The organism is Pseudoalteromonas sp. SG43-3 (assembly GCF_014164385.1).
Taxonomy (GTDB): Bacteria; Pseudomonadota; Gammaproteobacteria; order Enterobacterales; family Alteromonadaceae; genus Pseudoalteromonas; species Pseudoalteromonas distincta.
Genome location: NZ_JACJFC010000014.1, coordinates 1 through 115,343, shown reverse-complemented (window position 1 = coordinate 115,343; position 115,343 = coordinate 1). Strand labels below are relative to the sequence as shown.

Here is a 115,343-nt window from a genome sequence, read left to right as displayed (position 1 = left end):
TGTTTTACATTACAACCGTACGCTTGACGAAGTATTAGGCGACCAAATGGGCGTAACTGGCATTCGTATTAAAGATGCACAGTCTGATGCAACAGAAGAGCTAGATTTAGCCGGTGTATTTATTGCTATTGGTCATAAGCCAAATACAGATATGTTTGTTGGTCAACTAGAAATGAAAGACGGCTACTTAGTTGTAGAGTCTGGATTGAATGGTAACGCAACTCAAACAAGTGTAGAGGGCGTTTTTGCTGCAGGTGATGTGTCTGACCACATTTACCGTCAAGCAATCACATCAGCGGGTACAGGCTGTATGGCTGCCCTTGATGCAGAACGTTTTTTAGATAATTTATAAGCAATTAAATAAATTATAATAGGGCTGATTATTCAGCCCTTTTTTTATGTCTAAAATATAGTTACACTTTTACGATCAATTATAAAATAAGTACTGTATGAGAAATCAGCTATACCAATTAAGTGAAACCGATATAGCATTCCCCAATCCGGAATACGCATTAGAATCCCCTGATGGCTTGTTAGCAATTGGCGGAGATTTAAGTTTACCTCGCCTAAGTAATGCCTACAAAAGCGGAATATTCCCTTGGTTTAGCGAAGATGAGCCTATTATGTGGTGGTCGCCGAGCGAACGCGGGATTTTTGAACTGGATGATTTTCATATAAGTAAGAGCCTGCGTAAACATTTAAAAAAGCACCCTGTAAAAGTAACCATTAATAATGCCTTTGAGGAGGTAATAGAAGCTTGTCGCGATCAACGCCTTGATACCGATGGCACTTGGATCACCTCTGACATGCTCAACGCTTATGTTAATGCACACAATGCTGGTATTGCCCATAGCTTAGAAGTGTGGAGCAACGGAGAGCTTGCAGGTGGCTTATACGGTATTATGCAAAATGGTGTTTTTTGTGGTGAGTCGATGTTTCATCATCAAACCAATTGCTCCAAGCTTGCTATGTGGGCACTGGTAAATTGGCTTAAACGTCATAATGCGCATTTTATTGATTGCCAGTTAGAAAACCCTTATTTAATGACCTTAGGTGCACAAGTAATCCCCCGCTCAACATTTTTGACTAAACTAAAAGCTGCACATAACTATATTATTAATCCTATTATGTGGGAGCCACAAGAACTTGACGCAATCTATGAATGAGCAACTTCCTGCACGTGTTGGTTTAACCCAAGAATTTGACTGTAGTTATTTACCCAACAGACAAGAGCAACTTTTAGTTATTCTAGATCCTAGTTGCTACAGTACAGACAAATTTGAGTCATTATTAGGCTTAGGTTTTCGTCGCAGTGGTAACCAAATATATCGTCCACACTGCCCAATATGCAGTGCATGTAATTCTGTACGTGTATTAGCACAAGACTTTATCCCTTCAAAATCGCAAAAACGTAAACTAAACAAAGCAAAAAACCAGTTTGAAGTGAAATACTCGACGCAAGAACGCCCTGAGTATTATCCGCTTTATAGCAAGTACATAACGATGCGCCATCAGGATGGAAGTATGTATCCTCCTGAAAAAGAACAGTTTCAAAGCTTTTTACTTTGCAGTTGGCTCAAAATCACATTTATTGAACTATGGCACCAAGATACTTTAGTCGCAGTTGCCGTAACTGATTGTATGAACAGCTCTATTTCTGCAATTTATACTTTTTTTGACCCCGACTTTGAACACTATAGTTTAGGCTCTGTGATGATATTAGAGCAGCTTAAATTTGCAAAAGAGCAAAATAAGCAATACGTGTACTTAGGCTATCAAATTGATGAATGCGATAAAATGAAGTACAAAACTCAGTTTTTACCAGCTCAAAAACAGCTCAATGATGAGTGGGTGGCTATTTAATTTGCAAATATAGCCCCTGCGCCTTTACTTATTGGAGTATTTTGGGCAAAATCTGCAGCGTTTAACTATTAAAGAGGTGTTACGCTAAACATGGCGAAAGAAGACGTAATCGAAATGCAAGGGACAGTCCTTGATACTTTACCAAATACAATGTTCCGAGTTGAGCTAGAAAATGGTCACGTAGTTGTGGCTCACATTTCAGGCAAAATGCGCAAAAACTATATCCGTATTTTAACCGGCGATAAAGTAACGGTAGAAATGACTCCTTACGATTTATCAAAGGGTCGTATCGTATTCCGTGCTCGCTAAGTAAGTGCGTAAACGAGATTTAGTTTTTGGCTAGTGCTTTACTAGCTTTAAGCGTTTATTAAATGTAATTGATAGACATTGACTAGCAATTACATTTAATAAACAAAAAACCCAGTTTTTACTGGGTTTTTTGTTGCCTATAAAAATGGCAAAAAAATGGCCCGCTATTATTTAGCGGGCCATTTTTATTTAACTTAGTAGTGTAATTAACGTTTTACGCTGGCGTTAAATTGCTCTCATAATCAAAGCGAATCTTCTTGTCTTTAACCGATACTTTAACTGTACCACCATCAACAAGTTCACCAAACAGTATTTCATTAGCTAATTGCTTTTTAAGCTCTTCTTGAATAACACGTGCCATTGGTCGTGCACCCATAGCCTTGTCATAACCTTTATCTGCGAGCCATTCACGCGCTTTAGGCGTAAGCTCAAGATTAACCGATTTTTTATCAAGCTGAGCTTGCAGTTCCACAATAAATTTATCAACCACCAATAAAATAACTTCACGTTCTAGGTGATTAAACCAAATAATGTTATCTAAACGGTTTCTAAATTCTGGCGAGAAAACTTTATTAATTTCGCCCATTGCATCATGCGTGTGATCCTGCTCTGTAAAACCAATCGACTTACGCGTAGTTTCTTGTACGCCCGCATTGGTAGTCATTACAACCACTACATTTCTAAAATCAGCTTTACGACCGTTATTATCGGTTAACGTACCGTGATCCATAACTTGTAGTAAAATATTGTAAATATCTGGATGCGCTTTTTCAATCTCATCTAAAAGTACAACCGCATGAGGGTTTTTAATAACCGCCTCGGTTAATAACCCGCCTTGCTCAAAACCAACATATCCTGGTGGAGCACCAATTAGTCGGCTGATTGCGTGGCGCTCTACATACTCAGACATATCAAAACGAATAAACTCAACACCCATACATTTAGCAAGTTGCTTGGTTACTTCTGTTTTACCAACACCTGTTGGACCTGCAAACAAGAACGAACCCACTGGTTTTTCTTCGCTTGATAAACCTGAGCGAGATAAACGAATAGCCGATGTAAGTGCATCAATAGATTGATCTTGTCCAAACACAAGCATTTTTAGATTACGGTCTAGATTTTTAAGCGTCTCTTTATCTGTTGAAGACACATTTTGTGGTGGAATACGTGCCATCTTCGATATTATTAGCTCTATATCAGCCACACCAATGGTTTTTTTACGTTTAGAACTAGGTTGTAAACGTTGGTTAGCGCCCGCTTCATCAATTACATCAATTGCTTTATCTGGCAAGTGGCGCTCATTAATGTATTTAGCACTAAGTTCAGCAGCTGCTTTTAATGCTTTTTGAGTGTAGCGAATACCATGGTGCTCTTCGTAACGCTCTTTTAATCCATTTAAAATTTTAGTGGTATCGGCAACACTTGGTTCAAGTACATCAATTTTTTGAAAACGGCGTACTAATGCACGGTCTTTCTCAAAAATATTTTTATACTCATTGTAAGTGGTTGAACCCATACAACGTAACTTACCGCTTGAAAGAAGTGGTTTGAGTAAGTTTGAAGCATCCATAACGCCACCAGACGCTGCGCCAGCACCTATTATGGTATGTATTTCATCAATAAATAAAATAGACCCAGGTTGTGCCTGAAGCTCTTTTAATAAGCTTTTAAAGCGCTTTTCAAAATCGCCACGGTATTTAGTACCTGCAAGCAATGCCCCCATATCTAGTGAGTACACAACTGCATCTGCAATTACTTCTGGTACTTGCTCGTTCACAATACGGTACGCTAAACCTTCAGCAATGGCTGTTTTACCAACGCCCGCTTCACCAACAAGTAATGGGTTATTCTTTTTACGACGACACAATACTTGTACAGTGCGCTCTACTTCGCTGTCGCGCCCAATCAGTGGGTCAATATTACCTTCACGAGCCTGATCGTTTAAGTTAGTTGTAAAGCTGTCTAGCTTACTTGCTTCTTCGTTTTGAACTTCTTGCACTTCTTCATGTATATCATCGCTGTCGTCGCCTAGTTCATCATCAGCTTTTGAAATGCCGTGCGAAATAAAGTTAACAATATCTAAGCGCGATACATCATGCTTTTTAAGTAAATAAACAGCTTGGCTCTCTTGCTCTGAAAAAATAGCAACCAGTACATTGACACCCGTCACTTCGTTTTTTCCTGACGATTGCACATGAAACACAGCACGTTGTAATACACGCTGAAAACCAAGCGTTGGCTGAGTTTCACGCTCTTCTTCTAAATCTGGGATGACAGGTGTTGTTTCGTCAATAAATTCTAATAATTCGGTTTTTAAGCCTGAAAGATTAACACCACACGCGTTTAAGGCTTCTCCTGCAGAAGGATTATCTAATAGCGCAAGTAAAAGGTGCTCTACGGTCATAAACTCATGACGGCGAGTGCGCGCTTCACGAAACGCGGCATTTAAAGTGAGTTCTAAGTCTTTGTTTAGCATTGGCAACCCCTTACTGAGATAATAATTTATACCACAACAATCGGATGTTTGATCACCCTAATTGGTATTTATACCAATTGTATTAAATTGGTATTATTCCTGCTCACAACTACAAAGCAGTGGATGCTCGTTATCCCGTGAGTAACGGTTAACTTGTTCAACTTTGGTGTGGGCAACATCGGCGCTGTAAACACCGCAAATACCCTTACCTTTTTCATGAACCTGAAGCATCACATCGGTTGCTCTATCGCTATCCATATTAAAAAACGTCGTTAAAACTTCAATTACGAAGTCCATCGGCGTGTAGTCGTCGTTATTTAAAACAACTTTATATTTTCGCGGCGGCTGTAGCTTTTGCTTTTCACTGTCGCGAACTGTGTCGATAACACCTGAATCTTTCATACCACTCATAATTAAATATAGTCTTGTCTTTGTAACTCAAGCAAACTTGAATAAAAAATAAATAAAATGTTAAAAAATAACTCAAAACACTTGACTGGTTGGCTAAATAAACTACAGTCAAACATAGATTGATTAAACCTTAGTCAGTCTAGCAAATTATACGGTTTAGAATAACTAAATTAGTCAACTTATTGAAGGATGTAGAAGTATGGCTTGTGGTAAAGTTAAATGGTTCAACAACGCCAAAGGTTTTGGTTTCATCGTAGAAGACGGCTGCGAGAATGATATCTTCGCTCATTACTCAACAATTGTAATGGACGGCTATAAAACGCTTAAAGCTGGTCAAGATGTAACATTCGAATTAGAACAAGGGCCTAAAGGCCTACACGCTAAAAATATTGCCCCAGATGGTGACATTATTGAGTGACGATTGTTTTGTTCGACTAAAGCGAGCGACCTTTTAAGATCCTCGCTTAATTCCTTAAGCATACTAACTTATCTCTTCTTCCCTTATTTATTGCCTCTTTTCATTCAAATACAACCCTTTTCCTTGAATTTATTTTATATACCCCAATGTTCTAAGAGTTGATTGTTTAACTGCTTATTGGGCATGCTCAAACTCTAGCCCTTTTTATTTAAGCTTGTTACACTCTTGGTGCTAAAAATTGCGCATAACACCTTATCGCCTCTTTTATATGTACTAGGCTAAAGGCTGATTTATTTTTGTTAATTTTTTAGCTATAAATACGATTCCAGTTCGTCAGGTGTGACTATTCTGCTTTTATAAAAGAGCAACGCTGAGTACCAACACCTAACAAACTATTCATTACGAGCGTACGTGTTCATTAACTTGTTTAATAATATGTACTCACTCATAAGTAATGATTTTCTTTGCATTGTTGAATAAGACCTTATCGGTCGACTATCTAGGAATGATGATGACATCAAAAATTATCTATACAAAAACGGACGAAGCTCCGGCACTAGCAACTTATTCGTTGCTACCGATCATCCAAGCATATACAAATGCGGCCGGTGTTGAAGTTGAAACTCGCGACATTTCATTAGCAGGTCGTGTAATTGCTAGCTTCCCTGATTATTTAACAGAAGAACAACGCATTGGTGATGCACTTGCTGAACTTGGCGAGCTTGCTAAAACACCAGAAGCAAACATCATCAAATTACCAAACATTAGTGCATCTGTACCACAGCTTCGCGCTGTAATTAGAGAGCTTCAAGCAAAAGGTTACGCTCTTCCAGAATACCCTGTTGAACCTAAAAATGATGAAGAAAAAGCAATTCAAGCGGCTTACGACAAAATTAAAGGTAGTGCAGTAAACCCTGTACTACGTGAAGGTAACTCAGATCGTCGCGCGCCAGGCTCTGTAAAAGAATATGCACGTAACAACCCACATTCAATGGGTGCGTGGAGCAAAGATTCTCAGTCTTACGTTGCAAGTATGAGCGAAGGCGATTTCTTCGGTTCAGAAAAATCAGTAACTGTTGATACAGCCACTGATGTGCGTATTGAACATGTTGCAACTAACGGTGACGTTACTGTTCTTAAACAAAGCACACCTCTTTTAGCTGGCGAAGTTATTGATGCATCAAGCATTAGCGCTTCTAAGCTTCAAGCTTTCTTAGCTGCAGAAATTGACGCTGCTAAAGAAAAAGGTGTTTTGTTCTCGCTTCACATGAAAGCGACAATGATGAAAGTATCTGATCCAATCATCTTCGGTCACGCTGTTAAAGTATTCTACAAAGATGTATTTGCTAAACACGGTGAGCTTTTTGAAGAGCTAGGTGTTGATGTAAATAATGGTTTAGGCGACGTATATTCTAAAATCCAAACATTAGACGATGCTAAGCGCGAAGAAATTGAAGCAGATATTCAAGCTGTTTACGCTAACCGCCCTGCTATTGCTATGGTTGATTCTGACCGTGGTATTACAAACTTACACGTACCTAGTGACGTGATCATCGATGCATCTATGCCTGCAGCAATCCGTTCAAGCGGTCAAATGTGGAATAACGATGGAAAATTACAAGACACTAGCTTTGTAATTCCTGATCGTTGTTACTCAAGTGTTTACCAAGCAACTATCGATTTTTGTAAAGAAAATGGCGCGTTTGATCCAACAACAATGGGGAGCGTTCCAAACGTTGGCCTTATGGCTCAAAAAGCTGAAGAATACGGTTCACACGACAAAACATTTGAAGCAAAAGCGGACGGTTCTATCCGTGTTGTTGATGCAAATGGTAATACATTACTTGAGCACAGTGTTGAGCAAGGCGATATCTGGCGTATGTGTCAGGTTAAAGACGCACCAATTCAAGATTGGGTTAAGCTTGCAGTAAATCGTGCACGCGCAACAGGCGTTCCAGCTATTTTCTGGTTAGACGAAAACCGTGCACATGATGCGCAGCTAATCAAAAAAGTAAATAAATACCTACCAGATCACGATACAGCTGGCCTAGATATTCAAATTTTAGCACCGCTTGAAGCAACATTGTTCTCACTAGCGCGTATTAAAGAAGGTAAAGACACGATTTCTGTTACAGGTAACGTACTACGTGATTACCTAACAGATTTATTCCCAATTTTAGAGTTGGGTACGAGTGCTAAAATGCTTTCAATTGTTCCACTTATGAACGGTGGTGGCTTATTTGAAACTGGCGCGGGTGGTTCTGCACCTAAGCACGTTCAACAGTTCGAAAAAGAAAACCACTTACGTTGGGATTCTTTAGGTGAATTTTTAGCACTTGCTGCATCACTTGAGCACTTAAGCGTAACTGCTGGTAACAACAAGGCACAAGTACTTGCTGATACCCTAGATAAAGCAACAGGTACGTTCCTTGCTGAAAACAAATCGCCTTCACGTAAAGTGAAAGAAATTGATAACCGTGGTTCTCATTTCTTCCTATCTTTATTCTGGGCACAAGAACTTGCTAAGCAAAATGATGACAGTGAACTTAAAGCACAGTTTACTCAAATCGCTAGTGACCTTGAGTCTAATAAAGAACAAATCGTAAGTGAGCTTAACGATGCGCAAGGCCCTGCAGTTGATTTAGGCGGTTACTTCCAGCCTAACGATGATGCAGCCTTTAAAGCAATGCGTCCAAGCACTACATTTAACGATATTCTTGCTAAATTAGTATAAATATCGGTTTAAATTTAAAAGCCGCTTACTTGTAAAAGTAAGCGGCTTTTTTATTTCTAAACTTTACAAAAAAAGGCCGCTATTTATAAAATAGCGGCCTTTGAATAATTAAATTTATTTATTTAATTATTTAATTATTTAGTATCATACCAATTCGCTTAATTAAGTGATCAACTTTGAGGCAAGAAAATCTTGTCGATAACAAGGCAAAAATTTCGTTATTTAGTTGCTCTATATCAGAAATTTTTAACGCAGTTACCGTCAGATTTAATCCCTCAAATTGATTAAGTATTATTGCGGGTTGGTATAAGCACGTGGCATTTTTGAATCTGTCGTATAACGGTCACGCAGTTTATCTTGACGAGATTGTGTAGAAACCTCAACGCCATTAATAAACATTTTGCTCACATGGCTGCTTAACTCAAACGGGTCATTACTCCATATTACTACATCAGCAGCTTTGCCTACTTCAAGGCTACCCGCATTAATGCCAAATACATCAGCAACGTTTGATGTAAGCGCTTTTAACGCACCTTCTTGGCTCATACCATACGACACAGCATTACCAGCATCAAAACGCAGCTGATAAATATTGTGACTTGCATCACCACCTACCGTTAATAATACTTTAACGCCTGCTTTTTCAAGCACACTTGCATTATCTAAACTTGCATGAAGCGAATCAAAGCTTCCTGGTAAACTATCCATTGCACTAATAATCACTGGAATATTTGCTTTAGCAACGCGCTCTTTCACTACAACAGCGTCTTGTGCGCCGTTAAGTACTAAATTAATGCCAAATTGCTCTTTTACTTTAATTAGCTCAATAATATCCGCCGCACGCGAAACGCCAACCACTAATGGCATTTCACCACTGAGTACTTTAGCCATTACTTTATCTTCAGTACTTGGCTTGTCGTCATCTTTTTTCGCTTTTTTACCGGCTTTAGTTTTGTGCTCATCAAGCTTATTAATCAGTGTTTGCAAAGTAAAAGCACGTGAGCCTTTACTACGCTCACCTAAGTAAACAATTAAAGCCGCTTGTTTTTGCATGTCGCTGTCAAAACTACCACTTAAATCAACAACACTCGCAAGGCCTGAAAAAATGCTATCGCCGCCATGAGGAGTAATTACATCGCGTGTTACGCCGCCTTTACGAGCGTAAGGAATTAAGCTTGAATGTGCGTTGTAAGCAAAGCTTACATCAAAATCAATACCAGCTTTTTCCTCACCTGCATCGCGAGAGCCTGCAACTGCACTTACTTCAACTAAACCAAGTTGATTAATACTTGCTATAAAGCCAGGGGTTACAATTTGCCCCTTTGCATCAATAATTTGATCTACTTTAATTTCAGTTGGATTAATCGCTGTGATTTTACCATCTGTCATTACAATGCTTGCCGCTTCTAATACACCTTGATCAGAAGACGTATGCAATGTTGCATTAATAATTGCTAGCGATTGTGCGCTTACAGCACCAGATGCTAATAATCCTGCAGCAACCAGAGAAAGCGAAAACGAACGTGATAAATTTTTCATTCTGGGTGCTCCTTATTGTTGACCTAACATAAAATCACTTGTTGCTTGGTACGCGCTGTCGTTTCTATCGTAAACCTTTGCACCATCAACAAACACTTGTTCAGCTTTAGCATAGACACTAAATGGGCTTTGATTCCAAATAACAACATCGCCCTGCTTACCCGCTTCTAGTGAACCTGTTTTGTCATCAATACCTAGCGATTTAGCAGCGTTAGACGTGATCCATTTAATAGCGTGTTGCTCAGAAATATCAAAACCATTTTCGTTAGCTCGGTACATCACCTTGCCCGCTTCTTGGTTTAAACGCTGAATAGTAGTATCTGAATCTGAGTGAACAACTGCACACGAGTTTTTAACCGCATCAACAATAGCTACGTTTTCTTGAACCATGTCGTAGGCTTCCATTTTAAAGCCCCACCAGTCTGGCCAAAGTGCAGCACACGAACCATTTTGCGCAAGTAAGTCAGCAATTTTATATGCTTCTACACCGTGATGAAAAGTACCTGCGTGGTAACCAAATTCTTTTGACAGGTCAATCATCATTGCCATTTCTTCAGCTTTATAACAATGATTATGAATACGTACTTCGCCTTCAAGCACACCGCGAAGCGTATCGTGTTTAATATCACGTACTGGCGCTTCTGGGTTTAAACCAGCTTCATAATCGGCATCGTATTTATCCCATGCACGTTTGTACTCAACGGCTTCAGCCCATGCCATACGGTAACCAGCCATATTACCCATACGGGTTGAAGGCAATACACCTTGACGACCATAAACACGTTTAGGGTTTTCACCACACGCCATTTTTAAACCATACGGCGCCTCTGGAAATTTCATCCCTTGCATAGTGTGCGCTGGTACGTTTTTAAGCGTAACGCCGCGTCCACCAAATAAGTTAGCTGAGCCTGGTAAAATTTGTAGAGAAGTAATGCCGCCTTCGCGTGCACGATTAAAGCCTGGATCTTGTGGCCAAACAGAATGCTCAACCCACACTTCTGCAGTGTTAGGGCTGGTCATTTCGTTACCATCTTGATGCGACTCGACCGACGGACTTGGGTATGCGCCTAAATGTGAATGTACATCAATAATACCCGGTGTTACCCATTTTCCTTGTGCATCAATTGTAATATCAGCAGTGGCTGTTAAGTCTTTACCGACTTGTTGTACTTTACCATCAACAAGTAATACATCAGCCTCATCTAAACGCTCACCAGTACCTGTCAGTACTGTTGCATTTGTAATGAGAGTGCTTGATGTAGAAAGTGGCTGATAAGTACTTGGGTAAGGATTTTTGTTAATTGTTATTTTATCGTCTTGTGGGCCGTTTTCTTGGCAGCCTACAAGTGCAGCAGCTAAGCCAACCGCTAATAAAGAAGGTGCAAATTTTTGCATGTTGTTTGGATCTCCTGTTTTTTTGCTACTTTAGCGAAAGCTAAGGAATAAAGCCAAAAAAACAGGTGAAAACGCAGTTAATTAAGATGAATTTCTGTAATTATTTCTTTATATAATTGTTATATAGCTTTTCAAGCGCACCTTCGGTGGTAAGCGAAGGATCTTTACTAATAAAGTGCTTAACCGTACGCGTTACAAAATCAGAGTTTTGCTTATGTAGCTTAGAAAAATCTTTAATAAGTGTATTACCATCTTTAGCCGCAGTTACTTTGTCATGACGATGACGATACTGGCTCAATGCTTTATTAAAATCGCCTTGGTAGTCTTCAACCAAAATTTTATAAAAGTCGCTTTTTTGAACATTTAAATCGTTAATGCAGTAATTTAACGCCTCTTTAAAGTCGGTAAATATCATGCCTTCTACATCAAACTCTTTTGTTTTTTCGCGCACTGCTACTTTGGCATCTTCTGTGGCATAGCTAAAACCCGTAAAGGCTAAACGCTCAGCGGCTTCTTTGCCTAATTTCATACCCGCTTGAATACTATGGGCAAACTCGTCGCTCATGTCGCCAAGTTCGCTTTCTTCCCACATGTTATAAACGCGCAGTGGTTTAGCATATTTATTTGAGAGCTTTTTTTTAAGCTTGGTAAAGCGCTCATCAATCGTCATCAGTCTTTCGTTATGTAAAAGTGCGTGGCACTCATAACACGCAGGGATTGAGATAAAGTCAGCCTCTTCACCTAAATCAACAATACTTTGTAGCATATGAAGTGGCGGACAATGATCGCGCTCTGTCGCTTCACAGCCACAATAAAAACACTGATTAAAATGTTGCTGATCGCACGCGTATGCTTGCTGATAATAACTGGCTAACGTTTTGCTCACCGTTGCTCCTAAAAAAAACACGACTAAATTATGGGGGCGATAATAACAGCCTGAAAAAATAAGTTATACCAATTGCATCAAATTAGTGCTCTATTATTTCGCTAAAAAGTAGTGCAATAACAGGCACAAATAACAACGTGTAGTTATTCTATACAAATAATTTTTACGCAGTAAGTACACTATTTAATGCAATAGAATGATTATGCTTTTTATTAGTCGCTAGAATTAAATAACGGCCGCTATTAAACCAAACAAACCACCAAACACACCGCCCCATACTACAAGCCAGCCTAGGTGCTCGCGGATCATGGTCTGAATAATCTCTTTAACCATTTTAGGAGTAAGCTCATCTAAGCGCTCATCAACTAGTTTAAGCACCGTTTTATGTAGGCTTTCTGCGCTATTACCTTGTGAAAGTGTTTGGCTTACTAATGCTTTAAAGTCGTCAGTTTGAGAAATCTCACTAAGCGACAATTGCATTTTTTCAATAAACTTTTCACGCATCGGCTCTATTGCTGCTGTGCCACCAAACATCCCAAGCATACTACCAAACTGAGACTGCTCTATTACCTCTAACAAATTGTCGAATGCAGGGTTTAAATCAACATTGCTAATTATTGGCTCAAAGTCGATATTGGGCTGTGCTTTATTGAGTAAATTATTAATTTTTTGCTCTGAAAAAAACTCCGTTAATATCAGGTTTCGTATTGCTACTTTAAAGCTTTCAAACTTAAGCGCTATAACACCAGAACCATATAAAAACGGGACTTTTTCGAATAACATATGAATAGCTAATAAATTAGTTACCGCGCCAGAAAGTGCAAATAAACCAACAGACAACACAATTGCTTGGTTAAACATAAAACCTACAACAACACATAAACCCGCTAGCAAATTGGTTATTAAACTTTTGTTCATTTTAACTCCACTACAGTAAGTGTAATTTTATTCAATATAGCCGTTAATTTTACAACGTTTAGATTGTTAAATTAATACCTTTTTGCCATAGTTTAAGTATCTGTTTAAAAGGCGAGCAATTGTTATGTGGAAAACAGTAAATGAGCACATCAGCCGAGCCATCAATTTTGACTTTAAGCACACCTACAAACGCCAATTACAAAGTACAAACACCGACAAACTATTTCATATTACCAATGGTACGCATAACTACCTCGTTAAAATAGCACTAAAAAGCGAGCTCGAGCGTTTAGAAAGTGAATTTATTGGCTTAAAGCTTTTGGCGCAAAATAGTAATTTTAAAGTACCTGAATGTATTACAACTGGTGCAAATATAGAGTTTTCGTTTATTGTTTTACAATGGCTTGTTTTAGATAAACAACCCCACGACACGTGGACTAATATGGGTCGCAACCTCGCTAAAATGCATCAAAAACATGACCAAGCTATGTTTGGCTTTGATGTAGATAATTACCTAGCCACGACCATACAGCCAAACCGCTGGCACAAAAAGTGGGATGTATTTTACGCCGAAGAGCGTATAGGGTGGCAATTACAACTACTCGCTGAAAAAGGCATTAACTTTATTGAACCCGAACGCTTAATTAATACCGTAAAAGAGCAACTACATAGCCATCAAGCACAACCTTCATTACTGCATGGCGATTTTTGGCGTGGCAATATGGGATTTTTAAAAGCAGAACCAACAATATTTAACCCAGCTTGTTATTATGGTGATCGGGAAGTGGATATTGCAATGAGCGAACTATTTGCCCCCCTGCCTAAAGACTTTTATAGCGCCTATAACGCGCACTACCCGCTTTCTCAAAATTACGAGAAGCGTAAGTTAATATACCAGCTATACCCCATTTTAAATCACGCCAACATCTTTGCCGGTCACTATCTTACTGAAGCTAAACAACATATAGAAAAGCTGGTATTTGAAGGTATAAAATAAGTGTCATAAGCTGCATTTGAGCACTATATTTAATGAGTAAGTAGACGTTCATCTGTAAGCGATTAAGTTGAACCTAACTTAATTATTTATAACTGGAGTGATTATGAAAGATTTTTTATCACAACGAATAACGTGCCCACACTGCGGACACCACATACATCTAGACTTAGACGCAAGCAGCGGCGATCAAGACTATATAGAAGATTGCACTGCCTGCTGTAACCCAATTCATTTAAATATGCATATAGACCATGCTAACAATAAATTGGAGCTACACGTAGACAGTGACGACGAACAAATATTTTAACTTAAGCCTGATGGCGTAAGTAGTTCTCTACCGTATTTACAATAGTGTAAGTTTGCTGATCAACTTCAATATTAAACTTGTCACCCACTTGCGCTGCACCAATGTTTGTAATGGCGAGCGTTTCCGGAATTAGGTGTATCCAAAAACCTTGTTCATCAACTTCGCCTACGGTTAAGCTTGCGCCATTTATAGCAACAAAGCCTTTATATAACACATACTTTTTCCACTCTTTTGGCAAGCTTAATTGTATTTTACAGTTATTCTCAAGTTTCACTATTTGAGAGATTTGTGACGTACAATGAATATGCCCAGACACTATATGCCCACCTAGCTCAGTACCAAACGTAACAGAGCGTTCGTAATTTACTAAACTACCTAGCTCAAGCAAGCCTAAATTAGTTAACTTTAGAGTTTCGTCAATCACATCAAAATGCACTTGCGCCACCACATCATGATTACTTAGCTCAACTTGCACAACCGTTAAACAACAGCCATTAATAGCAATACTTGCGCCTAAATCTAAATGCTTAACGTACTCATCGCTCACCGATACAACTAAGCGTAACACACCATCAGCTTGAGTTTTAGAGACCACTGTTGCTTGTGTTTGCACTATTCCTGTAAACATAAAATCACTTAAAATTATTACAAAGTGCTAGTTTAACGTATCAACTCATAAAATCATTCACTACTGTGATTTTTATTTGAAACGCAATAGATTACAATTGCCGCCTGTTTTATTTAATAGCTTTTTTTATGACCTTTTGCAATTGGGAAGCCAAGCGTTTACTTTCCCTAGCCTTACCCGTTTTTTTAGCACAAGTTACACTTATTTTAATGTCGGTAGTCGACACAATTATGGCCGGCCAAGTTAGCCCTACTGACTTAGCTGCACTTTCTATTGCAACAGGAATATGGAACCCATTATTACTTGCTCTGCAAGGTATTTTATTAGCGCTTACTGGTATTATTGCGCAGTTTTCGGGCAGCGATGACCGCAAAGGCATTAGCCACTATTTTCAACAAGCGCTTTATTTAACCGCTATTTTAAGCTTTACAGGTTTTGGTATTGCCCATTTAGCAGATGCCATTATTTTAAAGCTCGATACAACGCCTGCTATTGCAAACCTTGCCATTGACTACATCCATTTTGTGAAATGGGGTGTGTTTGGATTTTTAATTTTTACAGTATACAGAAACGTTACCGAGGGCATGGGGATGACCAAACCCGCCTTTTATATAAGCCTATTAGGTTTAGCCGTTAATATTCCAGTAAATTATATTTTCATAAATGGCTTATTTGGTTTTCCTGCTTATGGCGGCGCAGGCTGTGGCATTGCCACAGCAATTGTTTTAACTGTTATGGCAATAGCACAAGTCACTTACTGCCAAATGAGTAAAAAGGTAGATGCTAGAGGCCTTCTTTCATCATTCGAAAAACCTAATTTCACTACCATTGGTATTATTACTAAGCTAGGTATACCAATTTCACTTGCCACCTTTTTTGAAGTCACTTTATTTGCGTGTATACCGCTATTTATTGCGCATTTAGGTGCAGTGGCTGTATCGGGGCATCAAATAGCAGCGAGTGTAACTACATTACTGTTTATGATGCCACTGAGCCTATCTATCGCTATAAGTATTCGTATTGGTAATCTATATGGTCAAAATAATTTACAGCAGTTAAAAGTTGCCGTATCGACTAGTTACATATTAGCTATTGTAATTGCACTATTTTTGGCACTTATGACTTTTACAGGTCGTGATTTAATTAGCCAACTGTATACCGACAGCCCCGCTGTAATGGCACTGGCTTCATCAATTATGATACTAGCGTGTGTCTACCAGTTACCCGATGCATTACAGGTTGCTGCAAATGGCATGCTTCGTGGGTTAAAATACACCACGCCTATATCGTATATTACGTTTATATCGTATTGGTTAATCGGCTTTTGTTTAGGTTACGTATTGGCAAGAACAGACATAATTGTGCCAGCTATGGGACCGCATGGCTTTTGGGTTGGAATAATAGTAGGCCTTAGTGTCGCTGCTATTTTATTAATGCTAACAGTAAGAAAGCGTCTAAAATATGAATTTGTTAACAGTGATGCACTCAATCAAAACAAATAAGCTCAGCCTTAAAACATTATCAGCTGCTTTGCTGGTAATGTGTTTTTTAATGCTTACTGGCTGCAACAAACCACAAAGTAGTATAAACGCTACTTATATTGAACGCTTAAGTAGCACAGTTGATACAAGCACCACAGAGCCTGCGCCACTCAAGCAACTCCCCTTACTGCAGCCTCCCCCAATAGCACAAAGCGACCTAACACTGAGTATTGTGGAGCTTGCAGGCATTAGCCAATGTAAGCTTAACGTGCTTATAAGTGAGCACAATAACCAATTAGGAAAAACAGCCAGCGCTGCTGGGCAATTAAAATATCAAATAAACTTTATTAAAAGTGCGCAGGTTTGCTTAAATACGCTTGATAAAAATAGCCCTAGTTACACAAAAATACTCGCAGCCAAAAACTATAAAGAAACACACCTAATGTACTTTTTTAATACCATGTTATTTAAAGAACCTGAGTTAAATCGTACCTGGCAACTCACCTCAAACGAGCTCACTACTGAACCCGCTGGTTTTCGCGATACCGTATTTGCGCTAAAGCAACTTGTACTCATTAAACAGCAAATTAAGGCTAAAGAATTTAGTGAAATTAATAGCGACTCTATTTTTAGTGCACTCGAGCAGCTTAATAAATTTCAATTTAACCAAGCACTCATTCAATCAGTCCGCATGCAGGTCGTGTTAAATAACAACGCTACACAGTTTGTAAAAACACTAAACTTTAATACGCTGTGCCCAGAGGATAAAAATAATAAAAACGCAAAAATCATAAGCAACGTATTTCAAAAGTTTTACCTAAAAGAAATTCAGCCCTATCAAGCGCAATTAACTGGTTATCTAGAGGTACTACAACCGCTTTATAATGAGCTTTGGTTTAACGAAAGTATCTCAAGCCCTCAAATTAATAACTTAGTAAAAACGGGCTCAACAAGTAACTTACTGAACTTACTTAAAAGCTCAGCTAAAAAACATGTGGTTTGGTGGCAAGGTTTTTATAAAACGTGTGAAATAAGCCCAATATGAATAAAAAAACGGCAAATAAACTCAAAAACAACAAACTTGCTTGATTCACCAACCGCCACGCTATATATTAGCCGCCGTTGTTAAGCAATTAACACTTACTTAAATAAAGTAATACGACTGTAGCTCAGTTGGTTAGAGCACTACCTTGACATGGTAGGGGTCGGTGGTTCGAATCCACTCAGTCGTACCAACGTTTAAAAAAGTATAATTGAAGGAAAAAGCACTACCTACTCTTGATCACCCGGTCCAAAGGTCAGTAGTTCGAATCCACTCAGTCGTACCAACATTTAAAAAAGTATAATTGAAGGAAAAAGCACTACCTACTCTTGATCACCCGGTCCAAAGGTCAGTAGTTCTAATCCACTCAGTCGTACCAACATTTAAGTAAAACCTCAAAAATTGTACGACTGTAGCTCAGTTGGTTAGAGCACTACCTTGACATGGTAGGGGTCGGTGGTTCGAATCCACTCAGTCGTACCACTTCAAAGTAATAAAAAAAAACTAAAAATACCGAAAAATAAGCACTACCTACTCTTGATCACCCGGTCCAAAGGTCAGCAGTTCGAATCCACTCAGTCGTACCAACATTTAAGTAAAATAAATAAAAGTACATCTGAAGGAAAAAGCACTACCTACTCTTGACCACCCGGTCCAAGGGTCAGTAACTCGAATCCATTCAGTCGTACCAATTAAACAATACATTTCAAACGGTTAAAAACCTAAATAATCTATCTATATAATTTTTACGCTGAATTTAAATTCTAAGTTTTTATTATTTTGTATTCAAAATTTAGAACTGACTAAAGCCAAATCCAAAAAACCGTCCTAAATATTATGCTTTTCATCGAGTTGTTCCTAAAACAATATCTGAACGCCTAAAGCTATTTTCAGTTAAAATAGACCACTTCTTAGCAAGTGTATAACTTTACAGTAGTTTAGATTGAGCAACAAAAAATTTAAACAATTACCTTTCAACAGTTTGAGGAAGAATCCCTATGTGGTATTACTTACCTTAAACTCATTTACTTGCTTAATGTTTTTATTTAGTTTTAACAATACCTCAATAAGTGTATCAAGCTCTTTTTGTGAAACCCCTTGTAATAACAATCTTTCTCGCTCTAAAGCTACATAGAGAATTTTATCATGTAACTTTTCACCTTTTTCCGTCAGCTTTGCTAATGATGAACGACCATCTTTAGCATTTTTTATAAAGCTAATATGGCCTAACGTTTGTAATTGTTTTAAAGCTCGACTAACAGCGGCTTTATCTAAACCAATGACCTGACAGATGCGATTTGCAGAAATATTTGATTCCACCTTGAGCATTGCTAATACACGCCACTCAATAACGCCTACATTAAAATTTTTCCGATAGCATACAGATGCACCACTTGAGAGTTTATTAGAAAGAAAATTTACAAGCGCAGGTATATATCGTTCAAGATCTAGCTGCTTAGCACTAGGTTCTTTGGGTTTAGAAGGCATTGGTTTTTCCAATTTTCAGGGTATAAATAAATTTTACTAGGTAAATCTTGAGATTAAAACTATTTATGATCATTGCTTATTACGATCAAAGAGTTTTACATTCATAACGTTAACATTAAGTTAATCTCTACACTCAAATTATAGTTGACACCTCAACTAAAATTCAACATTATAAACATAAAGTAACAAACATTAGGAACTTTATGTTTTCAGTAAACGTGCGCAGTAAAAAGGTTGAAACACCTAATATTGTCAGTTTTGAGCTAATACCTATAAATGGGCAAGCTTTACCTAAATTTGATGCGGGTAGCCACATTGATGTGGTACTTAAAGATAAAATAACTCGTCAGTACTCACTTATCAGCCATCCTCAATCCGATGAGTTTTATAAAATAGCTGTATTAAAAGATGCCAATTCACGAGGAGGCTCAATTGCACTTCACTCTGATGTGCAAGTCGGTGATACATTATCAATTTCTGATCCTCGCAACCTCTTTGCACTCAATTCAACTCATAATAAAGCACTATTATTCGCAGGCGGTATAGGCATTACTCCGATAATCTCAATGGCAAGAGAGCTTGATATTAACGGCGTTGATTTTGAGCTTCATTATCATGCTAAATCCCCCGTAGAGGCTGCTTTTTATCAAGAATTGCTAGAGTGTTCATTTTCTGAAAAGGTATTTTTTCACTTTTCAACCCAGCCAAAAAAAGATGCCAAAGCACTTATTGGGGAATTCAAAGCGAATACGCATTTATACACTTGTGGCCCAGCAGCTTATATGGAATATATTTTTGACAGTGCAAAATCAAATAACTGGAAAGACGAGTACTTACACAAAGAAAATTTTAAAGCTGAACCTAAAGCAGAAGGTACTGAAGATATTCCGTTTAAGCTCATTTTGAGCCGTTCAGGCTTAGAAATTGATGTTTCTGCAGAGCAAACCGCATTAGAAGCAATGGAAGATGCGGGTATTGAGTTAGACGTATCATGCGAAATGGGAATTTGCGGGACATGCGTTACCTCTGTGACATGCGGTATACCCGACCACAGAGATGAATTCTTTACTGCTGATGAAAAGGCAAAAAACGATAGGTTCACACCCTGTTGTTCAAGAGCGTTAAGCGACTCTCTAACGCTAGATTTATAGAGAAAATTTTAACACTAGACTTTACACGAGACACTTATGACCACACATACACAAACTAATTCGGACACTAAAACCCCCTTTCCTCTTAACATGTGGTACTTAGCAGCACTAAGCAAAGAGTTAACCGACAAGCCACTAGCTCGCACTTTATTAAACACCCCTATAGTTTTATTTAGAGATGCACAAGGCCATGCTAGCGCACTTGAAGATCGTTGTTGCCATCGCCAACTACCTTTATCGATGGGAACACTTGAAAAAGAAGGATTAAGATGCGGTTATCATGGTCTATTATTTAATGGCCAAGGCCAATGTCTTGAAGTACCAGGGCAAAAAAAAGTTCCAAGAAAAGCAAAAGTAACGCCTTTTACACTTAAAGAGCAAGATGATTTAATTTGGATTTGGTTTGGTTCAGAGCAAGGCTCAACCCCTGATCAAGACCCACCTCGCTATCTTTATCATTCTGACGAAAAATATGTTTACGATGGTGATGTATATCACTACCAAGCACCATTTCAACTCATACATGACAATTTACTTGATCTTAGCCACTTAGGTTACGTACACCTTAAAACGATTGGTGGTGACGCTAAAACGCATATGCATGCACAAATGGATGTAGAAGCTATAGGTGATAAAGTGACCGTAAAACGTTACATGCCAAATTCAACCCCGCCACCAACATATACAGCTGCTTATCCATTTAAAGATAAAATAGATCGCTGGCAAGAAATTGAATTCTATCCATCACATTTAAGGATATGGACTGGCGGTATTGACGCAAACAGTGAATCGGTAACTAACCCTAACCGTGGCGGCTTTCATATGCGTGGCTTACATTGCATAACTCCAGAGACAGAAGAAACATGTCATTATTTTTGGACTATATCAACAAACCCAACAACTGATATTGAAAACGTAAAACAAAAAGTAGTAGAACAAACTCGTTACACGTTCAATGAAGACAAAGTGGTTATTGAAGCGCAACACAAATCAATGAAGCACTTTAAAGGGCAACCTATGATTGATATCCATGTTGATACCGGTGCAAATCACGCTAGGCGAATAATTAAGCGCTTATGTGAAGCTTAAAGGCTTGTTTTAATTATATTAACTCAAACTGAGGTATTACTTTTTCAATGGCCTACAAAGTAATACCTCATCATATTGGACCAAAAATACGCTAATTAAAAATTACGTAGATACTTAGTAGACCAGCTTGCTACCTCTGTTGCTATTAGCAATAATAAACGCATTAAAAAACCCATGTTCTCAAACACCACCTTTTATTATTTTTATAGTCTATGCGTTTAAGGATCATATTTGTTTAAACTCCCTATTACTAACATCGCGCTTATAATTGTATGCAGCGGATCTATTATCGGACCTCTCGGCATGGCCGGCGTCAACATAGCTATTCCAAATCTTGCCGAGGATTTACAAGCAAGCGCTAAAATGATTGGTTGGATGCCGACCCTTTACTTACTTAGTAGCGTGATATTTATGCTGCCTTGCGGGAAAATAGCCGATAACTATGGTCGAAAACGAGTATATGCATTTGGTTTAGGCCTAAATGCACTAGCATCACTGATGTGTGCTATTGCGTCATCAATTGAATGGGTACTTTTTTGGCGTTTTGTACAAGGCGCTGCAGGTGCCATGATTTTTGGTATTGGTGTTGCAATTATTACTTCTATTACGCCAAATAATAAAAGAGGCATGGCACTGGGCACCTCTGCAGCGTGTGTGTATATAGGCTTAAGTGCAGCCCCTGCAATAGGCGGTTGGCTCACCGAAATATGGGGATGGCGGGCTGTATTTTACTCTCAAATTCCGCTTGTCCTTCTGCTACTACTTGCTATTAAACTTTTTTTACATGGTGAGTGGAAAAACGATAAAAAATCCTCGTTTGACTGGTGGGGTACTGCGCTTTTCTCACTCTTTGCAATATGTTTAGTATTAGGACTCAGTGATTTACCCACTATGACTGGATGGGGTTTAACATTACTTTCGGTAATAAGCTTAGGATTATTTATTATTCACCAAAGTAAAAGCAGGCGACCACTAATCAGAGTACAAATGTTCTTAGAAAGCAGAGTATTTAGCTTATCGCTGTCTACATCGTTTTTAATGTACGCCAGTAATTTTTCATTGGCTTTTTTGTTAAGCTTATATCTGCAGTATATTAAAGGGTTAAGTCCTTCTCATGCTGGCCAAATCGTGTTACTGCAAGCGGTTTCTATGGCCATTATGGCACCATTGTCCGGTAAACTTTCAGATAAATTACAGCCACGCATAATAGCTACATTTGGCTGTATAATTGTTATGGTCAGCTTTTTTTTACTATCACTGTTATCTATGGACTCAAGTATCACATACATTAGTGGCTCACTGTTATTGTTAGGTATTGGCTTTGGCTTATTCTCAACGCCTAACAATAATGCAATTATGGGTGCTGTAGATAAGAATGAGTTAGGCGTAGCCTCTTCTTCCATGAATTTATCACGAACAATTGGTAATTTATTTGGAATGAGCTTGGTAAATTTAATTGTGCATTATTACTTAGGGGACAGCACGTTTTCAGCGCAACATAGTCATGCTTTAATGAGTACAATTTCACTCGCGTTTAACGTGTCTTTAGGCTTTGTAATTCTAGCAAGCTGTATCTCGGCATTTCGTGGGAAAGCCTAAATTATGCGTTGCTGATACGGGTTACACGTATAAAAGTAATTATAAATCGTTTTATACGTGTAAGTGTATTTATAAATCGAGTGTTATGGACCCTGTTTTTGCTCTTGAACAACACGGCATAATCAACTTGCCTTCTGCTTTTTCTTTGTCTGTTAAAAAAACATCGCGATGTTCCGGATTGCCTTCCACTACACCAGTTTGGCAAGTGCCACAAACTCCTGATTCACATGCAACTGGTATAAATATCCCATTAACCTCTAGCACTTGAGAAATAGACTGCCCTTCGCCTACAGTAAACTGTTTACCTGAGCTAGCAATTTTTACAGTGAATGACGTGTCTTCTAAAACATTTTCAGCAACCACTGGTGCGGCGAAGTATTCTCGATGTAATCTCTCCTCAGACCAACCTAGCAAACGAGCTTGAGTTAATACATATGTTATAAACTCAGCAGGCCCACATATATACAAGTCAGTACCACGAATATGCTCACCTAGCACCTGTTCTACATCCATACGACCCGATTGCAATTCTTGGCTAAAGTGAAACACTATTTTATCGCTAAACGGCCCTAATTTTAATGCTTCAACAAATGCTGCAGTTTCAGAAGATTTAGCGCAATAGTGAAATGCGAAAGGTGTCCCCAAACTATGTAATGTTTGAGCCATCGTTATTAATGGCGTAACCCCTATTCCACCCGCAATCAGTAATGTATTTTTCTTTGGATTCAGCAATGAGAAGTGATTTTTAGGTTCACTTACTTCGACTTTATCGCCTATTTTTAGGTTATGCACCTCCGCTGAGCCACCACGAGATTGAGGATCTTTTAATACTGCAATTTCGTAGTAACGAGGGTCGCACTGTAACCGACATAGAGAATATTGACGAAGCAAACCATTTGGTAGCTTTATATCAATATGTGCACCTGCCTCAAATGGTGGCAAATTCACATTGTCAGCGCGTCCAAGTACGAGCCTCACAACCGCCTTTGCCTCAATGACCACATTTTTAACAATAACTGAAATCATCTTAATTCCCTTTGTTAAAATGTTACTGATTGGAGTGGTAGCTCGTCTGTAGATATATTTTTCGCATTTATTTCTTTATCGATTAAACGCTCAATGATACGTCGCGACTGAACACCACCGGCATCTATATCAAGCTTTAAAAGATCAAATTGCGGGAAACTCTTCAGATTTTGCTGCTGACGTTCTAATACCTCTAAATCTTCTTGGAAAATACTGCCTTGCCCTTCTCTAATTTTATCAGTTAATGTAACGTCTTGAGCATTAAAGTTACGTGCCATCCCCCAAAAGTACCACATCGTATTTTCAGTCTCAGGAGTAATAAAATCAACCACTGTACTGCTCGCTTTTTTATTCTTTGGTGCATCAAAACCACCATAACCAGCATGTGCTACACCCACATCAATCATTACATGTGATGGCGGCATAAAGCGACAAATTTGCCAACGGTCTACTGGTGTATCCGATGCAAGCCCATTACCCTCCAGAGCAGTTCGCCAAAATGGCGGTGCCATAATATTTTCCATATAACGGCGACAAAAAACTTTATCGCCTTCTACTTCAGTTTGCACCGGAGACTCATCAATTTCTTTTTGACCTATACTACTAGCATGAACGTAGGTTTCATGAGTTAAGTCCATTAGATTATCGATCATTAAACGATAGTCGCATTTTATATGATACAACCCCCCCCCATAGGCCCAAGTATCATCTTCAGCCCAAGGTAAGTGTGGGATAAGATCTGTATTTGCAGCCTCTTTATCACCAGGCCAAACCCAGATAAAGCCAAAGCGCTCCTCAACTGCAAATGACTTCATACACGGAAATTTCTGCACTCGTTGCAGCGGCATTTCTTTTGTTTTACCGTCCTCACCCATTTTTAGACCATGATAGCCGCATACAAGCAAGCCGTCCTCAACATATCCTAAAGATAAAGCTGCTCCACGGTGTGGACAAAAATCTAGCACCGCAGCTACTTTTCCATCCGCCTGACGATAAAAAGCAATACTTTGATCACACACTTTTCGGCCGAGTGGTTTATTGTGATTGATTTCATCACTCATTGCCGCCACATACCATGTATTTTTAATAAAGGTCTGCTTAGCCATACCTTGATCTCCTGTTGTGTTTTTGTTGTCATTGGATCCAATATAAACTAATAATCCAGATAAATAAAACAAACATGCGTAAATTGGATCCATATAATTTTATTTTTTGCACTTTTAGTCACGCTTTAGTTGTAAATTCACACTATTTCAATGACTATATGCAGTGTAGATTCTTAATTGGATCCAGTTTAAAAAGTAATTAAGGTAATTTTTTATGACTAAGTCAGGCCAAAATGCAGTAACCACATTGCGACAAATGATTTTAACTGGAGCACTAAAAACCGGAGAAAGGCTCGTTGAAATTGCCACTTCTGAACGTCTAGGTGTTTCAAGAACGCCTGTAAGAATTGCATTTAGAACACTTGAACAAGAAGGTTTGTTGACCAAACTTCCTAGGCGTGGCTACGAAGTTCGCTCAGTCTCACCAATTGAAATTGAAGGCGCTATTGAAGTAAGAGGAGTATTAGAAGGCCTAGCTGCTCGACAAGCTGCTGAAAACGGCCTTAATGAAGAACAAAAAAATGAAATGCAATCCCTGCTTACTTGTGGTGATTTATTATTTGAAGGGGCCGAGCTAACTGAAGATGACTTAGCAACCTACCATGATATGAACCGCCGTTTTCATCTACTAATTATTGAAGCGTCGGGTAACTTGGCTATCCAGGCTGCACTATCTAAAAATGAGCACCTACCATTTGCATCGGTAAGCGCGCTTGCCATCGACAAAAATAATATGCAAAAAGAGTTTAAACGCTTTGCATTTGCCCATCAGCAACATCACCACGTATTTCATGCAATGCTTTCTCGCCAAGGTGCTCGTGCAGAAGGAATTATGCGTGAGCATGCACAAGCAACACTCGGTTACGATCGAAACTATCACCGAACAGAGCTTAAAAACATACTCACTGTTATTTCGCACGCAAATAAATAACCTGCGCAGGAGTGTTACTCACTCTTACACATTGAATGAGCCATATTCTGTAAGGTATGAAGCTTGCTAATAAAGACGGCCTTTAAATATTACAACTTATTAAGCCTTTGTGCGCTCACGCGAAACCAACATAGCAATGCCCATACCACCACCAATACAAAGTGTTGCTAACCCTTTTGTTTTATTAGCTCGCTGCATTTGATATATCAGCGAGACTAAAATACGACAACCTGAAGCACCTATGGGGTGGCCTAAAGCTACCGCCCCCCCATTTACATTTAATTTTTTAGGATCAAGCCCTAATTCATTAATTACATGCAGCGCTTGGGCTGAAAATGCCTCATTAGCCTCAATTAAATCAATATCATGCACTTGCCAATCCGCTTTTTTACACACGGCTTGCGTAGCGGCTATAGGCCCCACCCCCATATAAAGCGGCTCAACACCTTCGCAAGCGGTAGCTTCAATCACGGCTAAAATAGGTAAGTTTAACTTTTTTGCATACTCGTCTGTAGTAACCACCACCATCGCTGCGCCGTCGTTAATAGTCGAACTATTTCCAGCAGTAACTGAACCGTCTTTTTTGAACGCAGGCCTAAGCTTACTAAGGTTTATAATTTGTGTATCAGCTTTTACTGATTCATCAACATCAAAACTCTGGATATCGCCTCCACGTTTTGCAATATAAATAGGGGCAATTTCATCTTTGAATAAACCACTGCTAATAGCATTTGCTGCTTTTTGCTGTGAATGAACTGCAAATTCATCTTGTTCCGCTCTAGAAACAGCAAATTTTTCAGCTATATTTTCAGCTGTAATTCCCATATGTATATTTTCGCGACTATCCCACAAACCATCTTTTATCAGGCTATCAACCAAAGATAAGTCACCTAATTTTTTAGGTACTCTATTATTGGGTAATACGTGCGCCGCCTGAGACATACTTTCTTGCCCACCAGCAACCACCATTTTAGCATCACCGCAAAGAACTGATTGCGCAGCCAATTGCACCGCTTTTAGTCCTGAGCCACATACGTGATTAATAGTAAAAGCAGACACATTAATAGGTAGTCCGGCATTAAGTGCTGTCTGCCTTGCTGGATTTTGGCCACAACCAGCTGTTAGCACCTGCCCTAAAATCACCTCCTCAATGTGTGGCTTTACTTGCGGTGTTTCATCAAGAACGGTTTTAAGTAACTGACTACCTATTTCAATAGCTGATAGGCTTGATAAACTTTGTCCAAAACCACCAATTGCGGTTCTTTTTGCAGCAACAATAACAGCCTTCATGCTACCACCTCGGGCAAGTCCATTTCGGGTACATGCTCAGGAATAACAAGCTCACCTGCTGTTAACCGTTGAATATCTTCTACCGAGACATTCGGCGCCCTTTCTAACAAATGAAATTTACCGTCTTTAATTTCCATAAAAGCGAGATCAGTTAGCACTTTTTTAATACAGCCCTTACCAGTTAGTGGCAGTGTACAATTTGCTAATAACTTTGATTCACCATGCTTTGATGCATGGGTCATAGTGACAATAATGTTATCGGCACCCGCCACTAAGTCCATAGCACCTCCCATCCCTTTAATTAACTTACCAGGGATCATGTAAGACGCAATATTACCATTCACATCTACTTCAAAGGCACCTAATACGGTTAAATCAACATGCCCGCCACGGATCATGGCAAACGACTCTGCACTATCAAAAACAGAGGCGCCGGTTGCCATAGTCACCGTTTGTTTGCCGGCATTAATTAAATCAGCATCAATTTCTTGCTCTGTTGGAAATTGACCCATGCCTAATAAGCCATTTTCAGATTGAAGCATTACTTCAATACCTTCAGGGACATAGTTAGCAACAAGCGTCGGAATACCAATGCCTAAGTTAACGTAGTATCCATCTTGTAGTTCTTGCGCAACACGCATTGCTAATTGCTCTCGGGATAAAGCCATTGTTACACTCCTTGAACTTGTTTAGCACGAGTTGTGCGTTGTTCTATACGTTTTTCAAATGAACCTTTAATAACCCGATCCACATATATCCCAGGGGTATGAATTTCATCGGGATCTAATTGCCCTGCTTCAACAATTTCTTCAACTTCAACAACCGTAACTGTGCCAGCTGTTGCAACTAAAGGATTAAAATTACGTGCTGTTTTTCGATAAACTAAATTACCATATGTATCAGCTTTCCAAGCTTTAACAATGGCAAAATCACCTTTAATCGACTCTTCTAAGATGTAAGTTTTACCATTAAAGTTACGTTCTTCTTTTCCTTGTGCAACTGGAGTTCCATAACCCGTTGCGGTGAAAAAGGCAGGAATACCGGCACCACCGGCACGCATTTTTTCGGCTAATGTGCCTTGAGGGGTCAATTCAACATCCAGTTCACCAGACATCATTTGTCGCTCAAACTCTGCATTTTCGCCAACATAAGAGGCAATGATCTTTTTGATTTGTCGTTTTGCAAGCAGCAACCCTAAACCAAAGTCATCAACGCCACAGTTATTTGATACGACCGTTAGCTCTTTTGTGCCTTTATTACTAATTTCCTTGATTAAATTTTCAGGTATACCACATAAGCCAAAGCCACCAGCTAAAACGGTCATACCGTCTTCAAGTCCTTCAAGCGCTTGAGAATACGTAATTACTACTTTATTAAATCCAGCCATTGTTTAAGTCCAAATTAAGAATGTGTTTATTAGTTTGACAACAAAGCAAGATATAGTTAATTTTATAATTATGTTTTATTAATTAGTTTTTCTTATAAATGAATATAAAACAATTGAAGGCATTTACGCAGGTGGCTTCCAGCCTAAGCTTTGTAGAAGCCGCAGCTAAATTACACTTATCGCAACCCGCGCTTAGTTTAAGTATCAAAAATTTAGAAGAGAGCTTGGGCGGTAAATTATTAACTCGCACAACACGTACATTAGTACTCACCCAAGAAGGTAAAGCATTTTTACCTGTCGCTAAAAACTTATTAAACCAAATAGACGCAGCAGAACGAGAGATGAAAAAGCGATTTGCACTGGATCTTGGGCATACATCTATCGCAGCCATGCCCTCTTTTGCCAGTTCAATTTTGCCAAAAATAATTAAGCGTTTTCATACAAAGTACCCAAACATAAAACTCTCAGTGGACGATGTCTTATCTGATACGGTTATTGACTTGGTAAATGCTGACTTGGTGGAACTCGGTATTTCATTTGAGCCTAAACATAATGGTGACTTAGTATTTCATCCGCTTTATAACGATCAATTTATTGTGGTTTTACCTCAATTTCATCCGCTTGCTAAGTGCCATAGTATTAGTTGGTCGGAGCTACTAAAGTTTGAGTTAATTACTCTGCAAAGTCCCTCTTCTGTCAGAGGGCTAATTGAAGACACTCTCTCGCAGCATAACATTGCACTCAACCCTGCATTTGATGCGCACCAGTTAGCGACTGTTATAAGGATGGTGAGTAATGATTTAGGAGTGGCTGTTGTACCTGCACTTTGCAAAGAGCAAGCATTAGAAGCAGGCGTAATATGCAGAGAAATAAATTCCCCTATTATTGCAAGACGTGTAGGCGTTATTTCTAAACCTATCACGTCTTTATCTATCGCGGCTAAATCAATGCTTGAAACAATTAAGCTCTATTCATTGGAGTTAAGAGATTGAATTTAGGCCCATTGAATGTTCAAACAGGTGCCTTATTTGTATCATCACACTTTAAATCTCTTGCACCTTTACTTTTTATTGCAGCGACCAGCGATGCAATTGCACAACAAATAGCAATTAGCACAAGCACAGCACTCAAAGAGTCCAATGTTTTTTGAAGTAAAGTTACAACAATAGGTGCTGTAAACTGACCTAAAAAGAACATACCCGTCCACATCCCAGTTCCTTTACCACGTACATTTTCAGGGAGTAGCTTTAATACCCATGTTAAAGTCGTTGGTAATAAAGAGCCAAAACCCAAGCAACCAATAAAAATAGCTATTGATGAAATTACAATTGAAGAAGACACTGCTGTTGCAAAGTAACCAAAGGCACTTAAACCAAAACCAACACATAATAAAAGTGGCCCTGAGATATGCTTAATTTTTCCGTAACAAAATGCACCTAATGCAACACCTATATTTGCTAAAGCTCCTATTCCGCCAATAATAGCAGGCGTCACTGCCTGACTAATCGACAGTACTTCACCTAGTTTTACAATCATAGAATAAAAAATAATACCAACAAATAGTGTTATAAATAATAGAGGCAGTACTTTTTTTACAGGGAATCCCGTGAGTTGTTTGTCCTCATTTGCTCTTACTTTAGGTTCAAATAAGTTTAAAGCAACCAGCAAAGCAACAGGCAAGGCAAGTAAGTATAAAACAAATGGGCCTCTTGAACCCAATACTTCACCCAACATACCGCCAAGTGCAATGAGAAAAATAGCACTTAAGCTCACTGACGCTATTTGTATAGAAATCCATTTTTGTCTTTCTTTTCCTATGAAGTAGTCAGCAATTAATGCGGTAGCAATTGTCATAATAACCGCTTCTGTAATACCTAAAAAAATACGAGATACTATTATATGAGATAAACTTTCCAAGAAATAAGGTAATACCCCAACAGCGCTGTATATTAACAGAGCAAAAATAAGGAGCGACTTCCTGCCAAACTTATCAGAAAGAGAACCCGCAATTGGAGAGAATACAGCAACACAGAGTGCAGGAATAGTCATAGCAATAGGCACTAAAACCTCATAACCACTAATATGCTTAAACTCTTCAAGTAACATAGGCAGCACAGGAACAAGGGAGATGACTGCCATAACAGGCATAATAGCCGCTAAAATTAAAATAATACCGTGTTTAGTAGAAGCCACAGTGGGCGAGATAGTATTCATAAAAACTTCCTTTAATTATTGTGTGTTTTGCTTAGTGTGTTGTCGGGTCATTAAATACAAACCCGAAGGCTCCACTATGTGTTGAAAGTTTCCAATTGTAGAATTTAATATTTAGATAGAATGTATCACGTAAATAAATAGTTAATTGCAATTACCTTTTTTATCACCTTTCCTCGCTAGAGTGCCTAGTTCTCTCATGTATCTATGAAATAGGTAACTTCAATCATAAAAATCAATTAACTTGATATGCAGTTTTTACTTTATCTTTACTTTTGCGTTGCACACACATCGCAATCTCGTCACTTGTATTAACAAGTTATTAGTAAAACGCTTTTACACACACAATTATAAGGATAGAACTATGAACAAATCGTATTTACGTTCATGTATTCTGACTGCATGTTTAGCACCTTTAGCTATTTCGGCTCAAACTGCCGAAAAAACTACAGAACCTAAAGCAGATAGTGGTATTGAGTTAATAACGGTTACAGCACTTAGAAAAACAGAAAGTTTACAAGATGTGGCTGTACCTATTGATGCCGCAACAGGTAAAGAACTATCACGCATCGGTGTTACCGATGCAACAGGGCTTAATAAAATATCACCTGCACTCAATGTTGTCTCTGGTGGCGGCTCTAATACTGTATTTTTTGTCAGAGGCGTTGGTAACTTTGCTGTAAATGCATACACAGATGCTGCTTTAGCATTTAACGTAGACGGTGTATTTTTAGGGCGCCCAACAGCCACAACGGCATCATTTTTAGATGTAGAACGTATAGAGGTTTTAAAGGGACCTCAGGGCACTCTTTATGGCCGAAATGCAACAGCGGGTGCGATCAATGTTATTTCAACAAAACCTGAACTTGGTGAGACATTTGGCAATATTTCTATTGGTGCTGCTAACTATGGAACAATAACAGCTTCTGGTGCTGTCAATTTACCAATAAGCGATGACTGGGCAGCTCGTTTTGCGATTGGCAAAACTAAAAATGACGGCTACAACGATGATGGTACAGCGGCAACAGATGATACCGCATTCCGCGCACGTTTATTTGGTGAGTTTTCAGAAGATGTAAACCTTACCGTCACTGCAGATTACTCAACAACAAAAGGCAATGGTAATTCACCTTCATTTGAAGGTAGTTACGGATTCCCACTCCAAGGAAGTAATAACCACCCAAAAAATATTCCAGGTTACAACTTCAATCCTGCTCCAGATAACGTATCAGCTCCTCATACAGGCCCAGGTACACCAGCTGCAGTTGAATACTACACAGGCCAAATAACCTCGCCAGCATTTACTTCTATCACTCCCCTATATGACCCTTATATAGACAACGAGTATATGGGGGTGTCGGCAGAGTTAAACGTTGCAACATCATTGGGTGATCTAACAATTATTCCGGCTTATAGAGAGAATACGGTTGACGTTTTATTTAATAATCCCGCTTTCCAAGCAGCTATTAATCAAGAAAATCACCAGCAATCTAGTTTAGAAGCTCGTTTCTCTACAACCGTAGGGGCGCTTGATTTAATTATGGGTGGCTTTTACTTTGATGAAAAAGTTGATGGTCTAGCCTCATTTAACCAATACAGCTTGCAATCAACGCAAGATATTGAAAACTCCAGTACAAAGTCAACCGCGTTTTTTGTTCATGGTAAATATCACATCTCTGATGATCTTAGACTCGTTGGTGCTGTGCGTTGGACCAAAGATAAAAAAGAATTTAAGGGACAAGCGGATGTATTTCTAAATTTATGTATTAGAGATTTACCAGCCTACCCTGGCGGACCAGAAATCCCTAATTGTGACGGTGCGCCAGTTATTCCTGTTGGTGCAACTGTTGCAGAAACAATTGCATCTATTGATCCAGCGGATTTGCCAGAAGGAGCTCCTATAGCTAATCGAGGTCCTGTTCCGTATGGCCAAATTCCGTTGTTTCCTGGTGCGCCAGATAACCTGCGTGCAAACTTGCTTTTCATTAACCAAACACAAATTGACCGTGTTCAAGAAAATGACGAAATAACGTATCGAGCAGCAATAGAATACGATATTGCTGATAGTAATTTACTCTACACTAGTTACGAAACAGGCTATCGTTCAGGAGGGTTTAGTCCAACAGCAGGTCGTGAAGAGTTTTTACCTGAGTATATAAATGCATGGACATTTGGTTCTAAAAATAGATTTTTAGATAATTATTTACAAATCAATGCTGAGGCATTTATTTGGGATTATGAAGATCAACAGGCAAGTCACTTTGGTATTGATGGTAATGGTAATTCTGCATTCTTTACTGAAAATATAGGTCAATCAAGTATTAAAGGCGTTGAAGTTGATATTCTTTATCAACTGACTGAAGCAACACGAATCAAAGGTAATATTCAATACCTAAAAAATGAGATTGAAGAGTTTAGTTACCTTCAAAAAACGCCAGACGAAGCTGTAAATGTTGTGACTGGTTGTGACACAACGGTAATAAGCATGACTGATGGGGAGCCCACATATAATGTCAACTGTTCAGGTAAGGAAGGCAGAAACTCGCCATCACTTTCTTTAACTGCAAGTATTAACCATTACTTAGAGTTTAATAATGGTTATTCGGCATCGGTGTCTTTTGATGCTCGTTACCGCGACGAACGTTGGGTTGGCTTTGACTTCTTACCATCACAGCGTGCTGAAGATGTTATTACCTTAGACACTTCTATGCAATTATTTTCAGCAAATGATAAGTGGTCAATTCTCGCATATGTAAGAAACATAACTGACGAAGAGATAAAAGCAACATCACAGTTATTTGCAAATGGTGGCAACACCATGGTATCAACCTATGAAAAACCAAGAACATACGGCATTACATTTAAATATGACTTCTATTAAGAGAGCACACACAATGAAAAAAAGTAGTATTTTATTTAATTTATTTCTATCTATAGGCTGTTTAGCATTTACGTTTAACGGTAACGCAAGCGAAACAAAAAATGAGTGGATAACTCTAGGTACGATGGCAGGCCCTATTCCTAATGCAAAACACTCTCAACCAGCTAATGCGATGCTTGTTAATGGTAATACCTATTTAGTAGATGCGGGTGATGGAACTGCAGGGCAATTAGCAAAAGCAGGACTTAATATAAAGGATGTGGATGCTATATTTTTAAGTCACCTTCACTTTGATCACACAGGTGGTTTGCCTGCAATTATTAGCTTAAGGTGGCAAACAAGTGCTAATAATGAGCTTGTTATATATGGCCCGCCAGGTACTCAGCAAACCGTTGATGGTATTTTTAAATACATGACTTACGGTGCATTAGGTCATTATGGTGTTCCTGGTCAAGTTCCAGCTCCTGCAAATAACAATATTAAAGTAATTGAGGTTCAAGATGGCTCAGATATTAAATTTGATGACTTTACCCTAAATGTAATTAGAAACACTCATTATAGCTGGCCAAAAGGCAGTGACGAATGGAACAAGTTTCAAGCTTTATCGTTTAAGTTTACACTGGATGATGGTTATACTGCTGTTTACACTGGTGACACGGGCCCTAGTAAGGCCGTAGAAAAACTCGCAAACGGCGTTGATTTATTAGTTAGTGAGATGATGGATATTGATCATACCGTTAATCAAATTAAGAAAACGAATCCTCGTATGCCAGAGAAAAAATTTAAAGGTATTCATAGGCACCTTTCAAAGCATCACTTATCTCCTCAGCAGGTCGGTGAGCTGGCTAAAGCAGCAGACGTAAAAAAACTCGTTATTACTCATATGGCGCCAGGGTTAGATACTTCAGAGGAAATCGACTTTTATACCAAGCAAGTGCAAGGTGAATACAAAGGGACGATATCAATAGCTCAAGATTTGAATCGGTATGAATTAAAGCACTGACCTAATTATATAAAACTATAAGTCGCCTATTAAGGCGACTTTTTTATAAGTTTTGTGCAGTAGAAATTACTTTTTCTCTTAACCACCGGTGTATAGGGTCGTTATTAAGTGTAGGGTGCCACATCATTGATTCAACTAAAAGGGGTGTATCAAAGGGAAATGAAACGACCTTTAAACCATGCTTTTGTGCGTGTATATTGGCAAACTTTTTGGGTAAAATAGCTACGCGTTGAGTCCCCTTCAAAGTATAAATCATAGTAGAAAAGTCATTTGTAATAATATCAACTTTTCGACTTCCTCCCATCGTCTCCGTTAACCATGTTTCAATACTTAAATGACTTGTTCGTGCAAAACCTACCGACACATGCCCCATACTGCCAACTTGTTCAGCTGAAATTACATCACCAGCAACTAACTTGTTATCCATATCGACTACACATGCAAGTTCATCAACCATAAGTAATGAACTAGGGTAACCATCAAGCATTACCGATTCCGGTGCTATAAATAAATCGGCTCCTCCTTTGGTAAGTATATTAACTTCATGCGAAAACGGCGATAAAAACTCAAACGTCAATAATGGAGCTAACGTAGCAAGCTCGGTTAAAATACTAGAAAACAGAACTTGAATAACATAATCCGATGCAACAATTTTGAAATGACGTTCACTTTTTAATGGATCATTAAATCGCTTACCAATAATCCCGCCTCTAATGGTTGTCAGTACTTCAGTAATTGGTACTTGAACTTCAAGCGCAAAAGGTGTCGGTTGCATAGTTTTACCAACTTGCACCAACAAGTCATCCTCGAAAAAGGCACGTGCTCTACCCAAAATACTGCTCATAGCAGACTGCGATAAATGCAGTCTCTTAGCGCTTTTGGTTATGTTTTTTTCTTCTAGTAAAACATCTAATGCAACCAGTAAATTTAAATCTAAATGCTCAAATCTCATAACATTGGCCCACTGCTGATTTTTAAATTTTGATTATTTTTAAGTATTAAAATTATTGATACAACCTATCTAAACATTCAATTTCATCAATTGCAAATGAAGTATTAATATGACTTAAACCAAAGTTTAACAACATCTGCGGACACACAATGAAATTTGCAACAATTAATAATTCAAAACCAGATGGTCAGCTTGTATTAGTCTCAAAGGATCTAACTGACTACGTAGACATTAGCGACCTAGCCGGCACGCTCCAAGAGGCACTAGATTTATGGCCTGCTATACAAGATAAGCTTTTACTTCGCTACGAGGCACTTAACGCACTTGAGCTAACAGGCATTAATAAAGTGTGTAACACTCAATTAATGGCCCCTTTACCACGTAGTTGGCAATGGTTAGACGGTTCACTTTTTTTAAATCATGGCGTGTTGATGCAGCAAGCATTTCATCTGGACCCAATCGAAGATGCTGATATTTATCCACTTGTTTATCAAGGTGCTGGCGATAGCTTTCTTAGCGCTAATGATAAAATTGCAGCTCCAAGTAACGAAGTTGGTCTTGATTTTGAGGGCGAATTTGGCGTGATGGTCGGTGACATCCCAATGGGGAGTAGTCCAGAGTTTGCACTTGAGAAAATACGTCTAATAGTCATGCTTAACGACATCAGCTATCGCGCACTCGGGCCAAGAGAAATGAAAACAGGTTTTGGCTTTGTACAAGCTAAAGGCCCTACCAGCTTCGCACCATTTGCTATTACCCCTGATGAGCTTGGTGAAAACTGGCGTAATGGTCGTATTTCACTGCCACTAGAAGTTTACCGTAACGACAAATGGTTTGGTGCGCCTGATGGCACAGAGATGTTTTTTGGTTTTCATGAATTAATTGCCCATGTCGCTAAAACTCGCCCTATTAAAGCGGGCACCGTGTTTGGCTCAGGTACTGTTTCTAACGCAGATATTAGTAAAGGACAAGCCTGTATCTCAGAGCTACGTGCTAAGGAAATGATTGCCACAGGCAAACCACAAACAGACTTTTTACAATCTGGCGAAACAGTTCATATGCGAGTACTAGATTCGCAGGGCAAGTCAATATTTGGAGATATAAAACAAGAAGCCATAATGGAGAATACACATGTTTAATCCATCACAATACACATTAATCGATTTATCGGTAACGCTTGAGAATAACCCCTATACCGATCCACCGCCATTATTACCAAAAATCGAGTATACCGACCACCAACAAGGTTGGCCAGAAATGTCATCAATGTTCCCTGGTTTAAAAAAAGATCAACTCCCAGGGAATGAATCGTGGGCGGCTGAACGTTTAGAGATCACCACTCATAGTGGCACTCACATGGACGCACCATGGCACTATGCCTCTACCACAGATGGTGGAAAACCAGCCTTTGGTATTGATGAGTTGCCCTTGGAGTGGTGTTTTCAACGCGGTGTTAAATTAGATTTTAGAGATTTCCCTGATGGTTATGTAATTACTGCCCTAGACGTTGAAAAAGAGCTAGCCCGAATTAATCACACCTTATCGCCGTTAGACATCGTTTTAGTCAATACCCGTGCAGGCTCTGTTTACGGTAAGCCTGGTTACCTTGATGCTGGTGTTGGTATGGGCCGCGAAGCCACCTTGTATCTTTTAGAGCGCGGTATAAAAGTTGTGGGTACCGACGCTTGGAGCTGGGATGCTCCTTTTAAATTCACTAAACAACGTTTCGAAGAAAGCGGCGACCCATCAATCATTTGGGAAGGCCATAAAGCGGGTCGCGACATTGGTTATGGGCAAATGGAAAAGCTAGCAAACTTAGCATCACTACCAAGTAGTGGTTTTTTAGTTTCATGTTTTCCTTACAAAATTAAACATGCCTCAGCAGGTTTTGTCAGAGCTGTCGCATTTCTAGAAAAGTAGTTGAGCACAACACATTAATTTATTAAGAGGTTATTATGTTTAAGTATTTCCCGACGAATTATGTATGGAATTTATCAGTAAATTTAGCTATCGAAATGGGCGCTCGCATTGGCGAAATCGAAGAAATGTGTGGCCCTTTACAAGAGGCTGCAAAATCACCAGATAAAGAAGGCGTTCAAGCATTTAGAGACACGTGGGCTAAAATGGCCGATAAACTATGTGGTCTTGCTGAAGAAGATCTAGAACGCGGCAGACTGCTTTCTGCAGGGTACAAATATAATCGCGCTGCAACCTACCTTATAACCTGTGAACGCATTCAAGCACATGGCGCCTCGGGAAGAACAGAGCTGTATAAACGTTCACTTTCGCTTTTTCAAAAATCAATCGAACTGGGTCACGAAAACTGTGAACGCGTGGAAATTCCTTATGAAGGCAAACACCTTAGTGCTCTTTATGTCAAAGCCAGAGGCGTTAAAGGCCCTGCCCCTATTCTTATACAAATAAACGGCCTAGATTCATCAAAGGAAATGAAATATCGCGTTGGTTTACCACAATGGTTAGCAGAACGTGGCGTTTCATCACTTGTTTTAGATCAACCAGGTACAGGTGAAGCGTTAAAGCTACAAGACTTCCATGCTCGTTTTGACACTGAGCATTGGGCAAGTGTTGTTGTTGATTGGTTAGAACAACATGATGAAGTAGATAGCAAGCTAATTGGCATGGAAGGTGTCTCTTTAGGTGGCTATTACTGCCCTCGTGCGGTAGCGAATGAACCGAGACTTGCCCTAGGCTGTGTATGGGGTGCAAACCACGATTGGCGTGACGTTCAAAAACGTCGCTTAGAAAAAGAAGGTGACTTCCCCGTACCTCATTACTGGGCACATGTGCAATGGGTTTGGGGTGCAAAAAATATGGATGATTTCATGGAAATTGCTGAAAACGTCCACCTTGATGGTCAAATTGAAAAAATTAAAGTGCCATTTTTAGTCACTCACGGCGCTAAAGATTCGCAAATTCCACTTAAATGGGCCGAGCGCACCTTTGAGCAACTAGTCAATAGCCCTAAGCGTGAGCTAAAAATCTTTACAGAACGAGAAGGTGGTGTACAGCACTCTAGCTTCGACAACAGTTCAAACGCGGGTCAGTACATAGCTGATTGGGTAGCTGAAACATTTAACGAATTAAAAAAACAATAAGGATCACACCATGAATATTATTGGCCCCGATACGCTTGTTTTTGGTGTTGAAGACACCGAGAGTTGTAAGCAGTTCGCACTAGATTATGGCTTAACACAAAAAACTGAAACACGATTTGTTGCTCTTGATGGCACAGGTATTGAGATTAAAAAAGCAGATGACAGCTCATTACCGAATCCTCTTGCTACCGGTTCAATGCTGCGTAAAACAATTTACGGTGTAAAAGATCAGCATACAATAGATGCTTTAAAAACAGAGCTTGAAAAAGACCGAACAGTAACAACTTTAGACGATGGCAGTATCGAATCTGTTGACGATTTAGGGTTTGTTATTGGTTTTCAAGTGACCATACGGCAATCGCTCGAGAATCTACCAGCAGAAAAAGTCAACGCGCCAGGGTGTGAAAACAACCGTGCTGTAAACAATATTGGTATTAATACAGACTTCAAGGCAAAGCCTCGTAGCCTTTCTCATGTTGTGTATTTTGTACCGGATGCCGTTAAAGCTGAAGCTTTTTACGCACAGCGTTTAGGCTTCATTACAACGGATCGTTTTACCCATGTAGGTCCTTTTATGCGCCCTGCCGGTACCAACGATCACCACACATTATTTTTTATAAATACCCCGCCACACATGCAAGGTATTGAGCATTTCACTTTTCATATGAGCGGACCAACAGAAGTTTCTCAGGCAGGTACTGCCTTAGTTAATAAAGGCTATCAAAGCTTTTGGGGGCCAGGTCGTCATATATTCGGATCAAACTGGTTTTGGTACTTCAAAAGTCCGTTTGGCTGCAACATTGAATATGATGCTGATATGGATTTACACGATGATGAATGGACTGCACGAGAAGCAATGCCGGGTGCTGATAATTCGCAAGCTTTCTTGCTGCAGTACCGCGAAAAGTGGGCACCAATGGGCCCACCTCCCGGTAAACCAGAGTAATCATGAGTAAAGTATTTATCGCCTATAAAAGCGATATTACAGAGGGTCAAGCTAAAGGCTTTGACCCTCTTAATCAAGGGCGCGACAGCCTCTTTATAGTTCATAAAAATGGGGAGTATTATGGCTATAAAGATATCTGTCCTCACTACGGTGATACCACATTACCTTGGAAAAAAGATAAATACTTAGATTCAAAAAGTGATCAAATAGTCTGTGCTGCTCACGGCGCTTTATTCGAAATTAGCACTGGTATTTGCACACAAGGGCCATGTAAAAATCAGGCCTTAACAAACATTGAATTAGATATTCACCAACACAATGAAATTTGGGTGGATATAACAACAATAAAGGAGTTCTAAAATGAACCCGTGTATTTCTAATGTATTAATAATTGGTGGTGGCTTCTCTGGTATGTCGGCAGCCATCGAACTTGAGAAAAAAAATATAGCTGTCGATTTGGTAGAAATTGATCCTAACTGGCGAGCAGAAGGGGCTGGGATCAGTTTAGGTGGAGCTACAATTCGAGCTTTTCAACAACTTGGAATTTTAGAAGAGTTTTTAGCAAAAGGCAGTGCCCATGAAGGGTTAGATATATATGCCCCACATGGTTTGCACCTGGCCCATATACCAACGCCATTAATGGCTAATGCTAATATTCCAAAAGCGGGCGCTATAATGCGACCAGCACTTGCACAAATTTTGGCAAATAAAACGAAACAAACCAATGCCAATGTTAGGCTTGGCTGTACATTTTCATCTATTGAACAAGACGAAAATGGGGCAACAGTAACCTTTACCGATGGCACAACAAAAACATATGACCTAATTATTGGTGCTGATGGCTTGTACTCAAAAGTACGACAAGTCACATTCCCTGAAGCTGAAAAGCCTAAATTTGTAGGCCAAGGTGTATGGCGAGCCGTACTGCCTCGCCTTGAAGGCATCGATAACACGGTAATGTGGGTAGGCGAACATATTAAAGTAGGGGTTAACCCTATGTCGAAAAACGAAATGTATATGTTTGTTACAGAGGATAAAATTGAAAATAATTATATTGAACCAAAAGACTTTTTACCTTTATTAAAAGCACTTGTAGCCAAATTTCCAGCACCGGTAGTACAAGAAATACATGCTCACCTAAATGAAAACTCTAAAATTGATTACCGACCACTTGAAGGGTTATTAGTTAAAGAAGCATGGCATAAAAACCGAATCGTACTTATTGGCGATGCAGTACATGCAACGACACCTCATTTAGCGTCGGGTGCATGTATAGGTATTGAAGACGCTATTGTACTGGCTGATGAACTAACTAAGCATGCTCAGTTAGAACACGCACTAACCGCTTTTAAAGAGCGTCGTTGGGAGCGTTGTAAGCTTGTTGTTGAAAACTCAGGTCGACTTGCTCAAATTGAAATAGAAGGAGGCGACAAAGCTGAGCACTCTGCAATTATGCGCGACTCCCATATTGCTTTAGCTAAAGCAATATAACTGACCCGATTTTAGGTTAACTAGGTTGTTAATACCCCTTCGCTGAAAATGAGTGACAGCGAGGGGGTATTATTTATATTATCCCAACTAATTATAAAAATAACGGACGCCTTGCCATATCAAATGCAGGGATAAAAAGCTCAAAATAAGTCGTAATACCTTTTTAAAATTAGATGTGGGAATCTTATTTAATACATGTAAACCTATAAACGTTCCGAACACACCACTAATAACCATACAAAAAATTAAAGGCAGCCAATTAAAAAATGCAAATCCAACAACGCTAAAAACCGCCGCTTTTAATACATGCTGAAGTGCCATACAGCTTGAAAATGTTGCCGTAAATTTTAATTTTTCATACTCTTTTGTATACAAATAACTGCTTACAATTGGGCCGCTAGCGCCAACAAATACAGAGAGAAAGGCAGTACTTAACCCTGCAATAAGGCGCACGCTTGGTGATGTGCCACTAAATTTGGGCTTTGGACCCCACAACAAATAAAAAATAAATATTGCCAACACAATTTTCATCGGCTCAAGTGCTATTTGTGTTACTACAGTAGTCGATAGCACAGCACCAAACAGCCCCCCTACTGAAAAATAAGCCAACATATCTAGGTCAATGTATCTATACGTTGCTATTGCACGAGTCGCATTAGAGCCTAACTGAACAAGGCCATGAACAGGAATAACAATGGACATAGGCAGCATTGAGGCCATTGTAAGAAGTAGTAATAACCCGCCTCCTGCACCAAATGCGGCGGTAATAAATGATCCAAAAAAAGCGGATGCAATTAAAATCCCCGCATAAAGCGGGGTGAGTAAATCATTTAGTAATAAGCTCAAAACGAAAAACCTTAATTGCTACATTTAAAACTCTTCGGTGTCTATTTCCGCTTGAGTTGCTTCAGGATAACGCGGACCACTAACTGAGAACGGTGAGAATAAAGCTGATAGTTGCGTTAACTGCTCTGCTGACAGTACAATTTTTTCAGCACTTACATTATCGGCTAAATGTGCATTATTCTGTGTGCCAGGGATAACATGAATATGCTCACCTTGATGAAGCACCCAGGCTAAACACAATTGAGCCAGTGTTAAATTTGTGCTTTGTGCGATAGATTTTAATGCACTTAACAATTGCTTGTTTTTGCTAAAATGAGGTTCATTAAAGCGTGGCATACCACGTCTAATATCACCTTCAACTAGTACCTCTAGACTGGTAACCTGCTCAGTTAAGAAGCCTCTCGCTAATGGTGAAAATGCAATAAAAGCAGCCCCTATATGCTTACATGTTTCGAGGACTGCAATTTCAGGATTACGCGTCCATAACGAATACTCTGTTTGCACTGCTGCAATCGAATGTACGCTATTTGCTCGCATTATTGACTCGGCTGATACCTCAGATAAGCCAATTGCTTTAATTTTTCCTTCACCAACTAAGCGCGAGAGCTCGCCAACACTCTCCTCAATCGGCACAGATTGATCCATACGATGTAAGTAATATAAATCTAGAACTTCTGTATTTAGACTAGTTAAAGACGCCTCTATTGTTGATCGAAGCGTTTGTGGACGCCCATCAATAACACGCTTGCCATTAACGCCCGCCATACCACATTTGCTCGCCAAAAAAATTTTATCTCGGTGTGGAGCTAAAGCTTTACCTAGTAGGGCTTCATTTTTACCAAATCCATACAAAGCGGCAGTATCAAAATGCTCAACACCTAAATCAATCGCTGCGTGTAATAAATTAATTGCAGCTTCATCTGAGGGAGGACTCCCATAGGCATGGCTCAAGTTCATACAGCCCAACCCAATTGGATTAACGCTATGACCATTAATTTTACGCTTATTCATACGCCCTCCTTTGCGATTAATTATTGATTATTTAATTGCTGCTCTAAGTCGTGAAGCACCCGATAACAATCAAGTACCTGCTCCACACTTGAATTAGGCTCGCGACCTTCTTTTATAGCAGTAAAAAACTCTCTATCTTGCAGCTCAATACCATTCATTGATACATCAACAGCGGAGACATCAATCGCATTTTCTTTGCCATCCACTAAATCATCATAGCGTGCTATGTATGTTCCTGTGTCACCAATATAGCGGAAAAATGTTCCTAAAGGCCCATCATTGTTAAACGATAATGATAAGGTACAAATTGCACCATTTTCAGCTAGTAATTGAATAGACATATCTAAAGCAATACCAAGCTCTGGGTGAATTGGTCCCTGAATAGCATTCGCTTTAACCACTTTAGCGCCTGCTTGATAAGCAAATAAATCAACAGTGTGCGCAGCGTGGTGCCATAAAAGGTGATCAGTCCACGACCGGGCCTCGCCTTTAGCATTGATATTTTTACGACGGAAAAAGTACGTTTGTACATCCATTTGCTGAATACTAAACTCATCAGCCGTTATTTTATTATTAACCCATTGATGTGATGGATTAAAGCGCCGAGTATGCCCAACCATACAAGTCAGCCCCGTGCGCTTTTGTACCTCAACTACCTTTAATGAATTCTCCCAGCTATCTGCTAATGGGATTTCAACTTGCACATGCTTACCCGCTTCCATACATTGGATAGATTGCGCAGCGTGTTGCTGAGTAGGTGTACATAAAATAACTGCATCTGCGTCAATTTTAAGCGCATCATTTAAGCTTGTAAAAACCTGTGGAATGCCATACTCATCAGCCACTTTTTGAGTTTTTTCTAGCGTACGACCAACAAGTGCTACCACTTCAACACCGTCGATATTTTTAATACCGTCAAGGTGCTTAATTCCAAATGCGCCTGGTCCAACAACAATTACTTTCATAAAATTTCTCCAGGTTATTTATTTTCTAAAACAAGATGACCAACAGCAGTATTAGATGCGGGTACATGATAATGACGCTTCTTTAATTCAACCTCATCATTGAGCGCACCACGCATTACGAGCCACATAATAAGCTCAATGCCTTCAGAGCCAGCTAGGTTAATGTATTCAAGATGTGGTTTTAGGGCTAAGTTTTCAGCATCATCAACAATGTCATCTAAAAAAGCATTATCAAATTCTTTATTAATTAAACCTGCACGCGGTCCCTGTAATTGATGGCTCATGCCGCCCGTCCCCCAAATTTGTACATTCAGGTCTTCATCAAAACTTTCTACAGCTTTACGTAACGATTTACCTAAATTGTAACAACGCTGCCCAGATGGGGTTGGATAAAGCACTACATTTACTGCAATAGGAATAACTTTACACGGCCAATTTTCAGGCTGACCAAACATCAGTGATAACGGGACCGTTAAACCATGATCAACATCTAAAGTATTGACGACAGTTAAGTCAAAATCGTCTTGAATAACAGATTGAGCAATATGTGAAGCAAATTCAGGATAGCCTTTTACATTTGGCACAGGACGTGGCCCCCATCCTTCATCGGCTGGCTTAAACTCTTCACCCGTTGCAATCGCAAAGGTAGGAACTAAATTAGAGTCAAACGCGGTTGCATGATCGTTATATACTAATAATACAACGTCTGGTTTTTGCTTTTTTATCCACTCTTTAGCGTAATCATAACCCTCAAATAATGGTTTCCAATACTCATTATCTGTTATGCCATTATCAATAGCAGCCCCAATAGCCGGAACATGTGATGTAGCAACACCTGCATTTATTTTGGCCATGATTAACTTCCTTTCTTTAATGTATTACTGCTGTCGGGTGCACGACCCCCTGATAGCATCATTTGCGCGTATTCATCTTGTGTCATCCCCGTCATCGTTGATGCTGCGGCTTGAAAACTAATACCGTCGCTAGAAAATATTTTTGCAAGAAAATAAATATTGCCGCCTAGGCTCATCATTCTGTTGTAATCACGTGCTATAACCGCTTCTTTTTGTGCTTCGCTCATTGGCCACTCATCAAGGTAGACTTTCTCACCTGCTTTAAATTTCTTCCGATTTGGCGCTTTCATCAACGACATGCAAAATTGATTTAAGTGAAAACCTAAACGCGCCATATCGGCGTCAAATATAATGGTACCTGGCACCTCTTTGTAAGGTTTATTAATAGCCATATGTATTCCTTATTTCGACCAATACAAACGCATTGGATTATCAATTAATAACTTTTTCTGTAATTCAGCAGTAGGTGCAAAAAGTGGAATCATGTCCACTAATTTACCATCGTCAGGCATGTGGCTTTTCATATTTGGGTGAGGCCAATCTGTGCCCCATAAAACACGGTCAGGAAAACTTTCGACGACTTTGCGCGCAAAAGGAACAACATCTTGGTAGCCTTTATCAGGACCATCAATAGAAATTCGTTCAGGGCAGCTTACTTTAGACCATACATTTTCATTTTCGCGCATAAACTGTAAAAACAACGCAAAGTCTTCGCCTTCAACAGGTTTAGTAACATCTGGGCGCCCCATATGGTCAACGACTAATGTCGTTGGCAAACTAGTGAAAAAATCATAAAGCTCGGGCAAATCTTGGCTTTCAAAATAGATAACAATGTGCCAATTACGTTTAACAATACGATCAGCTATACGTTTTAACGAGTCAAATGGCAAGGCATCAACTAGGCGCTTTACAAAATTAAAACGTACACCGCGTACACCTGCAGCATGTAATTTATCAAGCTCGGCTTCGCTAATATCTTCTTTAATAGTTGCAATACCACGCGCTAAACCATTTGATGCTAAAAGCGCATCTACCATCGCATTGTTGTCAGCTCCATGACAGGTTGCTTGCACAATAACATTTCGACTAAATCCTAAGTAATCGCGTAAATCCCAGAGCTGCTGTTTTGATGCATCGCACGGTGTGTATTTACGCTCGGGCGCAAAACCAAACTCATTGCCGGGGCCGAATACATGACAATGCGCATCAACCGCACCTTCGGGTAACTCAAAACCAGGTTTTGATGGCGATTGATGCCAATGAAGCCAATCGGCATCCATTATAAATTTACTCACAAACCCATCCCTTTTAATTTGACGTCCAAGCGTGGGTATACGCGACGCGCATTCTCTTCAAAAATCGCTTTTTTGTCTGCTGCCGATATTTCTAATGTGTCAATGTAACGTTTAGTATCATCAAAATAGTGTCCGGTTTGCGGATCAATACCACGCACAGCCCCAATCATTTCAGAGCCAAATAAAATATTTTTAGTATCAATAACGTCTACTAATAAATCTATGCCTGGTTGATGATAAACGCAGGTATCAAAATATACATTTTTCATAACATGCTCGTTAAGTGGTGGCTGCTTCATCATATCAGCCAATCCACGATAACGCCCCCAATGATAAGGCACCGCTCCACCACCATGGGGTATAATAAACCGTAAATCAGGAAACTCGTTAAACAAGTCACCTTGTAAAAATTGCATGAATGCGGTGGTATCAGCATTCATATAATGCGCGCCCGTCGCATGAAAATTTGGATTACATGAGCCCGATACATGGATCATTGCAGGAACATCGAGCTCAACCATTTTTTCATAAAGTGGAAACCAACTCGGATCGGTTAACGGAGCTGAAGTCCAATGACCACCAGAAGGGTCAGGGTTTAAATTACAACCAACAAATCCTAATTCATTAACACAGCGCTCTAGCTCAGCAACTGAATTTTCAATTGGTACTCCCGGCGATTGTGGTAATTGGCACACTCCTATAAAACGCGTAGGGTATAAGTCAACAACTCGCGCTATTAAATCGTTACAGGCTGAGGTCCATTGTTTTGATACCTCCTCATTACCTACGTGATGAGCCATAGCCGATGCACGAGGTGAAAAAATAGTCATATCTAAGCCGCGTTCATCAAGTAATTTTAACTGATTTTTTTCAATACTTTCGCGAATTTCATTGTCCGAAATATAGGGAACGCCTGGAAGGGCTCTTCCCTCTTCAAATGCTTTAATTTGCGCTGCTCTAAAAAGCTGTAATGACTCTGGCGCTGTTGTGTAATGTCCGTGGCAGTCTATTATCATTGTGTGTCTCCTGCTGAGAGTATTATTGAAACTATCTTTTAGTAGTCGATCAAGCCATTGCTGAGCCGACCATTAATAAGCGCGCGGTTCTTAACAGCGCAGAACGATGTATTTTATAAGTGCTCAGTTGAGCGATACCTGATACCTGCATTTCAACAGTAAACTGACCCGTTGGATGCTCAACAACGATATCAAACTCCCCATCAATAAAGTTTTGGTTAGCATGCCTATAGGCTACTGTACCTTTTAAAACACATGCACTTGCTACGCTCACACTGCCTAACACCCCAATAGCCTCATGAACACGGTGGGGTATAAATGTTCGAGTGTTAATTACCCCACCATTTTTTGCAGGGCTTACTAAAGACATTTTTGGAATCGTTTTATTAGTTACATCCCCTAAATTCATCATCTTAGCCGCGATTAAACGAATAGCTTCAATCTTTTGCTTTAAATCGGTATTATCTTCGAGTGTATTAGGCGACTCATCACCCACTAAACCAAACTCGCTAGCATCTAAAATAACCACCGGCATGCCGTTATCAATACAGGTTATTGAATACCCATTAATTTCATCTATGGCATTACCCGTAGGAAAAAGTGCACCACAATTGGCACCCGCTATATCTAGAAAGTCGAGCGTAATAGGCGCTGCTGAACCTGGTACACCGTCGATTACGGCATCCCCTTCATAGCTTACTTTGCCATTAGGAGTTTGAACGCGTGCAACAGCTGAGGCTGCAGTATTTAGCATATGAATTCGTACATCGGTTGTTTTTTCTTTTGCATTCACTAAGCCCTGCTCAATTGCAAATGGCGCAACACCGGCGAGTAAATTGCCACAATTTTGTGTATCACTCACCACCGCTTTATCAACTACAACTTGTAAAAAAAGGTAATCCACATCAGTATTTGCTCGCATTGATTTTTCAACAATAGCCACTTTACTGGTGAGAGGATGCGCACCACCTAAACCATCAATTTGCCTTGTGTCAGGCGACCCCATTATGTGTAACAGTAATTCATCGCGCTTTGAGGAATCACTCGGAAGATCACTGGCTAAAAAATAAAGCCCTTTAGAGGTACCACCGCGCATAATTGAGCAAGGAATAGCCGCGTGCATTTACTTATCCTCACTTTGCTTTATATAAGTTAAGCCTTTAGCTGCTAAACGCTCGCGCATAGCATATATATCCAAACCTAACTCACCCGAAGCTAAACGCTTTCGCTTGTCTTCTTCGTTAGCAACACGTTTCAGGACTTTTTCATGAACCTCTTCACCACGACTTTGTTCAACAACAACAACGCCGTCATCATCAGCAACAATGATGTCTCCAGGTTTTATATAAGCCCCTGCGCACACAACTGGCACATTGACATTTGCAATGGTTTCTTTAACTGTACCTTGCGCATAAACATCTTTAGACCAAACCGGGAAGCCCATTTCAGTCAGTGTTGCGATATCGCGTACGCCACCATCAATAATTAAACCTTTAACGCCTCGCGCTTGTAATGAAGTTGCCAACAAGTCACCAAAAAAACCGTCAATACACCCGCTCGTAGGTGTAACAACAAGTACATCACCTGGCTGACATTGCTCTACAGCTACATGAATCATCCAGTTGTCGCCAGGAGCCACTTCACATGTTACTGCACTGCCAGCAATACGAGCAGAGCGATAAATAGGCTTCATATAGCTGGCTAATAAGCCAACGCGACCTTGTGCCTCATGTACCGTTGCAACTTCAGCATTTTGGTATTTTTCTAATATCTCTTTATTAGGGCGCGCTATATCTGTAATACACACAGCCATACTATTTACCTTATTTATAATTAAACGCTATTGATGCAATGAGTATATTGAAGTCAGCTATATAAAGAACTTTAAAAAGCTGTCAAAGGACATTAGTTTTTTCTATAGTGGTAGTAATCAAATATTAATGTGTGAGTTAAATAAAAATGAATTTTAACAATAGACATTTGTTAAGCGCCTTGTATATAAGGAACTTAATGTCGTTAAGCAAGGCAGCTAATACTGTTCACTTAACCCAGTCGGCACTCACCCAAGGCATTAAAAAACTTGAAAACGAACTTAATCAAGTCCTATTTATTCGGACCCACTCGGGGATGACACCGACGCCAAGCGGTATATTTTTTCTAAATCGGGTTGAACGTGCATTTGAGTATTTGGATGAATTTTCGAGAGTTATTTTTAATAATAAACATAAGCAAGATGCCTTTAATCGCTCTGTCACTTCAAAGCAATTAGTAGCACTCATACACTTAGTACAAATGAAAAACTACACCGCTGCAGCCAATAAACTTAATTTGTCGCAACCCACCTTACACCGCAGCATCAAAGATTTAGAGCAACTATGTAAAAAGGACCTCGCGGTACGTTCACCCGTGGGTATTGAACCTACTTGGACGGCAAACTTGCTAAATCGTTTTGCAAAGCTGTTTTTCTCTGAATTACGCCAAGGTATTTATGAAATGAGGGAGTTTAATGGACAAATGGATGGTGCTCTAAAAGTAGGTAGCTTACCATTGGCACGCTCAGCTATTGTGCCATTGAGTATTATTGCTTTAAATAATGAATTTCCTGATGCCCAGCTAAGTATTATAGATGGTCCATACCAAGAGCAGCTAGCTAACTTACTTCATGGTGAAATTGACATCATTGTCGGTGCATTACGCATCCCTGCTCAACATAATGATATTGAACAAATTCCATTATTTAAAGATCAACTTTGTGTTGTAGTAAATGCTCAACACCCTTTGGCAAGCCGCCAAACAATATCAACAAAAGAGCTCCAACAACTTGATTGGGTAGCACCTAACAAAAGCACACCCGCGTGGCAGGTTTTTAGTAACATATTTGTTAGCCGAGGTTTACCACCACCAAGCCATGTAATAGAGTGCAGCTCGCAAGTTGCTGCGCGCGGTATTTTATTAAACAGTTCTCGAGCGGCCTTGTTACCAGCCAAGCAAGTTGAAATAGAAGTACAAACAGGAATATTAGCTATCTGCCCGATGACACTGCCCGATACTGACCGTAGTATAGGACTGGCGATACGAAAAGACTGGCAGCCTACCCAAATGCAATCGCGTTTTTTAACAATAATTAAAAACAATACGCGCATGCTTTAATCGAGCTAGTTAATATTCGACTGTTGCTTGAATAATGTTGGGGTTGTATTAGTGGCTAACTTAAAAAAACGGCAAAAATACGCGCTATCTTTAAATCCTAAATGAAGCGCTATTTCGTCGATTGTTTGTGTAGTATAGATTAAACGTCGCTTTGCCTCAGTGATCAGACGTTGATGAGTAATTGCTTTGGGAGAATCATTTAATAAACTTTTACAAATACGGTTTAACTTTGAAGTAGATATATGTAGCTTCTCAGCGTAGTCAGGAATAGTCATATGTGAGGTATAATTTAGCTCAATTAAGCTTCTAAAATTAACGACTATTTCTGTTTCTCGACTGCGGGCGTTACTTGCCAAAAGAGTAGTGTTTTTTTGCCTAAAAATATTTAATAATATCAATTTTAGCAATTGCTCAACGGCAATAGGCGCACCTAATTCATTATAATTAATTTCATACATTAGCAGCTCTATGTAGTGCTTTAAATGCACTAAACGTGCTGCATTTTCAAACTCAACCGTTAATGGCTTTAATAACAATTGATTCAGGCTAGTCTCACCATAATTGCTTACTAAAAAACTGTCGTCTATTGAAATTACAAAGCCTTGTGTGCGTGGTTTAAAATGAAAGCCATGTACAACACCAGCCGGAATAATTACCCCCCAATCCCCATTCAGTTGATACTCTCTTTCATCTAACCTCGCAGCCCAAGAGTTATTAAAAACAATTACAATTTGAACTAACTTATTATGACGATGTGGTGGTATCTCCCATTTAAGCTCACTGCTTCGATAAGCTATATCTTCAACATGAACAGCACCTGGCTCTTGGCGAATAAACGGCTCTCCGTATAGGTCATAAAATGGAATTTTTTTATTCATGTGCACGTGTACTCAAATTAACTTTGACTCAAAAGTACAACAGATGACATCAATTGTGAATGGTTTAAACATTAACTAATAAGCAATATAAAAGAACACGATGTTTTCAACGAGTATAAAAATGCAATCATTAAAAACTAAAATAGCAATCATTGGCGCTGGACCCTCTGGATTGTTACTCGGTCAACTTCTAGCTAAAAAGGGGATCGATAACATAATTATAGAGCGCGCATCAGGCGAATATATTTTAGGTCGTATTCGTGCAGGTATTTTAGAACAAGGATTAGTGAGTCTACTAGCAGAAGCTGGTGTAGATGAGCGAATGAAAAAGGAAGGCCACATTCACGATGGCTTTGAAATAGCACATTATGGTCAACGTCATCGAATCGATATAAAGGCACTTACAAATGGCAGCACCGTTATGTGTTACGGGCAAACAGAAGTTACCCGTGATTTAATGCAAGCGCGCCAAAACATAGGGGCAACGACTTATTATGAGTCTAGTGATGTTGCCATTCATGAGCAAAGTTCGAACTCCCCATTTGTAACGTTTACACAAAATGGTATTGAATATAAATTAGACTGTGATTATATTGCTGGATGCGATGGCTTTCATGGCGTTTCTCGACAATCTATCCCTAAAGAAAAACGTAACGAATTTGAACGTATTTATCCTTTTGGCTGGCTTGGGTTACTTAGCGATACTCCCCCCGTTGCTGATGAGCTTATTTACTGTAAAACTAAACGAGGCTTTGCTTTAGCTAGTATGCGCTCTTCAACCCGTTCACGTTATTATTTACAGGTGCCATTAACTGATAAAATTGAAGATTGGTCTGATGATGAATTTTGGACTGAGCTTAAAAAACGCTTACCTGAAGACGTAGCTGAGATGCTGATTACCGGCCCCAGCATTGAAAAAAGTATTGCCCCTCTGCGTAGCTTTGTATGTGAACCAATGCAAGATGGACGCTTATTTTTAGTTGGCGATGCCGCTCACATTGTACCACCTACAGGCGCTAAAGGTCTTAATCTGGCAGCATCTGATGTATCCACCCTCAGCAAATTGCTAGATAAGACATACAATGGTGAGGAACCTGATGCGGTAGCCAAATACTCCGAAATAGCATTAAAAAGAGTATGGCACGCCGAGCGATTCTCATGGTGGATGTCAAACATGCTGCATGAATACGATGATGACAACATGAATGAAAACGAGACTAAAACGCTTGAACGATTCATGGCATCCGAACTTGATTTTCATCTAAATTATGAAGAAGGTAAAAAAGTAATAGCAATCCAATATGTGGGAATGCCATACGAGAAAATTTAAACAAGTTCCCTTAAAATAATAAGCTCATATGATATTAGTAACATGGGCTTTATTTATTAATATATACGATTAGTTAACTAACTTAGTTATATCGTTTAAACGCTTAACTATCTGATCGTTTTTGATAGCTTACCAAAACTGATTAAATTCAATAATTTCATTCTTTATCGCTGAAAGTAGTGGCAAATTTTGAGTAAAATAAGGTGATGGGTTGCCATATGTAACAAATTTAACCCAAGCAACATACATTTCAGTGGCAACATTTTATCTGGAGGTGATTTGCTGCTGAAATTTAACTTTCACAGAATCAAAACAATTGAATTCAAATTGTATAATATGCCTCCTAAACTTTTCCTTTTAAGCTATAAGCTATGTATTTGAATCGTTAAGGCCATGTCTGCTACCCAATAAATACGGCTTACCTAGCTGCAATTTTACTGAATCAATGAAATTTTTCGTAATAATTAAAAAGTAAACAGCAACGCTTTGGTCAGGGTTTGCGCCTTGATTTAATGCTATTGTGTGGTATTTGAGTTTAATTTAAATGGCACATATGCAGCTTTTAGCATACTGAATCAGCCTAACAGACGGACCAAATGGTTAATACATTAAAATCTAATATCATGCTTAAAATGCACTAAACATGCTTTGTTTAATTTTTTAATAAACACATATCAACACGCTCTAAAAATATAAATTTTAGTTATGAAAATTTAATATTTATGCCAATAAAAGCCCGTATATATACGGGCTCTATAAATGTTTATTGCCTAATTAGATTGGTTATCTCATTTAAGCGATTCTCAAGTGGGTCTTGTTTTACCTCACTTCCGTTCTCGTTAAATTCAATTATTCTATTATCTTTAGCATTGTAATTAGGCCAAGCAATGCCTTGCTTAGGTGACGGGTTGCTGTATTTAGCAAACCTTACCCATGCAGCGTGCATTGCACTGGCAATTTTAAAATCGTTTTGCGATGTTAACGGATTTTGCGCAAGTGTATTAAATACAAAAGGTATTTCAGTGGCATGGTATGCGCCATCAACTTTGCCTTTTAAGTGGCTAGGGACGTAATTAAAACGATAAAGCCATGTAGGCTGTTCACTCATACTCGCTTTGCTTGCAATATAGCGCGCAGGTTCTACAAAACGCTTATCACCGAATATCATAGAGCCTAGCAGTGGATAATTTTACTCCCCATTTTTAGCTAGCACAAATGGCGCATACGCTTTAGTAAACTGTACTCTATTGTTCACTGATTTGAGCGTTTCTGTGGCTATTGCAATAGCTCCTTGCGGATTATAGTCTTTTAAAAATCCCCACTCAAAATCCGTACTGCCAATAAAAAGTGGAACTTTTGTTTGTAGAGCTTGAGCAAACCCCTCCTCGTCACTTGTTAATACAATAGATGAGTCAATCATAGGCCCGCTGTAAGTAGGCGTATTTGCGTTCATCATATTCAAACCGCTCAATACCTTTTCTGCAGGTAAAGCACGTAGTTTTGCGAGTGCTTTTATATCATTGGTATTAATTCCCACACTTCTAGCAAATTGAATGCCAGCATCCTCCGCTGAAGGGTTACCTTTAGTGCCTTTTTTATTTAAGTATACGACCGTCTCTGTCGAATCACTTCTACCACCCCCTGATTGCACAATCGCTTTGTGAAAAAGCCCTTTAGATTGGGGCGATAACATATGAAAATTCACCGAGCGACCACCAGCTGACTCACCAAAAAGTGTTACATTATCAGCGTCTCCACCAAAATGGGTAATGTTATTTTTAACCCATTTTAGGGCCGCGATTTGATCCATTAAGCCGTAATTTCCAAGCGGTGTATTTTTGCTTTGTTCACTCAACCCAGGATGAGCAAAGAAACCAAAACGCCCTAAACTGTAGTTAAAACTAACAAATACAACGCCCGATTCGGCAAACGACTGACCACTATAAATAGCCGCTGACGAACCACCATTGACAAAGCCTCCAGCGTGTATCCACACCATAACTGGGCGCTTTTGGGTGATATCTTGTGCTGGTGCCCATATTTAAGTAAAGGCAGTCTTCACTCAATGAGCCTTTTAGGGGCGCCGAATCACCAGGAAATGTGGTTTGCATACAGTCAGGGGCATATTGAGTTGCATCAAGCACGTCTCGCCACTGAGTCGCACTTTTAGGTCCCTGCCAGCGTAAAAACGTGTAACTTTATCGTCCTAAATAGCTAAATTTAGGACGATAATTTTTTAGTGCCTACCCAACTAATCTATAACCTACCGCTGGCTCAGTTAAGATATGAATAGGGCTTGCAGGGTTTACCTCAAGCTTTTGTCTTAGTTGCGCTACATGTACACGAATATACTCAGGTCTATTAATGTATTGCTCCCCCCATACCTGACTTAAAATAGCATTATGAGTAAGCACTTTATCTTTATTTTGAAATAACATAAGCAAAATTTTATATTCTTTATTAGTGAGCTTTACATCGCTACTGTTAAGCGTAACTGTGTGCTTATGCGGATCTATAATGATGCTACCGCATTGCAGTGCCAAACTCGGCTGTGTATTTACTCTTAGTAGCACACGCATTCTTGCCAGAAGTTCGTTTGCACTAAAAGGTTTGGTTATATAATCGTTTGCCCCATTATCAAGGGCTGTAACCTTTTCCACCTCGCCATCGCGAGCCGAAAGCACTAATATTGGTATTTGGCTCCATTGTCGTACTTCAAGTAACCAAGCTTGTCCATCCATATCAAGCAATCCCAAATCAAGTAACACTAAGTCAAAGCTTTGCTCACTCATTAATGAAAAACCATCAAGCCCTTTCGCACTAATTGATACGTTATAGCCACTGGCACCTAGTAATGTTTTTAAAAAACTTTGCAATGCAGGTGAGTCTTCTAGCACCAATACATTAATCATTCTTTGCACTCCAGCTAAGTATTGCTGTGGCTACTTGGGTCAGCTCATCAATAGCTAATACAAATTCGCCTTGATGAAACTGAGCAACTACATCGCAAATTACGCTACCAAGCCCAACTCCTTCATCCGAACTGCTTGGATGAGTAACTATGAGATTGCTTACGGCTATTTTATAGTGTGTTATATTAGCAATTCGCTCAGTATTAAAGTCCACTGTCGCCGCTCCATCACCGTAACGTGCCGCGTTTTCGAATATATTCGCAAGCGCGATTTCTAAAAGTGTTATATCACCTATACAACAAGTGGCTTTATCAAAGACTAACGCTAAGTTAAAACCACTTAATTGCTGCTGCCTGCGTGCTTTAGCCTCAGTAATAAGTGTATGTACGTTTATAGCTTGCCATGCTAGCTGCTCTCCTATTTTATTTACCCGGCTAAGCTCCATCACTTTATTAAAATGCTGATTTAAGATTTCACTTTGCTCATAAATATTTTTTGCTTGTTCTGTAATTGATGCCTTACTCAGCTCAATATTTTCGTCAGCTAACATGCTTGATGAGCCCATAATAGTAGCCAAAGGCGTGCGTAGATCATGAGATAAACTACGCAGCAATGCATTTTTAGCACGTTCTAACTCTGCTTGTACTTTCATCGATGCCGACTGGTTTCTAAGATTTGAGTTTTCGTGGACCTGAAACAACAAAGACAGTGCCGTATCTATAAATGCACGGTTTTCAGGACTAAGTTCGGCATCTGCAATAAAGCCGCCCCATTGTGTGTTTTGTTCGATATTAAAGTACTCTCCATTATCCATTGTATTATTGTTCCAACGAAGTGTAATACCTAGATGGTTTTTAATCGATATTGTAAATACTTGGCGCTGAGCGTTTATATCATCAAGCCCATTAAGCGCCTTAGCTAACTCATATAAACATCGTGTATTGCTGGCATGTAACTGGGTATCACGAACGTTTTTACTTAGCTCGCCCGCCAATTTGCTTATCATCAAGCCAACTATAAGCATGACAGTAAAAGTGACTAAGTATTCAATTTTTTCGATATGAAATGTAAAGTACGGCAGTACAAAAAACCAGTCGGTACATGCCACACTAACTAACGTTGTAATCCCCGCTAAGGCGGCATTTTGACGCACCGCAACCCATGCTACCCAAAGTAATTGCAACATCACAATGTCGGTGGTCGTTAGCCACTCTCGAACTGGAAAAATAGCCAGCACAATAAAAATAGGCGCAATTGTTGTTAATAAAAGCGGCTTAAGCCATTTATTAATACCCATTTGTGCACTCCCATAAAATTCTCTTTTTATAGGTTACTGCTTTTTAATACGTTGTGTATAAAGTTTTTATAAAGATTTTTGGCTGTAGTGTTAAATGTTTATAAAGCTTAATTGATATGGGGTGACTCTTTTTTAAAATTCCATAGTCTTTGCTATGTAGTATTTTTTAAATAGGAACGCACATGGCACAGTTTGCAGTAATTGGATTAGGTAGTTTTGGTGTTACCGCCTCGCTTGAGCTTGCTAATCAGGGGCATCACGTTTGCGCAGCCGATATAAGCGAAAGCACCATTAACACGTTTGCTAATCAGTTAAATTACACTGTCATTTTAGATGCTAGTGATGAAACACAGCTTGCTCGACTCGACTTAACCAGCTGCCAAGCTGTATTAGTTGCAATTGGTGAAAACATAGAAGCGAGTATTTTATGCGTGCTGCATTTAAAAAACCTTGGTGTTAAACAAATATGGGTTAAGGCGTGCTCTAAAAGTCACCATCAAATTTTAAGTAAACTTGGCGTATCTCGTATTATTCACCCCGAAGAAGAAATGGGGATCAGAGTAGCACATGCACTTAACTACCCTATGGTTAACCAGTACTTTGCGCTTACACAATCTACATTTATTGTTGAGCTTGCCATAGATTTACATTTATCAGGGCGCAATATTGGCTGGCTTCTAAAAGAGCGTAACTCAGATATAAAACCGCTCACCTTACGCCGAGATGATAATTTCAATACAGACCTAACACTCGACACCGAGTTACGCCATGGTGATAGCCTTGTATTACTGGGCTCTAAACATTACCTAACAAAACTCACTAAACGGTTTAAAGCTTTATGATTAACTGGCAAGCACACGTACTTCCAAAGCAATTTAATCGCCGTTTAAAAAATTTCAAAAGGCCTGTTAACCCCCCTTTAATTTTAACTGCTGGTTTTTTTGCTCTCATTATTTTAGGCACTTGCTTATTACTATTACCTTTTGCAAGTGTTGAATCGCTTAGCTTTATTCAAGCTTTTTTTACTGCATCCTCTGCGGTTACAGTTACAGGCTTAGTTGTTATTGATACAGGTACTGCGCTAACCACATTTGGGCAATGTGTTGTTATGGTACTTATTCAAATTGGAGGAATCGGCTTTATGACCGTAGCCGTTATTTCATTTTTAAGTATTGGTAAAAACTTAGGATTAAAACAACGTTTACTTGCAAGCCAAGCATTCGATACAAGCGATTTAAATGGAGTGATCCATGTGGCTAGATGTGTAATAACTTACTCGCTAATAATTCAGACTATAGCATTTTGCTTACTTTTTATTAGCTGGGTAGATGACTATGGTATTGCGGGTAGCGCCTATCAAAGTCTATTTTATACTATTTCGGCTTTTAACAATGCCGGGTTTGCACTCGACAGTAATAGCTTAATGGCTTTTAAAAGTGATGTATCTGTTAATCTTATTATCAGTGCATTATTTATAATCGGTGGCTTAGGGTTTACCGTTTTAATAGATATATATCAACAACGTCGCTGGCATAAATTAGCAACTAATACACGTATTGTATTAATTGCAAGTGCTGTAATAAATTGCAGTGCATTTTTGCTTATTTTTTTATTTGAATATTCAAATCCAGCCACACTTGCCAACCTACCTATTAACGAGCAAGTAATTGCTGCTTGGTTTCAAGCAGTTACACCACGTACTGCAGGCTTTAATACTTTACCTATTAGCCAGCTCAGTTCCGACTCGACATTGCTTACATTGTTATTAATGGTAATAGGTGGCGGTTCGGTAAGTACAGCAAGCGGCATTAAAATAGGAACTTTTGTTATTTTACTACTTGCTATGTATAGTTATTTACGCCAAAAACCACAGGTAACCATATTTAACAGAGAGCTAAGCGACAAACTTGTGATAAAAGCATTGAGTGTTGTAATTTTATACTTATTTACGGCTTTTTTAAGCATCATGATTATGAGTAAAATCGAGCAAGCGTCTCTTTTAGATATTACTTTTGAAGTAATTTCGGCATTGAGCACTGTAGGGTTATCTCGTGATTTTACTAGTAATTTAAGTATGCCAAGCCAGCTAATAATAATTTTACTTATGCTGATTGGCAGAGTAGGTCCACTGACATTTGCTTATTGTTTTGCAAAACCTAAATTACAACCTCTTAAATTTGCTAAAACAACCATACAAATAGGGTAACTATTATTAAGGCCACTTAGCCAGCATAATTTATGTAAGGTACTATTGCGGTGCAAGTTAGAAAATTAATGACTCCTAAATATAACTTTATCTATTAGGAGTCTTTTATAGAAAAATAAAGATGAATATAAGCACTCTTTTTCATTATAGGTATGAAAATAAATAAAATAAGCGCCAAACTATTACAATAGTTTTGGCGCTTATTAAAGGGGTAATATTTACCCTTTCATTTGTTCAAGCTCTTTGCCTTTGGTTTCGTGTAAAAACTTAAATACAAATATTTTTCATGATGTTGATATTGCCCCTGAAGGCAAAACACTACAAGAAAGCCTCGATTACGTAACGCACATAACTAACATTATCTAAAAAGAAATGCAGCGCACTGGTGTAAAGCCACTGTGGGGTACTGCTAACTTGTTCTCAAACAAACGTTTTTGTGCCGGTGGTGCAACAAACCCTAATCCTAATACGTATGCATATGCAGCAGCGCAAGTTAAACATGCAATGGAAATTACGCATCGTTTAGGCGGCGAAAACTACATACTTTGGGGTGGTCGTGAAGGTTACGACACACTACTAAATACAGATCTTGCGCAAGAAAGCGAGCAGTACGCACGCTTTTTGAAAATGGTTGTAGAACACAAGAAAAAAATTGGTTTTAAAGGCACATTATTAATTGAGCCAAAACCACAAGAGCCAACTAAGCACCAGTACGATTACGATACAGCAACGGTTGCAGGCTTTTTACACAAGCACGGCTTACAAGACGAAATTAAAGTAAACATTGAAGCAAACCACGCAACACTTGCAGGTCATAGCTTCCACCACGAAATTGCCGTTGCTTGCGCTAAAGGTATTATGGGTAGTATTGATGCTAACCGTGGTGATATGCAAAACGGATGGGATACAGATCAATTCCCTAACGATGTAGCTGAGTGAACACTTGTCGTTTACGAAATTTTAAAGAATGGCGGTTTTACAACCGGTGGCTTTAACTTTGATACTAAACTTCGTCGTCAATCGTGTGAACGCGATGATTTATTCATCGGTCACATTGGTGGTATGGATACGATGGCAAAAGCATTACTCAATGCAGCAGCAATGATTGAAGGCGGCGAGCTTTCTGACTTTGTAGAAAAACGTTACGCAGGTTGGAAAGAAGACCTAGGCCAAAGCATTTTAAAAGGTGAACAATCACTTGAGAGCCTTGCTGCGTTAGTACACGAAAACGACATCTATCCTAAGCAAGTTTCTGGCCGACAAGAGCTGCTTGAGAATATTGTTAACCGCTACGTATAAGGACATCTCCTCGGTTTTAAAGCCGAGGCGTACATCATTATGAACTTGTTAGAACAACTCAAAAAAGTAACCACGGTCGTTGCCGACAGTGGCGATGTAGAGTCAATCAAAGCCCTACAACCGGTTGATGCAACAACCAATCCTTCGTTAATTTTACAAGCTGCAAAATTACCTCAATATAAACACTTAAATAAGTTTTTCACATATATAAGATTGTTATATCTGATAGTTTTTAAATTGCTCCCACACAGCCTCTGCTACAGGCCCCAACACTTCTCCCCTTTTCTTAATAATGTAATATTTTAGAGGCGTTATATTTTGCACATCACTAAGTGACAGCATTTTCAGAGTATTATTTGCAATACCTTCATCAGCTAAATAACCTGGTAATTTGCCCCAACCCATTGCACTTTCGATAAGCATTTTTTTAGTTGGAAAGTCATTTACATACCATCGTCGCTGACCTTGCTGAACACCCCACTCTATGTTTTTTGAACCAGTGCCTGAGTCCTGCACAATTATTTGGTATTCGTTCAACAAATCAGTGGCTTGCCTTAGGTTTGGATTTCGCTTTAACAACAAAGGGGAAGCTACATTGATTAATGAGCCGCTATTTAACAAATGCTTTTCAATTTTCTCTTCTTGTGCAGAAAATTCCATTGTTGGTGTTATACACAGATCGGCACCGCCATCAAGTAAGGCTTCAATTGCACCTGTTATGTACTCTTGCCTGATTATTATTTGAGTTTCAGGGAACTGATTTTGCATATTTTTTAGTAATGGTAAAATACCCTTTAAATTAAATGATGCTTCAATTGCAATCGTTATACTTACCTCGTTCCCCTGTGCTATGTGGTGTGCAACTTGTTTAAGTTGTGCTGCATCATCTAGCAATTTCATAGCCTTATGAAACATAGTTTTTCCTGCACTGGTAAGCTCTAACCGATAACCATTACGACTAAATAAGGCAAAGTTAAGGGTATTTTCTAGTTGCTTAATGCCTTGGCTTATAGCTGGTTGAGTTTTGTGTAAAAGAGCACTTGCTTCACTCAATGATCCAACCTGAGCAACAGTAACAAACATACTAAGCTGTTCTAATTTCATAATTTACGCCAAACATGTAAAGCTAAAGTTTATATCTTATAAAAAAACATTCAATATTAATTAATAAGAACTGTGATTATTCTAACGTCAAAAGCTAAGCATCTGCTTAAACCACTCTTATTAAAGTTGGGAATAACATGAGCACAAAAGTAAAAAGAATTTTTATGTATACATCACTAGGATTAACAACACTTGCCTTTATAGCTGCAGGCTCTGCAAAACTAGCAGGAGTTGAGCAAATGCACTTATCTTTTGCTCTTATGGGTTTACCTGCTTGGTTTGGCTATTTTATTGGTGCAAGTGAACTTGCGGGTGCTATTGCTATTTGGATCAAAAAACTAAGCATTTTAGCTGCAAGTGGTTTGTTAGTTATTATGGCTGGTGCAACATTTTTTCATGTAGTTTACGACAGTGTTGCCAATGCAATACCTGCCGTTATTTTATGTGCTTTATTAATTAATATCATAATTAACCGACTCAATGATATAAACGCCTTAGATAGTAAGTAACCTAGAGCTATTTTCAATACAATGAATAACGATATATTCGCTTCTATCGTTATTCAAACCCTCTTTTACAAAATGACTAATGCTTTCGCATCTCTCATTTAGGATAAAGATAACAAACTCGATCTCTAAACAAACAAAGGCTAAGGTTGTTTTATCCATTAAATTTTAATTTTGAGTTCATACCCTGTATTTAATAATTAAATATACGACGTACTAAAGTTTATTACTTGGGCTTTTAATATGCCTAATTAACTAAGGTGTAAAATATGAAAAAAACATTTTTAGGCATTTTCTCGATTACAGTAATAACTTACTTACTGAGCGGCTGCACAACATCAAATAACGGTAATATTACAAAATTGAGTGAAGATAAAATAAGTACTAGATTAAATAAATTACCTTCCTCGCTAACCTCTAGTGATTTGTTCAATACCACTGTTATTGAACCCACTCAGCTATTTGATAACCTTTATTTTGTAGGATATGTCAGCGTAGGTACTTTTGTTATCACTACAACTGAGGGCATTATTTTAATCGATACCATGTGGACCCCGCACGATGCCAAACATGTGATTGTTCCTGGACTAAAAGAGTTAGGCTTAAATCCTGAAGATATTAAATACGTGATAGTTACTCACGGCCACAGCGACCATTATGGCGGCGCTCACTACTTTGAATCACATTATGGCGCTAAAATTTTAATGAGAAAAAATGAGTGGGACTACATCCATAATCCAAATGCACCTGTATTAACTGATCCTTTCGGTAACTTTTCTACCGAAATACCATTACCTAGCACTTACACCCAAGTTATCGATGGCGAAAAAATAAGTTTAGGTAAAACTAATTTAACTGTACTTGCTACACCAGGACATACGCCTGGTGGGTTGTCTTTGATAATACCTGTTACAGATAATGGCATACCTCATACAGTTGCACTTTGGGGAGGTACCGGTTTACCGGATACTAAAGAAGCAAATCAAACTTATTTGCACTCTTTAAATTATTTTCAAAAAATTGCAAACAAAAACGATGTTGATGGAAGTATCTCAAACCACCCGTTTTCACATGATCTAATTAATCAAATTAATACATTAAAAAATCGTAAATCTGATCAACGAAACCCCGTGATAACCGGTAATAAGGCATTTAATGAGTACATAGACGATGTATTGCGAAATAACGTTCAAAAGAAACTTTCGTCATTTGAGTCAAACTAATATAGCTTTTCACGCACCGGCGTTATCGTGCTAATGTATTTATAATGACGGTATATGTCGCTTTAAAGCGATACTCATTACTAATATAAAAGCATAGTGCACTTCTTTTTATGAAACCCCACATTTGATAGTCTGTATAAAAATACAGACTATCAAATGTGGGGTTAATTACTTTTAGTTTGGTTTATTGTTCTACCAAAATGACCGATACGTCGTCTGCATGAAAATCAGCAGTCAGTTCGTTTGACTCCACATAAAGTAAAGCCGCACTTTCCTCGGTTGTTATTGAATGGGTATAAGTGCCCGAAAGCTTTACCCAATCGCCTGCAACTACGTTTGTAACAGTGGTTAGCTCGAGGTATTCAGTGCTCGCATGCTCAATTTGCAGTGTAAGTTTAATTCCTGGCGATACCGCTGTGTTATCGTCAGATAACTTAACCCACGCAGATACATTATAGGTTTTGCCCGCTGTGAGCTTGGGTTGTTTCAAGTGAAATAGTAGCACTGCCTCGTGATTGCCATGAATCAAGACCGGCTTCAAAGTCACCATTAGTTAGCAGCTCTGCGTGTTGTTAAAAGTACGACCGGTGTTGAAAACCTTTATTTAGATCAGTTAGGTGCGTTTGGTAACGTTGACCGCTACCCTGCTAGACGTATTATAACCATTGTTTACTATTCGCTCGTACGCTTTGAAGAAACCAATCTTGTGAGCGGCGACAATGCTTTAGAATGTGAATGGTTTGATGTAAATAACGTTCTCCCTTTAATGTTTGACCACGCCGACATTTTAAAAAGTGGCTTAGATTACTTACGCTATAAAGTAAGGCACGAGCCGATTGGTTTTAGCCTGCTCCCTGAAAAGTTTACCTTGCTTGAGCTACAAGGAATTTACGAGTCGATTTTAAATAAATCACTCGATAAGCCTAACTTTAGACGTAAGTTCCAAAAAATGAACTTACTAATAAACTGCAAAGAAAAACAAACCAACGTAGCTCACCGAGCTGCTACTTTGTACCGTTTTGATATAAACGTATACGAAAAACTAAGAGAGTTTGGTTTTACATTTGAGTTTTAAATAAGCAAATGCATAATTAAATTAATGTTTGGTCTTTAAGGCCAAATAACATATTGCTAATATATATGTGATGTTTATAATTCGTCCGCATTATTAATATAAACTAATCAAAAGGAGCTTTTTTCTTGAAACTTACGCCGCCCTAGGCAACCACTCCCCTTTTTCATCAGCACGTTACGTGCAACCTTAATCGCCGCCTGCGCGAGAATCACTGTTATTTAAATAAAATACTCCCCTATACTTTGGGAAACTAACTAATTAGGTTTATTACATGTTTGATCACGTAAAAAGAGATTGGCTCTCTAATGTTCGTGGCGATGTGCTTGCTGGTATTGTTGTGGCGCTTGCCCTAATACCTGAAGCGATTGCCTTTTCTATTATTGCCGGTGTTGATCCAAAAGTAGGTTTATACGCCTCATTTTGTATTGCGGTTATTATTGCCTTTGTAGGCGGACGTCCTGGCATGATATCGGCGGCTACCGGTGCAATGGCACTGTTAATGGTAACGCTGGTTAAAGACCATGGTTTGGAATACTTACTGGTTGCTACCTTACTCACTGGTGTACTACAAATATTTGCAGGCTTTTTAAAGCTCGGTGAATTAATGCGCTTTGTATCGCGCTCTGTTGTAACAGGGTTTGTAAATGCGCTGGCGATTTTAATATTTATGGCGCAGTTACCTGAGCTGACTAATGTTACTTGGCATGTTTATGCGATGACCGCAGCGGGCTTAGGTATTATTTACTTATTTCCGTATATTCCAACTATTGGCAAAATACTTCCCTCTCCTTTAGTGTGTATTGTTGTTATTACACTGGTTTCAATATTTTTGGGTCTTGATATAAGAACCGTTGGCGACATGGGCGAACTACCAGACACTCTACCTATATTTTTATGGCCCGATGTCCCCCTAACACTCGAAACACTGCAAATTGTTTTACCGTATTCAATTGGTCTTGCTGTTGTGGGCTTACTTGAGTCAATGATGACCGCCACTATTGTTGATGACTTAACTGATACAACGAGCGATCGTAATAAAGAATGTAAGGGCCAAGGTATTGCTAATATTGGCGCAGGCTTATTTGGTGGTATGGCGGGTTGCGCTATGATTGGGCAATCAATTATTAATGTTAAATCGGGTGGTCGCGGCAGGCTTTCTACCTTTATTGCAGGCTCATTTTTAATCATCATGGTGGTGTTTTTAGATGAATGGCTGCGTTTAATTCCTATGGCAGCATTAGTTGCGGTAATGATTATGGTATCGATTGGTACGTTTTCGTGGACATCTGTTAAGGATTTAAGAAAGAACCCGCTTTCATCAAATGTTGTGATGATTTCCACCGTTATTGTGGTTGTTGCCACGCATAACCTAGCCATTGGCGTTTTAGTTGGTGTGTTGTTAGCTACGTTGTTTTTTGCCAATAAAATTGGTCGCTTTATGGTGGTTAAAACCAAGCATGATGAAAGCAACGATAAAATAACCTATGAAGTCGTTGGCCAAGTATTTTTTGCCTCAGCTGAGCAATTTATTGCATCGTTCGATTTTAAAAATGCGGTTTCTAACGTGGTAATTGATTTAACCCATGCACATTTTTGGGATATAACTGGTGTATCGTCACTCGACAAGGTGGTTATTAAATTTAGGCGTGAAGGCGCAACGGTTAGTATTATTGGTATGAATAGCGCAACCGAAACTGTAATTGATAAATTTGGTGTGCATAACAACCCTGAAGAAGTCGAAAAACTACTTGGCGGACATTAAGGAGAATGCAATGACTAAAATAATTACCTATGTAGATGGCTCAGCCATTACTAAAAATGTAACCGATGCTGCTATTTGGGCTTCAAAAAAGCTAAATAAACCAATTAGCTTTGTGCATACAATTGAAAAAACGCAGCAAACTAATATCGGCGACTACTCTGGTAGTATTGGGCTTGGTGCACAGTCAACACTTCTTGATGAAATGACTAAGCTTGACGAACAACGCTGCAAAGTAAGTTTAAAAATGGCTGACGAATTATTAAATTCAGTAAGTGAGCATGCTAAATCGGCAGGTGTTACTAATTTTGAACTAATTAAGCGCCACGGTGATTTGCTCGATACCGTTATAGACTTAAAAGACGATACACGCCTTATTGTTATTGGCCAAAATGGTGCTGGACATAGTAATAGCTTCGCGGTGCTGGGCTCACATATAGAAACCTTAGTGCGTAATGCAACACAACCTATTTTGCTTATTCCTGAAACATTTAAACAACCTAAATCATTTATGATTGCGTACGACGGCCGCGAAACAGCCGACAAAGCGCTACAACAAGTGATTGATGGCGGATTGCTACATGGCTTGCATTGTCATTTGGTGAGTATTAAAAACAACGAAAAAGACCTCGAAGAAAAATTTGTTAATGCACAGCACAAGCTTATCAGTGTGGACTTCGAAGTGTCGGCAAGCTTTTTAGAGGGCAATATTTTCGACTCGTTAATGCAATATAAAGAACAAAATAATGTAGAACTAATTGTAATGGGTGCATTTGGGCACTCTAAACTAAGGCAGTTTTTTGTGGGCAGTAACACCATTAAAATGCTCGAGAACAGCGATGTGCCTGTGGTTATTTTAAAATAAATTTAATACCTGCACCAAAAAGCCTAAAATCACTTAACTGATTTTAGGCTTTTTTGTTTTTGGCTTAGGTTGGGTTTTAGTTTTAAATTTAAAGTAAGGTTTAGAGTGGCTTTACTTTTTAGCTTCAAACTTTTCAAATAAAAACTGAATAAACGATGTAACCTTTTGAGCCACAAACTTTCTATGCGGATAAATAGCAAATAAACCAAACTCAAAGGTTTTATAATCCGGCATAACCTGCACAAGCTTGCCCGATGTAATATCGTCTCTCACCACTATTTCAGGGATTAAACCAATACCGCCACCCGCTACAACCACCTCTTTTACAGCTTGTGGATTATTAACCGAAACACGCGAGTTTACATTTGCCGTTAATGCCTCGCCACTAGGTGAAACTAGAGGCCAATGGCGACCTATTTTAAAGTTGCTATCAATCACCGTGGCGTGTTGTTCAAGCTCGTCAACACTCGCTGGTGCGCCAAAACGCTGAATATAATCGGCTGATGCACATAAAATTAAAGGATAACTGGTAATTTGCCGCGCAATTAAATTAGAGTCAGACACACTGCCAATTCTTATTGCTAAATCAACCCCCTCTTCAAGCAAATCAATTGTTTTGTCTGAAAGCACTAAATCAATACTTAAATCAGGGTATCGGCTTAGTAACTCAGGCATTAACGGCGCAAGGTTTGATTCGCCAAACGACACCGGCGCACTCACCCGAAGCTTGCCGCTGGCAAGGGCTGTTTGACCCGATAAGTTATCGAGCATTTCGCTATAGCTTTCAATTACCGGCACTACGCTTGCGTAATAACTTTGCCCCGCCTCGGTAATCGAAATTCTGCGCGTGGAACGATTAAATAATCTAACCCCTAAGTCTTGCTCTACAATGCCCACATATTTACTAACCAGCGCCTTTGAAAGCCCTAGTCTGTCGCCTGCGGCTGTAAAAGAGCCTGTTTCAACAACCGCGATGATTGTTTTAATGCCAATAATAGTATCCATGATTGTCAATATAGCATTGACATTTATTCCTTACTAGCTCGGTTTTTCAAAACTGATAATAGTGAAAGAATAGCGTTATTAAAAATCACTATTCAAATTAAAAACAGGACAACCCATGAGCAACTTAACGCTATATCGTTTTACTTTATCTGGTCATTCTCATCGTGCAGAGCTATTTACATCGCTTTTAAAGCTTGATGTAAATATGGTTGATGTTGCACTGCAAGACGGCGCACAAAAGCACGATGACTTTCTAAAAATGAATATTTTTGGACAAGTACCGGTACTTAAAAACAACGACGACATTATTAACGATTCAAACGCTATTTTAGTGTACTTAGCACAAAAATTTGATGCTAACAGAACCTGGTACCCAGAAGATATTACTGTTCAAGCGCACATTCAGCGCTGGTTGAGTGTTGCTGCAGGACTTGTGGCTTCAGGTCCGTGTTCGGCGCGTTTAGTCACTGTATTTGGCGCAGAGCTTGATCATCAAAACGCGATAAACATTGCCCACACATTATTTAAAACAATGGATGCGTACTTGCAAAACCGCGAATACTTAGTAGGTACTCAGCCAACCATTGCCGACATTGCCAACTTTTCGTACATAGCACACGCACCAGAGGGCGGCGTATCACTTGAGCAATACCCAAATATTTTAAGATGGTTAAACAACTTTCGTAAGCTTGATGGTTTTATAGCAATGCCTGAAACAAAAGCAGGTTTGTTGGCTTAGTGTTTTAAGTTTTTAATACTATTTTTTAAGAGGCTATTAAGCCTCTTTTTTGTGCTTGTTTAAGCGAAATCTGAAATTTAGTGTAAGTTAAAAGGCCGACGTTTTGACTGGCAGACAACTATTAATTCAATTAGTTGATACAAATCTATGCGAATAATTCTGTGAGAAATTTCATGTGAAAATAAGGGGAATTCTTTTTGATAGAGCAGTTAGAAGATATCTAAAATTTGGCGGTAGGAATAAATATGGGGGAGCACTCAGACCTTCGCAAAATGTATGGCGGTGTCACAATGCCTGAAACAAAAATAGGTTTACTTGCCCAGTGATAAAAGCTTGCTACTGTTTTAAAAGAAGTCATCGTGCTTTTTTTATAAGTTTCAAATGTACTATTTACATGTTTAAAAACTTAGAGATTATTTCATAAGCTCATTTTTTAATTAATTTTCGCTGTTAGAGTTATTCTACAATCTTGCCATGTTCTCTTTCATAATATAGATGTATACTCAACTTAATACGTTATCAAAAGGTGATTGTGATGAATAAAAAAGTAGAAGCTTACGGCGTTTCAGCAGTTGCTAGACCTAAGATTAAAGCAACTAAAATTTTAGATTTATCTGGGGAATCAGGTAAGCAAATTGTAAAATCTGAAGCTAAACTAGCGATAAGAACGCACAGAAAAACATTTACTAAATTGGCTCATATGTAATGGAAATAATTTGCTTTCCATTTGAAAGGGTTATTGAAATTAATGCTTTTATTTTAGAAAGTGAACCCGGTATGAAAGGTTCTGTCGACATTCCTAAATTACAGGGTGCTTTAGGGCGAATAGATAATGCAATTATCTATGATGGATTGGATGATGTATTTGAAATAGCAGCTAAATATACAGCAAGTATAGCTATAGCACATGCATTACCTGACGCAAATAAACGAACAGGGCTAGTTGTTGGTCTAGAGTATTTGTCATTAAATGAATACGAATTAATTAGCGATAACGATTTAATAGCTGATGCTGTAAAAGATTTAGTTATCGGCGAAATTAGTGAAAATGATTTTGCTGATGTATTGTATGCACAGTATTTTCAAGAAAACCCTACCAATAAAAATACATAATCGGATAGCTAAATAGGCATTAACTAAAACAGTATTAATTCCATTTTGGGCTTCGCGAATTTTTACACCTCAAGTGCGATTTTAACCTACAGCTCTAAATCAAGTTCATCAACGCCTTTAGCCGGTACGGCGCAGCAAATCAGCGCCAGCTCCGGCTCTATCGGGTAACTTACGTTATCTCGATAAACCACAGCGCCTGCATTTATTTTTATGGCACAAGTGCCGCAGCTGCCGTTTCGACAACCAAACTCAGGTTCTAAACCATGAGCTTCGGCTACATTAAGTATAGTGTTGTCGCCTTTATTCCAGCGCTGTTCAAAGCCCGATTTACTAAATTTAATTACAGTGTTGTCTGCTTCCTCAACACTAATCTCTTTGGTTTTATTAGGCGCTTCGCTTGTGTTAAGTACTTTGCGCTTAATACTGGAGGGTCCAAATACTTCAGCAAATATGTTTTTGTCCTGCACACCGAGTAATAACAGCTCGTTATATACGTGCTGCATAAACGCTTGCGGTCCGCATAAAAAGAACTCGTAATCATCAAGTGGTAAATAATACCTAAACACATCCGCATTTATACGCCCTTTTAAATCAAAGCTCTGATCTTTTAAATTAAAGCTATTATCTTTTAAATCAAAAATGTCGTCTTGTTTTTCATTAAGCTCAGACTGCGATAAAAGTGAGTAGTAATCAATTGCCCCGCCGCTCGTATCTGCTAGTGCTTTTAACTCGTTATAAAAAGCACGCTGCTGTTTATTTTTAGCACTGTGGAAAATATGCAGGGGGCGTGTATAGCGGGTTCTTAACCCTTCATTGGCAATGTGTTTAGCCATTGAGATCATAGGTGTAATGCCTATTCCGCCACCAATGAGTACCGCAGGCTTGGTACTAGTAGGGTCAATAAAAAACTGCCCTTGTGGGTATTTAGCTAAAATAACATCCCCTACGTTTACCTCATCATGAAAGTGGTTAGACACCTGGCCACTGAGTTCTTTTTTAATCGATAACCGATAAAATTTCTCATGAGGGCTCGATGACACGGTGTAGGTTCTAATAACAGGTTTGCTATTACTGTTATTGCTACTATTTTTACTTGGTATTTGTACGGTTAAGTGCTGCCCAGCTTTAAACGGTAACAAGGTTGTATTGTTATGCCCTTCTAAATAAAAGGAAGTAATTACATCACTTTCTTTCGTTATTTTGGTTACTTTTAAAGGCTGCCAAGTATGTTTTAGTTTTTCGGCTTGTTTGTTTTTATCAGCCTCAAGCCACGTGCCCGTCATTTTAGTGTTAGGGGAATAAGCATCAAATTTAGCACTAAACGGAAGTAAGTTTTTAAGCCATAGCCCTTTAATGAGGGTAAATTTCCAGCCTCGGTCTGCGCCAATAAAGCCTTGTAAATCTGGATGCCCGTCCCATAAAATTTCAACGCTGCCGGTAACCATTAATACATTACCCGTGTCAAAATCAGGAAATAACAAACCTGCTTTTGGGTTTAATAAAAAGTTACCCAAGGTATTAAAAAAATTGTTACCTGCGTAATCAGGAGTCGTTAATGTGTTACCTTCGCGCTTTACAAAGCCCGGCAACCCACCACGGTGAGAAACATCAACACCTTCAATTTTTGGGTTGTTTTTTGCGGTTATAAAGCTTGAAACAAAAAATGTATCGGTGGTGTCAATTAACGCACTAGCTGCGTTATCAAGTGTATTAAATTCAACTTTTTGTACCCCATTACTTTTAAGTAAAGGGTCTGTGTTGAACACTAAATCGCGCGTTTGAATATACTGCGGGCAATTTCCAAAGGATTGATCAACATTAAAACTCACTTTATTATCACTAATTACCTCACCTACGCGCACATTTAAACGGTTACGCCTACGCGTGTTTAGCTCAATGCCTAACAAACCAATTGGCGAGCCGGCAATATTTAACGTGTTATGTAAGGGGTCGTTTTTATCAACCGCGTGGGTCATTAATAACGATGTGGGTGTGGGTGAGCTTAAAAAGCCAGGCTGTCCTGAAACAATAGATACCCACGGATCAGCGTTTTCATCAACACTGCCAGCAACCACAAATGGTAACTGCTCGAAAAAGGCTTGATGCTGCTCTGGCATAAATGAGCGCACAGCACGTTTGCCAAATGTTGCCATTATTTCTCGTTTACCGAGTTTGTCTTGTATTCCCAGCTCGCCTTCGTGAAAAGGGGAAGTATCTATTGAGTTTGTGTTTATCATTTTGCTTGTAATTCGTGTGCGTATTTCATGGGCTAAATTTAACCCAATACTCAATGAATGATAATGGGTGTTTTATTGACTGATAATGCACAAAACAATGACAATACTTGCACCCTCTTAGTGCCAGGCGCGCACCAACATATGTCAAAACGAGTTTTTCATTCACTCTAAAAACATATTAAATACTATTTAAACAATAACTTAAAAAACTGGCTATGTTTTTGCAAACACTCTATTAACAAGCCCGTTTTACTTACGGCAAAAATTTAGGTTGTTGGCACTATAGCTATTAGCAACCATCGGCAAAGAAGCCCGCACACAATTATGCATAATGCGTATTTGTGGCGGGCTTTTTTGTTATTTGTATTTAAACCGTCACTTTAAGGAATGCCATATGCAAACCTCGCAAAAAATACTCATTATTGGTAATGGTATGGTCGGACACCACTTTGTTGAGCAAATGCGCCAAAGCGATGCCAACGCAGACATTACCGTACTTTGCGGAGAAGCAAATCTTGCATACGATCGCGTGTACTTATCAAGTGTATTTGATGGCAAAACAGCCGCCGATTTAGCACTAACAACTCACGACAACTACAAACAACTTAATATTAATGTGCATACCAGCCAGTGGGTTGAAGGCATTGATAGAACAGCAAAAATAGTAACCACGCTAACTGGTGAGCAATACCCGTACGACAAACTTGTACTCGCGACAGGTTCATTTCCGTTTGTGCCGCCTATAAAAGGTAACGACCAACCCCATTGTTTGGTGTATCGCACATTAGAAGATTTAGAACAAATAAAAGCCAGTGCAGCTGTAAGTAAAAGTGGTGTAGTTATTGGCGGTGGTTTGTTAGGGCTTGAAGCCGCAAATGCGATTAAGCAACTAGGACTTGATACCCACGTAGTTGAATTTGCACCGCAGCTTATGGCTGTTCAGCTTGATGGACAAGGCGGTACGCTTCTAAAAAATAAAATAGAAGAACTTGGCGTAACGGTACACACATCAAAGGCAACCAGTGAAATAGTAAAAGGCGAAACCAGTCGCTTTAGATTAAATTTTTCGGATGAGTCATTTTTAGAAACAGACCTAATTTTGTTCTCTGCCGGTATTCGCCCGTATGATCAGCTAGGTAAAATTGCTGATTTAGAGCTTGGTGAACGCGGCGGTATTATTATTAATAACCAATGCCAAACGTCAGATCCTGATATTTTAGCCATTGGTGAATGTGCCCTGTGGGACAAAAAATTATTTGGTTTAGTTGCACCGGGTTACAACATGGCGCGCGTTGCAGCGAGTCAATTAAGTGGTGGCGAGCTTGAGTTTTTAGGTGCTGACATGAGCACCAAACTTAAGTTATTAGGCGTAGAAGTAGGCTCAATTGGCGACGCTCATGCAAAAACGCCAGACTGTAAAGAACTTATATACCAAGACGCTATTCGCGGCTGTTATAAAAAAATAATACTAAGTGAAAAAGGCGATAAATTACTGGGCGCTGTACTTGTTGGCGATACCAGCGATTACGATACTTTATTGCAGTACATGCTTAACGATATGGACTTACCAGAAAACCCTGAGTGTTTAATTTTACCAGATAGCGGCGGCGCGCCCTCGTTATCTGGCAGTGCCCTACCCGACACCGCCACTATTTGTTCGTGTCACAATGTGAGTAAAAGTGACATTGTAGGTGCAATTGATGGCGGCTCATGCGATTTAGCCTCGGTAAAATCATGCACTAAAGCAGCAAGCGGCTGTGGTGGTTGTGCGGCATTATTAAAATCAGTTGTTGATAACGAATTAGCAAGTCGTGGAGTTGAAGTAAACAACCATGTATGTGAGCACTTTGCGTATTCACGCCAAGAACTACTGCACATGGTAAAAGTAGAAAGCATTAAAAGCTTTGATGACTTACTAACTAAACACGGTAGCGGTCATGGCTGTGAAATATGTAAACCTGCCATTGCCTCTATTTTAGCTTCAACATGGAACGACTTCATTTTAGAGCCCGCTCATGTTGGCTTACAAGACACTAACGATACGTACCTAGCAAATATGCAAAAAGATGGCTCGTACTCTGTGGTACCGCGTATTGCTGGCGGCGAAATAACGCCCGACAAACTCATTGTAATTGGACAAGTAGCCAAAGACTTTAACCTGTACTGCAAAGTAACTGGCGGTCAACGTATTGATTTATTTGGTGCGCGCTTAGAAGAGCTTCCTGTTATTTGGGAGCGACTTATAGAAGCCGGATTTGAGACCGGTCATGCCTATGGTAAGTCACTCAGAACCGTTAAATCGTGTGTAGGTAGTACGTGGTGTCGTTATGGTGTGCAAGACAGCGTTGGACACGCAATTGAAATTGAAAACCGCTACAAAGGGTTACGTGCACCGCATAAATTTAAAATGGCGGTATCGGGTTGTACCCGCGAATGCGCCGAAGCACAAAGTAAAGATATTGGCATTATAGCCACCGAAAACGGCTGGAACTTATACGTGTGTGGTAATGGCGGTATGCGCCCTCGCCATGCTGATTTATTTGCGACCGATTTAGACACACCAACACTGATTAAATACATTGACCGCGTAATTATGTTTTACATTAAAACGGCTGACAAATTGCAGCGTACGTCGGTATGGATGGAAAACCTTGAAGGCGGTTTAGACTACCTTAAAAGCGTAGTAATTGACGACAGCTTAGGCATTTGCGACGAGCTAGAAGCGCAAATGGAATTAATTACACAAACCTACGCGTGTGAATGGAAAAAAGCGATTGAAAGCCCAGATGCTGCCAAACGATTCCGCCAGTTTGTTAATAGCCCCGAAACCGACGACAACATTTTGTTTGTGCAAGAGCGTAACCAAATTCGCCCTGCTACAGAAGCCGAAAAACGTGAGCAACGTAATACACAAAACCGTATTCCAGTAATGGAAGTTGAACAGGAGCAAGCTGATGTCTTGGCATAATATTGGAACAATCGACAACCTAGTCGCTAATAGCGGCGTATGCGCATTAGTTAATAATCAGCAAGTGGCTATTTTTTACATTCCACAAAATCCAACGGCTGTGTTTGCCATTAGCAACTACGACCCGATTGGCAAAGCCAATGTATTGTCGCGTGGCATTATTGGCTCAGTCGACAATAAATTAGTTGTCGCATCGCCTTTATATAAGCAACACTTTTGCCTAGAAACAGGCGAATGTTTAGAAGCAGAAGCAATACACCTACCGGTTTTTAATGCAAAAATTGAAGACGGCAGTGTATTTATAAGCGCTGAACCAAAAGTTACAACAGCAGTGGCTTAGGGGAATAGTATGAGTGTACTGTCTTATTTTTCGGGTATTGAAAACGTGTGGCTAAATAAGCTTGTTACTAAGCTAACAAGCTCAAATAGTCGCAGCGTCAAAAGCGGCAACGTTTATATAATTGGTGCGGGCCCAGGAGACGCAGAGCTAATTACAGTAAAAGCGCAGCGTTTAATTAATACCGCCGATGTTGTTTTATACGATTGGTTAGTAAGCGATGATTTATTAAAAACGCTTCCTAAAAAAGCACAGCGAGTATTTGTAGGTAAACGTGCGGGTAAACATTCGATGACCCAAGCTAACATTTGCGAACTACTGGTTAAATACGCACAACAAGGCTTAAACGTAGTGCGTTTAAAAGGCGGCGATCCGAGTATATTTGCACGTATTAACGAAGAAGCCGATGCGCTTAGTGAGCATAATATTAATTTTGCTATTGTTCCGGGTGTGACAACGGCTTGTGCTACGTCCGCTTATACGGGTATTCCGCTCACTGCACGCGATGTAGCGCGTAGTGTTACATTTTTAACAGCGCAGTTTGCCGATCCTAACAAGCAACCTCATTGGCAAAATTACGCGTTTATGCCTGCAAACAACAACCCCACTTTAGTGGTTTATATGGGGCTTTCGCGCTTACAAACGCTAAGCTGCGGTTTGCAATCAGTGGGCTGGCCAAGTAATACACCCATCGCACTAATAGAGAATGCCACTACTACTAAGCAAAAAGTAATTACCAGTACGCTTGAGAAAATAGTAAATGAGCATGCTAAACACAACCTTCAAGGCCCTACCCTAATTATGATTGGTGAAGTAATAAATCATAAAATGGCTATTAGTCCTGAGTTACTAAACAGTGTAAATGTTAACGCATGACGTAAAATGAATAATGCACTTTTCGCGCTTACTACCTCCCCAGGAGTAGGCGCTTTTTTTGTTTTTAATTTGGGTTCAAGTTGTGTGCAATAACATACTTAAATGCACCAAATAAGTTAAAAGTAATGGCAAGTTAAATTATAGAAACACAGTGACAAATAAAAATAATACTTTAAGCAATTGTATTAGCTTGATTTTAAATTCAATGATGAAATTTATTAATGATTGGAACAGTGGTTGCATTTTAAAAACAAAAAAGTGTGGAATAATACCAATGGCGACAAGCAACCCTCTCACAAAACAGTTTTTATTAGCGGCTAAGTATCAAGAAATACACGCGCTAAAGCAATTACAAAACAGTTGTGCCTCGCTTACTAAGTTAGGCGATTTTGTACATCAGTTACAAAAAGAACGTGCAATGAGTAATATCTTTTTAGCCTCAAATCGCGAGCGATTTAAAACCCAATTACAAGAACAAATCCCTTTAAGCAGCAGCGCACAAACTGCATTTTATGATTCTCTTAAACAAACATTTATAAACGACAACGCCGATACTGGTCATACTCGGTTATTTAATTTAATTACCTATAGCCTGCAAACACTTGACGCATTGCCCGAACTACGCAATCAAATAGCACAACAAAACATTAGTGCAGTGCATGCTACGCAGTCGTTCACGCAGTTAATTGCTAGTTTACTCAATATTATTTTAGAGGCAGCAGATGGCGCAAGCGATCCTAAAATAACGCGTTTGTTAGTTGCCTTTTTTAACTTTATGCAAGGTAAAGAGTATGCAGGACAAGAGCGCGCCTGTGGTGCACAAGCATTTGCAGCGAGTAAATTTACCACTGAGCAAAAACAACAACTCGCGCATTTCGTACAAGAGCAAAACCACAGCTTTGACTTTTTTAATGAGTACGCCGATGCGCACCTTTTAAAATGCTTTGCCACACTAACAACACATCAGGTTAATAATCAGGTAGACCAACTTAGAAGTTTACTGCAAAAACTCGATGACGAGAATGCTCAACCGCTCTCGCAACTAAGCGAAGTATGGTACGAAGTAACCACTACGCGCATAGATATAATGCACAAAATTGAACAAAATATAGCAGATCAATTAATTGATACCGCAGCAATGCAAATAGCCTGTGCTCAACGTAGTTTAAATACAAATAAGCAAGTACTTAACAATATGGCAGAGCAACACATAGCCCCTACTTTTGGCCAATTAGCCATTAAGCAACCAGAGCCAGAAGTAAACCAAAATATAGCGGCCGATAAGCTCAACAGTAATAAAACTATGTATGATTTAATTATCGAGCAAAGCCAGCATATAAAACAAATAAACCAAGCGTTACTTGACGCTAAAAAAGTTATTAGTGAGCAAAAGGTAATTCACCAAGCCAAGTACATACTTATTGAGCAGTTAAAACTCACCGAAGAGCAAGCCCATAAACAGCTACAAAAACAAGCAATGGATACGCATAAAACCTTATTTAGCGTAGCGCAAACAATTGTACAAATGAGCGATTAAATATGCTGTTTTTACTTGGGCATGTTGATCTTTAGTAATACCACTACCCTAAATAATAGTTATTTATTAAGTTACAAATTTCACACCCAGATTGAGTTTTGCCTTATTTTAAAATTGATTCATAACCTGCTGACTATAATAAGGTAAAACCCTAATTTGAAGTCTATTTATAATGCAAATTATTCAACGCATTTAAAATAATCAACTACAATAAGTTAATCATTTGTTACACCTCATTTTAATGAGGTATATTTAATACTGTTGTAGGAGTTTGAATGCCCAATGTAGAGAGTTATATAGAAGGTGTATCATTAATAGATGAGCAACAATTAACAACTTCTCTTGATAATGACATTCAAACAAACATAGAAAACATTGCTGAGCTAATTTTAAACATTTTTGATGCGAGCTCATTTTCTATTGTTGCTAATCTGCCTCAACGTGCTGTCGAGCTATATAAATCAGGTTCAGAAATAGCAGTAGCTAAAGAGCAACTAGCTGATGATATTTTTAATGAATCGATTATTGAGCATGACCTTAAAATATTTAGAGTTATATCGCCTATTATATTGCCCTCAAACCTTAAGTTTGGATGGTTGATATTCGAGCGAGCAAGTGATTCACTACTTACAGAAAAAGAAAAATCAATTTTAAATAGTTTACAAAAAAACTTTGTAAATCAGTTAGTCCAACGTAAAAACTTATTAGATAAAATAAACAGTGCTAAGTATAATTCAACAATTTGCGAGCAAAACAAAAAAGACGAAACTGAAAAAGATCGCTTAATTAAAAAATTACAAAAAATGAGCGATGAACTTGATGAATTTACCAGTATTGCTTCACACGATCTCAAGTCACCATTAAATGCTATAAAACGTTTATTAGAATGGGTTTATGATGATTGCAAAGATTTACTCCCTCAAGAGCACCTAGAAAATTTTCAGCTTGTGTTCAGCAGAGCTAATAGAATGCAAGTACTGCTAGAAGATTTACTAAGCTACTCGAGAATAAATAGCTGTGATTCAACTCGTGCAAACATATCTTTAGAAAGTCTTTACCAAGATATAGAAAAAATTTTAGAAGTTCCACAAGCTGTCACTGTTGATATACACGCCAATAACGAAGTACTCGATATACCACTGATCCCTTTTAAAACTGTTTTTCAAAATCTTATTAGTAATGCAATAAAACATAACAATAAAGAGCACCCGGTTATCGACATTTCACTTATCCCCTCTAATCAATATTACATTATTGAAATAAAAGATAATGGTCCAGGAATTAACCCTAAATATTTTTCACTCATATTTAAGTTATTTCAGACATTGCAATCTCGAGATGATGTTGAAGGGAGCGGCATCGGACTCTGTATTGCCAATAAGCTCATTATTAATTATGGGGGCAAAATTGAAGTAGCCTCCGATGGGGAACTCGGCAGTACATTCACTATTTTTTGGCCCAAAGTTTAACTATGAAATTATCAATTATAAACGAGCATCATGTAGATGCTGCTCTTAGAAGGAACTTATGAATATTTTAATTGTTGATGATGACTTAGTTGATCGCAAATTAATTAAAAAAATGCTTATTTCTGATGGCTCTCATCATCATGACATTACCGAAGTAACGTGCGTACCCGAGGGCTTGAAAGCCATTGAAGACACGCACTTTGATATAATACTACTCGATTATAATATGCCTAAAGAAGATGGCATTGAAATGCTAATTGAAATGCGTGCAAAGCCTAAACTCGGTAACACCGCAATTATCATGATTAGCTCCTCAGAGAACTCAGCTTTGGCTATTGAGTGTATAGAAGCAGGCGCTCAAGACTTTTTACCAAAAGGTGATATAACGAGGGATAGTTTAAATAAAGCACTTATATATGCCAAAAAACGCTTCGAGGCAGAACAACGTATGCACAACAGTTATCTTGCTGTAAAGCATATGGCAGAACGGGATCAGCTTACTGGTTTGTCTAATCGATATCATTTTGAAGAAATACTAAAAGTAATGATAGCTAACAATAAACGTGCTAAAAACTGCGTGGCGTTACTTGCTTTAGATTTAGATAACTTTAAAAATATTAATGATACGCTTGGCCATAGTGTCGGCGACGAAATTTTAATACAAACAGTAGAAAGAATTCATAGTTGCCTGAGACAAAATGAAGGATTTGCACGCTTAGGAGGCGATGAATTTGCAGTTATAATAGGTGGAATTTGCAATATTAATCAAATAGGTATGATAGCAAATAGAATACTAGCTGAAGTGTCTAAACCCTTTTTGCATGAAGGCAGAACTTTAAATTGCAGTGTTAGCATTGGAAGTGCCATATACCCAAATGATGCTACTGAATCTCATGAACTGCTAAAATGTGCTGATATTGCAATGTATCGCTCAAAGCAAAGTGGTAAAAGTAGAATTAGCTTTTACAAAGAGCAATATCAGTACGAATTTAGTCGCCGAGTAGATATTCAAAATAGTATAAAAGAGCATATAGAGGAAAAAAACTTTAGGCTATTTTATCAACCTGTTTATTGCTCAAAAACACAAATAATGACAGGTGTCGAAGCCCTTATCCGTTGGCCAGGTACAACCATTCATTATACTCCTGATGAATTTATTCCTATTGCTGAAGAGTGCCGATTAATAGCCCCTCTTGGAAAATGGATAATTGCGAGCGCTTTAGAGCAGTTATCTTTATGGCAGCAAAGCTATGAAACTCCCTTAACACTATCTATCAATATTTCACCTATTCAGCTACAAAAAGAGATTTTAGAGAGCTATTTATTAGAGACAGTCAAAACATACAACTTAAAAACCAACAGTATTATTCTTGAAATAACAGAAACAGCTTTTATGGAAAATAGTAAAGAAGTGATTGAGATATTAACTTCTTTGTCTAACAAGGGATTTAGGATTGCTTTGGACGATTTTGGTATGGGGTACTCATCCATATCTCATCTAATATCTTACCCTATTGATATAGTAAAATTAGACAAAAGCATGCAGTCGTTGGATGGAGAAAATAATAAGCGATTAAAAATAATCGAGAGTTTATCTTTAATGCTAAAAAAATTAGATTTTTTTGTGGTAGCTGAAGGAATCGAAACGAAAGCCCAACATCAGCTATGTAAAAAACTAAACATAGACTACTTGCAAGGTTTTCTATTTTCAAAACCTATGCCTGCAAACGAGATTAACTTGATACTCGATGGCTATTGTAAAAAATCATCCTTAAATAAATAGGTTATTTTGAGCCTCTGTAAAATTGAAGCTTAAATCAGACACCTATATAACTTTAAGCTAAAAACCTTTGGTTTGAGCCACATACTCAAACTAAAGGCTCTTCAATTGGCACAGCCTAATAGGTTAAAACTTAAAATACATGCACATCAGCTGTATTTATCTAAATGCTGACCAATAACAGCCATGACTTTTTCTTTTAACTCTGCTGCCTGAAAACTTCCTTTTACAAGGTAACCTTTTACAAAGTCGTGTGACATTATAATCTTTTTTTCTTCTTCTCTTTCAGATGAGCTAAACATCATAACTACACACGAGCTTATCTCTATCATTTTTCTGAGTTTAGAGAACTTCTCTAAAAATTGAATGCCATTAACTTTTGGCATATTAATGTCTAAAAATATAAGAATTGGAGGAAATCCATCAGGGTACTTTATTCTATTAGATTCATAATTTTCTAAAAATTCTAATGCTTCTTGACCATCTTTTTTTTCAAAAATTGTAAGATCTAACTTGGCTTCTTTTATTAGCCTTTTAAGAATATACCGGTCAACTTCGTTGTCATCGACAATTAATATAGGGGGTTTAATTTTTGTCATATTAGCTTATCCAATGGTATTACTATTTTAAATGTTGTGCCTTTATCAGAGCTTTGCAGTGATATTTCACCGTTTAAGTACTCAATATGTTTTTTAACCAACGCCATCCCTAAACCAGAGCCCGTACTCGTCTGTGCATGAAATCGCTTAAACATATCAAACACTTCACCTTGATGCTTTTGTGGTATTCCCATTCCGTTATCTGTAACAGTAATAAAAAACGTCTCTTGCTGATTGAAAATATCACAGCGGACATAAGGGGAGTCTTTATTTCTGTCGTAATACTTCAACCCGTTTGAAATTAAGTTTTCAATAATTTGAGAAAAACGCGCTTTTTCTGACTTTATAGGTACTGATAGATTAATTGTTGTCTCGAGCTTACAAGGATTATCTTTCATAAGCCAAGTGAGTCGCTCTTTCATATCAATAATCAACTGATTAAAATCAATTACATCTCTATCTTCACTACCAATTTCAGCTTTAGCTAATAGTAAAATATCAACAACAAGTGCCTCTAACTTTTCCATTTGTTGATAGATAACCAATGCATTTCGACTTGCCTCTTCAGTATCTCCTGCTTTTATATCTTCAATAACAAAATGCGCTAGGGATTTAGCCCCTGACAACGGTGATTTCAGGTCATGAGAAGCTCGATAAGCAAACTGTGCAAGTTCGTCATTTGCTTGCTGCAGGGAGGCTGTTTGGCTATTTATAATCTCTTTGAGTTCAATACTGTTTTCAATATTTAAAAGATCATTTTTAATCCGCTGCCTGGCCGCGATAACGAGTGCTTTTAATTCACCCGACGTTTTTATATCAAGCTCATCATCTAGGTTAATATTGCTTTCGGGTTTACTTGATAAGAGCAGGGTAAGATTTCGAATAGAGCTGGATATAGTACGAGAAAGGTAACTTATAAAAATAATATTAAAAAAAGATATGACGATAACAAGTGGAATTAACGTCATTAGTATAAACGATACTGTTTTTCTGATTGGTTCTTCAAACATCTCAGAGTGTTTGTTAAAGCTGACAAGTGCAACATTAAGGTTTAGTAAAAAATCAGCTCTACTGAGCTCACCTTTTTCATACTGAGTAACTGACAGTAGTGTTTTATCCGCAATTTCTATATCTTTTTCACAAATTGTTAAAGTTTGCTCTGTGTTAATAAATTTCATAACAGCATAATTTAATGGATTTATTTCTTCAATACAGTCAATTGGTTGCTGCCTAATTAACAATATATCTGACTCAATGGTATTTATATCTATGGGGAGATCATTTTCTATTTTTTTAACTGACTTAGTAAGTTGATGAGTATATTTTAAGTGAAGAAAATTAAGTTGGTGAAACTTGGCCCCTTTAGCTATTTCAAAAGCTGAGTAAACAGTAATACTTACCTCTGCAGCTGTTAAAATCACAATAAGCATCAGTTTTCTGGAGATATTCATATACGACACCTATTTTAGCTACTAACCCAACAGTTTTTTAATAACACTATAATAATTATAGTATTTATCACATTAGGTATAGCAGGTTTTATCTTTTTTACTAGCTCCTCAATAAATAACAATTTACGCTTAACTTAGTTCATTTTTAATACAAAGCTTCTTTTTAATTTTAGTTTGCCACTCAAGAGCAAGCTCCGGCAATTCGAGTGCTGCTAATAATACACTTTCATAATCTGGATATTTTTTATCAAAAAAAGCCTGGAACAGTTTTTTTACTGATATGTCGTGCGAGGCTTTCTTCTCGATAACAACACTATCACCCGTTTTTGCAACGCCTTGCTCTAGTACCCTAAAATACACGCCAGTGCAGTAATGCTGCGTAAACAGTTTAAGGCTGTTTTTATTATTAAGGGCGATAGCGAGTTTAAAACAAGGCACACGAGGCTGGCTTACTTCAAGTAATGCAGTACCAATTCGAATATGGTCACCTATGTGTATATTCGCTTCATCAAGGTCAGAAATCGTTAAGTTTTCGCCAAAGGCACCTACTGCCAAATCATCATTCTCGAGGGTTTGTTTCCAATAATCATAATGATTGTGCGAAAACGCGTAAACCGCTTTATCAACCCCGCCGTGATTAACTAAATCAGCTTGCTCATCCCCTATAATATTTAGCTTTTCAATAACAACAGGTTCGTTAGTTGGCGTTTTGAATATTCCCGTTTTCACCTCTTTACCATTATGAATAAGAGTTTTAATTTTAGAGATATTAGTCGAGATGATTTTCATTGCGATACCAACGGATGAGGAAGTAAAGATTAATTATGCAGGTTTTAAAATTATTATAAATAAATTTAAGCAAAAAAGTGACCGCTTAAGACTAAGCAGTCATTTAACAATATACAGTTTTTATTATTCTGCTTGTTTTAAAAAATACGTTTCGGCCAGTCCGTTATGTATTCCAGCTAAGTCTATTTGTATTTCATCGATAAAGTCATGCAACAGACCATTTTTAAGTACTCGTACGTCTTTATTTTCTAACTCAACAATTGCATCATCAATTGATTTAATAATTTCTGTTGAGTTTGGCAAAGGTAAAACCAATGCTTTTAATTCATTCATACAAAATAAAATAGATCGTGGGAATACTTTGCTGTGCATCACAAATTCTATTACATCAGCACGCTGTACTCTAACGCCCATTTCTTGGCGATACATTTGATAAGCACTTAACGAACGCAATAAACTGATCCACTGAATATTATCAAACGGCTTCACTTCTTCTTCATTAGTAATTAACGTAGCAGAGCGAATATCTAAAATTCGCGATGTCATATCTGCGCGCTCTATAATCGAACCAAAGCGGATAAAAACATAGCCCTGATCATGATTAATTGTGGCATCTAACGCCCCAAATATTTGATGGGCTGAATCTATAATCTTTTTTAAATAATCAAAACGTCCGCGCTTTGTTATCCCTTCTTTTTGATTATCTTTTACATAATAATAAAGAGAGTTAATTTCTTCCCATACATCTCGCGGTATTACATCGCGAATTGTACGCGCGCTTTCTCGTGCCGAAGTAATTGAGTTTAAAATTGACGAGCTATTATCGCTACCAACAAGTAAATACCTTAATGCTTTTTGTTCAGTAAAATCAGTATGGTTTTCTGAATACGCTTTACGCACACCAATAATATCAATTAATGGCTCCCAGCCGGTACATACGCCTTTGGGTAAGTCCATCATCAGTAAATTGTTAACGTTGATTAAACGAGCCACATTCTCCGCGCGCTCAATGTATCGAGATACCCAATATAAAGTTTCGCCTACTCTTGATAACATATTATTTAGCCTCTTCGTCAACAATCCAAGTATCTTTACTGCCACCACCTTGTGATGAATTAACCACCAAAGAGCCTTTAACCATAGCAACACGCGTTAATCCACCAGTGGTAACTTGCGTATCTTTACCTGATGATAAAATAAACGGTCTTAAATCGGTATGTCGACCATCTGGTTTATTACCATCAAATGTTGGTACTGTTGATAAATCTAATGTTGGTTGAGCTACCCAATTTCGTGGGTCCGCTTTAATTTGAGCAATACACGCTTCTTGTTCTTTTTTAGTCGATTTAGGACCAATTAATAATCCATATCCGCCAGATTCATTTGCTGGTTTAACAACAAGCTTATCGATATTTTTAATCACATGGTCGCATTCTTTCGGATCTAAACATTTGAACGTTGGGACATTAGCAAGTTTAGCCTCCTCGCCTAGGTAGTACTTAATCATCTCAGGTACATAGGCGTAAACTACTTTGTCATCAGCAACACCTGCGCCTGGTGCATTAACTAAAGCCACATTACCTTTAGACCAAGCACGCATTAATCCAGGAACGCCAAGTTGGGATTCTGGTAAAAAGGCTTCTGGGTCTAAAAATAAATCATCTATACGACGATAAATAACATCAACTCGTTGTAGCCCTGTGATTGTTCTCATGTATACACAGTCATCTTTTTCAACAACTAAATCGCGCCCTTCTACCAGTTCGCAACCCATTTCTTGGGCAAGGTAACAATGCTCAAAATAAGCGGAGTTAAACACCCCAGGAGTAAGTACCACGACTTCTGGTTTATCTTGTGGACGAGGCGACATTGCCGCTAGCATATCAAATAATTGTGAAGGGTAATCATCAACAGGTAAAATCGATACTTGCTCAAATAATTCAGGGAATACACGCTTCATTACAGAGCGATTTTCAAGCATATAAGATACACCTGAAGGAACACGCAGGTTATCCTCAAGCACATACATTGTACCGCTACCATCGCGTACTAAATCTGAGCCACAGATATGCGCCCATATTTTATTTGGCGGATTTATTCCCACACATTGCTGGCGAAAGTTAACTGATTTTTCTAGTAACCCTTTTGGAAAAACACCATCTTTTATTATTTTTTGGTCGTGGTATAAATCATCTATAAAAAGGTTAAGCGCTTCAACACGTTGCTTTAAACCAACCTCTACGCTTTGCCATTCTTTTTTGCCAATGGTACGCGGTATAATATCAAACGGCCAGGCTCTATCAATCATATTACCTTCGTTGTAAACCGTGAAAGTAATACCCATTTCTTTAATTGCTAAATCAGCAACCGCTCTGGCTTTTACTAATTCTTCTGCTGATAAATTAGCAAAAAATTGTGCTAATTGTGTTCCATGCGATCTAACGTTTCCTTGTGCATCAATTAATTCATCAAAGAAACCTTTTGTTTGGTACGCTTTCCAATCAATTTTCATACACTCTTTCACCTTATCCATCATCATATATGACGTAGTTAAACTGCTATTCCATTCGAATCATATCAACCGCTACATCAAGCAATTGACTACCGCCACCAAATACCACTCCTTTTAAAGGAGTTACGTCAGAAAAGTCTCGCCCTACGGCTAGAGTAATATGCTGATCGCGTGGTAAAACATTATTTGTTGGATCAAAATCAACCCAGCCAAAGTTTGGCACAAATACCGCAAACCATGCATGAGTTGCATCTGCACCTTCTAGCTTTTCTTCGCCTTCTGGCGGCATGGTTTCTATGTACCCACTTACGTATCGACCTGCTAACCCTACGCTACGTAAGCATGCAAGCGCAAAGTGTGCAAAGTCTTGGCAAACGCCCCTTTTTTGTGCAAAAACAGTGCTCAAAGGCGTACTAATTGTTGTAAAACCAGGATCATAATGAAATTCATGAAAAATCCGTGCCATTAAATCTGTGCACGCAGAAATTATATTTTTGTGTGCATCAAACGAAATTAATGCGTATTCTTTAATTCCTTTATCTATTGAAATAAGTTGTGAAGGTAGTACAAATTCAGACGTTTTTAATAATTCTGCCGTATTTGGTTTGACCAATAAATCACGTACTTTTCGCCAAGCAATATCAACACTCTCTAAATTGCTATTAGCGCCGACTAACAGTTCTACCTCGCTGATCATCGTGACTTTAAGTTTTTTATGCTGTATTGCTATTTCAAATGCTGTTACCTGATTATTAAAATAATCAGTAAATGTTTGTAAGTAAGTCGGAGTAGGTTCAATTTCTATACGACTACTGTGGCATATTTGCCCGCGATTCGTTTTTGGCGTTAATCGCGCTTGGTTTTGACACAAACTAACAAAGTCTGAATAGTTGTATGTAGTCGAGTGCTTTATTTTATATTTCACGATTGAGCTTGCTCAATATTAGTCCAGTTCAATTTATTTGCCGTTTGGGTATGAGAAAAATACTGTAGTAATAATACATCACAAAATGTATCTAAGTTCATACGCGTATTATGGTTAAATTCGATTAACTGGTTGCGTTGTCCATTTTCACTTTTTTGTAGGTAATCTTTCTCAGTTACATAACAACTTGTTTTAGATAGTAAAATTGCTTTTTCGTGTGCCGCAATTACGCCTTGCCTGCGTTTTGTGGGTAAATGCTTACATAACTTATTAATTTCCTCTAACTGAAATAATAAAGAACGTGGGTATTCAGCATCTAAAAGTAATAACTCAAGCCCTGTACCAATGGTTTGATACATTCTGTATCGGCGCTTATGCGTAACTAAACTAACTTGGCAACTTAGCACTGCTTCAAGTAAGCCAAGCTCTTCGGGCTCGTCTAACTCTTTGGTTAATAAAGCCGCACTTAGTGATGTTATTTGTAAGCTCCGCTCTACTCTTCTGCCCATTTCGAGTAAAAACCAGCCGTTACTATTTGGCATACAATCTGTAATCGAGCCATTAAAAGCCATAATTGAGCCTATAACTCTATCTAGGCTGCTTTGCATTGCACGCGTTGGAATATTAATATTTACATTTTTAAATACTTTAATTTGCTCATTAATATCATCAATTATTCGGCGGCTATCATGAGATAGTAATTCTTGAATTTGCACCGACGCATTTGCAATGTACTTTAATGTATTAATAATACTGCCAGCGCATTGCTCGTCTGCAAGGAGTTGAAAGGCGGTTTCTTTAGACAGATTTACATCAATGCCATCTAGTTTTAAATCAGGTTCTATATAGGGATAAACAATATATTGCGACCTAATGGCATTAGAAAGCCGTGCAACTATACTTTTTCGTATTGAATCTGGGTAAACAGAAAATTCGGTGTACTTGTCTATAAAAATACGCAAAATACGTATGGTGTTTTCGCAGCGTTCTAAGTATCGACCCAACCAAAAAAGGTGCTCAGCCGTACGGCTCGAAATAACCCCTTCGAGTAGCGTTACATCCATTCTTTTTCTAATTGGTACCGGTGGATTATGCTCGCCTAAATCAACTCTATCGGCTGTATTTATCCATGTATCTTTGATCCAACCAGATACTCTTGGGTTGTTACTTTTTTCGTTTGAAAAACACAGTGCTGAAGGAAGTACTTCTACACCATTTTCTGTGGTTAATGCATAACACCTAAACACCACTGGCTTGGAGATTAATTGCCCGTCATGCCAAAATGGTGCACTGCTAAAAGAAGGCTTTTCTTGGAAAAAGTAATTATCGGGTTCTTTGCTAATAAGTAGCTTTATTTCTTGCTCGTCCAACACTCCATCTAACTTGAGTGTAGGGTCTATAGCTGATAGTAGTTCGAGGTTATTCCAATCAACGGCTTGCGCTTCTTTTACATTTAAGTAATTTGGCTCACCCAACAACAGCGGCTGTTTTAAAATTTGCTGCGATAACTTTTCTAAGTTGCACTTTATTGAAGGTGACGAGAGCACACCACTACCAAACGGGTTCAAAACCTTAACAGACCCTTGTCGTACCGATTGTAATAAGCCCGGAATACCATGAAGTGAATATTCAGTTTGCTCTAAAGAATCAATACAACGATCAGAAACCCAGCGTAAAATGACATTAATTTTACCCAAACCTTGTAACGATTTTAAACAAACGTCACCACCACGTACGGTTAAGTCAGCGCTTTGTACTAATGTATAACCAAAGTAGGTAGATAGAAATGCATGCTCGTTGTAGTTAGGGTCATCAATTCCTTGGGTTAAAATTACAATTCGTGGGTCATCCATATAGTGGGTATATTCATTAATACCCTCTTGGAATAGATTTAGAAATTCTTTAATTTGCTGAACATTACATTCTGCAAATTCTTCAGCCATTACACGCCTTGCAATAATACGGCTTTTAATTAATAGCCCTAAGCCTAACGGGCACTGACAATGATCGCTTAATACTTTAAATTCGCCTGTAGGCGTGCGGTAAACATCTAATGCAGTAAAAAAAAGTGTTAATTCGTTACTAGGTAAACTAAAACCTTCGCGTAAGTAATTAGGGTCTTGAAAAAGCTGCTTTGCAGGAATGTGACCATCAACTAAAAGAGTTTGATCACCGTAAATATCTTGCTGAATTTTATTTAATAAAAGGGTTCTTTGTTTTATTCCCTCTTCGAGCAATGCCCAATCGGCTTTAGATAACATAAATGGCAATGGGTCGAAGTGCCACTGCTTATTGCTTTCATTTTTAATATTGCCATTTTGTAGCAATTGGCTAATTTCTGTAGCGCGGCTACTAACATCATCTGCTGTTAGACTAGCTAAACGCTTAAATAAAGTATCCCAATGGTCTGGGTTTAAACCACTGTGGTTTGCTAGTTCATCATGTCCATGTGATTTATCAAGGTATAAAGACAACCACTCAGGCAATTCCGGCATCGCGTTATTGTTAATATACAAGCTGAAAGCGCTCCAATTTATAGTAAATAGCCGTGTTCATAATGATGCTTTAAAAATATTTAGTCATTCCACTTTAAATAATTTCAAAGTGGAATGACACAACTATCAATTATTATTTAAAGTTAGGCTGCCTGCGTAAATCCAAGGTATTTGGATAATCAGGATTACTACTTTCTTCATCAGGTACCACATATTCACTTGCGCTTTGCGCCGACTGAAAACTATGCGTAACCGCCGATGGGCTCCAGCTTGGTTCTGCTGATGCAAGTAAAGATGGTGTATGCCCATGCTCCCAAAATCTTGCGACTCTGCGCCCTTCTGCTTCAAATGCATTAACCGGTAGCGTTTCAGGATTACGCCCACCAGCATGGCTCACATGATATACAAAGCCTCCAACTGAACGTCCTTCCCACGTATCGATTAAATCAAAAACTAATGGTGCATGTACGCCAATAGTTGGATGAAGCGCTGTAGGTGGTTGCCAAGCTCGGTATCGTATACCCGCGACCATTTCATCTTTTGCTTTACCTTTAACCGGTTTAAGCGGCACTCTTCGACCATTACACGTTACAACATAGCGGTCGCTCATTGTTCCTTGTACTTTTATTTGTACTCTTTCTAATGACGAATCTACATAGCGCGCCGTACCCGACGCACTCGCCTCTTCGCCCAGTACATGCCAAGGCTCGATTGCGGTTCTAAGCTCAAGTGTAACGTTATCAAGTTCTCGCGTACCACATACCGGAAACCTAAATTCAAAAAATGGATTTAACCAACTTAACTGAAATTGAAAACCTGCCTGTTGTAAATCGCGGCTTACTTCAGCTAAATCGTTTTCTACATATTGTGGCAATAAAAACTTATCGTGTAACTCAGTACCCCAACGTATTAATGGCTTGTGGTAAGGTTTTTTCCAAAACCAAGCAAGTAAAGTACGCAACAGCAGCATTTGCACTAAGCTCATTTGTGAATGCGGAGGCATTTCAAAGCCTCTAAATTCTACAATCCCTAAACGACCTGTGGCTGAGTCGGGTGAATAGAGCTTATCTATACAAAACTCTGCTCTGTGCGTATTACCCGTTAAATCCACTAATAAATTACGAAGTAGCCTATCAACTAACCAAGGTTCAGGCACCTCACCTTCGGGCATATGCGAAAAGGCAATTTCTAGCTCGTATAAAACTTCATCACGGGCTTCATCCACTCGCGGCGCTTGGCTTGTAGGACCAATAAAAAGCCCCGAAAATAAATACGACAAACCAGGATGGTGCTGCCAATAGGTAATAAAACTTCTTAAAATATCAGGTCTGCGTAAAAATGGGCTTTGCTCAGGTGTTTCGCCACCAAGCGTTACGTGGTTACCACCACCAGTACCAGTATGGCGACCATCTGCCATAAACTTATCGGTACCTAATCGGCATTCTTTTGCTAAACCGTATAACGTTGTGGTTCGACTGACTAATTGATCCCACGATGTTGAAGGATGAATATTTACTTCAATAACACCTGGATCTGGCGTTACAGCGTATTTTTCTACGCGGCTATCTTTAGGTGGGCTATAGCCTTCAATAACAAGCGGCATTTTAAGTGCTTTAGCCACACTTTCTATACTACTTATTAAACCCATGTAATGTTCAAAATGACTTGTTGGTGGCATAAATATGTATAAACGCCCCTCTCTCACTTCCATTACAAGGGCAGTTTTAACCATTTCTTTGCCAATAAAGCCTTTTTTAAGCTTTTTAGCTTTGCCAAAGTTTTCAGGAATATCAAACGGGTCGCGGTCAATAATGTTGCCGCTCCACTCAAGGCTGTCTAAAGGTAGGCGATAACCAAGTGGGGATTCACCAGGTAATAAGAAACAATTGCCTCGTTTAAACTCCCACGTACACGACTGCCAACAGTTTTTACTATCGTTCCATTTTAAAGGTAGAACATAGCCAACAGGCTTTTCTATGCCTTTATCCATTTTAGCTAAAAAGCCTTTTCGGCTCATTGCATGAAGAAGCTCTGGTTGATCTGGCTTTATTTCGGTAGGTAATGAGGCTTCTTGCCACATGTGATATAAAATATCTTCATAAGCTGTAGTAAGTGCCTTGGTTTCAAGACCAAGTGAGTCACACAGTTTATCAGCAAACTTTTTAGTATCGGTATGATCAAATTTATAGTCTTTATTAGGATCGGCTAATAGTGCGGCATCTTGCCATAAAGGCTCGCCGTCTTTGCGCCAATAGCACGCATATTGCCAACGTGGTAATGGCTCACCCGGATACCATTTACCTTGTCCGTAATGAGTAAAGCCACCTTTTGTGTATACTTTATTCATTTCTACAAATAAATTTTGAGCTAATATTCTTTTTTCTTTGCCATCGGCATCAGTATTCCACTGAGGATGTTCCATATCATCAATAGAAATAAACGTAGGTTCGCCGCCCATGGTTAAATGTATGTTTTCTTCATTGTAAACATTGTCAACGTGCTGACCTAAGCGGTTAATTGCCGCCCACTGCGCCTCAGAATACGGCTTAGTAACACGTGGGTCTTCGTGTACACGCGTTACTTTATTATAAAAGCTAAACTCAGATTTACAGTCATCTATACCGCCGGTTACCGGCGCTGCCGAGCTTGGCTCTGGCGTACACGCCAATGGAATATGACCTTCACCAGCAAATAAACCCGAGGTAGGATCAAGCCCTATCCAACCTGCACCCGGAATATACACCTCGGTCCATGCATGCAAATCGGTAAAATCTTCTTCTGGACCGCTTGGGCCATCTAGTGATTTTTGATCTGATGTTAGCTGTACTAGGTAACCCGATACAAATCGAGATGCCAACCCTAAATGACGAAACAATTGTACTAATAACCAAGCAGAATCACGACACGAACCTGTTTTTTTACTTATTGTTTCGTTTGCCGTTTGCACACCGGGTTCTAAACGAATGCCATAACCTACTAATTCATAAATAGCTTGATTAACAGCCACTAAAAAATCAACGCTTCTAAGCGGCTCTTTAGGGTTTAAAGATTCAATTAATTCTTTAAATTTTGGACTGGCTTTGCGTTTTTTTAAATAAGGAGAGAGTTCTGACTTTGAAATAGCATCGTAAACAAACGGGAAGTTTTCGGCGTAATCTTCTAAAAAGAAATCAAAAGGATTAATAACCGTTAGTTCGGCGACCAAATCAACTGTAAAACTAAATTCGGTAGTTGGCTTGTTAAACACCACCCTCGCTTGGTAATTACCAAAAGGGTCTTGTTGCCAATTTATATAATGATCTTCTGGAACTATTTTTAAAGAATAACTTTTAATTTTTGTACGGCTATGTGGCGCTGGACGTAATCGGAATATATGCGGCCCCATATTAACTGACCGGTCGTATTTATACTGAGTATGGTGCGAAATCCCAACTGTAATTGTCATCTATTAATTCCCCTTTAATAATGTATGGCCACAATATAACGCTGAAAATATTATTTGGACTAATTAACTTGTGCAATTTTTATACCAAAAGACTTGCTTAAGTAGTACTGTTCATCCACTCGCGGCTCTTGCACAAAGCAACGTTATGCATAAAGGTTTTGACCTAATTAATAGGAAAAACACACCTATTCAATAAATAGTAAACTTAGTGTAATTTAAACCATCAATTTTAGATTTTTAATGGTGCAGAAAATGCACCAAAATAGTGCTTTAAAATAACTTACAATTAAATCCTGTTAATTTAAAATATTGAAATAAAACAAATATATTTAGATTTTTTAAAATACTCACTGCGTTATTTATACCGCTAAACTGATATAATTAAAAGGATTTATTTAGAGTTTAAAAATCATTAAAAATAATCATTAAATAGTAAGAAATAGTTCACAATAAAGCTGCTGTTAAAGTAAGTAACGGTGCTATACTAGATCGATTTTTAACCGCTTACGTTACAGTAAAACTAACAATCTCGATGACATAAAACAAGCAACTTTTAATACATAGATGCTTACTTTAAAGATTAGTTTTGCAGTGGTGTGTTTTAATTTCAAACAAAACAGAACACGTCCAATTTGAAAAACCAGCACACCTCACTAACCTGTTAATTTTTCATTATCATCAAAGCTAAAGGTAATGCAGCACTAGGGCGTGTTGTTCTTTGGTGGTTGAATTTGCAGCAGTGTGTTTGGTATTTAAGCAAGGCAGAGTCTATGATGTGTGGTTGTTCCCCATACATAGGCGATAACGCAGCATAAATGCCAAACATGCGCTGCCCCTGGGTTCTTTCTAGGGACGATTGACTCTTTGTTGCTCGGTTTTTACTTAGCCCACTAGGTTACAAACCTCGCGCCGCGATTAAATCGCCCCTAGATTGAACAAATTTCAATCCCAAAAATCAACACGCCCTAGCGTATTTAAGATTTTTTAAATCAACCCAATCTACCTAATAGGATATTTTCTTATGCAAAAGCTAACAGATGTCGGTGAAAACTTAGTTAATGGTATAGCATCTCGTTATAACCTCAGTCACGATGCAGTAATTCACATGTTAGTTAGCGTTAATAACGGCGGTTGCTCAATGGCACAGTTTAATTGCCAAGAACTTGGTGGTTCTGGTCAATGGATGCGTGGCGGAATGACAATGGTTGGCGACATGTTTAACAACGGTTTAAAATCAACCGTTGATAACTTGTGCAACGAACTTGCTAATATATTGAGCAATAACCAAATATTTCCGGTTATTCCTGTAGGATCGCCTGGCAGCAATCAGTGGTGGCCAGGTAATCTAGGCAGCCCATTTAGCAGTGGTGCGCAAAATAATATTCGCTACGCTATATTCCCTAATCGCTTAGCCGTTGAATTAAATGGACAAGTGAGCGTATACGACACGTTAGATCATAATATTGGTGGTGTAAGCCAACAGCAAGGCAATAATACCTTTCTTACATTTAACAGTCAGTGGGGGACAATTAATGTAAATACCCTGCCATTAATTTCAGGGCAAACGCCAACGCCTCCAGAACCACAAAAAGATTTTACGCAGCAAGTAACGCAGCCGAATTTTGCATCGTCAACACCAAACCAAGTTGAAGCACCGGCTAATAATACTGTGGGGCAATACTCGGTAGACGAAACACTTCAAATTATTGAAAAGTTAGCACAACTTCGCGACTCTAATGCGTTGAGTGATGATGAATTTAATATTAAAAAGTCTGAACTTTTAAAAAGGATTTAACCACTATCCTCCAATAGCATAGCGCTAAGTAAAAGTGGTTTATACGGTCTCTTTTTTATTCGGTAACATATGAAAACATTTAAATGTAATTGCACAGATCAACTTATTTTATTTTTTGAAAGCAGCCATTGTTTGGCTTGCGGCAGAACCGTGGGTATTGATGATGAGTTCGACCAAGTTGAACCCTATGAAATTGATGAGCAATCGGGGTTATTTTACAAAGCAGAAGCGCCTGAAGTTTTTTATAAAAAATGTGATAACAATGCTCAGTACCACGTTTGTAATGGTATGGTTAATTTAGATACATTTATACCCGTTGCCGATAAAGACGAAGTGCTGTGTTTTTCATGCCGCTTTAATGAAACGGTGCCCGATTTAAGCATTATCGGGCATATTCCATTGTGGAAGAAAATGGAAACGGCGAAGCGTCGCGCTTTATATACTCTAAAATCGTTATCGCTCCCCTTAAATACTATTATTCAAGAACCTGAAAGCGGATTAAGCTTCGACTTCATAACTGACCGTAACGTGAGCGATCACTTTGTAAGCCCAATTATAGGTCAAGATGTTGTATTTACAGGACACGACTGTGGCCATATCACTATAAATCTAGCCGAGGCAGACGACGTAGCACGCTCTCAAGCTAAAATAGCGATGGGTGAGCGTTACCGTACTTTACTTGGTCATTTTCGCCATGAACTTGGTCATTATTATTTTGATCAACTAATCGCAAATTCACCAAAAAAACATGCTTTATGTAAGCAATATTTTGGTGATGACGAATTAGATTATCAACAAGCGCTCGATACTCATTACAAACAAGGCGCTCCTGCTAACTGGCATGAAACCTTTATTAGTGAATACGCTACTATGCACCCTTATGAAGACTGGGCGGAAACATGGGCGCATTACATGCATATTATCGATACTTTAGAAACAGCCAAAAACTTTTCAATTACAGGCTCAACAACGGGTAATGAGTTTGAATTAGATGAAGCAGACGAGCTTAGATTGCCACAAAGTGCATATTACTTTAATTCACAAACATCGATTGATGCTATTTTAGATACTTGGATGGAATTTTCGATCATTCTAAATTCACTAAATCGCAGCATGGGACTTGCCGATGCCTACCCATTTGTACTAACTCAAGCGGTGCGAACTAAGTTATCTTTCATCCATCATGCTATCCATAACAGGCTCAATTTAATACCTGATTTGAGCATTGGAAAAGCGTAATAAAGTAAGCTCAGTCCAAAAACATTTTAATAGAGCCATTTATTCTTGCTATGACTTTTCATGCGTAGGTAAGTGGCTTTTTTATTATGCGCAAAGCCGTAAAAATAAGAGTCTAAAAATAGTATATCCCCCTACTTTCTCGCTAAATCTCTATTAGCTTGTCATCGCGAGGTTATTCTTGAGTCGACTTATGATTTTTTCTTGGTAAGTACTAACTGTAGAAAACTTTTGTATTGATACAAATAAGCCAGTTAGTTTTTCGTTTGATATATCAGAGATATTAACCCCTTTATATAAAATAGGCGCATTATTTTGTCTGGTTGAATTATTCGACAGTAAAATGTTCAATTTTACTGTACGCGCTAACTCTTCTTGATACAGAAAAAACTCTCTTAAATGTGTGCTAACAATATTGGCTGCTTTTGATCTGTCTATCATTAAAATTTCGTCAATTAGTCGGTTTAATCTGCTGCGAGACTCTATTGCTTCGTCGAGAATATCTAACCAATTAAGTTCGCTATTTGATAGTAAAGCTAAAAAATATACCGTACGTGCTTTATTGTAATTAATAAAACCAGGCCACATAACATCTTCGCTAGATACTTTAAGTGCTTTATCAAACTGCTCAGCGGCAGATTTAAGATACATACTTACTTCTTCAAGTATTGATGGTTCTATAGTGTTAATATTTTTTTGAGCCAATTCTAAACCATCAATAGACAAAATATCTACAGAGTTCATATTTAGCGACTCTCGCAGCAAATGCATGCCTTTTTTGTTGTAATACAAACCTAGGTAATTATGGTAAATGGTTTTTGTAACTGGATTACGAAGAATTGGACCTCTCACATGAAGTAAGTCTGCATGAATATTAAAATTATCATCAGCCACAAAACTTTGGTAAGACACAACAGCTTTAAATAGCTTTATCGTTTCCGTTATTTGAATTGAATTACCTTTACTCACCGAGTGTAATATTTCACAGCGCCTATCAACTTCTGACAAAATTGTATCCATACGCTTTTTATAAAGCACTTTGTTAGTTTCTGATGCATTAAAAACAGCTGGAAATAAAACAATTAGGTCAATTATATATTGCAGGGTATCGGCAAAGAGAACGGCGGTTTCTGACTCTTTTTTTAGTTTATGCTCAATAGAGTCAAAAATTTCTTTCTCTAGTGTATTTTCATCTTGGGACTTAAACTGATTAATTAACTCTGGAAGTGAGGTTACGTAATTTTCATTATCTAAAATGTTACCTTCCATTTTACTAATGTTATTTACACTATCAATTGACGTATATGTTCTAACAGTAATAAATAAAGCTAATACGGCTATACAAAAGCTTACTGTTGATATGGTGAAGCTTAGTAAATCTTTACCTTCTTTTAAATCATATACCCATACAGCAAGAAAAGCTGAAAGTAGAACAAGTAATAATATTGTAAAATATAACATTTTTGATGTGCGCATATGTCTTCCAGACTTGGGTCGAGATAACAATCTAATATTGCTGATTTATAACACGAAAAACGCAGACTTCACACGCAAACTGAGAGCTATATAACCTCTGTAGAGCACAAGTAATGAAATATCTGCATCACTTTTCCCACTTATCCAGCGCTTGTTTGTCACTTTGTTTAAACTCAACCCAATTTGATGAGTCTTTAAAGTGCTCTTTTTTCCAAAACGTGGCGTGGTTTTTTAAGTAATCCATAATAAATTGTGCGCCTTCGAACGCGGCTTGGCGATGGCGGGACGTTACGCCTACAAATACAATTTGCTCGCCAAGTGCTAAGTAACCAACGCGGTGAATAATACATATTCGCGCCAGTTGCCAGCGAGTTTGTGCTTGCTCTGCAATAGATTGAAGAAGTTGCTCGGTCATACCAGGGTAGTGCTCAAGCTCAAGTGCAATAACGTTATCGTCACTGCTGAACTCTCTTACCAAACCTGTGAAGGTGACAACAGCGCCATCGCTTTTATTATTACTACAAAGCGTATTGTGCTCGTCACCTACATTAAAATCATCGGTTTGTACTTGAATATGTATGCTCATTAGCCACCTGTAACCGGCGGGAAAAAGGCAAGCTCATCCCCTGCTTTCACTATTTCGTCGCTTGATGACATAGTTTGGTTAAGCGCTGCAAGTAGCTCACGCTCCTTCAGCCACGGTTGCCAATGCGGGTATTGGCTCACTAATCTTAATTTAAGCTCTGAAATAGTAAGCGGCTGCGTAATCTCAAGACTTAATTTGCTGCACTTTAACCGCTCTTTTAGTTGCCCAAAAAACAATAACTCTACTTTTCCGGCGCTAGATATTGCATCGTTTGGATTAATCGCGTTGCCAACTGCCATTTTTGCCCCCAGCTTTTTGAGTAACGCGCATGCCGCTAATTTCCATTAGTGGGTCGGCTGCTTTACACATATCAAACAAAGTAAGGCTAGCCACAGATACCGCTGTTAACGCTTCCATTTCGACCCCAGTTTTACCTGCAAGTTTGCAGTAGCTGGTTATTTTAATTTGGCTGTTTGCTTCATCAAGTTCAAAATCAACAGCGACTTTACTAAGTGCAAGCGGATGACAAAGCGGGATTAAATCGGCGCACTTTTTAGCGCCTTGAATACCCGCAATACGTGCCACGCCTAACACATCGCCCTTTTTGTTTTGATTAAGCATTACTTGTTCAAAGGCAAGCTTACTCATGCTAATAAATGCTTCAGCTGAGGCATCGCGCAAGGTTACGTCTTTGAGCGATACATCAACCATATTCGCTTGGCCGTTTTCGTCAACATGGCTCAACATACTATTGCTCACGCGATTCACACTTTTTACCAATGGTAATGTGCGGTACAAAGTTACACGGTTTATGCATTGAGTTAAGTTGATCATTTATAATACCTGTCCACGCTGTTTTACATGCGCCTGTAGAGCCTGGCATACAAAAAATAACCGTGTTGTTAGCAAGTCCCGCAAGTGCACGAGATTGAATAGTAGAGTTACCAATTTCGCCGTACGATATGTGCCTAAATAGCTCCCCAAAACCGTCTACGCTTTTATCAAACAGCGGAGCAAATGCCTCTGGTGTTGAATCGCGCTCAGTAAAACCTGTACCGCCAGTCACTAAAATAGCATGAATGGTGTCATCGGCTATCCACTGCGATGCCACTGCACGCATTTGGTAAACGTCATCTTTAACTATGTCTTTATCAGCTAAGTGATGACCAGCTTCAGTTAGCGCTTTAATTAAGTAATGACCAGAAGTATCGGTAATCGCATCGCGTGTATCGCTTACCGTCATTACGGCAATGTTTAATGCTATTTGTGACTCAGTTGTGTGACTCATAATGTTCTTCTTAATTGATTAATGCTTTGGTCAAAATGCTCATTTACAGCTTTAAATTGCGCCGGTGTATTGGTGTTTATTAATGCGTGCGCTTTATTACATAAAAGCGTTTGCACACCAATGCTTTGGGTAAACTGTTTTATTGATTTATGACTGTTAGCGTTTGTGAGTATGTGTTTTAAATGATTTTTTACACTGCTTGTATTACGAATATACAGCGGTAGTGGTTCATTTTCAAAGTGCCAAGCATGTATTTGTGACTGATTTAATTGATTGCTCACACTTTGTACGTTATTTGACTGAGAAGCCAGCACAATTATGCTTAACAAACTACTCGTAAGTAGAGGCATATCTACCGCAGTAATAAGTAAGTCGTGCTCAGTGGCTATTAATGTGGAATAAATTCCGCCAAGGGGTCCACTATTTGGGTATATATCTTTAACGTACTTTTCTGAGGGATAATCGCTCGGTGAATAATGGTTCAATGACTTGACTGGATTTGTAACGTTGCGACTTATAAGTATGTTTTTAGCGCCTACGTCTTTTAATAAATCACACGCATTGTGCAATAGCGTTTTATTTTTTAAAACTAAATCGGCTTTGTCTGTGCCCATTCTTGATGACTTACCACCAGCAAGCACAACGCCTGTAAAATCTCGCTTAACTTTCATATTAGATTTTATATTAGCTTCCATATTAGCCGCCTAACATGGCTAAGTGAGTTGTCGCACCTGTTAAGCGTTTATCCAGCTCATGGCTTATTTCTTTATTGCCCATAGCGGCTCGAATTGCCTTTACGGTCGCTGCAGTATCGTCCTCGTTGAGTAGTTCGCGTAAATCTATACCTTGCTCTGCAAATAAACATAAGTGTAATTTACCCAGCGCCGACACCCTTAAGCGATTACAACTTTTACAAAAGTCTTTACTGTACGGCATTATTAAACCAATACGACCATCGTAATCAGGATGACAAAACTCCTCAGCGGGTCCATTTAATTTCCCCCTAACGACTTGTAACCAACCTTGGTCGAGTAATTGGGCTTTAACCGTTTGCCCACTTAAGTGGTTTTCTTCAAAAAATTTTGCGCCGTCACCGGTTTCCATTAATTCTATAAAGCGAACTGTAACTTTGTGGTGCTTTACCCACGCTAAAAAATCCTTTAATTGGTTTTTATTAAACTGCTTTGCAAGCACTGCATTTATTTTTATATCTTTTATGCCCAGCTCTACCGCGCGTTCTATTCCTTTTAAAATAAGGTTAAGTTTGTCGTGCCCTGTTATGAGTTTAAACATACTTGGATTTAAACTATCAATACTGACATTAAGCGCATCAAGCCCTGCTTCTGCAAATTCATCAATTTTCTTTAATAAATTAAATCCGTTGGTAGTAATGGCTACTTTTTCTATGCCGCGCGTGTTTTTACAGAGTTTTATAATATCGGTTACGTCGTTTCGCAAGCACGGTTCGCCACCTGTAATGCGTACTTTTTTAGTACCTAGCTCTGCAAACGCATTTACTAGCGTGCTAATTTCGTTTTTATTTAAAAAATTACGCGGCGTATCGCACTGATACCCGTTTGGTAAACAATAACTACAACTAAAATTACATACATCGGTTATTGAGAGGCGCAAATAGTTAAACTGCCGACCAAATTGATCATTAAGCATATGCTTCCTTGTTTGTTTACATTTCAACCGCAACATTAATACTGTTCGCTTTTTGCGTAGCATGTTGCTTAATTAATTGGCTTAATTGCGTTTTACACGAACCACAGTTCGTCCCACATTTAAGTTCAGACCCCAATTGCTCGACTGTGTTTGCACCGTTTTTAATGGCGTTTATAATTGGCTGCTCTCTTACTTTAAAGCAGCTACACACTTGCACGCCTTGAGTAAATTCTTCATCTGGGGTTGCATAAAGCAAAGACTGTAACTGTGTAAAGGTCAGTAATGGCTCTGCAAACAAATGGTTTATCCACTCAAGTGATATTTCTTTTTGCTCATTAGAAATAACACCTACGAACGCTAATTGATCGTTTTGAATACACTGCACATGCATGGCTTTTGCCGTATTCATAGCCGACCACTGCCCTTGTAAACCAGTCAAGGTTTGGCAGTAATACAGTAAATCACTTTGTGGTTCATTAAGCGCCAATTGGTAATTAAAGCAATTGCTTGCATTAACTTTGAGCCAAAAATCACTGTTTATAACAAGTTCGTTTTTAGCAAACAGCTGCATATATTGCACAAAGGGTGCTTTAACTATATTAACAGCACCGTGTTTGCACTCAGCCTGACCAGATAGAGGGTCAACTACCGATTGATACAACCCACTTACTGTTGCGGATGATGCAAATTGCTTATTCCAATGAATAGGCATAAAGCATTCACCTTTTCGCACGGAATCGGTTACTTTTGCATGCGCGGTAACCTGCCCAGTTTGCGCAATCGCACTTATTAAATCGTTTTGTTTAATTGCTAATTTACTGGCATCAAGCGGATTAATTTCAATGTACGGGCGTGTAATATGCGATGAAAGCGCAGTGCTTTTACCTGTGCGGCTCATTGTATGCCATTGGTCGCGTATACGTCCTGAGTTCATTATAAACGGATAATCACATGATGTTTGTTGCACAGGTAATTGCGGCGTTATGGGTATAAAACGCGCTTTTTTATCAGCGGTGCTAAATTGGTTATCTGTAAAAACCTGACCGTTTTTATAAGGCTGATTTTTAACAACAGGCCACATTATGGGTTTTAAGTTATCGTACTGGCTTTTTGTGAGCCCAACTAAACCAGAGAGGTTTAATAATCGGCTGTCGTTATTTTCAAAGTCGGTTAATTGTGCCCATTCTTCAAAAATGCCACTTGGATCTGTGAAATCAAACCCTTCAAAGCCCATTTTTTTAGCGACTTCACACATAATTTGCCAATCGTTTTTAGCTCCCGAATAAGGCGCGACTAACGGGCGCTGCCTTGATATTCTGCGCTCTGAGTTGGTTACTGTGCCGTTTTTTTCGCCCCATCCGGTTGATGGAAAAGCAACATCGGCAAATTTTAACGTATCACTTTTTGCAATACAGTCAGATACAACCACCAGCTCGCAGGTCTCTAATGCCTTTTTAATAGCGGCGTTATTAGGCAAACTTACCATTGGGTTTGTTGCCATTATCCACACTGCTTTTATTTTGCCTGCGGCTATTTCATCAAACATATCGATGGCATTGCTGCCTGCTTTTTTAGCAATAGTTGGCGCAAGCCAAAAACGTTGCACAAGTGATTGATGTGCTTCGTTTTCAATATCTAAATGCGCCGCTAACTGATTAGCCAAACCACCTACTTCGCGCCCGCCCATCGCATTGGGTTGCCCAGTAATTGAAAACGGACCACTGCCTGGCTTAAGTAATTTACCTGAGGCTAAATGCGCATTAATAATGGCGTTGCATTTATCTACACCCGAACTTGACTGATTTATACCCATTGAATAAAAGCTAATCGCACTTGGGCTGTTAGCAAATAGCGCGTAAAACTCAGTGACTTGCTCAATTGCTATATCGCAAAAGTCGCTAACTGCCTCACAGCTCCACTTTTGTGCCTCCTGCAGTGCGCTTTCAAAGCCGTTTGTGTGCTGATCAATAAATTGCGTATCGAGGTGGTTATGCTCATTTAAATAATTAAGCAAACCGTTATAAAGCGCAGCGTCACTGCCTGGTTTTATATTTAAAAATGTGTCGGCAAGCTCAGCGGTGTCGGTTTTGCGCGGATCAATAACCACCACTTTCATATTTGGGTTAAGCTGCTTTGCACGCTCCATTCGCTGATACAAAACCGGGTGAGTCCATGCGGCATTAGAGCCAATTAAAATAAGCAGCTCAGTTTGCTCTAAATCCTCGTAGGTACACGGCACTACGTCTTCACCAAAAGCGCGTTTGTAACCTGCCACAGCAGATGACATACACAGGCGCGAATTTGTATCGATATTGCCTGAGCCTATGTAGCCTTTCATTAATTTATTCGCGATGTAGTAATCTTCAGTAAGTAACTGCCCTGACACATAAAATGCCACCGCATCGGGTCCGTGCTTTTGTATTACGTCGTTAAATTTATTGGCAACGTGGTCGGTTGCTTCATCCCACGTGGCTGCTTTATTATTAATAAGGGGCGACGTTAAGCGGTTATCACTGCCTGTTGTGTCGAGCAAATGGGTGCCTTTTACACATAAACGACCAAAGTTTGCGGGATGCTCTCGCATGCCTTCAAGCTTGGTCGGCACATTATTAAAAAGTGAAATATCAACACCGCACCCTACACCACAGTAAGCACATGTTGTTTGTTTTAAACTGGTTTTATTTATAGTTGGTGACGTGTTTGCGGTTGTCATACTGCTCTCTTTTAGTGTGCTTTAATTTATGCAGGCTGTTTTACAGGCTCATTAAGGGTAACTACGTTAATAGTGTTACTTGCCTTAGCGAGCGCGCTGTTTATTACATTTTGAACGAGCTTTTCACACCCTCCACAGCCTGTACTGGCTTTGGTGCTTTGCTGCACACTTGCCAAATCTATGCAGCCTTTAGCGACTGTTTGTTCAATGGTGTGTTTAGTTACTTTATGACAAGCGCAAATAATGGCGTCATCAGGCAAGTCATCGGCGCTTAGCTCTGCTATGTCGCCGGCAAGGGGCATAATGAGCGCTTCGGGAGCGGTGGTAAGTTCAATGTCGTTTAAATGATATTGCAGCAAATTGTCGTAATCGCTGGTATCGCCAACAAGTACCGCGCCAATCAGCTTAATACTTTGTGAGTTAGTGACTATTTTTTTATAAATACCATTGGCTTGGTCTTCAAAGTAATAGCTTATTGCGCCTTCGCTGCGTGCATGTGCATCGCCAATAGAGCCTACTTCAACACCCATTAATTTAAGCTTGGTGCTCATATCGGCACCATTAAATTCATCGGCTTTATTGTCTAAGCCAGTACTTTGCAAAGTACCTTGCTGCGTATCTTGTAAAATATGCCCAACTGCTATTTTAGCCATGGCGTAACCGGGTGCCACTAAGCCAAAAATAAAATTATTCCACAGTGCACATTCACCAATAGCGTATATGTTTTTATCACTCGTTTGGCAGTGGTTATTAATTACAATACCGCCGCGCTCGCCCAACTCTAAATTAAACTCGCGGGCTAAATTATCATAAGGGCGAATACCCGCCGAAAATACAATCATGTCTGTTTCAAGGGTTTTGCCACCTTTAAAGCACATTTTATAACGGCAACTTTCGCCTTCTACTATTTCCTCAGTTGCTACCGCTGTATGTACAGTAACGCCCAAATCCGTAATTTTATTTTTTAGTAACCGACCGCCACCAGCATCAACTTGTACACCCATAAGTTGCGGTGCAAATTCTATTACGTGAGTATGTAAACCCAATTGCTTTAATGCGTTTGCAGCTTCAAGCCCCAGTAAACCGCCACCAATTACCACGCCTACTTTGCTGCCGTGGGCTGAATTTTTTATTGCGTGTAAATCGTTAATGGTGCGATAAACAAGGCAATGCTCGCGATCTTTACCCGGTATAGGCGGTACAAATGGGAATGAACCTGTAGCAAGCACAAGTTTGTCGTATTCAAACAATTCCCCTTTAGCGGTCGTTACAGTTTGCGTATCACGATTTATATCAACCACTTTAGAATGAGTATGAAAGCGTACTTGCCAATCGTCATAGGTTTTATTACATGTAAGTGCGAGGTCGTCTGCGGTTTTGCCTTTAAAAAAAGAGGATAGTTGTACACGGTCATACGCTAAACGGTCTTCACCGCTAAGTACCGTAATTTCAAATTGCTCATCAGCTTGATTTTGAGAAACTAGCTGCTGCACAAAATGGTGCCCGACCATTCCGTTTCCTACCACTACAACACGCTGCTTGCTTAACATTTACCCACCTTAAAGTGATACCTATTTTAGTAATTGACTTAAATTGAAATCGAATAATTTGTTATAGGTTTGTTATAGCAATATGTAAGCCAAATATATAAGCATTTAAAATCAGCAAGTTGCCTAAATTGGTGCAGAGGTGAAAAGCATAAAGTCCCACAAGATGGTGCAATTGCACCATCGTGTGTCGCTATAAATTACAAGTGAATATTAGAAGATAGAGAGGGTTAAAATTTAGCGCTCATCCATACCCACAATTTTTGAGTATCGACTTTATTAGCAGCAGTATCGCCCGCTGAGTAATCAGCATACTTAACACCTACTGCGTATTGTTTATTAATAGGTTTAACGTATTGTACGTTTAGTTCACTGCCTAAATCGTCAACCCCATTTGATTGCTCATTAGCATCAAAACTGTGATAAGCCACCAGCCATTTTCCGTCAAACGCTTTACCGTTTAAGCTTATGTAAGTGTCGTCTAAGCCCTGTGTGGGTGTATTTAAAAACGTATCTGTCCAACCATTAAATTTATGTAACGTGGCAAGCGGTGTTGCAAACCCGTAATCGCCATTATCAGAGCCAAGTGACTCTATGCCAACTTTTAATGTTACTGTTTTTATGCCCAACCCATTTAAATCGACAGCGCCTTCAAGTGCATAGTAATCGGCATCAAAATCACTCACGCTTGTTGAAGCAGACTGCGCTGCATACTCCGCTTTGTAATAAAATTTTATGTCGTTTAGGGTTTTATTACCGTTAAAAGAAACGCCATAAGTATCTAAACTGTCGTCTTGTAGTGCATCGTCACTTAATAAGTAACTGTATAAAACCACTTTACCGTAGTCTGTTTTAAAGCTTGCATTAATTAAATGATCGGACGATTTAATGTCTTTATCGTCAGCAAATATGCGGTTACGCTTATTTAAATAACTGTACTGTAAATTTATGTTATTAAATGCGTAATTAATGGTCGCGGCATCAAAGGTTTGTCTGTCTTGGCGCCAACCTACGTGCCCAACAAAACGCTGCCCATCAAGAGCTATTATTTGGCGCCCTACTTTTAGCGATAGACCATCGCGTACATATTTAACAAAGCCTTGGTCTATCTCAGTGTTTTCTGGGTCTGCAATAACAGAATAATTAGTGTTTTTCCCCACTGTATTGTTGTAATCATCTACGCCCAATAGGCTGCGAGTGTCTTCTACTTCAATAAGTGCTGAAAAACCATTCACCTCGTCTGTTTGATGCGTTAAGCGGGTTCTAAGTGTTAAGCCGCTTGCATCTTTTAGAGCATTTTCTTGATCAACGCTTTCAAAGCGCAGTCTAAAATCAAGATCAGTTTGCGCAGCTTGGCTTATTAAAGGCGCAGTGAAGCAACCCAGTATAAAAATAATAGGTAAGTTGTTCTTGTAATTAAGCATTTTGGTTCTCTAAGTTTTAATTATTAATACACATACCAAAGCAATAAATAAACACAGCGAAATACATTTCCACACCATAACTGGATCGCGTTTCATTATTGAACTTTTATTAGCGGTACTTTCTAAATAAGGATTAGGTTTGTTGATATCGTTTATAAACTCAGAAAAAGCTTGGTATCTGAGCTCAGGTTTAGGGGCAAGCGCCTTCATAAGGGCTTGATCTAACCAAAACGGAATATCGGCTCTGTATTTACGAATACTTGTGTAATGCCAATGGCTGTAATCTTTTGGCGCTACGTGGTTAAGTGGCAGTGGTTTGTAAGGTAATTTTGAGCACAATAACTCGTATGCAATAACGCCAAGTGAAAACAAATCACTCTTAAAATCGGCGTGCATAGTAATAAGTGTTTCGGGCGCGGTGTAGTCGGCAGTGCCTTGCGGGCAATCATCCGCAATTTGTTTAACCGACTCGTCCATGGCCGCAACACTTACTGTGCCGTAATCTATTAGCGTTACTTTACCGTGCGCATCTATCATTACATTATCGAGTTTTAAATCACGATGTACCATATCGAGTCGCTGAAACGCCCTTAGTGCATGTACTATTTGTTCAATAATACTGCGTACTTGGGTTATTTCTGGGTGCGGCACGTCGTGCTTCCAATCACTGAGTGTTTGCCCGTCCATGTACTCACAAATATGATACAAAAAACGACTCTGCGATTGCGTACTTAGCACTTTCATCACGTTTAAATGGTTTATGCGTTGCCCTACCCAGCCTTCTCTTATAAAGCCTTGAAGGTAGTGCACATCGTCTTCAAAATTAACCGAAGGTGCTTTTAAAACCACTGGCGGTATATCGGGCGCTTGTTGCACTAAATAAATGTGCGAGCGACTACTGGCATGTAATTTACGAATAACCGTGTAATCATCAATTTTTTGCCCAACATTAAGGGCAGGTGGAATTTTTCGTCGTGTTAGCGAATGGTAAAGTTCATCTAACTTTTGCTCGGCAATATTTTCTACTTTTACCAGTAAACAACTTACGTTGTCGTCACTGCCTCGTGCTAATGCAAGTTCGGTAATTGCTTTAGCTGCATTTTCTAAATTAGTGTACTCGTTAATTAATTTAGCTATATCACTACTTGGGAGCACATCGTGTACGCCATCGCAGGTTAATATATAAATATCGTCTGCTTTTAGGTCAACCTCGTATACATCTATTTCTTGATGAAGTTGCGCGCCAAGAGCACGCGTTAGCGTATCGTTTACTTTGTGATCCCGTGTTATTGCCTCTATTTTATTTCCTCGCAAGCGAGTAATACGCGTATCACCTAAGTGGAATATATAACCCGTTGCCGACTTTAAAATAAGTGCTGTAAAAGTCGTCATCCAATCGGCTTGACGCTGACCTAAGTGATTGTAATTAAGCGATTGCGAATAAAGCCACTGATTTAAACTTGCTAACACCTTCGACACTGACTTTTTAACCGCCCAACTTTCGGGGGTATTTAAATACTCATTTATAAAATGAGTAACCGAAAGTTGAGACGCTTGTTTAGCATTTTTTGCTGATGAACACCCATCGGCTAAGCAGGCAATAACGCCTTTAGACTCTTTTTCTTGCGCTTTGGTATTGAGAGCTGCAAACGCATCTTGGTTTTCTGCTTTTAACCCTTTAGCACTGTGCCCGCCAAATGAAACGTTGAGTTCATTTTTTAGCGATTTAGCGTGGAGTGTTTCATCAAACATAGTCAATAATGCCTTAAGTCACTGAAATAAGTTCAACGGTGCCGTCTTCATTTACTTCGGTAATATGGCCATCTGGTTCTCTCATAAAAAACAGTGCAGCTAGACCAAGTAATGCACTACCCGCAATAATGAAAAAGAAAGTTTGATAATCAACAAGTGACAATGCCGTTAAGTACACTACTGCACCTACATTACCGTAAGCACCTGTCATTCCAGCTATTTGCCCAGTTAAACGACGCTTAATTAGCGGTACTGCGGCAAAGACAGCGCCTTCACCAGCTTGCACAAAGAACGAACACGCCATAGCAGCTACTACAGCAAGCCATAAAGGCCACGATGCATCAACCAAGCCCATTACAAAATAACCAACAGCAAGACCCGTTGTAAGTACAATAAGGGTAATACGGCGACCTAATTTATCTGAAATCCAACCGCCACCTGGGCGAGATGCTAAGTTCATAAATGCATAAGCTGAGGCTAAAATACCCGCGTACACCATATCAAGCGCAAACACATCCATAAAAAATAGCGGTAACATAGATACAACTGCAAGCTCAGAACCAAAAGTTGTAAAATATAAAATATTTAAAACAGCCACTTGCTTAAATTCATAACGATGAGACTCAGGTACAGGCTCTTTAAAAATATGACCATTTACGTCAAAGGTTTTATACACTTCGTAAATATAAAGCAGAACTAAAAAAGCATACACGGCAAGTACAAAGTTAGCCGAAATTAGGTTAGCACCGGTTGGTGAAAGCTTCCAAGTAAGTAATGCTAGTGCACCATACATAGGGATTTTCATAATAAGAAGTAATACAAAGTCGCCTTTACTGGTTACTTCCATTGCGCCTACTTTTTTAGGCTTAAAGTATGTACCGCCTTTTGGCGTATCGGTTACATTTAAGTACCAAATAACACCAAATATAACGCTTAATACACCGGTTAAACCTACTGCATAACGCCAGCCATCTTCGCCGCCAAACATTAGTGCAATAATTGGCAATAACATAGCCGCAGCTGCTGAACCAAAATTACCCCAGCCGCCATAAATACCTTCCGCTATACCCAACTCGTTAGCAGGAAACCATTCACTCACCATACGAATGCCTACAACAAAGCCAGCACCAATAAAGCCTAAAGCAAAACGCGCTATTGCTGCTTGCTCAAATGTAGTTGCCATAGCAAACATAAAACATGGAATACTACAGGTAATAAGTAGTGCCGCGTAAACAATACGGGGACCAAATTTATCGGTTAGCATACCAACCACAACACGCGCTGGAATAGTTAACGCTACATTTAAAATTAGTAATGTTTTAACCTGTGCCATGGTAATACCAAGTGAACCCGCTATGGCACCTAATAAAGGAGCATGGTTAAACCATACAAAAAATGACACAAAAAAGACCATCCAACTCAGATGTAATACTTTCATTTTTCCGCTAAACGATATTAGGTTAAACCCAGAACTCGGTTGCATGTTTATTTTCCTCGTAAACGTATTATTGTTTTATTAATGCCCCACCCTTTTATATGAGTAGCAGCCCAATTTTTGTTAAATTTAAGTTAACCCGATATAGCAATTACTGAGCCACTAATTAAAAACTATAAATTTCATGTGGTTACATGCAACAGTTGTTTTTATACGTTATAGTTGCACTATATGAGTGAAGGGCTCTGGGTTGTTAGAGTGCAAATAAAAAGCGTTACTACTTGCTCTTGGATTTAACAACTTGGTATTGTTCAAAAAAAGTATGAGAAGTTTGAAAATGCAAAAAACACCGCTAACTTACCAGCAGCAACTGCGCTATTCACGGCACATAATGCTCCCGCAGCTTGATATAGACGGACAAGAGCGACTATGGCAATCACATGCTTTAATTATTGGTGTGGGTGGGCTTGGGTGTGCGGTAGGTCAATACTTAGCGGCATCTGGCGTTGGTACGCTTACCTTAGTTGATAACGATGAAATAGACGTGACCAACCTGCAAAGGCAAATACTGTATAAAGAAAGCGACATTGGTAGCTCAAAATGCAGTGCTGCTAAAAAACAGCTTAACGCGCTTAATAGTGAAATAAACATAAATACTATTGAGGCATTTTTTGATGCAAGTACCTCCAAAGAACAGCTATTTAATAACATTGATATAGTAATTGATTGCTCAGATAACCTAGCAACGCGTAATGCACTTAATAGCGCCTGTTTTAAGGCTAAAGTCCCGCTGGTGTCAGGCTCTGCAATACGTATGGAAGGACAGGTCGCGTGTTTTACCATGGATGAAAACAGCCATTGTTATGGCTGTTTATCGCAATTTTTTAGTGAACAAACACAAAGCTGCTCTGAATCGGGTGTACTTTCCCCTATTGTGGGGCTAATAGGCAGCATTCAGGCAACTGAAGCGCTAAAAATGCTTGCTGGTTTGCCAAGTGGCTTAGACAAACACTTATTGCTGGTGGATGGCTTAAGCATGGAGTTTAATCGTTTTAAAATAGCTAAAAACAGTCAATGTGCGGTGTGCAGCATTTAGTTATTCTAGATTACTGATTGTTGTATAAAGCACATCGCCCACTTTAAAGTTGTTTTTGTCCCACACTCGTCTTGAAGCCAAGCAATACAAAGTTTGCCCATCTACATTAAGCGTTAACTGCCACTTGTTGTTAATAAGCTCAGCCTGAGTTAATACCGTCTTTAAAACATTACTGTGCGTTGTTTGCTCAGGCTTTAACGCACTAAGCGACATTTGCTCACTTTCTATAATTAGCTTGTTACTGCTATCTACAAGTGCAGGAAGCACAAAAAGCGGCTGCTCACTTTGCTGTAATTGCAGTTGATATAGCCCGTAGTCTTCATCAAATTTAACAGCATCGTAATTAATTAAGCTCAGCGGTGTTTGCCTATCGTTTGCATAAATAGCTTTTGCAACGTGTGCACTTGCACCTTGGTTTATCACCTTACCTTTATCAAGCTGAATAAGGGTATCGCAGCAAAATAGCAGCTCTTTTAATGAGTGACTTACTATTATAAATTTAATATTAAACTTAACAGCAATCTCGCTAAGTTTAGTGAGCGTTTTAAAACGCAATGACCAATCAAGCGCACTAAAAGGCTCATCAAGCATTATAAATTTTTGACCGGCTAACAGCGTACGCGCAAATACTACACGCTGGCGCTCACCACCCGATAAGCTTTGTACGTCACGATTTAGTAAGTCTTGTAATTCAAGTGTTTTAACAACGTATTCTAGCGTTAAGCTGGTTTGTTTATTCCCGCAGTGTTTTTGTGTAAACGCTAAATTACCTGCCACATCTAAATGAGGAAACAACGGACACGATTGCAACTGAAGCGTAATACCGCGTTTATCGCTTGGCAGCTCATGCACTGGCTGATTGTTTACATAAACACTTTTTGCAGGCTCTAAACCACTAATACAACGCAGTAATGTTGACTTACCCGAGCCTGAAGGACCGTAAACACCCAATACATTAAACGACTCAAGATCAAGGTTTATATCTAAATCAAAATTATTGAGTGCTTTAAAAAGGCTTAACTTAATCATGTTATTGCTTAACCCCTACAATGCTTTTATTAAACTTAAATAACAGCACTAAACAGGCAAACGAAATAGCCAGTAAAATAAGTGAAAGCTGATGTGCCGCCGTATAATTTAACGATTCAACATGGTCATAAAGCGCAATAGACACCACTTGTGTTTGCCCCTGAATATTACCGCCAATCATTAATACCAAACCAAACTCACCCAATGTGTGCGCAAAGCCTAAAGCAAACGCGCTACCAATACTGGGTTTTAAAAGCGGAATAATTAAATGCGCAAAGCGTTTAAACGGGCTTAACCCAAGCGCAATGGCAGCTTCGTTATAGGTTTGATTAATATGCTTAAACCCAGCCACAAGAGGCTGCATTACAAAAGGCAGCGAATAAAAAAGCGAGCCAATAACAACGCCCTGAAAACTAAACGCAAGCTGTGTACCCGTTAGCCAAAACCAAAACTGCCCAAAAGCGTGATCAGGCGAAAATAAAACAAGTAAGTAAAACCCTAACAACGTAGGCGGCAGCACTAAAGGCATTGCAATTAATGCCTCTAAAAATGGTTTAAATTTACCGTTATAGCCAGCAAGCTTGTATGCCAGTGGAATACAAAATACAAGAAGGAGTACTGCGGTTATAAAGGCAAGTTTTATAGTTAACCACAGCGCGGTTAAATCACTTTGAAGCATTGTTGTCCTTTATTCTGTAACCTAATTCAATTAACTGCTGCTGCGTAGCCTGCGTCATTAAAAATTGCATAAGTTGCTGAGCGCTAGCACGCTTTTTAGTCGAGCTAATAATAACGCCTTGTTGAATTATATCGGGATATTGATTTGTAGGCAGCACGGTGTAATCTAAATATTTTTGATCTTGCGTGTTACTGTAAGCCGCCTTTAGTGATGAAACAGCCACCAGCCCTACTCCTACGTTACCACTTTGCACAAACTGAAATGCATGCGTAATATTATTCCCGTACACATAATTTACTGGCTTTTTAAAATGGTTATTAGCGTAGTGCTCTGAGGCACGCCCGTATGGTGAAAAACGCGGATTAGCAATAGCTACTTTATCATTTACTTTTTCAGCTTTTGGTTGCCACAAAGCAAGTTCGCCTAACGCGTAAGTGATTAAACTGCTTTGCTCGGCATAACCTTCTTTAATAAGTGATTGCGGTCGAAAATCGTCAGCCGATAAAAACACATCAAATGGCGCGCCATGCACTATTTGCGAATATAAAACACCGCTAGAAGCGGCTGATATTTTCACGTCAACATTAGGTAATGGGGATTTTTTTAGTAGGGTTTGCAATACAGTTTTAAAATTACTCGCTACGGCTACTTGCAGCGTTTCTTTTGCGTTTACGCTGCACGAAAGCATGCATGCTATACACAAAAAATAACCCAACCATGTATTGTAAAGCTTTGACATTATAAGTATTGTTTCAAAATAAAATGATTTAAGTAAGCAATATATATGAACGATGTTTGCAATGCACCCGGTTTATTACCAATTGAAACTGCAATACAAAATATACTTGGCTCAATAACGCCTGTTAAAGACGTTGAAACCATCACTATAATGCAAAGTGTTGATCGCGTTTTAGCAAGCGATGTTAAATCAACTATAAACGTACCCGCTCATAACAACTCCGCAATGGATGGCTATGCGCTATGTATTTCAGATAAAAGCTTAACCTATACACAAGTAGGTAGCGTGTTTGCGGGTCAAGTTTTTGAAGGAACGCTTACCCCAGGGCAATGCGTAAGAATAATGACCGGCGCCGCCATTGCACCAGGCGCTAACGGCGTTGTAATGCAAGAAAACGCCTCGGTAGATGGCGATAAAATTACGTTTACTGCGCAACCAGAGCTAAATGAAAACGTACGTTTTGCTGGTGAAGATATTGCAATAGACGATGTTATTTTAAAAGCAGGCGATAAATTAAAAGCCGTTGATGTGGGGTTACTTGCATCTTTAGGAATTGCCAATATAGACGTGGTAAGAACCCTAAAAATAGCCGTGCTTTCTACAGGCGATGAGCTAATAGAACCTGGTCAGCCTCTTAAGCAAGGCGCTATTTTTGAAAGCAACCGCGCTGTTATTATTAGTGCGCTGCAACAAAAAAATATCGACGTGATCGATTTAGGAATAATCCCTGATGACAAAGACCTCATCACCAATGCATTTTTAAAAGCGAATGAACTCGCCGATGCCGTAATAAGCTCAGGCGGCGTATCAGTTGGAGAAGCCGACTTTACCAAAGAAGTGCTCAACGAAATTGGCAATATCCACTTTTGGAAAATAGCCATGAAACCAGGCAAACCTTTTGCCTTTGGTAAATTAAGTAACAGTTACTTTTTTGGCTTGCCAGGTAACCCTGTGTCGGCTGCTGTTACGTTTAATCAGTTAGTAGAGCCTGCACTGCAAAAGCTGTCGGGTCTTGGTGAAGTAAATCCTAAAATGCGCTTTAACGCGGTTACTACATCCGTTATTAAAAAGCGCCCTGGCAGAGCTGACTTTCAACGCGGTACTGCAACAATTAACGAACAAGGTGACTTGGTAGTTGCCCCGTTTAATAAACAGGGCTCGGGGGTACTTTCGTCCCTTAGTAAAGCTAACTGCTTAATTGTAGTGCCAGCGCAAAGCGGCAATATCGAAAAAGGCGCAACAGTAAGTATTGAGTTGCTATAAAGCCTAAAATGCTACAGCTAACTGTATAATTTAGCTGTAGCGCTGCTGCAAACCTTAAAATATTTTTATATTTAATGTTTGAATTAAACAATTTAACTTTTCGCTACGCCCTACAAACTCTTCTTTACTTAATCTATTAACGCACTTCAGCGCGTTTTTAGTCGCAAAGTATCTATCATAACTTAGGCTTCTTTCGCATTTAACACTATACGTTGAGGGCCAAGAGCCACCGGCACCCGTTGCTATGCCAACAACGTTACATGTAGCATCTATATACTGCTCCCATGCTTTTATTTGCGCTTTAACTGCATCTACTTGGTAATCATCAGTTAGTTGCGGGTAGATCTCATCCATCATTTTACTGATTTTAGTTTTGTATCTATTGCCCTCTAAATTATAAATTTTGCCCGTGTGCATTGCACCGCCTTCAGGCCAATCATCAGTACTTTGTGCAAATGCGCCAAATGATGAAATAGCAAAAGCAAACCCAATAATAATTTTATTCATTTTAAATCCCTTTAATACCAATCTGCTTATATATGGGGTCTATTTTACGTTAAGAAAATTACGCTAGAACTAGGCAAAAATTTTTGTATCTAGTTGTTCTAAATAAAAAATTTTTAACGACGTTATAGTGCAATTTAATTCGTTAAATTGATCAAAGATTTATGCAGGTTG

The 115,343-nt window shown here is 38.9% G+C and carries 101 protein-coding genes, 2 tRNA genes and 2 pseudogenes (1 of these 105 running past the window's edge); 49 read left to right on the top strand and 56 right to left on the bottom strand.

What is annotated here, in order from left to right; all coding sequences use genetic code 11:
* The 4 genes from trxB to infA all read left to right on the top strand — a co-directional run.
* A protein-coding gene (trxB, locus tag H5157_RS13985) for a thioredoxin-disulfide reductase (protein WP_024595506.1) crosses the window boundary here: on the top strand, positions 1 to 352 show its final stretch. 599 nt of this gene lie to the left of the window's left edge; only the last 352 of its 951 coding nucleotides appear in the window; its start codon lies off the left edge, out of view; its stop codon occupies positions 350 to 352.
* A gap of 97 nt (positions 353 to 449) precedes the next feature.
* Entirely contained in the window at positions 450 to 1,166 is a 717-nt protein-coding gene (gene aat, locus H5157_RS13980; RefSeq protein ID WP_024595507.1) for a leucyl/phenylalanyl-tRNA--protein transferase, read from the top strand.
* The gene (locus tag H5157_RS13975; RefSeq protein ID WP_039489600.1) at positions 1,159 to 1,863 is read left to right on the top strand and encodes an arginyltransferase; all 705 of its coding nucleotides are present in this window, start codon (positions 1,159 to 1,161) and stop codon (positions 1,861 to 1,863) included. The genes aat and H5157_RS13975 overlap by 8 nt, the downstream gene beginning before the upstream one ends.
* 90 nt (positions 1,864 to 1,953) lie before the next feature.
* Complete coding sequence (gene infA, locus H5157_RS13970; protein WP_002962494.1) at positions 1,954 to 2,172, top strand: translation initiation factor IF-1; 219 nt, start codon at positions 1,954 to 1,956, stop codon at positions 2,170 to 2,172.
* Between the two features lie 214 nt (positions 2,173 to 2,386).
* On the opposite strand, the gene clpA is transcribed toward infA, so the two are convergent.
* Together clpA and clpS are read right to left on the bottom strand one after the other, a co-directional pair.
* A complete protein-coding gene (clpA, locus tag H5157_RS13965; protein ID WP_182724905.1) occupies positions 2,387 to 4,648 on the bottom strand; it encodes an ATP-dependent Clp protease ATP-binding subunit ClpA in 2,262 nt (753 codons plus the stop codon).
* Positions 4,649 to 4,741: 93 nt separating this feature from the next.
* Positions 4,742 to 5,050, bottom strand: coding sequence for an ATP-dependent Clp protease adapter ClpS (gene clpS, locus H5157_RS13960; protein ID WP_002962498.1), 309 nt, complete (start codon positions 5,048 to 5,050; stop codon positions 4,742 to 4,744).
* A gap of 208 nt (positions 5,051 to 5,258) precedes the next feature.
* Between clpS and cspD the strand changes: the two genes are divergently transcribed.
* Positions 5,259 to 5,477, top strand: coding sequence for a cold shock domain-containing protein CspD (gene cspD, locus H5157_RS13955; protein ID WP_002962500.1), 219 nt, complete (start codon positions 5,259 to 5,261; stop codon positions 5,475 to 5,477).
* 511 nt (positions 5,478 to 5,988) lie between these two features.
* Positions 5,989 to 8,211, top strand: a complete 2,223-nt coding sequence (locus H5157_RS13950; protein WP_182724904.1) for an NADP-dependent isocitrate dehydrogenase — start codon at positions 5,989 to 5,991, stop codon at positions 8,209 to 8,211.
* A gap of 291 nt (positions 8,212 to 8,502) precedes the next feature.
* On the opposite strand, the gene H5157_RS13945 is transcribed toward H5157_RS13950, so the two are convergent.
* The 4 genes from H5157_RS13945 to H5157_RS13930 all read right to left on the bottom strand — a co-directional run bounded on the left by H5157_RS13945 (position 8,503) and on the right by H5157_RS13930 (position 12,949).
* Positions 8,503 to 9,750, bottom strand: coding sequence for an amidohydrolase family protein (locus H5157_RS13945; RefSeq protein WP_182724903.1), 1,248 nt, complete (start codon positions 9,748 to 9,750; stop codon positions 8,503 to 8,505).
* Between the two features lie 12 nt (positions 9,751 to 9,762).
* Positions 9,763 to 11,145, bottom strand: a complete 1,383-nt coding sequence (locus H5157_RS13940) for an amidohydrolase (RefSeq protein ID WP_182724902.1) — start codon at positions 11,143 to 11,145, stop codon at positions 9,763 to 9,765.
* 100 nt (positions 11,146 to 11,245) lie between these two features.
* Entirely contained in the window at positions 11,246 to 12,031 is a 786-nt protein-coding gene (locus H5157_RS13935) for a hypothetical protein (protein WP_002962505.1), read from the bottom strand.
* Positions 12,032 to 12,256: 225 nt separating this feature from the next.
* Entirely contained in the window at positions 12,257 to 12,949 is a 693-nt protein-coding gene (locus tag H5157_RS13930) for a hypothetical protein (RefSeq protein ID WP_024603971.1), read from the bottom strand.
* A 124-nt stretch (positions 12,950 to 13,073) separates the two neighbouring features.
* Here H5157_RS13930 and H5157_RS13925 point away from each other — a divergent pair, with 124 nt between their 5' ends.
* Entirely contained in the window at positions 13,074 to 13,946 is an 873-nt protein-coding gene (locus H5157_RS13925) for a fructosamine kinase family protein (protein ID WP_182724901.1), read from the top strand.
* A gap of 103 nt (positions 13,947 to 14,049) precedes the next feature.
* Positions 14,050 to 14,253, top strand: coding sequence for a CPXCG motif-containing cysteine-rich protein (locus H5157_RS13920; protein ID WP_002962509.1), 204 nt, complete (start codon positions 14,050 to 14,052; stop codon positions 14,251 to 14,253).
* A 1-nt stretch (position 14,254) separates the two neighbouring features.
* On the opposite strand, the gene H5157_RS13915 is transcribed toward H5157_RS13920, so the two are convergent.
* Positions 14,255 to 14,881, bottom strand: coding sequence for a riboflavin synthase subunit alpha (locus H5157_RS13915; protein WP_182673399.1), 627 nt, complete (start codon positions 14,879 to 14,881; stop codon positions 14,255 to 14,257).
* Between the two features lie 128 nt (positions 14,882 to 15,009).
* Here H5157_RS13915 and H5157_RS13910 point away from each other — a divergent pair, with 128 nt between their 5' ends.
* The 4 genes from H5157_RS13910 to H5157_RS13895 all read left to right on the top strand — a co-directional run bounded on the left by H5157_RS13910 (position 15,010) and on the right by H5157_RS13895 (position 17,887).
* Positions 15,010 to 16,383, top strand: coding sequence for an MATE family efflux transporter (locus tag H5157_RS13910; RefSeq protein ID WP_182724900.1), 1,374 nt, complete (start codon positions 15,010 to 15,012; stop codon positions 16,381 to 16,383).
* On the top strand, positions 16,361 to 17,407 hold the full coding sequence (locus H5157_RS13905; RefSeq protein WP_182724909.1) for a DUF3080 family protein: 1,047 nt from the start codon (positions 16,361 to 16,363) through the stop codon (positions 17,405 to 17,407). The genes H5157_RS13910 and H5157_RS13905 overlap by 23 nt, the downstream gene beginning before the upstream one ends.
* Before the next feature lie 113 nt (positions 17,408 to 17,520).
* Positions 17,521 to 17,597: transfer RNA gene (locus H5157_RS13900), tRNA-Val, on the top strand.
* 213 nt (positions 17,598 to 17,810) lie between these two features.
* A tRNA-Val gene (locus tag H5157_RS13895) sits at positions 17,811 to 17,887 on the top strand.
* Between the two features lie 513 nt (positions 17,888 to 18,400).
* Here the strand turns inward: H5157_RS13895 and H5157_RS13890 are convergent.
* Positions 18,401 to 18,904: a MarR family winged helix-turn-helix transcriptional regulator gene (locus H5157_RS13890; RefSeq protein ID WP_220486909.1), complete on the bottom strand. Its 504-nt coding sequence runs from the start codon at positions 18,902 to 18,904 to the stop codon at positions 18,401 to 18,403.
* 191 nt (positions 18,905 to 19,095) lie between these two features.
* On the opposite strand from H5157_RS13890, the gene H5157_RS13885 reads away from it, so the two are divergent.
* The 3 genes from H5157_RS13885 to H5157_RS13875 all read left to right on the top strand — a co-directional run bounded on the left by H5157_RS13885 (position 19,096) and on the right by H5157_RS13875 (position 22,731).
* A complete protein-coding gene (locus H5157_RS13885; protein WP_182724899.1) occupies positions 19,096 to 20,043 on the top strand; it encodes a PDR/VanB family oxidoreductase in 948 nt (315 codons plus the stop codon).
* 36 nt (positions 20,044 to 20,079) lie between these two features.
* Positions 20,080 to 21,132, top strand: coding sequence for an aromatic ring-hydroxylating dioxygenase subunit alpha (locus tag H5157_RS13880; RefSeq protein ID WP_058429815.1), 1,053 nt, complete (start codon positions 20,080 to 20,082; stop codon positions 21,130 to 21,132).
* A gap of 246 nt (positions 21,133 to 21,378) precedes the next feature.
* Positions 21,379 to 22,731: an MFS transporter gene (locus H5157_RS13875; protein ID WP_404936168.1), complete on the top strand. Its 1,353-nt coding sequence runs from the start codon at positions 21,379 to 21,381 to the stop codon at positions 22,729 to 22,731.
* A 69-nt stretch (positions 22,732 to 22,800) separates the two neighbouring features.
* On the opposite strand, the gene H5157_RS13870 is transcribed toward H5157_RS13875, so the two are convergent.
* Both H5157_RS13870 and H5157_RS13865 read right to left on the bottom strand, forming a co-directional pair.
* A complete protein-coding gene (locus H5157_RS13870; RefSeq protein ID WP_182724898.1) occupies positions 22,801 to 23,757 on the bottom strand; it encodes a PDR/VanB family oxidoreductase in 957 nt (318 codons plus the stop codon).
* A 14-nt stretch (positions 23,758 to 23,771) separates the two neighbouring features.
* Positions 23,772 to 24,863 (bottom strand): aromatic ring-hydroxylating dioxygenase subunit alpha, encoded by a 1,092-nt coding sequence (locus H5157_RS13865; protein WP_182724897.1) that lies wholly within the window; start codon positions 24,861 to 24,863, stop codon positions 23,772 to 23,774.
* Between the two features lie 214 nt (positions 24,864 to 25,077).
* Here H5157_RS13865 and H5157_RS13860 point away from each other — a divergent pair, with 214 nt between their 5' ends.
* Entirely contained in the window at positions 25,078 to 25,794 is a 717-nt protein-coding gene (locus tag H5157_RS13860; RefSeq protein WP_182724896.1) for a GntR family transcriptional regulator, read from the top strand.
* A 99-nt stretch (positions 25,795 to 25,893) separates the two neighbouring features.
* On the opposite strand, the gene H5157_RS13855 is transcribed toward H5157_RS13860, so the two are convergent.
* The 3 genes from H5157_RS13855 to H5157_RS13845 are packed head-to-tail and all read right to left on the bottom strand — an operon-like array spanning position 25,894 to position 28,471.
* The gene (locus H5157_RS13855) at positions 25,894 to 27,084 is read right to left on the bottom strand and encodes an acetyl-CoA C-acetyltransferase (protein WP_182724895.1); all 1,191 of its coding nucleotides are present in this window, start codon (positions 27,082 to 27,084) and stop codon (positions 25,894 to 25,896) included.
* Complete coding sequence (locus tag H5157_RS13850; protein WP_182716394.1) at positions 27,081 to 27,752, bottom strand: 3-oxoacid CoA-transferase subunit B; 672 nt, start codon at positions 27,750 to 27,752, stop codon at positions 27,081 to 27,083. The genes H5157_RS13855 and H5157_RS13850 overlap by 4 nt, the downstream gene beginning before the upstream one ends.
* A 2-nt stretch (positions 27,753 to 27,754) precedes the next feature.
* The gene (locus H5157_RS13845) at positions 27,755 to 28,471 is read right to left on the bottom strand and encodes a CoA transferase subunit A (protein ID WP_182711666.1); all 717 of its coding nucleotides are present in this window, start codon (positions 28,469 to 28,471) and stop codon (positions 27,755 to 27,757) included.
* 98 nt (positions 28,472 to 28,569) lie between these two features.
* Here H5157_RS13845 and H5157_RS13840 point away from each other — a divergent pair, with 98 nt between their 5' ends.
* A complete protein-coding gene (locus H5157_RS13840) occupies positions 28,570 to 29,463 on the top strand; it encodes a LysR family transcriptional regulator (protein ID WP_154902996.1) in 894 nt (297 codons plus the stop codon).
* Positions 29,464 to 29,482: 19 nt separating this feature from the next.
* Here H5157_RS13840 and H5157_RS13835 read toward each other — a convergent pair whose 3' ends face one another.
* Positions 29,483 to 30,685 carry an MFS transporter gene (locus tag H5157_RS13835; RefSeq protein ID WP_182724894.1) on the bottom strand — a complete coding sequence of 401 codons (1,203 nt, stop codon included), beginning with the start codon at positions 30,683 to 30,685 and terminating at the stop codon, positions 29,483 to 29,485.
* Between the two features lie 361 nt (positions 30,686 to 31,046).
* Here H5157_RS13835 and H5157_RS13830 point away from each other — a divergent pair, with 361 nt between their 5' ends.
* Both H5157_RS13830 and H5157_RS13825 read left to right on the top strand, forming a co-directional pair.
* Entirely contained in the window at positions 31,047 to 33,563 is a 2,517-nt protein-coding gene (locus H5157_RS13830) for a TonB-dependent receptor (protein WP_154902994.1), read from the top strand.
* Between the two features lie 13 nt (positions 33,564 to 33,576).
* Positions 33,577 to 34,566 (top strand): MBL fold metallo-hydrolase, encoded by a 990-nt coding sequence (locus tag H5157_RS13825; protein ID WP_182695754.1) that lies wholly within the window; start codon positions 33,577 to 33,579, stop codon positions 34,564 to 34,566.
* A gap of 43 nt (positions 34,567 to 34,609) precedes the next feature.
* Here H5157_RS13825 and H5157_RS13820 read toward each other — a convergent pair whose 3' ends face one another.
* A complete protein-coding gene (locus H5157_RS13820) occupies positions 34,610 to 35,518 on the bottom strand; it encodes a LysR family transcriptional regulator (RefSeq protein ID WP_154902992.1) in 909 nt (302 codons plus the stop codon).
* 149 nt (positions 35,519 to 35,667) lie between these two features.
* Between H5157_RS13820 and H5157_RS13815 the strand changes: the two genes are divergently transcribed.
* Genes H5157_RS13815 through H5157_RS13790 form a run of 6 tightly spaced genes read left to right on the top strand, consistent with a single transcriptional unit; the run spans position 35,668 to position 41,071 of the window.
* Positions 35,668 to 36,657, top strand: coding sequence for a fumarylacetoacetate hydrolase family protein (locus H5157_RS13815; RefSeq protein ID WP_182716392.1), 990 nt, complete (start codon positions 35,668 to 35,670; stop codon positions 36,655 to 36,657).
* On the top strand, positions 36,650 to 37,438 hold the full coding sequence (locus H5157_RS13810) for a cyclase family protein (protein WP_154902990.1): 789 nt from the start codon (positions 36,650 to 36,652) through the stop codon (positions 37,436 to 37,438). Before H5157_RS13815 ends, H5157_RS13810 begins: the two co-directional genes overlap by 8 nt.
* A gap of 35 nt (positions 37,439 to 37,473) precedes the next feature.
* Complete coding sequence (locus tag H5157_RS13805) at positions 37,474 to 38,634, top strand: S9 family peptidase (protein ID WP_182724893.1); 1,161 nt, start codon at positions 37,474 to 37,476, stop codon at positions 38,632 to 38,634.
* A 10-nt stretch (positions 38,635 to 38,644) separates the two neighbouring features.
* Positions 38,645 to 39,580: a VOC family protein gene (locus H5157_RS13800; protein ID WP_154902988.1), complete on the top strand. Its 936-nt coding sequence runs from the start codon at positions 38,645 to 38,647 to the stop codon at positions 39,578 to 39,580.
* Between the two features lie 2 nt (positions 39,581 to 39,582).
* Positions 39,583 to 39,939 carry a Rieske (2Fe-2S) protein gene (locus tag H5157_RS13795; RefSeq protein WP_182695759.1) on the top strand — a complete coding sequence of 119 codons (357 nt, stop codon included), beginning with the start codon at positions 39,583 to 39,585 and terminating at the stop codon, positions 39,937 to 39,939.
* Between the two features lies 1 nt (position 39,940).
* Positions 39,941 to 41,071, top strand: a complete 1,131-nt coding sequence (locus H5157_RS13790) for an FAD-dependent oxidoreductase (protein ID WP_182681167.1) — start codon at positions 39,941 to 39,943, stop codon at positions 41,069 to 41,071.
* 87 nt (positions 41,072 to 41,158) lie between these two features.
* Here H5157_RS13790 and H5157_RS13785 read toward each other — a convergent pair whose 3' ends face one another.
* From H5157_RS13785 to H5157_RS13745, 9 genes are read right to left on the bottom strand one after another with little or no spacing between them, the layout of a single operon-like run.
* The gene (locus H5157_RS13785) at positions 41,159 to 41,917 is read right to left on the bottom strand and encodes a sulfite exporter TauE/SafE family protein (protein ID WP_182724892.1); all 759 of its coding nucleotides are present in this window, start codon (positions 41,915 to 41,917) and stop codon (positions 41,159 to 41,161) included.
* Between the two features lie 24 nt (positions 41,918 to 41,941).
* Positions 41,942 to 42,928 (bottom strand): aldo/keto reductase, encoded by a 987-nt coding sequence (locus H5157_RS13780; protein WP_182724891.1) that lies wholly within the window; start codon positions 42,926 to 42,928, stop codon positions 41,942 to 41,944.
* 20 nt (positions 42,929 to 42,948) lie between these two features.
* Entirely contained in the window at positions 42,949 to 43,893 is a 945-nt protein-coding gene (locus tag H5157_RS13775; protein WP_182681164.1) for a Gfo/Idh/MocA family oxidoreductase, read from the bottom strand.
* Between the two features lie 14 nt (positions 43,894 to 43,907).
* Positions 43,908 to 44,747 (bottom strand): class III extradiol dioxygenase subunit beta, encoded by an 840-nt coding sequence (locus tag H5157_RS13770; protein WP_154903788.1) that lies wholly within the window; start codon positions 44,745 to 44,747, stop codon positions 43,908 to 43,910.
* A 2-nt stretch (positions 44,748 to 44,749) separates the two neighbouring features.
* Positions 44,750 to 45,139, bottom strand: coding sequence for a protocatechuate 4,5-dioxygenase subunit alpha (gene ligA / locus H5157_RS13765; protein WP_154903787.1), 390 nt, complete (start codon positions 45,137 to 45,139; stop codon positions 44,750 to 44,752).
* Between the two features lie 9 nt (positions 45,140 to 45,148).
* Positions 45,149 to 46,042, bottom strand: coding sequence for an amidohydrolase family protein (locus H5157_RS13760; RefSeq protein ID WP_310736087.1), 894 nt, complete (start codon positions 46,040 to 46,042; stop codon positions 45,149 to 45,151).
* Complete coding sequence (locus tag H5157_RS13755; protein WP_182724890.1) at positions 46,039 to 47,058, bottom strand: amidohydrolase family protein; 1,020 nt, start codon at positions 47,056 to 47,058, stop codon at positions 46,039 to 46,041. The genes H5157_RS13760 and H5157_RS13755 overlap by 4 nt, the downstream gene beginning before the upstream one ends.
* 49 nt (positions 47,059 to 47,107) lie before the next feature.
* A complete protein-coding gene (locus H5157_RS13750; RefSeq protein ID WP_182724889.1) occupies positions 47,108 to 48,181 on the bottom strand; it encodes a 4-oxalomesaconate tautomerase in 1,074 nt (357 codons plus the stop codon).
* Entirely contained in the window at positions 48,182 to 48,871 is a 690-nt protein-coding gene (locus H5157_RS13745) for a 4-carboxy-4-hydroxy-2-oxoadipate aldolase/oxaloacetate decarboxylase (RefSeq protein WP_154903784.1), read from the bottom strand.
* 197 nt (positions 48,872 to 49,068) lie between these two features.
* Here H5157_RS13745 and H5157_RS13740 point away from each other — a divergent pair, with 197 nt between their 5' ends.
* A complete protein-coding gene (locus H5157_RS13740; RefSeq protein WP_259399363.1) occupies positions 49,069 to 50,208 on the top strand; it encodes a LysR family transcriptional regulator in 1,140 nt (379 codons plus the stop codon).
* Positions 50,209 to 50,213: 5 nt separating this feature from the next.
* Here the strand turns inward: H5157_RS13740 and H5157_RS13735 are convergent, their stop codons facing one another.
* Positions 50,214 to 51,086 carry a helix-turn-helix domain-containing protein gene (locus tag H5157_RS13735; protein ID WP_182724887.1) on the bottom strand — a complete coding sequence of 291 codons (873 nt, stop codon included), beginning with the start codon at positions 51,084 to 51,086 and terminating at the stop codon, positions 50,214 to 50,216.
* A 121-nt stretch (positions 51,087 to 51,207) separates the two neighbouring features.
* On the opposite strand from H5157_RS13735, the gene pobA reads away from it, so the two are divergent.
* On the top strand, positions 51,208 to 52,416 hold the full coding sequence (gene pobA, locus H5157_RS13730; RefSeq protein ID WP_182724886.1) for a 4-hydroxybenzoate 3-monooxygenase: 1,209 nt from the start codon (positions 51,208 to 51,210) through the stop codon (positions 52,414 to 52,416).
* A gap of 763 nt (positions 52,417 to 53,179) precedes the next feature.
* Here pobA and H5157_RS13720 read toward each other — a convergent pair.
* The 3 genes and pseudogenes from H5157_RS13720 to H5157_RS13705 all read right to left on the bottom strand — a co-directional run bounded on the left by H5157_RS13720 (position 53,180) and on the right by H5157_RS13705 (position 56,625).
* Positions 53,180 to 54,560 (bottom strand): annotated as a pseudogene (locus H5157_RS13720) (carboxylesterase/lipase family protein).
* A gap of 99 nt (positions 54,561 to 54,659) precedes the next feature.
* Positions 54,660 to 55,328, bottom strand: a complete 669-nt coding sequence (locus H5157_RS13710; protein ID WP_154903778.1) for a response regulator — start codon at positions 55,326 to 55,328, stop codon at positions 54,660 to 54,662.
* Positions 55,321 to 56,625 carry a DUF4118 domain-containing protein gene (locus H5157_RS13705; protein ID WP_182724883.1) on the bottom strand — a complete coding sequence of 435 codons (1,305 nt, stop codon included), beginning with the start codon at positions 56,623 to 56,625 and terminating at the stop codon, positions 55,321 to 55,323. Before H5157_RS13705 ends, H5157_RS13710 begins: the two co-directional genes overlap by 8 nt.
* A 182-nt stretch (positions 56,626 to 56,807) precedes the next feature.
* Between H5157_RS13705 and H5157_RS13700 the strand changes: the two genes are divergently transcribed.
* The 4 genes and pseudogenes from H5157_RS13700 (at position 56,808) to H5157_RS21105 (ending at position 60,436) form a co-directional block, all read left to right on the top strand.
* Positions 56,808 to 57,467, top strand: coding sequence for a TrkA family potassium uptake protein (locus H5157_RS13700; protein ID WP_024596486.1), 660 nt, complete (start codon positions 56,808 to 56,810; stop codon positions 57,465 to 57,467).
* On the top strand, positions 57,464 to 58,831 hold the full coding sequence (locus H5157_RS13695) for a TrkH family potassium uptake protein (protein WP_101163049.1): 1,368 nt from the start codon (positions 57,464 to 57,466) through the stop codon (positions 58,829 to 58,831). The genes H5157_RS13700 and H5157_RS13695 overlap by 4 nt, the downstream gene beginning before the upstream one ends.
* Positions 58,832 to 59,113: 282 nt before the next feature.
* A pseudogene (gene xylA / locus H5157_RS13690) lies at positions 59,114 to 60,130 on the top strand (xylose isomerase); the annotation flags it as partial.
* A gap of 36 nt (positions 60,131 to 60,166) precedes the next feature.
* Positions 60,167 to 60,436: a transaldolase family protein gene (locus H5157_RS21105; protein WP_371544056.1), complete on the top strand. Its 270-nt coding sequence runs from the start codon at positions 60,167 to 60,169 to the stop codon at positions 60,434 to 60,436.
* Here the strand turns inward: H5157_RS21105 and H5157_RS13680 are convergent.
* Positions 60,347 to 61,234, bottom strand: a complete 888-nt coding sequence (locus H5157_RS13680) for a LysR family transcriptional regulator (protein ID WP_182720886.1) — start codon at positions 61,232 to 61,234, stop codon at positions 60,347 to 60,349. The two genes, H5157_RS21105 and H5157_RS13680, sit on opposite strands and share 90 nt — an antisense overlap.
* 164 nt (positions 61,235 to 61,398) lie before the next feature.
* Here H5157_RS13680 and H5157_RS13675 point away from each other — a divergent pair, with 164 nt between their 5' ends.
* Positions 61,399 to 61,743, top strand: coding sequence for a DoxX family protein (locus H5157_RS13675; RefSeq protein ID WP_259399362.1), 345 nt, complete (start codon positions 61,399 to 61,401; stop codon positions 61,741 to 61,743).
* 266 nt (positions 61,744 to 62,009) lie between these two features.
* Positions 62,010 to 62,963: an MBL fold metallo-hydrolase gene (locus H5157_RS13670; RefSeq protein ID WP_182724882.1), complete on the top strand. Its 954-nt coding sequence runs from the start codon at positions 62,010 to 62,012 to the stop codon at positions 62,961 to 62,963.
* 184 nt (positions 62,964 to 63,147) lie between these two features.
* Here the strand turns inward: H5157_RS13670 and H5157_RS13665 are convergent, their stop codons facing one another.
* Positions 63,148 to 63,468: a carbohydrate binding domain-containing protein gene (locus tag H5157_RS13665; protein ID WP_310736854.1), complete on the bottom strand. Its 321-nt coding sequence runs from the start codon at positions 63,466 to 63,468 to the stop codon at positions 63,148 to 63,150.
* A gap of 201 nt (positions 63,469 to 63,669) precedes the next feature.
* Here H5157_RS13665 and H5157_RS20950 point away from each other — a divergent pair, with 201 nt between their 5' ends.
* The 3 genes from H5157_RS20950 (at position 63,670) to H5157_RS13650 (ending at position 66,662) form a co-directional block, all read left to right on the top strand.
* Positions 63,670 to 64,038, top strand: coding sequence for an NrtR DNA-binding winged helix domain-containing protein (locus H5157_RS20950; protein WP_310735799.1), 369 nt, complete (start codon positions 63,670 to 63,672; stop codon positions 64,036 to 64,038).
* Between the two features lie 271 nt (positions 64,039 to 64,309).
* A complete protein-coding gene (locus tag H5157_RS13655; RefSeq protein ID WP_182724881.1) occupies positions 64,310 to 65,800 on the top strand; it encodes a SulP family inorganic anion transporter in 1,491 nt (496 codons plus the stop codon).
* A 10-nt stretch (positions 65,801 to 65,810) separates the two neighbouring features.
* Complete coding sequence (locus tag H5157_RS13650; protein ID WP_182724880.1) at positions 65,811 to 66,662, top strand: universal stress protein; 852 nt, start codon at positions 65,811 to 65,813, stop codon at positions 66,660 to 66,662.
* Positions 66,663 to 66,773: 111 nt separating this feature from the next.
* Here the strand turns inward: H5157_RS13650 and H5157_RS13645 are convergent, their stop codons facing one another.
* Positions 66,774 to 67,667 (bottom strand): LysR family transcriptional regulator, encoded by an 894-nt coding sequence (locus H5157_RS13645; RefSeq protein WP_182724879.1) that lies wholly within the window; start codon positions 67,665 to 67,667, stop codon positions 66,774 to 66,776.
* Between the two features lie 115 nt (positions 67,668 to 67,782).
* On the opposite strand from H5157_RS13645, the gene H5157_RS13640 reads away from it, so the two are divergent.
* From H5157_RS13640 to H5157_RS13630, 3 genes are all read left to right on the top strand, one after another.
* Positions 67,783 to 68,406: a glutathione S-transferase gene (locus H5157_RS13640; RefSeq protein WP_182724878.1), complete on the top strand. Its 624-nt coding sequence runs from the start codon at positions 67,783 to 67,785 to the stop codon at positions 68,404 to 68,406.
* Positions 68,407 to 68,941: 535 nt separating this feature from the next.
* Positions 68,942 to 69,112, top strand: coding sequence for a hypothetical protein (locus H5157_RS13635; RefSeq protein ID WP_007375222.1), 171 nt, complete (start codon positions 68,942 to 68,944; stop codon positions 69,110 to 69,112).
* On the top strand, positions 69,112 to 69,519 hold the full coding sequence (locus H5157_RS13630; RefSeq protein ID WP_024607825.1) for a type II toxin-antitoxin system death-on-curing family toxin: 408 nt from the start codon (positions 69,112 to 69,114) through the stop codon (positions 69,517 to 69,519). Before H5157_RS13635 ends, H5157_RS13630 begins: the two co-directional genes overlap by 1 nt.
* 86 nt (positions 69,520 to 69,605) lie before the next feature.
* Here H5157_RS13630 and H5157_RS13625 read toward each other — a convergent pair whose 3' ends face one another.
* The gene (locus H5157_RS13625; protein ID WP_182724877.1) at positions 69,606 to 71,756 is read right to left on the bottom strand and encodes a pyridoxamine 5'-phosphate oxidase family protein; all 2,151 of its coding nucleotides are present in this window, start codon (positions 71,754 to 71,756) and stop codon (positions 69,606 to 69,608) included.
* 394 nt (positions 71,757 to 72,150) lie between these two features.
* On the opposite strand from H5157_RS13625, the gene nirB reads away from it, so the two are divergent.
* The 6 genes from nirB (at position 72,151) to H5157_RS13595 (ending at position 80,726) form a co-directional block, all read left to right on the top strand.
* Positions 72,151 to 74,724, top strand: a complete 2,574-nt coding sequence (gene nirB, locus H5157_RS13620) for a nitrite reductase large subunit NirB (protein ID WP_182724876.1) — start codon at positions 72,151 to 72,153, stop codon at positions 74,722 to 74,724.
* A complete protein-coding gene (gene nirD, locus H5157_RS13615) occupies positions 74,711 to 75,064 on the top strand; it encodes a nitrite reductase small subunit NirD (RefSeq protein ID WP_182693842.1) in 354 nt (117 codons plus the stop codon). The genes nirB and nirD overlap by 14 nt, the downstream gene beginning before the upstream one ends.
* A 9-nt stretch (positions 75,065 to 75,073) precedes the next feature.
* Complete coding sequence (gene cobA, locus H5157_RS13610; protein ID WP_182695777.1) at positions 75,074 to 75,937, top strand: uroporphyrinogen-III C-methyltransferase; 864 nt, start codon at positions 75,074 to 75,076, stop codon at positions 75,935 to 75,937.
* Positions 75,938 to 76,211: 274 nt separating this feature from the next.
* Complete coding sequence (locus tag H5157_RS13605) at positions 76,212 to 77,474, top strand: nitrate- and nitrite sensing domain-containing protein (RefSeq protein ID WP_182724875.1); 1,263 nt, start codon at positions 76,212 to 76,214, stop codon at positions 77,472 to 77,474.
* 275 nt (positions 77,475 to 77,749) lie between these two features.
* Positions 77,750 to 78,943: an ATP-binding protein gene (locus H5157_RS13600; RefSeq protein WP_182724874.1), complete on the top strand. Its 1,194-nt coding sequence runs from the start codon at positions 77,750 to 77,752 to the stop codon at positions 78,941 to 78,943.
* Positions 78,944 to 79,001: 58 nt separating this feature from the next.
* The gene (locus tag H5157_RS13595; RefSeq protein ID WP_182724873.1) at positions 79,002 to 80,726 is read left to right on the top strand and encodes a GGDEF domain-containing response regulator; all 1,725 of its coding nucleotides are present in this window, start codon (positions 79,002 to 79,004) and stop codon (positions 80,724 to 80,726) included.
* Between the two features lie 146 nt (positions 80,727 to 80,872).
* Here the strand turns inward: H5157_RS13595 and H5157_RS13590 are convergent, their stop codons facing one another.
* From H5157_RS13590 to H5157_RS13555, 8 genes are all read right to left on the bottom strand, one after another.
* A complete protein-coding gene (locus tag H5157_RS13590) occupies positions 80,873 to 81,322 on the bottom strand; it encodes a response regulator (RefSeq protein ID WP_024596059.1) in 450 nt (149 codons plus the stop codon).
* Positions 81,319 to 82,773, bottom strand: a complete 1,455-nt coding sequence (locus H5157_RS13585; RefSeq protein ID WP_182724872.1) for an ATP-binding protein — start codon at positions 82,771 to 82,773, stop codon at positions 81,319 to 81,321. Before H5157_RS13585 ends, H5157_RS13590 begins: the two co-directional genes overlap by 4 nt.
* A gap of 129 nt (positions 82,774 to 82,902) precedes the next feature.
* Entirely contained in the window at positions 82,903 to 83,562 is a 660-nt protein-coding gene (locus H5157_RS13580; protein ID WP_182724871.1) for an MOSC domain-containing protein, read from the bottom strand.
* 123 nt (positions 83,563 to 83,685) lie between these two features.
* Positions 83,686 to 84,618 carry an alpha-E domain-containing protein gene (locus H5157_RS13575; RefSeq protein WP_007585221.1) on the bottom strand — a complete coding sequence of 311 codons (933 nt, stop codon included), beginning with the start codon at positions 84,616 to 84,618 and terminating at the stop codon, positions 83,686 to 83,688.
* A 1-nt stretch (position 84,619) separates the two neighbouring features.
* Positions 84,620 to 86,074 carry a circularly permuted type 2 ATP-grasp protein gene (locus H5157_RS13570; protein ID WP_007585223.1) on the bottom strand — a complete coding sequence of 485 codons (1,455 nt, stop codon included), beginning with the start codon at positions 86,072 to 86,074 and terminating at the stop codon, positions 84,620 to 84,622.
* 46 nt (positions 86,075 to 86,120) lie between these two features.
* Positions 86,121 to 86,999: a transglutaminase family protein gene (locus H5157_RS13565; protein WP_024604869.1), complete on the bottom strand. Its 879-nt coding sequence runs from the start codon at positions 86,997 to 86,999 to the stop codon at positions 86,121 to 86,123.
* Positions 86,996 to 89,515 carry a circularly permuted type 2 ATP-grasp protein gene (locus tag H5157_RS13560; protein WP_182724870.1) on the bottom strand — a complete coding sequence of 840 codons (2,520 nt, stop codon included), beginning with the start codon at positions 89,513 to 89,515 and terminating at the stop codon, positions 86,996 to 86,998. Before H5157_RS13560 ends, H5157_RS13565 begins: the two co-directional genes overlap by 4 nt.
* Positions 89,516 to 89,627: 112 nt before the next feature.
* A complete protein-coding gene (locus H5157_RS13555; protein ID WP_182724869.1) occupies positions 89,628 to 92,939 on the bottom strand; it encodes a DUF2126 domain-containing protein in 3,312 nt (1,103 codons plus the stop codon).
* Positions 92,940 to 93,960: 1,021 nt separating this feature from the next.
* Between H5157_RS13555 and H5157_RS13550 the strand changes: the two genes are divergently transcribed.
* Positions 93,961 to 94,734: an SHOCT domain-containing protein gene (locus H5157_RS13550; protein ID WP_182724868.1), complete on the top strand. Its 774-nt coding sequence runs from the start codon at positions 93,961 to 93,963 to the stop codon at positions 94,732 to 94,734.
* Between the two features lie 69 nt (positions 94,735 to 94,803).
* Positions 94,804 to 95,973 carry a putative zinc-binding metallopeptidase gene (locus tag H5157_RS13545; protein WP_182724867.1) on the top strand — a complete coding sequence of 390 codons (1,170 nt, stop codon included), beginning with the start codon at positions 94,804 to 94,806 and terminating at the stop codon, positions 95,971 to 95,973.
* A 153-nt stretch (positions 95,974 to 96,126) separates the two neighbouring features.
* On the opposite strand, the gene H5157_RS13540 is transcribed toward H5157_RS13545, so the two are convergent.
* The 12 genes from H5157_RS13540 to H5157_RS13485 form a co-directional block, all read right to left on the bottom strand.
* Positions 96,127 to 97,446, bottom strand: coding sequence for a hypothetical protein (locus tag H5157_RS13540; RefSeq protein ID WP_182724866.1), 1,320 nt, complete (start codon positions 97,444 to 97,446; stop codon positions 96,127 to 96,129).
* 127 nt (positions 97,447 to 97,573) lie between these two features.
* Positions 97,574 to 98,032 carry a molybdopterin synthase catalytic subunit MoaE gene (gene moaE / locus H5157_RS13535; protein WP_182724865.1) on the bottom strand — a complete coding sequence of 153 codons (459 nt, stop codon included), beginning with the start codon at positions 98,030 to 98,032 and terminating at the stop codon, positions 97,574 to 97,576.
* Positions 98,032 to 98,331, bottom strand: coding sequence for a MoaD/ThiS family protein (locus H5157_RS13530; RefSeq protein ID WP_182724864.1), 300 nt, complete (start codon positions 98,329 to 98,331; stop codon positions 98,032 to 98,034). The genes moaE and H5157_RS13530 overlap by 1 nt, the downstream gene beginning before the upstream one ends.
* Positions 98,309 to 98,779 carry a cyclic pyranopterin monophosphate synthase MoaC gene (moaC, locus tag H5157_RS13525; protein WP_007375236.1) on the bottom strand — a complete coding sequence of 157 codons (471 nt, stop codon included), beginning with the start codon at positions 98,777 to 98,779 and terminating at the stop codon, positions 98,309 to 98,311. The genes H5157_RS13530 and moaC overlap by 23 nt, the downstream gene beginning before the upstream one ends.
* 1 nt (position 98,780) lies before the next feature.
* Positions 98,781 to 99,320 (bottom strand): molybdenum cofactor biosynthesis protein B, encoded by a 540-nt coding sequence (gene moaB, locus H5157_RS13520; protein WP_182724863.1) that lies wholly within the window; start codon positions 99,318 to 99,320, stop codon positions 98,781 to 98,783.
* On the bottom strand, positions 99,317 to 99,991 hold the full coding sequence (locus H5157_RS13515) for a molybdenum cofactor guanylyltransferase (RefSeq protein ID WP_404936462.1): 675 nt from the start codon (positions 99,989 to 99,991) through the stop codon (positions 99,317 to 99,319). The genes moaB and H5157_RS13515 overlap by 4 nt, the downstream gene beginning before the upstream one ends.
* 25 nt (positions 99,992 to 100,016) lie before the next feature.
* Positions 100,017 to 100,988, bottom strand: coding sequence for a GTP 3',8-cyclase MoaA (gene moaA, locus H5157_RS13510; RefSeq protein WP_182724861.1), 972 nt, complete (start codon positions 100,986 to 100,988; stop codon positions 100,017 to 100,019).
* A 16-nt stretch (positions 100,989 to 101,004) separates the two neighbouring features.
* The gene (locus H5157_RS13505) at positions 101,005 to 103,701 is read right to left on the bottom strand and encodes a nitrate reductase (RefSeq protein WP_182724860.1); all 2,697 of its coding nucleotides are present in this window, start codon (positions 103,699 to 103,701) and stop codon (positions 101,005 to 101,007) included.
* Between the two features lie 26 nt (positions 103,702 to 103,727).
* On the bottom strand, positions 103,728 to 105,251 hold the full coding sequence (locus H5157_RS13500) for an FAD-dependent oxidoreductase (protein WP_182724859.1): 1,524 nt from the start codon (positions 105,249 to 105,251) through the stop codon (positions 103,728 to 103,730).
* A 227-nt stretch (positions 105,252 to 105,478) separates the two neighbouring features.
* Positions 105,479 to 106,672, bottom strand: coding sequence for an alginate export family protein (locus H5157_RS13495; RefSeq protein ID WP_182724858.1), 1,194 nt, complete (start codon positions 106,670 to 106,672; stop codon positions 105,479 to 105,481).
* 9 nt (positions 106,673 to 106,681) lie between these two features.
* Positions 106,682 to 108,424 (bottom strand): bifunctional protein-serine/threonine kinase/phosphatase, encoded by a 1,743-nt coding sequence (locus H5157_RS13490; RefSeq protein WP_182724857.1) that lies wholly within the window; start codon positions 108,422 to 108,424, stop codon positions 106,682 to 106,684.
* 13 nt (positions 108,425 to 108,437) lie between these two features.
* Positions 108,438 to 109,907 carry a NarK family nitrate/nitrite MFS transporter gene (locus tag H5157_RS13485; protein ID WP_182724856.1) on the bottom strand — a complete coding sequence of 490 codons (1,470 nt, stop codon included), beginning with the start codon at positions 109,905 to 109,907 and terminating at the stop codon, positions 108,438 to 108,440.
* A 289-nt stretch (positions 109,908 to 110,196) separates the two neighbouring features.
* On the opposite strand from H5157_RS13485, the gene moeB reads away from it, so the two are divergent.
* Positions 110,197 to 110,955 (top strand): molybdopterin-synthase adenylyltransferase MoeB, encoded by a 759-nt coding sequence (moeB, locus tag H5157_RS13480; RefSeq protein ID WP_182724855.1) that lies wholly within the window; start codon positions 110,197 to 110,199, stop codon positions 110,953 to 110,955.
* Here moeB and H5157_RS13475 read toward each other — a convergent pair whose 3' ends face one another.
* From H5157_RS13475 to modA, 3 genes are read right to left on the bottom strand one after another with little or no spacing between them, the layout of a single operon-like run.
* The gene (locus H5157_RS13475) at positions 110,956 to 111,984 is read right to left on the bottom strand and encodes an ATP-binding cassette domain-containing protein (RefSeq protein ID WP_182724854.1); all 1,029 of its coding nucleotides are present in this window, start codon (positions 111,982 to 111,984) and stop codon (positions 110,956 to 110,958) included. It abuts the gene before it with no gap.
* 1 nt (position 111,985) lies between these two features.
* Positions 111,986 to 112,663, bottom strand: a complete 678-nt coding sequence (gene modB / locus H5157_RS13470) for a molybdate ABC transporter permease subunit (RefSeq protein ID WP_182724853.1) — start codon at positions 112,661 to 112,663, stop codon at positions 111,986 to 111,988.
* Positions 112,650 to 113,351 (bottom strand): molybdate ABC transporter substrate-binding protein, encoded by a 702-nt coding sequence (modA, locus tag H5157_RS13465; RefSeq protein WP_259399361.1) that lies wholly within the window; start codon positions 113,349 to 113,351, stop codon positions 112,650 to 112,652. Before modA ends, modB begins: the two co-directional genes overlap by 14 nt.
* A gap of 96 nt (positions 113,352 to 113,447) precedes the next feature.
* On the opposite strand from modA, the gene glp reads away from it, so the two are divergent.
* Positions 113,448 to 114,665, top strand: a complete 1,218-nt coding sequence (glp, locus tag H5157_RS13460; protein ID WP_182724851.1) for a gephyrin-like molybdotransferase Glp — start codon at positions 113,448 to 113,450, stop codon at positions 114,663 to 114,665.
* A 54-nt stretch (positions 114,666 to 114,719) separates the two neighbouring features.
* Here glp and H5157_RS13455 read toward each other — a convergent pair whose 3' ends face one another.
* The gene (locus tag H5157_RS13455; RefSeq protein ID WP_182724850.1) at positions 114,720 to 115,172 is read right to left on the bottom strand and encodes a hypothetical protein; all 453 of its coding nucleotides are present in this window, start codon (positions 115,170 to 115,172) and stop codon (positions 114,720 to 114,722) included.
* Positions 115,173 to 115,343: the final 171 nt, after the last annotated feature.

Coding starts and splice junctions, on each gene's coding strand:
- aat (WP_024595507.1), top strand. CDS start 450: ATGAGAAATCAGCTATACCAATTAAGTGAAACCGATATAGCATTCCCC.
- H5157_RS13975 (WP_039489600.1), top strand. CDS start 1,159: ATGAATGAGCAACTTCCTGCACGTGTTGGTTTAACCCAAGAATTTGAC.
- infA (WP_002962494.1), top strand. CDS start 1,954: ATGGCGAAAGAAGACGTAATCGAAATGCAAGGGACAGTCCTTGATACT.
- clpA (WP_182724905.1), bottom strand. CDS start 4,648: ATGCTAAACAAAGACTTAGAACTCACTTTAAATGCCGCGTTTCGTGAA.
- clpS (WP_002962498.1), bottom strand. CDS start 5,050: ATGAAAGATTCAGGTGTTATCGACACAGTTCGCGACAGTGAAAAGCAA.
- cspD (WP_002962500.1), top strand. CDS start 5,259: ATGGCTTGTGGTAAAGTTAAATGGTTCAACAACGCCAAAGGTTTTGGT.
- H5157_RS13950 (WP_182724904.1), top strand. CDS start 5,989: ATGACATCAAAAATTATCTATACAAAAACGGACGAAGCTCCGGCACTA.
- H5157_RS13945 (WP_182724903.1), bottom strand. CDS start 9,750: ATGAAAAATTTATCACGTTCGTTTTCGCTTTCTCTGGTTGCTGCAGGA.
- H5157_RS13940 (WP_182724902.1), bottom strand. CDS start 11,145: ATGCAAAAATTTGCACCTTCTTTATTAGCGGTTGGCTTAGCTGCTGCA.
- H5157_RS13930 (WP_024603971.1), bottom strand. CDS start 12,949: ATGAACAAAAGTTTAATAACCAATTTGCTAGCGGGTTTATGTGTTGTT.
- H5157_RS13925 (WP_182724901.1), top strand. CDS start 13,074: ATGTGGAAAACAGTAAATGAGCACATCAGCCGAGCCATCAATTTTGAC.
- H5157_RS13920 (WP_002962509.1), top strand. CDS start 14,050: ATGAAAGATTTTTTATCACAACGAATAACGTGCCCACACTGCGGACAC.
- H5157_RS13915 (WP_182673399.1), bottom strand. CDS start 14,881: ATGTTTACAGGAATAGTGCAAACACAAGCAACAGTGGTCTCTAAAACT.
- H5157_RS13910 (WP_182724900.1), top strand. CDS start 15,010: ATGACCTTTTGCAATTGGGAAGCCAAGCGTTTACTTTCCCTAGCCTTA.
- H5157_RS13905 (WP_182724909.1), top strand. CDS start 16,361: ATGCACTCAATCAAAACAAATAAGCTCAGCCTTAAAACATTATCAGCT.
- H5157_RS13885 (WP_182724899.1), top strand. CDS start 19,096: ATGTTTTCAGTAAACGTGCGCAGTAAAAAGGTTGAAACACCTAATATT.
- H5157_RS13880 (WP_058429815.1), top strand. CDS start 20,080: ATGACCACACATACACAAACTAATTCGGACACTAAAACCCCCTTTCCT.
- H5157_RS13870 (WP_182724898.1), bottom strand. CDS start 23,757: ATGATTTCAGTTATTGTTAAAAATGTGGTCATTGAGGCAAAGGCGGTT.
- H5157_RS13865 (WP_182724897.1), bottom strand. CDS start 24,863: ATGGCTAAGCAGACCTTTATTAAAAATACATGGTATGTGGCGGCAATG.
- H5157_RS13860 (WP_182724896.1), top strand. CDS start 25,078: ATGACTAAGTCAGGCCAAAATGCAGTAACCACATTGCGACAAATGATT.
- H5157_RS13855 (WP_182724895.1), bottom strand. CDS start 27,084: ATGAAGGCTGTTATTGTTGCTGCAAAAAGAACCGCAATTGGTGGTTTT.
- H5157_RS13850 (WP_182716394.1), bottom strand. CDS start 27,752: ATGGCTTTATCCCGAGAGCAATTAGCAATGCGTGTTGCGCAAGAACTA.
- H5157_RS13845 (WP_182711666.1), bottom strand. CDS start 28,471: ATGGCTGGATTTAATAAAGTAGTAATTACGTATTCTCAAGCGCTTGAA.
- H5157_RS13840 (WP_154902996.1), top strand. CDS start 28,570: ATGAATATAAAACAATTGAAGGCATTTACGCAGGTGGCTTCCAGCCTA.
- H5157_RS13835 (WP_182724894.1), bottom strand. CDS start 30,685: ATGAATACTATCTCGCCCACTGTGGCTTCTACTAAACACGGTATTATT.
- H5157_RS13830 (WP_154902994.1), top strand. CDS start 31,047: ATGAACAAATCGTATTTACGTTCATGTATTCTGACTGCATGTTTAGCA.
- H5157_RS13825 (WP_182695754.1), top strand. CDS start 33,577: ATGAAAAAAAGTAGTATTTTATTTAATTTATTTCTATCTATAGGCTGT.
- H5157_RS13820 (WP_154902992.1), bottom strand. CDS start 35,518: ATGAGATTTGAGCATTTAGATTTAAATTTACTGGTTGCATTAGATGTT.
- H5157_RS13815 (WP_182716392.1), top strand. CDS start 35,668: ATGAAATTTGCAACAATTAATAATTCAAAACCAGATGGTCAGCTTGTA.
- H5157_RS13810 (WP_154902990.1), top strand. CDS start 36,650: ATGTTTAATCCATCACAATACACATTAATCGATTTATCGGTAACGCTT.
- H5157_RS13805 (WP_182724893.1), top strand. CDS start 37,474: ATGTTTAAGTATTTCCCGACGAATTATGTATGGAATTTATCAGTAAAT.
- H5157_RS13800 (WP_154902988.1), top strand. CDS start 38,645: ATGAATATTATTGGCCCCGATACGCTTGTTTTTGGTGTTGAAGACACC.
- H5157_RS13795 (WP_182695759.1), top strand. CDS start 39,583: ATGAGTAAAGTATTTATCGCCTATAAAAGCGATATTACAGAGGGTCAA.
- H5157_RS13790 (WP_182681167.1), top strand. CDS start 39,941: ATGAACCCGTGTATTTCTAATGTATTAATAATTGGTGGTGGCTTCTCT.
- H5157_RS13780 (WP_182724891.1), bottom strand. CDS start 42,928: ATGAATAAGCGTAAAATTAATGGTCATAGCGTTAATCCAATTGGGTTG.
- H5157_RS13775 (WP_182681164.1), bottom strand. CDS start 43,893: ATGAAAGTAATTGTTGTTGGACCAGGCGCATTTGGAATTAAGCACCTT.
- H5157_RS13770 (WP_154903788.1), bottom strand. CDS start 44,747: ATGGCCAAAATAAATGCAGGTGTTGCTACATCACATGTTCCGGCTATT.
- ligA (WP_154903787.1), bottom strand. CDS start 45,139: ATGGCTATTAATAAACCTTACAAAGAGGTGCCAGGTACCATTATATTT.
- H5157_RS13755 (WP_182724890.1), bottom strand. CDS start 47,058: ATGATAATAGACTGCCACGGACATTACACAACAGCGCCAGAGTCATTA.
- H5157_RS13750 (WP_182724889.1), bottom strand. CDS start 48,181: ATGCACGCGGCTATTCCTTGCTCAATTATGCGCGGTGGTACCTCTAAA.
- H5157_RS13745 (WP_154903784.1), bottom strand. CDS start 48,871: ATGGCTGTGTGTATTACAGATATAGCGCGCCCTAATAAAGAGATATTA.
- H5157_RS13740 (WP_259399363.1), top strand. CDS start 49,069: ATGTCGTTAAGCAAGGCAGCTAATACTGTTCACTTAACCCAGTCGGCA.
- H5157_RS13735 (WP_182724887.1), bottom strand. CDS start 51,086: ATGAATAAAAAAATTCCATTTTATGACCTATACGGAGAGCCGTTTATT.
- pobA (WP_182724886.1), top strand. CDS start 51,208: ATGCAATCATTAAAAACTAAAATAGCAATCATTGGCGCTGGACCCTCT.
- H5157_RS13710 (WP_154903778.1), bottom strand. CDS start 55,328: ATGATTAATGTATTGGTGCTAGAAGACTCACCTGCATTGCAAAGTTTT.
- H5157_RS13705 (WP_182724883.1), bottom strand. CDS start 56,625: ATGGGTATTAATAAATGGCTTAAGCCGCTTTTATTAACAACAATTGCG.
- H5157_RS13700 (WP_024596486.1), top strand. CDS start 56,808: ATGGCACAGTTTGCAGTAATTGGATTAGGTAGTTTTGGTGTTACCGCC.
- H5157_RS13695 (WP_101163049.1), top strand. CDS start 57,464: ATGATTAACTGGCAAGCACACGTACTTCCAAAGCAATTTAATCGCCGT.
- H5157_RS13680 (WP_182720886.1), bottom strand. CDS start 61,234: ATGAAATTAGAACAGCTTAGTATGTTTGTTACTGTTGCTCAGGTTGGA.
- H5157_RS13675 (WP_259399362.1), top strand. CDS start 61,399: ATGTATACATCACTAGGATTAACAACACTTGCCTTTATAGCTGCAGGC.
- H5157_RS13670 (WP_182724882.1), top strand. CDS start 62,010: ATGAAAAAAACATTTTTAGGCATTTTCTCGATTACAGTAATAACTTAC.
- H5157_RS13655 (WP_182724881.1), top strand. CDS start 64,310: ATGTTTGATCACGTAAAAAGAGATTGGCTCTCTAATGTTCGTGGCGAT.
- H5157_RS13650 (WP_182724880.1), top strand. CDS start 65,811: ATGACTAAAATAATTACCTATGTAGATGGCTCAGCCATTACTAAAAAT.
- H5157_RS13645 (WP_182724879.1), bottom strand. CDS start 67,667: ATGGATACTATTATTGGCATTAAAACAATCATCGCGGTTGTTGAAACA.
- H5157_RS13640 (WP_182724878.1), top strand. CDS start 67,783: ATGAGCAACTTAACGCTATATCGTTTTACTTTATCTGGTCATTCTCAT.
- H5157_RS13635 (WP_007375222.1), top strand. CDS start 68,942: ATGAATAAAAAAGTAGAAGCTTACGGCGTTTCAGCAGTTGCTAGACCT.
- H5157_RS13630 (WP_024607825.1), top strand. CDS start 69,112: ATGGAAATAATTTGCTTTCCATTTGAAAGGGTTATTGAAATTAATGCT.
- H5157_RS13625 (WP_182724877.1), bottom strand. CDS start 71,756: ATGATAAACACAAACTCAATAGATACTTCCCCTTTTCACGAAGGCGAG.
- nirB (WP_182724876.1), top strand. CDS start 72,151: ATGCAAACCTCGCAAAAAATACTCATTATTGGTAATGGTATGGTCGGA.
- nirD (WP_182693842.1), top strand. CDS start 74,711: ATGTCTTGGCATAATATTGGAACAATCGACAACCTAGTCGCTAATAGC.
- cobA (WP_182695777.1), top strand. CDS start 75,074: ATGAGTGTACTGTCTTATTTTTCGGGTATTGAAAACGTGTGGCTAAAT.
- H5157_RS13605 (WP_182724875.1), top strand. CDS start 76,212: ATGGCGACAAGCAACCCTCTCACAAAACAGTTTTTATTAGCGGCTAAG.
- H5157_RS13600 (WP_182724874.1), top strand. CDS start 77,750: ATGCCCAATGTAGAGAGTTATATAGAAGGTGTATCATTAATAGATGAG.
- H5157_RS13595 (WP_182724873.1), top strand. CDS start 79,002: ATGAATATTTTAATTGTTGATGATGACTTAGTTGATCGCAAATTAATT.
- H5157_RS13590 (WP_024596059.1), bottom strand. CDS start 81,322: ATGACAAAAATTAAACCCCCTATATTAATTGTCGATGACAACGAAGTT.
- H5157_RS13585 (WP_182724872.1), bottom strand. CDS start 82,773: ATGAATATCTCCAGAAAACTGATGCTTATTGTGATTTTAACAGCTGCA.
- H5157_RS13580 (WP_182724871.1), bottom strand. CDS start 83,562: ATGAAAATCATCTCGACTAATATCTCTAAAATTAAAACTCTTATTCAT.
- H5157_RS13575 (WP_007585221.1), bottom strand. CDS start 84,618: ATGTTATCAAGAGTAGGCGAAACTTTATATTGGGTATCTCGATACATT.
- H5157_RS13570 (WP_007585223.1), bottom strand. CDS start 86,074: ATGAAAATTGATTGGAAAGCGTACCAAACAAAAGGTTTCTTTGATGAA.
- H5157_RS13555 (WP_182724869.1), bottom strand. CDS start 92,939: ATGACAATTACAGTTGGGATTTCGCACCATACTCAGTATAAATACGAC.
- H5157_RS13550 (WP_182724868.1), top strand. CDS start 93,961: ATGCAAAAGCTAACAGATGTCGGTGAAAACTTAGTTAATGGTATAGCA.
- H5157_RS13545 (WP_182724867.1), top strand. CDS start 94,804: ATGAAAACATTTAAATGTAATTGCACAGATCAACTTATTTTATTTTTT.
- H5157_RS13540 (WP_182724866.1), bottom strand. CDS start 97,446: ATGCGCACATCAAAAATGTTATATTTTACAATATTATTACTTGTTCTA.
- moaE (WP_182724865.1), bottom strand. CDS start 98,032: ATGAGCATACATATTCAAGTACAAACCGATGATTTTAATGTAGGTGAC.
- H5157_RS13530 (WP_182724864.1), bottom strand. CDS start 98,331: ATGGCAGTTGGCAACGCGATTAATCCAAACGATGCAATATCTAGCGCC.
- moaC (WP_007375236.1), bottom strand. CDS start 98,779: ATGTTGAGCCATGTTGACGAAAACGGCCAAGCGAATATGGTTGATGTA.
- moaB (WP_182724863.1), bottom strand. CDS start 99,320: ATGAGTCACACAACTGAGTCACAAATAGCATTAAACATTGCCGTAATG.
- H5157_RS13515 (WP_404936462.1), bottom strand. CDS start 99,991: ATGAAAGTTAAGCGAGATTTTACAGGCGTTGTGCTTGCTGGTGGTAAG.
- moaA (WP_182724861.1), bottom strand. CDS start 100,988: ATGCTTAATGATCAATTTGGTCGGCAGTTTAACTATTTGCGCCTCTCA.
- H5157_RS13505 (WP_182724860.1), bottom strand. CDS start 103,701: ATGACAACCGCAAACACGTCACCAACTATAAATAAAACCAGTTTAAAA.
- H5157_RS13500 (WP_182724859.1), bottom strand. CDS start 105,251: ATGTTAAGCAAGCAGCGTGTTGTAGTGGTAGGAAACGGAATGGTCGGG.
- H5157_RS13495 (WP_182724858.1), bottom strand. CDS start 106,672: ATGCTTAATTACAAGAACAACTTACCTATTATTTTTATACTGGGTTGC.
- H5157_RS13490 (WP_182724857.1), bottom strand. CDS start 108,424: ATGTTTGATGAAACACTCCACGCTAAATCGCTAAAAAATGAACTCAAC.
- H5157_RS13485 (WP_182724856.1), bottom strand. CDS start 109,907: ATGCAACCGAGTTCTGGGTTTAACCTAATATCGTTTAGCGGAAAAATG.
- moeB (WP_182724855.1), top strand. CDS start 110,197: ATGCAAAAAACACCGCTAACTTACCAGCAGCAACTGCGCTATTCACGG.
- H5157_RS13475 (WP_182724854.1), bottom strand. CDS start 111,984: ATGATTAAGTTAAGCCTTTTTAAAGCACTCAATAATTTTGATTTAGAT.
- modB (WP_182724853.1), bottom strand. CDS start 112,663: ATGCTTCAAAGTGATTTAACCGCGCTGTGGTTAACTATAAAACTTGCC.
- modA (WP_259399361.1), bottom strand. CDS start 113,351: ATGCTTTCGTGCAGCGTAAACGCAAAAGAAACGCTGCAAGTAGCCGTA.
- glp (WP_182724851.1), top strand. CDS start 113,448: ATGAACGATGTTTGCAATGCACCCGGTTTATTACCAATTGAAACTGCA.
- H5157_RS13455 (WP_182724850.1), bottom strand. CDS start 115,172: ATGAATAAAATTATTATTGGGTTTGCTTTTGCTATTTCATCATTTGGC.